The sequence below is a fragment of the Nostocoides veronense genome (genome assembly GCF_039531185.1).
GTDB lineage: Bacteria > Actinomycetota > Actinomycetes > Actinomycetales > Dermatophilaceae > Nostocoides_A > Nostocoides_A veronense.
Window position 1 is genome coordinate 1 of the sequence record NZ_BAAAPO010000042.1, and the last position, 112,343, is coordinate 112,343.

Sequence of the window (112,343 nt, forward strand, 5' to 3'; positions counted from 1 at the left end):
CTGCTCGCCTCCTCAGCCCGAGACGACGATCAACCCCACGCCATCAGCCCATCGGTGGATCGAGGCTAAGCCGAGTCCACCCGGGCCGCGTTTGCGCTCAGGGGCCGGGCTATAACGTGGCCCACCGGCGCAACTGCGGCCCGCCGACGGGTGCCGCCCCCGGGTTAGGGTCGACACCATGACGAGCCTGCGCGAAACTCTGCTGTCCGCTGACCGCCGCCCCCAGACGGTGGATGCCCTCGTCGGCGTGGTCGACGCGGAGGTGGCCAGCAAGTCGGGGCTGTCCGGCGCGGCGATCAAGACGGCATACAAGGCGGCCACCAAGATCGACGAGCGGATCGTGCGCCGCGCGATCGCGGGCATGCTGCCCGACTTCCTCGACCAGCTGCAGCCCTATTGGGAGGCTCGCGCGGGCGCGCCCTTCGGCGGCCAACTCGCGCAGCAAGGCGAGCGCGTCTCCGAGACCCTGCTGTCGGTGACCGACGCCCGCGCGGCCAACCCCAAGCACGCGGCGGTCGCCAAGGTCTACGGCATGCTGCGTGGCAAAGCCAAGGAGCATGTCACCGCCGCCCTCCCCCGCCTCGGTGCCGCCCTGCAATCCCAGATGGACTGAGCTACCGGCAGGTAGGTCTGAGCTTTGGCCCCATATCCGGTGCCGAAGCTCAGACCTAAGAGCTCAGACCACCGTCAGCGGCAGGAGCTGCTTGCCCGTCGGACCGATCTGAATGTGCGTGCCGAGCTGGGGGCAGACGCCGCAGTCGAAGCACGGAGTCCAGCGGCAGTCGTCCTGCTCGGTCTCATCGAGCGCATCCTGCCAATCGGCCCAGAGCCACTCCTTGTCCAGCCCCGAGTCGATGTGGTCCCACGGAAGCACCTCGGTCTCGCCGCGCTCGCGCGTGGTGTACCACCCGAGGTCGATGCCGTATGCCGGGAGCTCGGCCTCGCAGGCCGCCACCCAATTCTCGTAGGAGAAATACTCCCGCCAGCCGTCGAAGCGGCCGCCGCCACGCCAAACGTGCTCGATGACCCGACCCACCCGGCGATCGCCTCGCGAGAGCAGGCCCTCGATGATGCCGGGCTGGCCGTCGTGATAGCGGAAGCCAATCGCACTCGCATACTTCCGGTCGGCGCGGATCGCCTCGCGCAGCTTCGCGAGCCGCGCATCGGTCTCCTCCGCCCCGAGCTGGCCCGCCCACTGGAAAGGCGTGTGCGCCTTGGGCACAAAGCCGCCGATCGAGACCGTGCAGCGAATGTCGCGGCGCCCGCTGACACTGCGGCCGGTGTCGATGACCCGCTTGGCCAGGTCGGCGATCTGCAGCACGTCCTCATCGGTCTCGGTCGGCAGACCGCACATGAAATAGAGCTTCACCTGACGCCACCCGGCGCCATATGCCGCCGCCACGGTGTCGATCAGGTCCTGCTCGGAGACCATCTTGTTGATGACCTTGCGCAGCCGCTCGCTGCCGCCCTCGGGGGCGAAGGTGAGCCCGGAGCGCCGCCCATTGCGGGTCAGCTCGTTGGCAAGGTCGATATTGAAGGCATCCACCCGGGTCGAGGGCAAGGACAGGCCGACCTGCTCGCCCTCATACCGATCGGCGAGGCCCTTGGTGATTCCGGCGATCTCGGAGTGGTCCGCCGAGGACAGCGAGAGCAAGCCGACTTCCTCGAAACCTGTTGCGGCCAAACCACGTTCGACCATCTCGCCGACACCGGTGATCGTGCGCTCGCGCACCGGGCGCGTGATCATCCCGGCCTGACAGAAGCGGCAGCCGCGGGTGCAGCCGCGGAAGATCTCGACGCTCATCCGCTCGTGCACGGCCTCGGCGAGCGGCACCAAGGGCTGCTTGGGGTAGGGCCACTCGTCGAGATCCATCACGGTGTTTTTGGCGATCCGCCACGGCACCCCGGACTCGATCGGGGCGACCCGGCGGATACGGCCATCGGGCAGATAGGAGACGTCATAGAAGCTCGGGACATAGACATTGCCTGTCTGTGCGAGCCGCCGCAGCAGCTCCTCCCGACCCCCGGGCCGGCCGGACGCCTTCCACTGCGCGATGACATCGGTGACCTGCAGCACCGCCTGCTCGCCATCGCCGACGATCGCCGCATCGATGAAGTCCGCGATCGGCTCGGGATTGAAGGCCGCGTGGCCGCCGACGATGATGATGGGCTCGTCGGCGCCGCGGTCAGCCGCGTGCAGGGCGATGCCGGACAGATCGAGGGCGTTGAGGAAGTTGGTGTAGCCGAGTTCGGTGGAGAAGGAAATCCCGAACACATCGAACTCGCGCACCGCGCGGTGTCCATCGACCGTGACCTGCGCGAAGCCCTCGGCCCGCATGAGGGCCTCCATATCGGGCCACACGGCATATGTCCGCTCCGCGAGAGCATCGGCGCGCTCGTTGAGGACTTCGTACAGGATCATGACGCCCTGATTGGGCAGCCCGATCTCATAGGCGTCGGGATACATCAGCGCCCACCGGACGGTCAGGTCCTCACCGTCGGGTCCGAACCCGCCGCAGTCCCAGTCCTTGATGGTGGAGTTGAGTTCGCCGCCGACATACTGGATCGGCTTGCTCACCCGCTCCAGGAGCGGTTCGAGTTCGGCGAAGCGGGACTGACCAGGCATCCGTCAAGGGTACGTTCCCCAGGCGCCGCGGACCCAATAACGCCCGGTGCCCCCGCCGCATCGCGGCGAGGGCACCAGCAGATCGGAGCCGCGTCAGGCGTAGTGCGCGTCCAGTTCCTTCTTGTACTTCTCCGTCACGACCTTGCGCTTGACCTTCAGCGAGGGGGTCAGTTCGCCGCTCTCGATGGACAGATCGGAGCCGAGGATCGTGAACTTCTTGATCTGCTCCCAGCGGTTCAGACCGGCGTTGAGCTCATCGATATAGCCCTGGACCATGGCCCGCGCCTGGTCGGAGGACGCGATCTCCTCATACGACTTGCCCGCCAGGCCGTTCGCGGCCGCCCACGGGACGATCGCTTCGGGGTCGAGGGTGACCAGCGCAGAGACGAAGTTGCGGTCGTTGCCGTAGACGACGATCTGCGAGGCGTAGGGGTTTAGGCCCTTGAAGGCGGTCTCGATCAGCGACGGAGCGACATACTTGCCGTTCGAGGTCTTGAAGAGGTCCTTCTTGCGGTCGGTGATCTTCAAGAAGCCATTGCTGTCGATCTCGCCGATGTCCCCGGTGTGGAACCAGCCCTCGTCGTCCTTGACTTCAGCGGTGGCCTCGGGGTTGTTGTGGTAGCCGTCCATGATGCCCTCGCCGCGCAAGAGCACCTCGCCATCCTCGGCGATCTGGCACTCCAGGCCCGGGATCGGCCAGCCGACAGTGCCCATCTTGTAGGCCTTGAGCCGGTTGACGAAGGCAGCCGAGCTGGACTCGGTCAGGCCATAGCCCTCGGCGATGAGCAGGCCGGTGGAGGCGAACCACCGCGCGACATCGGCGTTGAGGGCGGCCGAGCCGGAAATGAAGAAGCGGATGTTGCCACCGAAGCGGTCGCGGACCTTGGACAGCACGAGCTTGTCGGCGAGATTGTGCTGGATCTTCAGGGCGCCCGACGGCTCCTTGCCGTCGGCTCGCCCGGTGGCGACCTTGTCGCCGACGCCGAGCGCCCAGTTGGCGATCTTGGCCTTGGCGCCGCTCTCGGCGTCCATCATCAGCTTGATCCGGCCATAGGCCTTCTCGAAGATGCGCGGGGCAGCGCCCATGAAGGTCGGCTTCACGACGGCGAGGTTGTCGACGATCTTGTCGATGCGGCCGTCGACGACGGTCGGGAAGCCGATCTGCAGCGGGATGGTCAGCAACTGCTTGCCGAAGACGTGCGCCAGCGGCAGCCAGAGGTACTGCAAGTCGTCCGGGCCGAGGATGTCGGTCGCCTGGATGGCGGCGCCCTGGTAGGTCCAGGTCTTGTGCAGCAACCACACGCCCTTGGGCCGGCCGGTGGTGCCGGAGGTGTAGATGATCGTCGCCAGCCGCTCCGGCGCGATGTTGTCGATGCGCGCGTCCACCACACCCGGCTCGGACTCCATACGAGCGCGGCCCCGGACCTCCAGGTCCTCCATCGTGATGACCCAGTCGCCATCACCCTCGCCGTCGAAGACGACGACCTTGGCGACGTTGGGGATGACATCGCGGATCGAGCGCAGCTTCTCGACCTGGGCGTTGTCCTCGGCGAAGACGACCTTGGTGTCGCTGTCGCTGAGGATGAAGGCGACATCATCGGCGATCGTCGTCGGGTAGATCGTCGTGGTGACCGCACCGGAAACCATGTCCGCGAGGTCGGCGATGACCCATTCGTAGCGCGTGCCGGAGGCGATCGCGACCCGCTCCTCCTCGCCGACGCCGAGGTCGATCAGGCCCGCACCCAGCGCATAGACGGTGTCCTTGACCTGCTTCCACGAGACCTTCGCGTAGCCGTCACCCTCGGGATACCAGTAGGCGATCGCGTCCGGCGTCTTCGCGACGCGGTCGCGGAACAGGGCACCGACATTCGCGGCCCGGTTCTCCAGGAGGGAGTAGTCGATCTGCTCCTCGGTGGGGTTCTTCAGCATGGTGGGCATCGTCGTCCACATCTTTCGTTATGACTGGCCGGGTCGGGGGTCCGCATATCCTGCCACGCGCGTGCGCGCAAAAGGACCCCTCTGGGTGTAGATCCCATCACGTCCGGCCCCCGAAGTCCAAGCCTAGGATCTGCAGGTATGCCGTTGCCTCGCCGGATCGTGCCGCGTCGCGGCGCGCTCCCGCGGCAGCTGACGCGCGGCCGCGTGGTCGGGCCCCTCATTCTCGCGCTCCTCGTCCTCGCGACCGCGCCCTTCGGTGGCTGCGCGCCGCACCCACTCCGCCGCCCGACACGCTGCAGTTGGGACACGAGGTCGACCTCGGCTCCTTCACCGTGCGAGTGGTCAAGGTGCTCGCTGCGCCCTCGCTGGAAACGGCCGGCAGCTACACCCTCAAACCACCCGACCCCGGGGGCCGTCTGCTGATCATCGAGATGCACGCGACCAACACCACGGACGCCCCGCTGAGCACCTCCGCGATCGCGAAATCCTTCGGTGGACCGCGGGCAGCGGTCGTCCCTTGGCCCGGCGAACGAGCGATCCGGGGCGATGTGGTCGCGGTCGCGGACGCCCGCCGGGTCTCCTATGTCAATCCCGGCTTGACCCTGCACGCCGTCGTGGTCTTTCCGCAGCCGGCCACCTGGAAGGGCACGAGCATCGACCTCGGCCTGACGGCATACCGCTTCCGGGACAAGGACCCGTACTCGCTCGAACCGCAGTCCTGGGTCCTCGACAGCGAGGTCGCTCGCGGGTCCGTGCCGATTCAGTCCGCTCATGAGGCGCCGGTATGCCGCCGCGGCCATCCTGCTCACCCTGCTCGCGGGGCACGCGCTCGGTCAGGTCTTGCCCGCCGACAAGGTCGCCTCCGCCCCCTTCGTGCACTCGGCGACGGTGGGCGAACTCGTGCGCGGCAGCTCGGTCAGCGGCCGCTTCGGGGGCGAGAGCGACGGCCGGACGACTCGCAGCATGGCGACGATCGCCAGCAGATATCCCACGGGTGCCAGCGCCAGCAAGAGTTGGGCGAGTGGGCCGCTGCGATTGCTGACGATCACCGCGAGCCAGAGGGTGCCGGAGCGCCAGGCGGCACCCAGCAGCCCGAGCGTGAGAAGGGCCGGCCAGTGGCGCAGCAGAAGTCGGGCGGCATCGCGCACGATCCGCCCGACTTCTCTTGCCGCTTCCCTCACAGCGGGCGAGTCTGCCCGGCGCGCGATCGGCCGGTGCCGGAGGGTATGCCGTGGAGCCCGGCATACACCTCCGGCGCCGGTCGGCCCCCCGAGGGCTGGTCCAGCCGGCGGAGCCCTCAGCGCTCGATGGACACCTTGATCTCGCAGCCGACGCCGGAGTCGAGGCCGGCTGCGCCATCGCAGCGGTCCGTGCCGATGCCGCCGTCGAGCGCGTCATTGCCCGCGCCGCCCGTCAGTCGATCGTTGCCCGCCTCACCCTTGAGCAGGTCGTTGCCGTCGAAGGTGGAGATGATGTCATCGCCGAGACCGCCATAGACCTTGTCGGCGCCGGTGCCGCTGATCAGCACATCGTCCCCGCCGTCGCCGTAGACGATGTCGTCACCGGAGTCGGCCTGGATGGTGTCGGCGTCGTCACCGCCGCGCAATGTGTCGTGGTCGAATCCACCATTGATGACGTCCACTCCGGCTCCGCCGTCGATGATGTCATTGCCACGGTCACCATTGATGGTGTCATTACCCGCGCCACCCTTCATGGTGTCCGGGCCGATGGAACCCTTGAGCGTGTCATTGCCGTCACCACCATCGGCGGTGCAGCCGGCCGACGGTGAGCAGTAGTTGATGCGCAACTCCAGCACATCGTCTCCTGCGCCGCCGACCTGAGCCTCTGTCGCATCGATGCGGTCTGCTCCGGCACCACCGTCGCCCCAGGTGGAATAGGCGATGACGTCATTGCCGTCCTCGCCATAGGCCTTCTCCACCCACCGGATCAGGTCATCACCCTTTCCGCCCCTGACCACCGCGCCCAGGGAGAGTTCGTCATTCCCATCGTCCCCGTAAATGGTGTCCGGGCCGGACTCCCAACGATAGAAACCCTGGGCGTAGTCGTTGCCGGCGCCGCCACGGATCACATCGGTGCCGGGTTCGCCGAAGAGTTGGTCGTCGCCGGCGCCGCCGTCGATTCGGTCATTGCCGAAGCCGCCGCGGATCTCATCGAGCCCCGCACCGCCGATCAGGGTGTCGCCCTCGGTGCCGCCGTCGACGCGGTCATTGCCAAGTCCCCCGTCGACCCGGTCGATGCCCGCGCCGCCGCCGAGACGGTCGTCCCCGACCCCACCGGAAATCCGGTCATCGCCGGCATCGCCGAAGAGCCGGTCGTTGCCGCTGCCGCCGATCAGCACATCATTGCCGTCCCCGCCGCACAGGATGTCATCGCCGCCGAGCCCGTCGATGGTGTCATCGCCGGCTAGGCCACGGATGATGTCGCGACCGGCGGTCCCGCGCAGCCGGTCGTTGCCCTCGGTCCCGGTGATGGTGGCGGTCAGCCCATCGCACGAGCCCAGGTCCAAGGGCGCCAACGGGCGGGCCGAGTACTGGTCCAGGAAGATCGTGGGATCCCCTAGAGCGACGGACTCCCCGGCCTGGAAGTCGTAGGCAGAGAGCCCATCCCCGCCCGGTCCGTTGCCGAAGAGCAGCCGCCCGGTGGCGTCATATCCGAGGTCCCATTGGAGTGGTGCCCTTATCAGCGTCCGAGCTGTCCCACCGGCAATCGGGTGCTGCACGATGTCGTGGTCGACCTCGGTATAGATCACGCTCGTGCTGTCCGGGCCCCATCTCGCCTGGCGTGCGCCGCTCGGGACGGAGATGGTCTTCTTGCCGGTGCCGTTGAGGTTGTAGACACTCGGCGCCCGGTCCCAGGCATCGGCCAGAATCTTGGTACCGTCCGGCGAGAATGTGTAGGTGGTATAGCCAGATCCGGGCAGTGTGACGGTCTTGATGGAGGCCACGGCGCCGCCCTTGAGGGTGAAGATCGCGGCCGTATCGGCTCCCTTGCTGGCGATCAGCTGATCAGGCACTGCCGGATTCCAGGTGAACTCCCCATACCCACTGGTTCTCGGGACAGCCCGCAGGTTCTCCCCCGACGGTCCAGCCAGCCACAGACCCCCGGCGGTGATGGCGATCCGCTGCCCGGTCGGGTCGAAATCTGCCAGATAGGCGGAATCCACCTCGGCGCGCGAGGCGATCAACTGGGCTCGGCCCCCCTTGGGATTGGTCAGATAGACCTCATAGTTGAAGACGCCCACCATCGCCCCCGGCAGCGGCGTGGGCGCGCGGCCGGTGTCCGTCTCGGCAGCCGACACGGGCGCCACGGCTGCGGCCAGAGCGGCCAAGACCAGGCCGCCAGCGCTGACGGCCGCCGCTGCGGCTCGTGCGCGAATCTTCGGCTGGGTCGTGTGCCAGTTGATCATCGTCCTTCTCCCTCAGCCTCCCGATCGGAGCCCACCAGGCTCGTGACGGATCGGGGCGCAGCGGGAGCGAACCTACGGCAGCCAGCCACCCTTGTCAGGCGTTTGCGTCCGTCCGGTGTCCGCTCAGCGTGCGCCGGACAGGATGTCGCGCGCCTGGTCCACATCGCGAGCCATGGCGACCAGCAGTTCGTCGATCGAGTCGAACTTCAGGGTCGGCCGCAGATGGACGACAAAGTCGACCGCGACCTCCTCGCCATAGAGGTCGAGGTCGGTGCGATCGAGGCAGTAGGCCTCCACCGTCCGCTGCGTGCCATCGAAGGTCGGATTGGTGCCGACCGAGATGGCGGCCGGCAGGACGCGGTCGGGATGCTCGGCGGGCAGGTCGAGGCGGGTAAACCATCCGGCATACACCCCGTCGGCGGGGACCACTCCGCGGGAGCGGCGCTCGAGATTGGCCGTGGGGTAGCCGAGTTCGCGGCCCCGGTGGAAGCCGTGGACGATCGTGCCGACCACGCGGTGCGGCCGGCCCAGGATCTCCGCGGCGCCCTCGACATCGCCATCGCGCAGGCGTTCGCGGACGGCGGTGGAGGACCAGCGCATGCCCTCCCCCTGATCGGCGACGACGACGACGTCGAAGCCGTGGGCCGCCCCGAGATCGCGGATCAACTCGACATCGCCGGTGTAACCGCGGCCGAACCCCTTGGTATCGGCGCCGACGACAAGCGCCGCGACGCCGAGACCTTCGACGAAGGTCGAGACGATGTAGTCCTCGGGGAGCTGCTGGGCGTAGGCGGTGGTGAAGGGCACGACGCAGAGGCCGTCGATGCCGGTGGCCTCGAGAAGCTCTTCGTGCAGCGTGCCGGGGCTGATCAGTTCTGGCGCCCGCTCGGGGTGCAGCACCTGGACCGGGTGGGGGTCGAAGGTGACGATGACGGCCGGCAATGCGCGGCGCGCGGCTTCGGCGAGCAGAGTGTCGATGACGACCCGATGGCCGCGGTGGACGCCGTCGAAGTTGCCGAAGGTGGCCACGCACGGTCGCAGGGTCGCCGGCGTTTCGGCGGGATCGGTCCAGCGCAGCACGAGGGAAACTCTAAATCCCAGCAACCGCGCGGCCCATTCGGTCCGCGGAGCGATGCGTCACGTCGCCGCGGGGGCGAAGACGACATACGCCCTGGCCCGGGGCCCGGACTCATCGAGCATCGCCACGAAGCGGCCGTCCGGCGAGGTGGCGGCGACCGGTTCAGCGCGGCCGGGCTGGGCCGAGGTGATGCGCTGGCCGAAGGAGATCGCGCGTGCTTCCTCGGCTGTCAGCTCGCGTATGGCGAAGGCGGCGGCGGTCGCGTCGAGGGCGATGACGGGCAGCGCGGTCGGGTCCGTGCCCTCGAGTTCGGCGAGGGTGTGCGCCTGATCGAGGCCGAAGGCCCCAACGCGAGTGCGGCGTAGCGCCGTCAGGTGCCCGCCGACGCCGAGCGTCGCGCCGAGGTCGCGGGCCAAGGCCCGCACGTAGGTGCCCGAGGAGACCTGGACGCTCGCATCCAGATCGAGCATGGGTATGCCGTCCACCACCACCTCGCGCCGCTCGCCGAGGTCGAATCGGGCCACGGTGACGGGCCGAGCGGCGAGGGCGACCGCCTCACCGCCGCGGACTCGGGCATACGACCGAACCCCGTCGATCTTGATGGCGGAGACGGCGCTGGGCACTTGCTCGATGCGGCCGGTGAGGGTGGCGACGGCATTGTCGAGCGCGGCTTGGGTGGGGCGCGCTGGCGTGCGCTCGGTGACCTCGCCCTCCGCATCGTCGGTGACGGTGCTGGCGCCGAGGCGGATCGTCGCGTCGTAGTCCTTGTCGCAGCCGACGAGGAAGGTCAGCAATTTGGTAGCGCGGCCGATGCCGAAGACGAGCACGCCGGTCGCCATCGGGTCGAGCGTGCCCGCGTGGCCGACCTTGCGAGTGGCTGCGAGATAGCGGACCTTCGCGACGACATCGTGGCTGGTCCATCCGGCCGGTTTGTCGAGGATGAGCAGGCCGTCAGGCGCCGGCTCGCGTCGCTGGCGGTCGGTGCTCACCGACTCGTCACGAGCGCACGCTCGGCGCGTCGGCGTCCTCGTCGGCCTCGTCCTCGTCGTGCCCGTCCTCGTCATGCTTGTAGGGGTCGGCGTCCCCGGCATAGACCGCGCCGGCAGCGCTGGCGGCAACCTCGGCGTCATGTTCGCGGGCCGCCTTGAGCAGGTCGTCGAGGTGCGCGGCGGTGTCCGGGAGCGCATCGGGGATGAACTCCAGGCTCGGGGTGAGACGAATGCCGAGGTGCTTGCCGACCAAGCTGCGCAGCCTGCCGGTGTTGGCGGTGAGCAGCCGAGCGGTGCGGGCCGCCTGATCTTCATCGCCGAAGACGGTGTAAAAGACCGAGGCGTGTTGGAGATCGCCGGTCACCCGCACATCGGTGACGGTCAGGAAGCCGAGATCGGGATCCTTGATGACCGACTGCAGATTCTCGGCGATGACGTCCTTGATGCGTTCGGCGACCTTGCGGGCGCGACCGGTGTCGGACATGACGCTCCTCCTTTGCTCAATTCTCTCCGGATGCCGAAAGTGTGCGCTTCACGCTGCTTTAGAGCAGTGGTGAAGCGCAGACTTCCGGCATCCGGAGAGAAATGTGTGACGTCAGGCGCGCGGCTTCTCGCGCATTTCGTAGGTGGCGATGAGGTCGCCGAGTTGCAGGTCGTTGAAGCTGCCGAGATTGATGCCGCACTCGTAGCCCTCGCGGACCTCGACGACATCGTCCTTGAAGCGGCGCAGACCGGCGACTTCGACATTCTCGGCGACGACGACACCCTGGCGGGTGATGCGCGCCTTGGCGCCACGGCGGATCTCGCCGCTGCGCACGATCGACCCAGCGATATTGCCGAACTTGCTCGAGCGGAAGATCTCGCGGATCTCGGCGGTGCCGAGCTCGACCTCTTCGAACTCCGGCTTGAGCATGCCCTTGAGCGCGGCCTCGACCTCTTCGATGGCCTGGTAGATCACCGAGTAGTAGCGGATCTCGACGCCCTCGCGCTCGGCGTAGTCAGCGTTCTGACCCTCCGCGCGCACATTGAAGCCGATGATGATCGCGTTCGAGGCCATCGCGAGGTTGATGTTGTTCATCGTGATGGCACCGACACCGCGGTCGATGATCCGCAGGTCGACGTCATCGCCCACATCGATCTGCAGCAAGGCGTCTTCGAGGGCTTCGACCGAACCCGACACATCGCCCTTGAGGATGAGGTTGAGGGTGTCGACCTTGCCGGCGGCGAGAGCCTGGTTGAGGTCCTCGAGCGAGATGCGCTTGCGGGCCTTGGCCAGCGACGCCTGCCGGTCGGCAGCCTCGCGCTTCTCGGCGATCTGACGAGCCGTCCGGTCGTCCGGGGCCACCACGAAGGTGTCGCCCGCGCGCGGCACAGAGGACAGACCGAGCACCTGCACCGGACGAGACGGGCCGGCCTCCTGCACCTGCTGGCCGTGCTCATCGAGCATGGCCCGCACGCGGCCGTGGGAGCTGCCGGTGACGATCGCATCGCCGACCCGCAACGTGCCGCTCTGGATCAGAACGGTCGCCGTGGCGCCGCGACCCTTGTCGAGGTTGGCCTCGATCGCGACACCGCGAGCGTCGCGGTCGGGGTTGGCCCGCAGATCCAGCGCCGCATCCGCGGTGAGCAGCACAGCTTCGAGCAGCTCGTCGATGTTCTGGCCCTGCTTGGCCGAGACATCAACGAACATGGTGTCGCCGCCATACTCCTCCGCGACGAGGTTGTATTCGGTCAGCTGCTGACGGATCTTGCTCGGGTTGGCACCCTCGACATCGATCTTGTTGACCGCGACCACGATCGGGACATCGGCCGCCTGGGCGTGGTTGAGCGCCTCGATCGTCTGCGGCATGACGCCGTCATCGGCCGCCACCACGAGGATCGCGATATCCGTGACCTTCGCACCACGAGCACGCATGGCCGTGAAGGCTTCGTGACCCGGGGTGTCGATGAAGGTGATCGGCCGCTCGACGCCCTCGTGCTCCTTGACGATCTGGTAGGCACCGATGTGCTGGGTGATGCCACCATGCTCGGACGCGCCGACATTCTCGTTGCGGATCGCATCGAGAAGGCGCGTCTTGCCGTGGTCGACGTGACCCATGACGGTGACGACCGGCGGGCGCGCCTCCAGGTCCTCTTCCTCTTCGGTGTCGACACCGATCTCGAGGTTGATGTCGAAGGACTCGAAGAGCTCGCGCTCCTCCTCCTCCGGGCTGACCATGCGGATTTCGTAGCCGAGCTCGGCCCCGAGCAGCGCGAAGGTGTCCTCATCCAGCGACTGCGTCGCGGTCGCCATCTCACCGAGGTGGAACAGCACGGTCACCAGCGATGCGGGATTGGCATCAATGCGCTCGGCGAAGTCGGTCAGGGACGCGCCCTGTCGGATCCGCACGATCGAGCCGTCACCGCGCGGAACGCTGACGCCACCGATCGTCGGTGCGGACATCTGCTCGAACTCTTGACGCTTCGCCCGCTTGGACTTGCGCTGCTTGGCGCGGCCACCGCCGCGGCCGAAGGCACCCTGGGTGCCGCCACGACCTCCGGGACCCCCACCGGGACGACCGCCGAATCCGCCGCCACCAGCGCCGCCACCGGGACGACCGGCGAAGCCGCCGCCACCACCGGGACGACCGGGGCCACCGGCGCCGGGGCGACCAGCGCCACCGCGGGTCGGACGCTCACCGGGACGCGCGACCGCACTGCGGTCAGGCATCATCGACGGGCGCGGCCCACCCGGACGAGGACCACCCGGACCGGCCGGGGCACCCGGGCGCGGCGGACGGGTGCCGGGACGCGGCATACCCTGGCTCGCCGCGAAGGGGTTGTTGCCCGGACGCGGCATCGCGCCGGACCCACCGCTGTCGCGGCGGTCTTCGCGCGGCTTGCCCATGCCCTGGCTGGGGGCGAAGGGGTTGTTGCCCGGACGCGGCGCGCCGGGGCGCGGCCCGCCGGAGCCGCCCTCGCGGGCAGCCGGAGCGGCCGGGCGAGCGCCCGGGGTCGGGCGAGAGGCCGGCGCCGCCGGTGCCGCGGGAGCCGGCTTGGGCGCTGCGGGCGCTGGCGCGCTCGGGGCCGGCGAAGCCGCCGGTGCCGGAGCAGCCGGAGCCGCAGCGGGTGGGGTCGACGGGGCCGCCGCGGGGGCGGGGGCCGGGGCCGCCGGGGTCGCTGCCGGCGCGGCGGGTCCCGGACGCGGTCCGGGGGTCGCCGGCTTGGGCGATGGGGTCGCCGACGGGCTCGCCGGACGGGCAGCGGCTGGCGCCGGGGCAGCCGGAGCGGCCGCTGCGGCGGGGAACTTCTCGTGGTAACGGCGCACCACGGGCGCTTCGACGGTGGAGCTCGCCGACTTGACGTACTCACCCATCTCGTTCAGGCGCTCTAGGAGGACCTTGGACGGCACTCCGACCTCTTTAGCGAGGGCGCTGACGCGGATCTTCGACACTTTTCTCCTCTACTCGGCCCGCTCTCGAGTGAGGCGGACCATTCACAGCCGGGGGGAACTCATTTCTGAGTGCTCATCGGTTGCTCATCGCGGTGAACCCGCTTTCGGTCTTGTTCGGTCAGGTTGCCTTCTGCGTCCCGCTCCCGGAGGTATGCCGTGACGCGCTGCTCTCCCAGCGGCTCGCTGATGCGGAGCGCGCGCGGGAAGGCTCGCCTTTTCATGGCCAACGCCAGACAGTCGAATCCCGGGTGAAGCCAGGCGCCGCGCCCGGGGAGGCGACCGGCGGGATCGGGGATCAGGGCCGGGTGACCCTGCTCGTCCACTCCCGCAACGATGCGCAGAAGGACCGATCGGCTATCCGTCTGACGGCAGCCGACGCACGTTCGGGTCGGGCCCGTGCGTGGTGCGACGGCCGGCGGACGCAGTCCAGTCCGATCGGTTCCACCCATTCTAGCGGGTGCCGGGGCGGCGAGACTCCCGGGGCGGAGCGCTCGAGTGGCTCGGGCGGGTGGCTCCACCGGCGCTCGGGCTCTCGATGTCCGGCACGATGTCGATGCGCCAGCCGGTCAGTCGCGCGGCGAGCCGGGCGTTTTGGCCTTCGCGGCCGATGGCCAGGCTCAGTTGATAGTCGGGCACGACGACGCGGGCCGATTTTGAGGCCCGATCGACGATCGTGACGCTCTGCACGCGCGACGGGGACAAAGCCGCGGCGACGAACTCGGCCGGATCGTCGGAATAGTCGACGATGTCGATCTTCTCGCCACCAAGCTCGGCCATGACGGCGCGCACCCGGGCCCCCATCGGCCCGATGCACGCGCCCTTGGCGTTCAGGCCGGGCACGGTCGCGCGGACCGCCATCTTGCTGCGGTGACCGGCCTCGCGCGCCAGTTCAACGATCTCGACCGAGCCATTGGCGACCTCGGGCACCTCCAGCGCGAAGAGCTTGCGCACCAGGCCGGGATGGGTGCGAGAGAGATCGATCTGCGGGCCGCGCAGGCCACGCTTGGCGGAGACGACATAACAGCGGATCCGCTCGCCGTGCTTGTAACTCTCCCCCGGCACCTGCTCGGCCGCCGGCAGGATGCCTTCAACGCTGCCGAAGCTGACCGTGACATGCCGCGGGTTGGGGCTTTGCTGGATGACGCCGGCGACGATATCGCCCTCGCGGCCCTTGAACTCGCCGAGGATCTGCTCGTCCTCGACCTCCCGCAGGCGCGAGAGGATGACATGCCGCGCGGTGGCGGCGGCGACTCGGCCGAAATCCGCTGGTGTGTGGTCGAATTCGGGGCCGAGCTCATAGCGCGGGCGGCGCGGGCGCGGCTCCTCCCCCTCCTCAGGCTCCGGCTCCGGCGGCAGCTCGGATTCGGGAATCTCGAACTCTTCCTGCGCCCAGATCGTCACATGGCCGGTCTTGCGGTTGAGTTCGGCCCGCGCGTGGCGGTGGTGGCCGTCGGTGCGCTCGTATGCAGAGAGCATCGCCTTTTCGAGGGCGGGCACGAGCACATCCATCGAGATGCCCCGCTCCTGCTCCAAGGCCCTCAGGGTTGCCGGATCGATGTCCATCAGTCGTCCTTTTCCTCGATGCTTGTGAACTCCACGACGATGCTGGCCCGCTCGATCCCGGCATACGCGATCGTCTCCTCGACCGCGGGCTCCCCCACGGCGATGATGACGGCGTCAGGGCCGGCACGCCGGATGCGGCCCGTGGTTTCGGCGCCACCCCGGGTGATTTTGACCAGGCGTCCGACATTGCGTTGGAACTGTTCCGGTGAGCGCAGCGGCCGCCCGACGCCGGGCGAGCCCACTTCCAGGACGTATGCCGCCCCGCCGAAGGGTTCGTCGCGATCCAGCGCGTCGCTGATGGCACGGGAGAGATCGGCAATGTCGTCCAAAGTAACGGCGGGTGTCGGCTGGTCGACCCAGCCGTCCGGATCGGCGCTCGGGCGCCGGTCGAGGGTGATGCGCACAAGGTCGCGCTTTCCCGCGGCGCTGAAATCGACGTCATCGAGGGAGATCTGCGGGTCGGTCAGCGCCGCGGCGACAACCTCGCGAACGCGGTCATTGGCGGGCATATGGCCGACTCCTCTCCTTCAGTTGTGGATTGCCAACTCTACGCGAGAACGCGTGACGGGCCGCGAGGGTGCCCGAGCGTGCGGTGGCCCTCGTGACATCATCGGCCCATGCCATCCCCGTCCCGACGCATCGCGCTGCGCTGGAGCGTCGTGGCGACCGGCAGCGCAATCCTGTTGAGCGGGTGCGGGATTCGCTTGGAGGAGGACGCGCCACACGTTCCGCTGATCCCGGAGCGCACTCCGATCCCTCAGGAGGCGAACCTGGTCGCCCTGCTGCACCACATGCAGTCGCTGCGCGCCGCCGTGCCCGCCGAGTATGCCGCCGGGCTGGCCCGCCAGGTCGAGGTGCTGGACAGCGCCCTGCGTCAAGGCGGGGTCCCGGCGGATATCTTGGCGGCACCGACCCCCTCGGAAATCGACCGCACGGCCCCCTCGTCCACCACGTCGGCGTCGGCTGGCTCGTCGTCGACTTCCACCACGCCCGGCGCCTCGGGCTCGGGTTCTCCCTCGACCAGAGCCACGACGACCGATCCGACGAAGCCCGATCCGGTGGGCTTGGCACTGGTGGCCTCAAGCGCCGCCCAGGAGGTGCTTCCCGGCGCCGCGCCCGCCCTGCGTCCGACCCTGGCAGCCATGACGGTCTCCTGGGACCTGCTGCGCCAGACCTTGGACAGCAACGCGACGCAGATGGCGCTGCACCCCGGAAGGCTCCCGCTAGCCGCTGCGCTCACGCTGCTTGCGGCGGCTCGCGAGGCGGTCTATGGCATCGAAGTGGCCGCGGCGCGCAGCGGAGGCGCGACCCGAAAGCGGGCGATCGCGAGCTTGCAGACCGTCCGGGGTTGGGTCAGCGTCCTCGAAGGACAACTGGCGGATTCCGCCCCGGCGACGCCCTCCGCATACACCCTGCCCTTGAGCGTGAGCGACGACAGCACCGCCCGCCGGCTGATCCGCCACCTGACCGCTGGTCTCGTAACCGCTTGCGGCGCAACGCTTCCCGAGGGCACAGCCGACCCCAAGACCGCGCTCGCCAGCGCCGGCTGGCTCTGGGAATCGGCTGCCCTCGACGCCGAGTGGGGCGCGCCGTGGTCGGCCTTCCCGGGTCTCGCCTAATCGTCGAACGGAATGTGACGGCCCGGACTGGGCTTGAATGAAGCATGATCTTCGGCCGCCACCCCAAGCCCATGCCGACCGCGCAGGACGCGCTGCCGGGACGTTCGACCCCGGCCTTCACGGTGCCCGAGACACACGCCGTGTTGGGCGCCCCGCTTGCGGGCCCGTGGCCGGAAGGCACCGAGGTGATCTATGTCGCGATGGGCTGCTTCTGGGGCGCCGAGCGGATCATGTATCGCCTGCCCGGCGTCGTGACCACCGCTGCCGGCTATATGGGCGGCTACACCCCGAACCCCAGCTATGAGGAGACGTGCACCGGGCAGACCGGCCACACCGAAGCGGTCCTCGTGGCCTATGATCCCGCGCGCATTTCCGCTGGTCAGATCCTGAAAGCCTTCTGGGAGAACCACGACCCGACGACGGCCAACCGCCAGGGCAATGACATCGGCACGCAGTACCGCTCGGCGATCTACTGGACCACCCCCGGCCAGGAGGCCGCGGTGCGACGCACGCACGCCGCTTTCCAGGGCGAGCTGATCAAGGCCGGCGCCGGCGACATTACGACCGAGGAGCGGCCCGCCGCCGAGGCCGGGACCTTTTGGTATGCCGAGGACTACCACCAGCAGTACCTCCACAAGAACCCTGCGGGCTACTGCAATCACGGCCCGAATGGTCTCAGCTGCCCGGTGGGCGTCGCGGACTTGCCGCCGCAAGTCGACATCGAGCCGCCGAGCGAATCCGCCTGACGGGCAGTGGATTACACAATCCAGGCAGGCTTCTGTGCCGAGTGCGCCCACGCGCTGGTCCGGCCAACGAACAAGGGCACGATCTACCTGCGCTGCGGACTGGCCGCGAGGGACGAACGCTTCCCCCGCTATCCGCGCCTGCCGGTGCTGAGTTGCCCAGGCTTCCAGCCCATGGTGGCTAGCGACCGTCCCCGCTGACGCCTCGGTCCAGCCGCCCGCGGGCACGAAGACGTTAGCTGGATTCGACTTCGCGTCGGCCGCGGGGCAGCACCATCAACACCAGCCAGGCACCGCCGACCACGAAGGCGCCGACCATAAGCCACGCCTTCCAGAAGGTCTCGTTGTCGATCAGGTTCTGCCCGAAGGCGACGCCCAGGCCATAGATGATGGCCAGGGTCGCGACGATCACTCGACTCTGTTCCTTGCTCATGCCCGATCTCCCATCCACGGAATGAGGACGAGGAGGAGCCCAGCAGCGGCAACGAGCGCCGCACCGCCCATCGTGTAGACGCGGCTGGAACGCGGCCAGTCCACGAACTTCGGCAGCACCGCGAAGCCCACGCCATACAAGGCGGCGATCAATGCGGTTACAGCCAAACCCGTTTCGGCAGTCATGGTCTTGCCCTCCTCGTCAGCAGTCGTCCTGTTCGACTGCGGTGCTAGGCAGTCTGTCAATCCAATCCGGCTACCCGGAGGGCAGATTGGGCAACGGCCAGGTCACGCCTGCGTAAATCCCGACGGCGGCATACGTAGTCCACGCGGAAGAAGACGCAGTGCTACCTACCCCGGCTGCAGACGGCCACCGGGTGGGAGAGAATCCGCGATCGCGAGATCAGGGGTGACGCGGTGACTTTGCCTCCCGGGCCCGCTGCACGATGGGAACCGTGATGAGCCAGACGAGGGCGAGCGCCAGGGTCACGATGCGCACGCGCAAGCCGAACCGATCCTGCGCGGTCTGCGGCGCCGCCGTGTGAACCAGCATCGTCAGTTCGGCGATCGGGAGCAGCGGCACCGCGAGCGCGGCCAGCAAAGCCGTGCGCCCGTTCCGCCGCGTGAGCGCACCCAGCACACCCAAGGCTGGGCCCGTGAGCAGCGCCCCCATCAGCCAGAACCGCGCGTCGGCCCACGCCGTGGCGAGGGGGTCTGGAATCGGCATACCCGGCGGGAGCTGCTGCGAGGAGACGGACGAGGAACTTCTGTCGTAGGCGTAGTCGCTCGCGTAGTAGCCGAGCACGGCAAGGACCAGGACCCCCGCGCCGCCCAGCGCCGCCCAGCGCAGACGACCGCCGGCGCGCGGGGTGACCAGCCAGCCCGCGAGCACCGCCGCCACCGCCCACGCCCAGCCCGTGCCGAGGGCGGCACTGACCGCCTGAGCCCACCGAGTGTCCTGGTGGTTGAGCCAACTCGTCCCCGGCCCGAGGGCCAGGGCGAGCAGCATCAGCGCCGCGATCCCTCTCCCCCGCATCGCGCAAAACTACACCGCGGCAACGGAACTCACAGGACGGTCAGGGAGTATGCGGAGGCCTCCCCCGCTATCAGTTCCCGCGCCCACGTGGGATCGACAAAGGCCGCCGTGGCCCAGACATCGGCCCACACCAGGCTTGGGCCGACGACCGTGGCGCTGCCGTCGCGGCATACGACTGCCCCGGTGCGGGGATCGGTGATGTGCGCGCCGCGGGCGCGACTGCCGGAGGTCGCGACGGCGCCCTCGACGACCTCGACGGTGGCGGCGATGGCATCAGGCTGGCGCGGGTCTTCGATCCCGATCGTCCAGGCCGGCGCGACGCCTCGCATACCGGGGCCATGGCCGATCACCATGTCCCCACCGGCGTTGAGGCAGAACGAGATTCCGGGCACGACACGCAGCATGGCGGCCGCCTGCTCAACCGCCCAGCCTTTGACGAGGCCGGTGGGGTCGTATGCCGGCCGCGCACCCTCGTGGTTGCGCCAGGCGGTGAACAGGCCACCGGTGCGCTCTTCGGCCTCCAGGCATAGGTCGACAATCTCGGCCTGCCACTCGTGGGCCTCGCCCGCGATCACCGCGCCCGCTTGCAGCAAGCTCAGTTCGCTATCGCTGCGCCACAGACTGAAGAGGTCGTCGACCTTGCGCAAGGTCGCAAAGACATTCGCCGCGGCCTGTTCGATGTCGGCTCGCTGAACATCAATTGCCTTGATGTGCAAGGAGATCGGCATACCCATGATGATCTCGACGAAGGCCCGGCGCTCGATGATCGGTCGAAGGGCCAGCGGGGCGGTGATCGCGGTCATGCCAGGTGCGCCTGGTCGATCGCCGACTGCAGCGACTGGGTGTACCCGACCGAGGTCACCGTGGCGCCCGAGATCATGTCGATGCTCGCACTTTGGGCGGTGACGGCCTCCTGGTTGAGGATCGGCACGGCATACGAGTTGATCTGCTGATCGCGGGGGTTGTCCCATGGGATCTGCAGCACATCGGATTTCGTGATCTTGCCATCGGCAACGGTGATTTGGACCTGCACCAGACCCCAGCGGGTCATGACCGCGTCACCCGCGTAGGTCGTGGCCCCCGACCCACTCGTCTTGGAGGTGCTGGACGAGGTCGAGCTCGACGCGCTACTGCTTGTGGGCGGCTCACTGGAGGACTGGGTTGTCGCGTCCTGCGCGCTCGACGCCGCAGCGGTTGTGTCTTGGGTTGCTGCGGACGACGCGGCGTCGGTCGTCGCGTTCGCGTCGGTCGTCGCGTTCGCGTCGGTCGTCGCGTTCGCGTCGGTCGGCGCGACGGCGGCGGTTGCCGTGTCGGCGTTACGCGACGTGGGATAACTGAAGAGCAGGACGATAGCGCTCAGTGTGCTGAGCAGCCAGAGCGTGATTCGGCGCATGGTGGGTCTTCTCCTGGGAGCGTATTAGTAGGCGAAGTGTTCGATGTGAATGGCGTCCTGCGGCACGCCCGCCTCCCGAACGGCCTTCTCGGCGGCGGCCATCCACGGCCCGGAGCCGCAGATGAAAACGTCGTGCTCAGTGACATCCGGGACCAGGCGACGCAGGGCCTCGACATCGCCGAGGGCGGCGACACTGGCGGGGAGCCAGGAGTCACGTCCGGGGATCCGGTGCCCGTCCAGGACGAGGTAGCGGCCGCCCCGCTCCTGCGTCAGCTGCTCGATCTCCGATCCGAGCACCGTCTCGCGACGGTCGCTGACCCGATGAACAACCGTCACCTGGCCGACGTTCGCGGGGAGCGATTCAAGGATGGCGCGCAGCGGCGTGATACCGATGCCAGCCCCGAGCAGCAAGACCTTGGAGCGCGTGCGGACGCCGGGGTGCAGGCGGCCATATGGCCCCTCGATGTGCGCTTTGGTGCCGATCGGCAGCTGGGCGAGGCGGGCGCTGCCATCGCCGAGGTGCTTGACCGTGATCCGCATCGTGTCGTCGAGGGGCGCCGCCGATAGCGAGTAGGGGTTGGCGCGCGTCCAGCCGGCCCCGTCCTGGAAGCGCCAGTTGAAGAACTGGCCGCCTTGGGCCTTGAGCCGGTGCGAGCCCCGGCCCTGCAGGGTCACGGTGGTGACATCCGCCGCCTCAGCGCGGACGTCGACGACGTGCAGGGCAGCGCGGCGGGAGCGCACCAGGGGCACAGCGACGCGCCAGATGAGCACGGCGGCGAGGGTGACGGCATACAAGCTCCACCAAAAGATCGTCGCGGCCTTCGAGGACAGGAACTCCTGCCCGGTCCACAACTGGTGCGGGAGCGCGAGGCCAGCCCCGAGATAGCCGTAGAGGTGGATCAGGTGCCAGGACTCGTAGCGCAGCCGGGCGCGCGCGGCGCGGATCGAGGTGACGACGATCATCACGAGGCAGAGCGTTCCGGCGATCGCGAGCAGCATGCCCGGGTAGTTGACGGTGAAGTCGACGATCGTGGCCCACAGCCCGGCCTTCGAGGCGGCGGCATAGCCGAGGGTGATCAAGAAGATGTGAGCCAGCATCAGGTTGAAGGATGTGAACCCGATGAGGCGATGACTGCGCACGAGTTCGTCTTGGCCCCAAGCCCTTTCGAACCACGGGATGCGCGCCATGAGGAAGACCTGGACCAGCAGCAGGGCCGAGGCGACCAGGCCGGTCAGCCGGCCGAAGCTGGTGAGGAATCCGGCGATCGTGCCAACATCCTGCAACCCGCTGCCGTGCACCCACAGCGCGGTGACGCCGAGGAGCAGCGCCCAGAGCGCGGCTCCCGAGGTGTCGCGCCACCACGCCGGCGTATGCCGCACCGAGGCTGGTGCTGGCGCGGCCGGTCGCGGGCTGCCGGCACTCGCGCCGACCCACTGGACGGGCTCGTCGACCACGGTGGCGAGGTGCGCGGGGGCGGCGGTCGCTGTCATACCGAGAAAACTCGGGCCGCTCCCTGTGGGGAGCCTGTGACGGCCCCATGCCGCACCTACGTGAATTTCCCAGGGGTGCGCCCGGACTTGGCTAGACTTAGTCCATGACCGTCCAAGTCAATGTGCACGAGGCCAAAACACAGCTGTCACGGCTCATCGAGGCCGTGCTTGCCGGGGAGCAGGTGACGATCGCTCGCGCAGGGAAGCCGGTGGTGGACCTGGTGATTCACCACGCCGACATCGTGTGCTTCGGTGTTGACGGGTGGAGTCAGCGCTCGGTCGACCCAGCGATCTTTGACGGCACAGACGATGACATTCAGCAGCTCTTCCTAGGCGTGTGATCGTGAGCGCGCCCCGTCGACTCCTCCTGGACACCAATGCCGCCCTATGGGTATTGATGGACAGCCCTCGTCTTGGTCAAGGCAGCCGCCTGCTGATCCAAGCTGCTGAGATCGCTTGCTATTCAGCGGTTTCCGTGGTCGAGATCTCGATCAAAACGATGTTGGGCAAACTGGCCCCTCTCCCCGATTTCGCGGAGGCGTGTGAACGGGCGGGACTGAGGGAGCTTCCTCTGGACGCGGAGGCCGCGGCGCGGCTGACGGACTTTCCACAGCTTGCCCGGCATGATCCCTTCGATCGAATGCTGCTCGCGCAATCCGCCAGCATCGGCCTCACGCTCCTGACCTCCGATGCAACCTTGCTCGGCCTGGGGCTGGTCGGCGTTCGAGACGCGCGGACATAACGCGATCAGGTGAGGATGTCGTAGCCCAGGCGGAGCACGAACGCGACGACGACGGCGATGAAGACGGCGCGCACGAAGCCGGATCCTCGGGCGACGGCGGTGCGGGCGCCGACATACCCCCCGATGAGATTGCAGCCGGCCATGATGAGGCCGACCCGCCACATCACGTGGCCACCCGGGATGAAGACCGCGAGGGCGCCGATATTGGTCGCGAGGTTGACGATCTTGGCCTTCGCGGTGGCTTCGAGGAAGGCATAGCCGAGCAGGCCGACGATGGCGAAGACGAGGAATGAGCCGGTGCCCGGGCCGAGGGCCCCGTCATAGACGCCGATGAGCAGGCCCGTCATCATGGCAAGGGCAGTATGCCGAATGCCGCTGTGCCGCAAGGCAGTCACCGATCCGAGATCGGGCTTGAGGAGGGTGTATGCACCGACGAGAAGGAGCATCACGAGCACGATGGGGGTGAAGGCGGCTTTGGGGATATGCACGCCGATGAAGGCGCCGCCGATAGCGCCCGCGCAGGCAACGATGGCCATGGGAAGGGCAGTGCGCAGGTCGGGTCGCACCCGGCGGAAGTAGGTGATCGAACTGCTCAGGGTGCCGGTGATCGAGGAGAGTTTGTTGGTCGCCAACACCTGTGCCGGGCTCGCTCCAGGCACACCGATCAGCAGTGCCGGGATCTGGATCAGCCCGCCGCCGCCGACGACGGCATCCACCCAGCCTGCGCCGAGCGCCGCGAGTCCGAGCCATACCTCGATTGGCGCGTCATTCAGCGCCACGCATCCACCACCTGGAGGATGTCCAGGAGTTGCTGCACGGTCGCGTCGGGAGTCGCGTCGACGGCCACGCGCTGGACCTGCGGCAGGTCCGAGTGCGGGATCCAGATCGCGCGCATCCCGATCTGTTGCGGTCCCCAGACGTCCTCGAAGAGCCGGTCGCCGACATAGACCGATCGCTCCGGTCGCGCGCCGACGGCGGCAAGCGCCCCCTCAAACGCCTCGGCATGTGGTTTGACGACGTGGATCTCCGAGGAATAGACGTCCCCGTCGAGCAGTTCGAGCACGCCGTCCCGGGCGAAGATCTCGCGATGGTAGTCCCGCGTCCAGATCGTGTTGGACAGGACTCCGACACGAATACCTCTGTCCCGCAAGCCTTCCCACAACGGGCGCACCTGCGGGTCAGTGACCGTGTGCGGCTCCCAGAAGCGCCGGTATGCCGCGAGCGCCAGCAGGTGCCGGTCGTGCTCCGGATCGGCGCCGGCGTCGCGCAGGATCGCCTCGAGATGGGCGCTCGAATGCTCTGAGCGCCCACGGGCCCACGCTGTGGCTTCGGCCGCGAGGACCCGCTCGGCCAACTCGTGTGCCGCGGCGAGGTCCGCCTCGGGCACGTCCGCCGAGTCCAGGGGGATGCCGTGCACCTCCCGCGCGTACACCCGCCACTGCTCGCCGAGGTCGACCTCGTGCCACGGCGTCAGCGTGCCGCCCCAGTCGAAGATGACGGCCTCGATCGCGCCTCGGTCTTGCGTCACGCCGCAACTGTAGAGCCGCGGGGGCGGCCGGCCGCGGTCAGCGCCAGATGACAGCGCGACTTTGGGGATATCCGGTCGCGTAGCTCGTCTCCGAGCCGACAACGACACCCGCATCGTTGATATCGGCCGCCGCCACGGGCCATTCGCTGAGTCGGGGCAGAGTTGATGGGAGCTCGCCGGGCGAGGACCACAAGAGGGCATGGGCGTCGTACCTGCCGTATTGGAACTCGCTGTTCCCGACGATGACGTCGTCCGCGTTGACCGCCACCGCCTGCGGATTGAGTTCGTTCGGCGCGCGCAAGGTCCGGGCCAAGGAGCCATTCCAGAAGAATCCGGCGAGATAACCGCCCGCGACCTTCCGGCTGCCGACTACGTGCCCGATCCCGTTGATATCCGTCGCTGTCGACCCGACGCCGACGGGAAGGTAGGTCACGGTGCCGGATCGGAAGATGACTGCTCGATCTGGATCCTTGCCCAGCCCCGCTTGGCCGGCGACGACGCCGGCGTCGTTGATGGCGTTCGCTGACGAGCCATCACCGCCAGGCAGAGTCTTTAGGAGGCCGCCGCTCCAGGTGAAGGCTCTGGTCGACCCGCCGTCGACCCAGGTCGTGGCCTTACGGATTGCTTACGCGCTGGCCGGCCGTAGCTAGCCGCTCGCGTCAGCGCGCGATCTCGGCCCGGATCTGGGCGAGAGCGTCGGTGGTGCTGACCGAGCGACGCTCCCCGGAGCGTCGGTCCTTGATCTCGATGGTGCCCTCGGCCAGGCCCTTGCCGACCACGACGATCGTCGGGATGCCGATCAGTTCGGCGTCCTTGAACTTCACACCGGGGCTGGCCTGCTTGCGATCGTCGAAAAGCACCTCGATGCCTTCGGCCTGCAGTGCGCGGGTGAGTTCCTCGCCATAGGTCAGGATCGTGTCATCCTTGCCGGCCGCGACGATGTGGACATCTGCCGGGCTGATATTGCGCGGCCAGACCAAACCGAAGTCGTCGTGATTGCCCTCGGCGATGCAAGCGACGGCGCGCGAGACACCGACGCCATAGGAGCCCATGATCACCGTCTGGAGCTTGCCGTTCTCGTCCAGGACCTTCAGGTCGAGCGCCTCGGCATATTTGCGGCCGAGCTGGAAGATGTGGCCCATCTCGATGCCGCGCGCGGACTCCAAGCCCTCGCTGCACGACGGGCAAGCGTCGCCGGGTCGGACGTCAGCGGCCTCGATCGTCCCATCGGCGGTGAAGTCGCGGCCGGCGACGAGCCCGATGACGTGGCGGCCCTGTTCGTTGGCGCCGGTCACCCACGAGGTGCCCTCCGCAACCCGCGGGTCGAGGAGGTAGCGGACCTTGGCGCTGCCCTCGGCGCCCAGCGCGCCCGGGCCGATATAGCCCTTGACCAGCGCCGGATTCGCCGCGAAGGCCGCCTCATCGAAGGCCTCGACGACGGCCGGCTCGACCTGGGCGGCAAGCCGCTTTTCATCGACCTCGCGGTCGCCGGGAACACCGATCGCCAACGGCTCGCGGGTGCCGTCCGGGTGGACGAGCATGACGATGACATTCTTGAGCGTGTCGCCAGCCGTCCACTCTCGGTCCTCGCGCGGGAAGGCCGAATTGAGATGCGCGACAAGGGTTTCGATGGTCGGAGTATCGGGAGTGTCCTCGGCGTGGGCGGCCGGCAGGTCCGCATACGACACCGGCTCGGGGGCGGGGACGCGCACGGCCTCGACATTCGCGGCATACCCACAATTGGCGCAGCGGACATAGGTGTCCTCGCCGTTTTCGGCGGTCGCGAGGAACTCCTCGCTCTTGGAACCGCCCATGGCGCCGGCCATAGCCTGGACGATGACGTAATGGAAGCCGAGGCGGTCGAAAATGCGGACATAGGCGTCGCGATGCAGCTGGTAGCTCTTGTCGAGCCCCGCCTCGTCGATATCGAAGGAGTAGGAGTCCTTCATGATGAACTCGCGGCCCCGCAGGATGCCAGCGCGCGGGCGGGCCTCGTCGCGGTACTTGATCTGGATTTGGTAGAGCGAGACCGGCAGATCCTTGTACGAAGAGAACATGTCCTTGACCGCGAGCGTGAACATCTCCTCGTGCGTCGGGCCGAGGAGGTAGTCGCCATCCTTGCGGTCCTTGAGGCGAAAAACGTTGGGGCCGTATTCAGTCCAGCGGCCGGTCGCTTCGTAGGGCTCACGCGGCAGCAGCGCCGGGAAGAGCAATTCCTGCGCGCCGATCGCGTCCATCTCTTCGCGCACGATCGTCTCTACGCGCTTGAGGACCTTCAGCCCAAGCGGCAGCCACGTGTAGATGCCGGGGCTGACGCGCCGGATGTAGCCCGCGCGCACGAGCAGTTGGTGGCTCGGCACCTCCGCGTCCGCCGGGTTCTCGCGAAGGGTTCGCAGGAACAGGGACGACATACGCATGGCCACAGGGGTTCTCCTGGCTGGGGGTGGGCAACCGCTCAAGGATAACGAGCGGAGCCAAGCCCACTCGACTCCATTACCCCGAGCCGCCTCCGGAGCTGGCTCGCGCGTCGGGGCCCTCACCGCGCAGACGTCGACGTCGGCGCGTAGCGTGGCGGCATGGCTCCCGCACCGTTGACCAAGGACATCGCCGCGCTCGCGGCGCTCTTCGCCACCTCGGGCGTGACGCACTTTGTGCGACCGCAGCATTTCGAGGGCATCGTGCCAAAGATGTTGCCGCGCAAGCGCGAACTCGTCTACGTCTCAGGCGTCGCCGAGCTGGCGTGCGCCGCTGGGTTGCTGCACCCGCGTACCCGCAAGGCCGCCGGTCTGGCTAGCGCGGCGCTGCTCGTCGCGGTCTTCCCCGCCAATGTGCAGATGAGTGTCGACCACGGCAAGCGGGCCCAGCGCGTGGCGGGCAATGCTTCGAATGCCGCCTTTGCCGGCACGCTCGCGCGGTTGCCGATGCAACTGCCGATGATCAAGACCGCGCTGCGGGCGGCCGGCCGGGTCTAGTGGCCAAAGTCAGCACACGTTAGTCAACTGTGCGCACTGTGCAAGGTGCTCACAGTTGACCAACTATTGCTAGCAAGGGTTCGGAAGGGGGGCCTCAGGCGGGCGCCTCGGCGACCCAGCGCATCGGATCGCCCCAGCCCAGGTCGCCCTCGCCGGCCGATTTCAGCGCCAGGGCGACCAGCGTGCGCCGGTGCGCCGCAAAGGTCAGAACGTGGGCGATCATGCCGCCATAAGTGAACACTTCGGCGGGCTCGCACAGGGCGTCGACGAAGGTGTCGTCGAGCCGCTGATCATCAATGGCCGCCCGCACCGCGGTCAGGAAGGCCGGGCCTTCCTCGGCGAGTCGTCGGCGCAGCGAGGTGACCGATTCGTGCTCCTCGACCGACCAGTCATACTCGCGATTGGCCAGTGCGGCATTCCACATCCCCATCTGACCGACCAGGCGCGAGAGCAGGCTGCGAATCGTTTGCTCGTCGTCATCGACGGACAGTTCGATCTGCAGATCGAGCGCCGAATCCTCCAAGCGGGCGGCGACCTCGATCATTTCGGAGACGAGCCAAATGTGGTGTTCGACCATGCGCGTCAACAGATCCATGGCAGTGACCTTTCGGGTTGTCGGCAACCGGAGGCCGCCGGGTGGGTGGAAGTGGACATCGCCAGGTGCGGCGATCCGAATGGAGTCGGGGTGACGGCGCCAGCGGGCCGGCGGGTCGCCGAAGGCCCGGCGGAACGCCCGCGTGAATGCTTCATGCGAGCCATAGCCCGCCTCGGTCGCCACATCGAGGATGCTGCGGTCGGTCGAGATGAGCCGGTATGCCGCACGCTCCAGCAGGATGCGGCGACGCAGGGTCTGCGGCGGCTCACCGGCCACGGAGCTGACGATCCGGTCCAGGTGGTAGCGCGAGAGATGCAAACGGTGAGCGAACTCGCCGCCATCCCAGTCGCGGTCCAGGCCGTCGGCCAGCACCTCGACAAAGGCGCCGAAGGTGTCCTCGTGGTGCGTCATACGACCCAGCATGGGCGCGTCCGACCCGGGAAACTTGATCGAGCTTGCGCAGCTCGTGGCCGTGCCGCCGCCCGCTAACGACTGGCCTACCGCCTGGTATTGGTCGTGATCACCGCCAATACCAGGCGGTAGCTCGGTGTTTAGGTCCGCTCGGTGTTTAGAGCGGGTCAGCAGCGAGGGCGGCGCGCAGGGCGGCGGCGGTTTCGGCGAGCACCCGCTGGCCCAGCGGCGCGGCGAGCATCGTCAGCATCGGGTGCACCGCATCCTCGTGGACGCGCAGGGTGACGGGCACGCCCGCGGCGCGCAACTTCCCGGCATACGCGATGCCCTCGTCGCGCAGCACATCGAAGCCTGCCACGGCGACATAGGCCGGCGGTAGGCCACGGAAGTCCTCGGCGAGCAGCGGCGAAGCGCGCACATCGCTGGGGTCACCATCTGGGCCGAGATAGTGCGCCTCATACCAATCCATATTGTCCTTGGTCAGGAAGTAGCCCTCGGCGAACAGCTCGCGGGAGCGCGTCTGGGCGCCGATGTGGGTGACGGGCACCCCGAGCAGTTGGTATGCCGGCCGGGCACCCCCCTCGCGCGTGGTCACCTGGGAGACGACCGCCGCCAGATTGCCTCCGGCGCTGTCGCCGCCAACGGCGATCCGGCCGGCGTCGATGTCGAGATCAGCGGCGTGTTCGTGCGCCCAGCGGAAGGACGCCACGGCGTCGTCGACGGCCGCTGGGAAGCGGTGCTCGGGCGCGAGGCGATAGCCGACATTGAGCACAGCGACCTCGGCATGCGTGGCGAGGAAGCGGCAGCCCGGGTCGTGCGTGTCGATATCGCCGAGCACCCAGCCGCCGCCGTGGAAGTAGATGAGCAGCGGCAGCGGGCCGGTCTGCCCCGCGGGACGGAAGGGCTTATAGAGGCGCGCGGGGATCGGACCGCCCGGGCCGGGGATCTGCAGCTCCGTCGTGCTCGCGACCCGGCGTTCTGAGCCCGAGAACATCCACGACTCCAGGGCGAGTGCCCGGCGTGCCTCAGGGACAGGCAGTTCGTCGAACTCTGGCTGCGGGAGTTTGGACATGATCGCGAGGCCGATATGCGTATCCGGGTCGAGTCGATGGCCGTCGACGATCCGCGGCTTGAGGTCGGCCCGCCGACGCAGCCGGTCGGGCAAGGCGAGCAGAGCCTCAAAAGCCTTGCGCTGCAATCGTTCTGCCCGTGTCGGGGTGAAACCGGTCATCGGCGTGCTGCCTCTCTTTCGTGCCGCGCCACCCCGAGGTGACGCGGCCCCATCCTCTCGAATGCACCGCCGCTATCGATCGCGCTACCGCCTGGTATTGGCCGTGATCACAGCCAATACCAGGCGGTAGGTCGGTTGATAGATCCGTGAATCAGTAGCGCGGGCGGCGAGGGCCGTCGTGGCGGGGGCGGCGGGCACCATCGGGCCGGGGCCGGCCGGGACCACGACGACCGCGGTTCGGGCGCGGGGCGATGATCGACTGCCATACCTCCTCCGGCACGGGACCGCGGGTGGGCTCGACACCCTCGGCGGCCGCCGAGCGGGCGTCCAGCTTTTCGGGGCTGATCGAGAGGGCGACCTCGTCGATGATCTTCTCCATCGCCCGCCGCTGGTGCGGGAGCGCGAGGGTGACGACCGAGCCCGCCGAGCCGGCGCGGGCGGTGCGGCCAGCGCGGTGCACATAGGTCTTGTGGTCGGCCGGCGGGTCGACCTGCACCACGAGCGAGACATCGTCGACGTGGATGCCGCGGGCCGCGACATCGGTCGCGACGAGCACCTCCAGACGACCGTCCTTGAAGGCTTCAAGCACCTTGTTGCGCACCGACTGGTTCAGGCCACCGTGGATTGGGCCGGCCAGAATCCCGCTCTCTCGCAACTGACTTGCCACTCGGTCGGCCCCGAGCTGGGTGCGCACGAAGATCAGCGTCTTGCCAGGCTTGCCACTGATCTGAGCCGTCAACGTCTTCTTCATATTCGGCTCGATCAGCAGCACCCGGTGCTCCATTGTGCTCACCGCGGCGGTCGGATCGTCCGTGGAGTGGGTGACCGGGTCGACGAGATATTTGGCCGCGAGGTCGTCGATGCCCTTATCGAGCGTCGCCGAGAAGAGCAGCCGCTGGCCGCCCTCGGGGACCAGATCCATGATCTCGGTGACTTCCGGCAGGAAGCCGAGGTCGGCCATGTGGTCGGCCTCGTCGAGGACGACGATCTCGACATTGTCCAGGATCGCGGCGCCGCGTTCGATGAGGTCCTGCAACCGGCCGGGCGTGGCGACGACGAGGTCGACCCCGCGATCGAGCGCGGTCAATTGCGGTGGATACGGCATACCGCCGGCCACGACCTTCTGGCTGACTCCGACCGCGCGGGAGATCGGCTCGAGCGCATCGGACACTTGCAGCGCCAACTCGCGCGTCGGCACCAGAACGATCGCGCGCGGCCGGTTCGGCGTGGTCTGGCCCTGGCTCAGCCGGGCCAGCGTCGGCAGCCCGAAGGCCATCGTCTTGCCGGACCCGGTCTGGCCGCGGCCGAGCAGATCCTTGGCCGCGAGGGCGTCGGGGATCGTCGCCGCCTGGATCGGGAAGGCCGTGCGGATGCCCCGGGCGGCGAGCGCGTTGACGATCGCGTCCGGCAGACCGAGCTCGCTGAAACTGGGCCCGTCGTGCTCCGCGGCAGCCGGGGCCGGCGCGGGGGCGGCGATCGTCTCGGGCGTCCACTGCCCACGCGTGCGGTCCTCGCGGACCGGTCGCGGCTCGTGGTGCGGCCCGTCGGAATAGCGGCCGATCGGCCGGCGCGGGGGCCGCGCGTCATACCCACCTCGCTCGTCGCGGTCGCGGTATGCGGGCCGGTCGTCGCGCGACCCGCCATCGCGGTCGCGATAGCTCGGGCGACGCTCGTCGCGGTCCCGGTATGCCGGCCGGTCGTCGCGCGACCCGCCATCGCGGTCGCGATAGCTCGGGCGACGCTCGTCGCGGTCCCGGTATGCCGGCCGATCATCCCGGCTGCCCCTGTCCCGGTTGCCGCCGTCGCGTTCGCGATAGCGCGGGCGGTCGTCCCGATCTCGATAGCTCGGGCGCCGGTCGTCGCGGCGCTGGTATGCCGCGCGGTCGCCTGTTCCGCGGTCGTCGCGATAGCTGGGCCGTTCGTCCCGGTCGCGATAGCTCGGCCGGCGATCATCGCGGTCTCGAGCAGGCGCTCGATCGTCCCGGTCCCGGTAGGCCGGGCGCCGGTCGTCACGGTAGGCGGGACGGTCACCACTACCGCGGTTGTCCCGGCTGCCATAGCTCGGGCGGTCTTGCCGATCGCGGTAGGCGGGTCGCTCGTCGCGGTCACGGTATGCGGGCCGCTCACCCCGGCCTCGGTCCTCACGATCCCGATAGCTCGGCCGGTCGTCGCGGTCCCGGTAGGCCGGACGCCGATCATCCCGGCCGCCATATGACGGGCGATCGCCGCGGGGCCGATCGTCACGATCCCGATAGCTCGGGCGCTCGTCGCGATCCCGGTAGGCCGGACGCCGATCATCCCGGCCCCCATATGACGGGCGATCGCCGCGGGACCGATCGTCGCGGCTGCGGGCGGGCCGGTCGTCATACCGGCTGCTGCGGGTCGGCGCGGACTCCTCGCGAGTGAAGCGCGAAGGGCGACCCTTGTCCGCCGAGGTGGGGCGGGCGGGCGAGCCGTCCACCCAGCGTGGTTTCTTCAGCCTCGGTGCCTCGACCCCGCTGCGGCGGGCCTTCGCGGAATCGGTGCTCGTTTTCTTCGCCTGGGCCTTTTTGGCCGTGCTCCAGCGAGGCTTCTTGTCCCCGCTCACAGGAGCACCGTGGCGAAGGTGCCGATTTGCTGCATACCGATCCGTTCGTAGGTGGCTCGCGCCGCCAAGTTGTAGTGATTGACATAGAGCGTCGCCATTGGGGCCACGTCGTGTAGAACATTCTCGACTACTCCGGCCATTGCGGCGGTCCCCAGCCCCTCGCCCCGGCGCTCGGGGTGCACCCACACGCCCTGAATCTGGGCGCAACCGAGCGCGACGGACCCCAAATCTGCCTTGAAGATCACCTGGCCCCGTTCGACGATCACATAGGTATGTCGGCGATCGATGAGCTTCTCCAACAAGGTGCGGTAGCTGCGCGGGTTGCCGCGATAGGGCGGGTAGCCGATCTCTTGGGTGAACATGTGCTCAGCGGCGGGCAGCACCAAATCGGCCTCATCGAGCCGCGCGAGGCGCACCCGCGGATCGGCGGTGACCCCGACCTGCGATGGCGGCCGGGTCGTCGCGAGATGCGGCTGCGGCGAGCGCACGTCCCGCACGGCCCCCCAGCCGACCTCGCACAATTCCCACAGGGGCAGCACCTGCTCGGCCGGGCCGAGGAAGGAGGCCGCTCGCCGGTGCCATTTGCGCACGCGGTCGGCGATCGCGCTGCGCGTGCGCGGGGTGGTCTCGACGGGCACGACATTGGCGCCGGCGAAGCACATGGAGACCAGTTCCGCCCCGTCATACACCCCCACCACATGCGATCCGGGACCGGTCAGCCCGCCCTCGATCAGCCGGGCGGCGACGAAGCAGTTGTCGGCCGGATTGCGCGCGCACAGGTCCATGGCCGCCCCCATATCGGAGGCGCCCAGAACCCGAATGGGCGTCCGAGTGCGCAGCACGGACCCTAGCCTGCCGTGTCCGGGCGCCCCCGTCACGGATTGGGGTGCCCAAATCGCCTGCGGCGCCGGGAGTATGCCGTTCCCTCCCCAGCGATCCCTCGCGCGGCTCAGCCCACCGAGACCGTCGGCGCGCCCGCCTCGCTGTCGTCTAGCGGCTCGCCCATCTCCTCGGCCAGGCGCATGGCCTCTTCGATGAGCGTCTCGACGATCTGGGATTCGGGGACGGTCTTGATGACCTCGCCCTTGACGAAGATCTGGCCCTTGCCATTGCCGGACGCGACACCGAGATCGGCCTCGCGGGCCTCGCCGGGGCCGTTGACGACGCAGCCCATGACGGCGACGCGCAGCGGGACAGTCATGCCCTCGAGTCCCGCGGTGACCTCTTCGGCCAGTTTGTAGACATCGACCTGGGCCCGGCCGCAGCTGGGGCAAGAGACGATTTCGAGCTTGCGGGGGCGCAGGTTGAGCGACTGCAGGATCTGGATGCCGACCTTGACCTCCTCGACCGGAGGAGCGCTGAGCGAGACGCGGATGGTGTCGCCGATGCCTTGGGACAGCAGGGCGCCGAAGGCCGTCGCGGATTTGATCGTGCCCTGGAAGGCCGGGCCGGCCTCGGTGACGCCAAGGTGCAACGGCCAATCACCGCGTTCGGAGAGCATTTGGTAGGCGCGGACCATGACGACCGGGTCGTTGTGCTTGACCGAAATCTTGAAGTCGTGGAAGTCGTGCTCCTCAAAGAGGCTGGCTTCCCAGACGGCCGACTCGACGAGCGCTTCCGGAGTCGCCTTGCCGTACTTCTCCAGCAAGCGCTTGTCGAGAGACCCGGCGTTGACGCCGATCCGGATGCTGGTTCCGGCGGCCTTGGCTCGCTTGGCGATCTCGGCGACCTGGTCGTCGAACTGGCGGATATTGCCGGGGTTGACGCGCACCGCGGCGCAGCCGGCGTCGATCGCGGCATAGACATACTTCGGCTGGAAGTGGATGTCGGCGATGACCGGGATCTGGCTCTTGCGGGCGATGGCCGGCAGCGCGTCGGCGTCATCCTGGCTCGGGCAGGCGACGCGCACGATGTCGCAGCCGGCGGCCGTCAACTCGGCGATCTGCTGCAGGGTGGCGTTGACATCCGAGGTCAGCGTCGTCGTCATCGACTGCACGCTGATCGGCGCATCACCCCCGACTTCGACCTTCCCGACCCGGATCTTGCGCGTCTTCTTCCGGGGCGACAGCACGGGCGGGGGCAAGGCGGGCAGACCGAGGGAAACACTCACAAGAAGCGATTATCCCCCACCATCGCCCGGGGACCGGGTCGGCGGCGAGGGGTACGACGGGGTGCCACGGCGGGGTGCGGATCAGCGGGCCGTCCTGGCAACCACCCAGGCACTTTCGGCGTCGGAGGGGTATGACGTTCGCCGACCAGCCTGCCACCATGCCCACCCAGCTCGCCGACGGCGCCCCGCTGGCCAGCCGAGCCGCTCTGGAAGCGGCCATGCAGGGCAAGCACGAAGCCTTCCGCCTCGATGGTCTCGTCGCGACCCTGGGCGCCGAGGTCGCCAGGGCGGGTGCGGCGGTCGAGGCGAGGGCCCGGCAGCTTGCCAGTGAGAGCGCGGATGTCGAGCGCCTCGAAGGCGTCAGCCTCTCGCGCCTCTTCGGCTCCATCCGCGGCTCGCGCCTCGGCGATCTGGAGCGCGAGCGCGCCGAGCGCGACGCCGCATCCATCGCGTATGACGCCGCCGTGCGCGATCGCGATCGCCTCACCGAGCAACTCAGCGACGTCCGGCGCCGCCGGATCGCCCTCGGGGACGTGAGCCAGACGTATGACGCGGCGGTCGCGGCATACAGCATGGAGGCCAGCGAACTGGGCCGCGATGGCGGCCGGGACCTCTTCGCGATCACCCAGCGGCTCGCCGCGGCGCGGTCGCGGCTGCGTGAACTCGACGAGGCGCTGGCGGCCGGCGATGGCGCGGCCCGCGATCTCGACGCCGCGCTGAAGGTTCTCGGCTCGGCCGACGGGTGGAGCACCTATGACACTTTCCTCGGCGGCGGGATGCTGTCCAGCGCCATCAAGCGCGACAAGATCGACGACGCCTCCGCGCTGCTCTCGCGCGCCGCCGCATCGATTGAGCGCTTCCGCCGCGAGAGTGCCGATGTCGGGGATGTGCCGGTGCCCGATCTGTCGCTATCCAATGGCCTGCGAACGCTCGATGTGTGGTTCGACAACATTTTCACCGACCTGTCAGTGCGCGGAAAGATCAAGGAAGCGCTCGACGGTGCGCGCCGATCCGCTGCGCTGGTGTCGCGCTCGATGTCGCTGCTGTCCGACACTCGCGGCCAGAGCCTGGTCGAGATCGAGCGGCTGGTGGAAGCTCGCGACCGGCTGCTGCAGCAGGTATGACGCCCGGCCGGCTCGGTCCGCGAGGTCGCGCACTTTTGGATTCTGGTACTCAGGCCTCGGCGCGACAGGGCTCGTTAGAGTCCCGGGCATGAGCAACGAGGGGATGGGAATCGCCGCGCGCGGCCGCAGCCTGGCGGCAACCGCATGGCACTCACAGGGGGCGGGCGTCATACGCCGTGGGGTGCTGCGAGGCAGTTCGCGGGCGCTGACGGAGGTATACGGCCTCTACAAAGTGCACCCGGCCGTCTGGCGCTGGACCGCGCGGAACTACCACCCGGCGATGGAGAGCTTCGCGCGGCTGCACGCGTGGATGACCTGCCAGTTCGCCTACCTGGACGTCCCGGCATACAAAGAACACTTGCAGCACAACGACTTTCAGTTCCGCTGGTTCGACCTGACGAGCTATCCGCCGACCGACAAGGACGGCTATGTCAAGAAGTTCTCGGAGGAGGCGCGCTGCTGGGACGGTCACCTGGACCGGGTGGGCACGGTCGTGGACGAGTCCTCGGGATCCTCCGGCACGCCCTTCAACTGGGTGCGCGGCAAGCGCGAGCTCGACACGATTCATCGCAATGTCGCCGGCTTCACGACGCAGGTCTATCCGCGGCGCCGGCTGTTCGTCATCAATGCCTATTCGATGGGCGCCTGGGCGACGGGGACCAATACCGGCATCGCGATGGCCAAGATTGCGATGGTCAAGAACACCGGGCCCGATCTGGAGAAGATCGTCGACACCATCACGCACTTCGGGCCGCACTACAACTACCTCGTCACGGCCTATCCGCCCTTCTTGAAAGACCTGCGCGACCGCCTCGACTCGATCGGATTCGATTGGGGCAGCTACAAGCTCTACGGCATGGTCGGCGGCGAAGGCATGACCGAGGCGCTGCGGGACTATTGCGAGGAGCGCTTCGAGCGGGTGCTGTCCGGATATGGCGCCTCCGACCTGACGATCGGTATCGGCGGCGAGTCGCGGGTGACCGTGTGGTTGCGGGACCAGATCGTCAAGGACGAAGCCTTCAAGGAGGCGATCCTGGGACCTGCGGAGTCGCGGATCCCGATGATCTTCCAGTACAACCCACTGGAGACCTACCTCGAAGTCAACGACAACGACGAGCTGTTGTGCACCCTCAACTCGACGACCGTGCTGTCCCCGAAATTGCGCTACAACATCGGCGACGAAGCCAAGCTGCTGCCCTTTCCCGACTTGGAACGGCTGATCGCGGCGCGCCCCGATCTGCGCGCCGACTTCGACGCCGCGCAAGCCATCGACCGGATGCGACTGCCCTTGCTGCTGCTCTATGGCCGTGCCGACTCCACCGTGTCGTTCATGGGTGCGAACATCTATCCGCAGGACGTGGAATACGGCTTGTACGAAGGCAATTCGCGTGCCTCCGAGATCGAGGCTTTCATGCTGACGCTTGAGGAAACGGCCGATCTCGATGCCCGGCCGGTGGTCAATATCGCGACGCGCGAGGGCGTTCATCTCGACGAAGCGGCCCGGACGGAATTGGCCGCCGCCTGCGAGAAGGGCATCGTCGAGCACCTGATGAAGGTCTCGCGCGACTTCCGGCAATCGGTCGAGGAAGACCCGAGCTCCACCCAGATCAGCGTCCGGGTCCACGACTTCGAGACCGGGCCTTTCGAGGGCGGCCAGAGCAAGATCAAGAAGGTCTATTTCCGCAAGGACGCCGGATGAGAACCCGCGACTTCTCGGCAGCGCCGCGCCTCGCGCAATCGGGGGCGATGTTCACCGGGGCGACTCGATACAACGGTCTGGGCGCGTGGATCACGCTGTCCTGGACCTGGCGCAAGCTCGTGAAGCGTATGAAGGGTATGCCCGGCTACTGCTGGCACACCGTCTATTGGGAGCGGCCGTTCACGCTCGGCACCATCGCCTATTTCGAGACCCGCGAGGACCTGCTGACGATCGCGCGCAGCCCCGAGCATCGGAAGTTGATGCAGTGGATCACCGAGGGCACCAAGAATGCCACCGGTGGCTATATCCGCCTGTTCACGGCCGAGCCCGATGGCTATACCAATGGCATTTGGCGGGCCGAGGCGAATGTCATGCAACACATCGAGAACTACACCCCGTTGCCCGACGACACCGGCCCGAAGCCGGTGACCGACGCGGCGAGCGAGATCGTGTGAGTGGATCCGTATGTCGCGCATCGAGATTCGCCGCGTCCTGACCGAGGAGCAGTTCGACGCCTTCGTTGAGGTTCCGCTTCGATTGCACGGCTCGCAGCACTATGTCCCGATCCTGAAGCCCCAACTGCGAGCGTGGTGGACCGGGCGGCACCCCCAGGCCCGCTTCGGGCCAGTGGCCTACTACCTCGCGCTGCGCGACGGCATACCCGTGGGACGCACGTGTGTGCACCACAATCCCGCGATGGACGACCGCCTCGAGGCGGACACGCAACTGTTCGGGCTGACCGAGTTCGCCGATGCCGAGGTGTTGGGGGCGCTGCTGGGTCAAGCGGAACGCGACGGCCGCGCGGCGGCCCGTACGAGCCTGCTCGGGCCGGTTGCCTTGCTGCCGAATCAAACCGGGGGCGTGATCACCTCCGGGTTTGATGAGCGGGGCTTCATGGACTCGCCGTGGAATCCTCCGAACTATCCGCAGGCCTATGAATCCCTCGGCTACACAAGGTGTTTCGAGGGTGCGACGTGGATCTGCGAGGGCTATGACGGTCTGGATCCCGGGGATGTCTTCCGGTTCGACGATGCGCGATTGGCGGCGGAGGGCTTGCGGGTGGAGCCGGCGAATCGCTGGCGGCTGGGGCGTGACCTGGAGGCCATGCGGACCGTTCTCAATGGCGCATTCGCTGCCCTGCCGTACTACACGCAGATTTCCGCTGATGATCTGGCGGCTCAGACCGATGGGCTGGCGTTCCTCCTCGACGAATCGCTTTTCCTGCGCCTGACCCAACACGGCCGGACGGTCGCCTTCGTGCTCTGCGTGCCGGATGTGTCCCGCTTCATGATGGCTCGGGGCGGGCGGCTCGGGCCGCGGGATCAGGTGGCACTGCTCGCGACAAAGCGCCGATACCGCGAGGACGCGATCCTCATCATCAAGGGCACCGATCCGAGCGCGCAGGGCCGCGGCTATCTCACGCTGCTCTCACAGGAGTTGCTCCGCAACCTGCAGGCTGGTGGCTACCAGCGCTTGCGCAGCACCTTCGTCGAGGATGCGAATGCCGCTTCGGCGGCGCAGTATGAACGGATGGGCGGGCGCCCTCTTCATCGAACGACCTTCTACCGCAAGGACATCCGATGAGCTGGGTCAACGACGTACTGGCCGCGCGCGAGGTCTGGGAGCGCGCGCCGAGCGCCCACAACACGCAACCGGCTCGGCTGACCGCGGAGGGTGACCGGTTGATCCTCGGGTGGGACCCCGAGTGCGAGCTGACGGTCGCCGATCCGAGCCGCCGCGATCTGTGGCTGTCGCTGGGAGCCTTCGCGGAGTCGGTGTTCATCGCCGCCTCGGAGACGAGGCACGCGCTAGAGATGTCGTGGTCGATCGATGCCCGCCGGCATGTCGCGGGCGTCCTGACCCGAGTCGGGACCTCGGGCGGCGACGGGGAATTCGGGGCTGCGGACCTGCTGGCCCGGCGCACGGCGCGGGGTCCGTATGCCGCCCCGCCGCCCAACGCCAATGAGCTTGCCGCCCTGCTGGATTCGCCTCTGAGCGAGGACGTCCACCTATCGCTCCTGCCTCCCGCGCTGCTCGAGGTCCTCTTGCCCGAGGCCGACCGGTGGAGTTTCTCGACGCCGGCGCAGGTCGAGGAGTTGCGGCGCTGGCTGCGCCTGGACCGGAAGCATCCGGCATACACCGAGGACGGGTTGACCTTCGAGGCCCTCGCCATGAGCGACATCCAGGCGCGGGCGCTGCGGATTGCCTTGTCCCCCAACGGATGGCGAGCGTTGTCCCGTCTAGGCGGCCCATCGCTGCTCGCGGCGGCGGGCCGACTGGATGGGATCGGGAGCGTCGTGGCACTGCATACCTCCGCAGCGGCAGCGACCGAACCGGCAGCGGTCGCCGAGGCGGGGCGCGCGGTGTTGCGCACCTGGCTCGCGGCCGGTCGCGTGGGCCTGTCGGTGCACCCGCTCAGCCAACTCATCGACTGCCCGACGACCGCCGAGAAGGTGTATGCCGCCCTCCCCGGATCGGACCGGCGAGCCCTCTCGGTCTTCCGGATCGGTCGGCCGATCCACCCGCCGGTGCGCTCCGCCAGGAGGGCAGCGCGTGAGCGCTGATCTCGCGGACCAGGACAGCGGCGACGCGTGGACCCAGGTTGTGATCGCCGCACATCGCCGACAGCGAGTGCAGGAGTTGCGCATCGCGTGGGCGCACGCTGAGGTTGCCGTGAACACGGCTCATGAGAATGCGCTTGCGGCCCGCGATGAGGTTGTGACCTTCGCCGGTAGGTGGCGGCCTGCGGCAGCCGATTCCTGGCGGGCTCACTCGACCCCGATGACGAGGGTGCTCGCGGCGGCTTCGACGACGTCGTTGGTGATGGTCTGCAGCTCGTTGATTCTCAGTACGCGTTCGATCTGGGGGAAGAGTCGTTCCAGGAGGCGGAAGTTGCCGCGGGTGATGCGGCTGATCGCGGCGATGGCCTGGGCGTCGGTGAAGTCGTCGGGGTTGAGAGTCTTGCTGAGGGTGCGCCAGTGGCGTTGCAGGACGAAGAGGAGCTCGTCGTTGCTCAGGGGGCGGTACTGGTGGGCGAACCCGACGCGGCTGTAGAACTGGGGGTAGTGGCTGAACTGCTTCTCCAGGCCCGGCATGCCGATGAGGATCAGGGCGATCTGGTCGCGGTCGTAGCGGTCCCGTAGGAGCTCGAGCGCGGTGGGGCTGAGACGTTCGGACTCGTCGACGATGACGAGCTGGACGTAGTTGGTGGTGCGCCGGGCGCCGCCCCGGTCCACAGGGGCGCGGCCCGGGGCTTCAAGGTGCTGCTGGATGCAGATGCTGGTGCGCGTGATGATCCGGTCCAGGTCCTCGCGTAGCAGCCGCGGGGTGGTCAGGACCCCGGGGGTGTAGAGGGCGGTGCGGTTCTTGGCCAGGGCGGCGTAGACCTTGGCGTCGTCGTCGCTGCGTGGGCCCCAGGCGGTGACCAACTCGTGGGCTTGGTCCCAGTGGGCGTAGCGGCGGGCGGAGACCGTCTTGCCGACCCCGGCCGGTCCGAAGCACAGCCCGATGGTGCGCCCTCGCCGGACGGAGTCGGCGAACTCGGTGAAGCGGCGGTGCTCCTTGGTCACGATGAAGCGTTCGCTCACCGTAGGTCCTCCTTGTAGACCTTGAGCTTCACCGGGCCCGAGGCTGGGGTCCGTGGCGGCAGTGGCCTGGCACGGGGGTCGGTTGTGTGGGCGCCGACCATGGCGATCCGCTCGTTGATGCCTCGGCGCAGCGCGCGGCGGCGGGCGTTGCGGGCGGCCTGGACTTCCTTGAGGCTGATCTGGCGCCCGTGGTGGTCCTGGTCGACGGCGGCGCACAGGAACTGGTCGTGGTCGAAGACGCGGATCTCGGTGATGTCTCTGGGGTCGTAGCGGATGACCACGGGGCGCCCGACGAAGCCGGCGAGGGTCGGGGAGACGTAGCGCAGGCCCTGGAAGTGGACGCCGTCGCGGCGCACCGTTCTGGATCGGGCCACGCTGAGCAGCAGCCCGTCCAGAGCCTGGAGGCTGTCGGGGGTGCGTGGCAGCCACCCGTCGGCGATCCACGCCGCCCGCGGCGAGATGCCGAGCTCGCTGTGGGTGCGGTCGTTGTAGTCCAGGACGAACGCCCCGACCACGCCGTCCAGGTCGGCCAAGGACAGGGCCGGCGCCGGCCAGCGCCCGGCACCGTGGTGGAGGTGTCCGGGCAGGGTGGTGAGCAACTCGGTGTTGACGGTTCCAAAGAACCGCTCGACCTTGCCCCGCCCCTGTGGTCGGGCGACGGCGGAGTGGATTAGGCGGATGTGCAGGTCGACGGTGGTGCGGGCCAGGTGGTCGCTGGTGAAGTCCGACCCATGGTCGACGTAGAGCACCTCGGGGATCCCGCACATCGGCCACCGTGGGTCGCTCTTGTGCCAGATCGCCTGCCGTAACGCCAAGGCGGTGTTCATCGTGGCCGGCGCGCCGAAGAAGACCATGTACCCGCAGATCGCGCGCGAGCAGTCGTCCATGACGACTTTCAGCCACGGCCGGGCCGGCTTGCCATCCGTGCCGACGAGCACGATGTCCAGCAGGGTGTGGTCGGCCTGCCACATCGCGTTGGGCCGGTCCGCCGCCCGGCGCACCGCGAGCTCGTACTTGTCCCGGTAGGAGCCTGGTCCCTCAAGGGCGAGGGTGACCATGCCGGGGTCCAGGGCGGTGATGATCGAGCGGACGACGCCGTAGGACGGGACCGGCCAGTCGGCGCCGGCGCAGACCTTCACCACCGTCCGGTGGATCGCGGCGATTGGTGGGCGGGGCCGGGTCAGGCCCAGCCCTTCGATCAGCGTGACGAGTTCCGCCGGCAGACGGTGCCCGCCGACGTCCGCCCGCGGTGTCCGGTCCAGGGCGGCCAGGCCGCCTGCGCGGTAGCGGGCGTGCCAGCGTTCCAGCGTGCGCACACCCAGGCCGTGATGCCGGGCCAGCGCGGCGAGCGGGACCTGGTCCTCGACATGCAGCCGCAGGATCTGCCACCGCCCGCCCGCATCCACGTTGCTACACGGCGCTCGTGGCTCGTCGCGGCGAGGCCGGCGCAGCGGGTGGGCGGTTCAGGGCCCGGTAGATCGTGGTGCGGGAAACCCCGAGCACCTCACCGATCTGGGCGACCGTCATGTCCTTCTGCTCATACATCCGCCGGGCCGCCCGGACCTGGTCGCCGGACAGCGCCGAGGGGCGCCCACCGGTGCGGCCCCGTGCGCGGGCGGCCTCCAGGCCGGCGTTGGTCCGCTCCCGGATCAGGTCGCGCTCGAACTCGGCCAGGGCGGCGAAGACGTGGAAGACCAACCGTCCTCCTGGGGAGGTCGTGTCGATCGTCTCCTGCAGGGACCGGAACCCCACGCCGCGGTCGGATAGGACCTGCAGCTGGTCGATCAGGTGCCGGATCGACCGGCCCAGCCGATCCAGGCGCCACACCACCAGGGTGTCCCCTGGACGCAGCTGGTCGAGCAGCTTGTCCAGCTCGGGGCGCTGCTGCAGCGATCCGGAGATCGTGTCGACGAACACCCGGTAGCACCCCGCCCGATTCAGGGCGTCGATCTGCAACGCCGCGTCCTGATCAGCGGTGGACACGCGCGCGTACCCCAGCAGATGCCCCACCGGTCGAGCGTAGCGAAACTCATCCCCACCGGGAAGTTCCGAACCGTAGATTTCGGCACTGAGTTCCGCTACACGATCCGGGTCGATGTCAGACCTCACCGGAATCTCGACTCCGGTGTAGCGGAAACGTTCGTTTCCGGCGATGGCGTGAGACGGTCGGCGGCAGCGCCTGGTTCGGCTCAGCGCGGAACGGCGGGCGGCCCAGAGCGCCCAGCCGCCGCCAGGTGTAGAACCGGGCGTGTGGCTGAGCTCGGCGGCATGGGGCCGAAGCTGGCCACAGCATCCGGGTCGCGAGCGACAGTGCCGGGTTTGGTGCGGTCAGCACATAGCGCGGCCGGAATGATAGCGGGGGCGTCGAGGGCGCTGGACCGGTCAGGCGCAGCAGGACGTCGGCAAATGGTTGCGGAACAGCCCTGCGGCGATCCGCAGGCTCTCGGCCATGGTCAGGTAGGGCGCCCAGGTGTCTGCGAGGTCGTCGACCGTCATGCCGGTTCTGATGGCGTAGGTCGCGGCGAGCATGATCTCGCCGGCACCGTCGGCGAGGGCGTGCACCCCCAGGACCTTGCCTGTTGTGGCGTCGGCGACGATCTTCACGGCCCCTCGGGTGTCGCGGTTGACCAGGGCGCGCGGGACCTCTGAGAGGTTCAGTACTCGGGACCTGCAGTCGTGGCCGCGCTCGAGGGTCTCCTTCTCGCTCAGCCCGGCCGAGGCGAGCTGGGGGTTGGTGAAGACCACGGTGGGCAGGCCGGTGTAGTCGACCCGCGCCCCAGGACCGTCCGGGCCGGTCAGTGCGTTGGTGGCGGCGGCGCGGCCTGCGGCGGCGGCGACGTAGACGTACTGCGGGGCACCGGACACGTCGCCTGCGGCGTAGACGCGCGGGTTGGTCGTGCGCTGGAACTCATCCGTGACGACGAAACCCCGCTCGTCGACGTCGACGCCGGCTGCGGCGAGCCCCAGCCCGTCGGTGCGGGCCGTGCGACCGGTGGCGATCAGCAGCCGTTCTGCGCGGACGGCAGCACCCGAGGCGGCCCGTACGACGACCTCGCCTCCGTCGACCGAGACGGCGACGGCGTGCTCCTCGAGGACACCGATGCCGTCCTCGGCAAAGACCGCACGCAGGCGTTCGGCCAGCTCCGGCTCGGCCCGGGGGGCCACGCGCCCGACCAGGGACACCCTCGCACCGAGACGGGCCAAGAGCTGCGCCTGCTCGAGCCCGACGTAGCCGCCACCGATCACCACCAGGGACCTCGGCACCTGCTCGAGTTCCATGGCCGTCGTCGACGTCAACCAGTCCACGCTGTCCAGACCCGCCAGCTCGGGCACCGCCGGCGCGGCCCCGGTGGCCACCACGTACGCCTGGGCGCGCAGCGGCTCGCCGTCGACCGCGAGCGTGTCGCGATCGAGGAACCTGGCGTGCCCAGGCACGACCTCGAACGCATAGGCGGCGGCGACGTGGGCGTACTTCGTACTGCGCATGCGCTCGACGAGCTCGTCCTTCTGGTGAACCAGCGCTCGTAGGTCTACGCCACCTGCGGACGTGGGAGCGCCGTCGAAGGGATTGGTCAGGGCGGAGTGTCGGGCGCCGGCGGCCGCCAGGAGCGTCTTGGACGGCACGCAGCCGATGTTCACGCAGGTCCCACCGAGAACGCCGCGCTCGATCAGGACCACGGTGTGCCCAGTCTGCCGAGCGGTGATCGCAGCCGCCATCGCCGCACCACCGGAGCCGACCACCGCCAGGTCCACGTCATAGCCCGCGCTCATGCCAGATCCCTTCGTCGTCGGTCCTGCTCCAGGCGCCAGCCTGGACCTTCTAGCGCACTGGAAGGTCAAGGCCGGTAGGCTCGGCAGCTGGAGGCGATGTGCGTATCGGAGAGCTGGCCCAGGCGAGCGGCACCACGACCAAGACGCTGCGCTACTACGAACAGGCAGGGCTCCTCCCGGCGCCCGAGCGCACCACCACCGGCTACCGCGACTACGAGCCCGCGACCCTCCAGCGACTGAACTTCATCCGCCGTGGTCAGGCCGCCGGCCTGACCCTGGCGCAGATCCGAGAGGTGCTGCACGTACGAGACGCCGGTGCGGCGCCCTGCCACCACGTCCGCCAGCTGCTCGACAGCCGCGTCCACCAGCTCGACCGCCAGATCGCGGACCTTCAGGCGCTGCGCGAGAACGTCACCGAGCTGCGAGACGCCGCCGCCGCACCTGACCCCGGGGCCTGCGACCCGACCGACGTCTGTCGGTACCTCTGAGCCGCGACCGCCGTCCGCGCATCGGCAGCAGGCCAGGGGGCGGCCGAGAACCGTGACCGGCAATCGCCCGCCGACGATGACCTTCTCCGCCGCCACCGGGAACGGCCAACGGCTCTACAGCCCGAAGGCGCCGCCCTCGAGGAGGATGACGATGCCCAGTCCGATCAGGACGAGGGGGAACAGGACGTGTTCCCAGCGTTCGAGGACTTCGGCGATGGGTCGTCGGGTGGCGACGTACCTGGCGGCCAGGACGAGCACGGCGACCAGGGCGAGGAACACGACGGCGTTCGCGGCGGTCGCGGCGGGGCCGACGGTGAGGAAGACCGGGACGTAGACGCCGATGTTGTCGCCGCCGTTGGCGAAGGTGACCGCTGCGACGGTCCAGACGGCGACGGCCTTGCCCGGGTCGTCACCGTCGTCGTCGCGGCCACGCCAGGCCCGCCAGGCGGCGTAGAGGCCAGGAGCAGGGGTATGAGTCCGAAGTAGGCGATGGCGTCTTCAGGCAGGAAGGCGTTGGCGCCGAGTGCGACCAGGACGGAGGCGATGAGGATGGCGCCGAAGCCGAGGTACTGCCCGGCGATGATCTCGGCGGTGGTGCCTGGGGCGCCGGTGCCGCGGGCGAATAACAGTGAGAGCACGATGATGTCGTCGATGTTGGTCACGAGGAACAGACCGACGGCCTGCAGGACGGCTACGGCCAAGTCCATCGAGGGGCCTTTCGGTTGGTTGCGGTGCGAGGCCCGCGCGCTACTCGCGGCTGTGGCCGGGGCGGCCGATAGATCGGACACAGCAGCCTCCAGAGCCCGACCGGGTCGAACCCACACCCGATAGGCGCTAGCATCGACCCATGCCGATGATCACCGCAAGTCCTGATGTAAGTGGCCGGGCCGAGCTCGCGCCCGCAGGGGCGTTGCTCCGAGGCCTGGGCGACCCGACGCGCCTGGCGCTGGTGCGCCGCCTGGCGAGGGGCGAGGCGCGGGTCGTGGACCTGTGCACCGAGCTGGGCCTGAGCCAGTCCACCGTGTCCTCACACCTGGCCTGCCTGCGGGACTGCGGGTTGGTCGACTACCGCGCGCAGGGACGCGCGTCGGTCTCCCACCTGACCCGCCCGGAGCTGATGGACCTTCTCGCTGTGGCCGAGGGCCTGCTGGCCGCGACCGGCAACGCTGTGGCCTTGTGCCCCACCTACGCAAGTCCCACCACCTCTGACCCGATCGCCAAGGAGAGTGCACGATGAGCGACGCCTGCGGCTGCAGCGACGACGAGACCACCCCCGGCGGCGAGGAAGCCGAGGAGCACGAGGCCGAGCGGCTGCGGTCGGTGTGGTCGCCTGGCGGACCGGCGCCGCTCTTTCGCGCGGGCGGTTGCCTGCCCTCGCCCTGGTCCTGGGTGGGGCGATCGCGAACGTCGTGGACCGGGCTGGGGACGGGGTGGTCACCGACTACCTGCACAGCGGGTGGTTCCCGACCTTCAACATCGCCGACACCGCGATCGTCACCGGCGTCGCTTTGCTGGTGCTGGTCACCCTGCGCCACCCGACACCCGCAACACCGAGCGGGGACGGCACGAGCGGGATCGGGTGAGTGGCACTCGCGCGGGCCTCGCGTCGGTAGTGGCCACCAGCACGATCGGCGGCCGGTGCTCACATCAACGCTCGCTACCATGACCGCATGACGGCCGAGGCGTGCGACCTGCTGTGCCTGGACGTGGCGCGCGCCGAGTCGGTCCGCGCAGCCCTGCCGAAGGCGCACCGCTCCCAGGCGATGGCGGTTACTGCCAAGGCACTGGCGGACCCGGTGCGCCTTCGCACGGCAACGGCCCTGGCCCTCGGGGCCGAGCTGTGCGTCTGCGATCTGGCGTGGGTCGTCGGCGCCGCGCCGAATCTGGTTTCGCACCACCTGCGCGTTCTGCGCCGCGCCGGCCTGGTGACCTCCCGCCGGCACGGCAAGCTGGTCATGTGCCGGCTGACCTCCCAGGGCGCGGCGCTACTGGACGCCCTGGGCGTCGCCGCATCGGGTGAGAGTCTGTGGGCGGAGCCGTCCGAGCTGATCACCGCTCGTGGATGAGCCGACCGCGGCCGGCGGACCTCCGGTCCAGGGATCGCCCGCACGGGCACGGCCGCGCCGGCCACTGACCGGCCCGCGGGTGATCCTCCTGGTCCTGGTCCTGGTCCTCGTCACTGGAGGCGTGGTGGCGGTCCAGCTCACCGGCTTCCTGTCGGCGGGCCAAGGCGCGGCGCTCGGGGGGTCCTCAGTGACTGCGGGCAGCAGGACGGTGACGGAGTACGCACCTGAGGACCGGGCTGGACCGGTGGCACTGTCGGGAACCGGGCTGACTGGTGAGGCGATCGACATCGCCGCATGGCGCGGCGACGTCGTGGTGATCAACGTGTGGGGTTCGTGGTGTGCGCCGTGCCGGGAGGAGGCGCCGATCCTTGCCGCCACTTCGGCTGCGTACGCGGACCAGGGGGTGCGGTTCGTCGGGGTCAACGTGCGCGACAATCCGGCCGCGGCGATCGCGTTCGAGGAGAGCTACGGGATCATCTACCCGAGCATCGACGACAGGAATGGCAAGGCCCTGCTGAGCCTGGCCGATCACCTCCCCGGAGCCGGGGTCCCGGTGACCCTGCTCCTGGACCGGGACGGGAGGCCGGCGGCGCGCGTCCTCGGCGCGGTGCAGGAGTCGACCCTGACCGCGCTGCTGGACACGGTCCTGGCCGAGCCCGCCACGTCGTCGTGAGCGTGCTCCAAGACCTGGTCGCGACCGGCCCGATGCTGGCGGCCATGGCCGTCGCGGCCCTGGCGGGGCTGGTCTCCTTCGTGTCCCCGTGCGTGCTGCCCGTGGTGCCCGGGTACGTGTCCTACGTCGCTGGCGGCCCCTTGCTCGATGAGGGCGTCGCGACGCGGCGACGTCCGGTGGTGAAGGGTACTGCCTTGTTCATCCTGGGGTTCGCCTCGGTCTTCGTCGCCTACGGCGCCCTCTTCGGCGGTCTTGGTGCGACGCTGCAGTCCTCGCAAGCGGTGCTCACCCGTGTCCTGGGCGTCGTGGTCGTGGTGATGGGTCTGGTCTTCGCCGGCTGGCTGCCCCGGTCCCAGCGCCAGATGCTGCCGCGGCTGCGTCCTAAGTCGGGCCTGGTCGGCGCCCCGCTGATGGGGGTCACCTTCGGGCTGGGTTGGACACCGTGTCTGGGTCCGACTCTCGCCACGGTGCAGACCTTGGCGTTCACCGAGGCCAGCGCCGGGCGCGGGGCGACGCTGGCCGCGGTCTACGCCGCCGGGCTCGGTCTTCCGTTCATCGCGGTCGGTCTGGGCATGCGGCGGGCACTGACGGCGACCCAGTGGGCACGTGGGCACACCGTGGGGATCAAACGCGCTGGTGCGGTCATGCTCATCACCACCGGTCTGCTGCTGGCCACCGGGGTGTGGGACCACCTGATGCGGGGCCTGCAGTCCACGATCTCGGGCTACACCACCGTCCTGTGAACGACGTCGACGAGCGAAAGGCCTCCACTGATGGCAACCCGTAAGCACGAAGCGGCCGAGCGCGCTGCCCGGCTGGCCGAGATCCGCGAGCAGCAGCGGCGCGCCGAGCGCCGCCGCACGGCGGTCATCACCGGCACGAGCGTGCTCGTGGCCGGGGTCCTCATCGGAGCGACGGCCGTCGTGCTCGTCGGCGGGCAGCAGCGCGCCGCCGAAGTCACTGAGGCAGCGTCGGGGGACATCGAAGGCGTTGCGACCTTCAGCGACCTGTCGGCCAGCCATGTCCAGGAGCCGGTGCGGTACGACCAGACGCCGCCCGTCGGTGGCGACCAAGCGGGTGTGTGGGCCAACTGCGGGACGTACACCGAGCCGATCGCCAACGAGCTCGGGGTCCACTCCCTGGAGCACGGTGCCGTGTGGATCACCTACAGCTCGGACCTGCCGGCCGAGCAGGTGCAGCGGCTCGCCGAGCTGGCCGACGGCAACGCGTACGTGCTGCTCAGCCCCTTCGATGGCCTGCCCGAGCAGCCGGTGGTGGCCAGCGCCTGGGGGACCCAGCTGGCGCTGGGAACGGCGGATGACCCGCGCCTGGAGCAGTTCCTGGTCAAGTACCAGCAGGGTGAGCAGACACCGGAGCCGGGTGCGCCGTGCACGGGTGGGGTGGACGCGTGATGAGCGAGAGCGCTGGCGCGCCGCGCAGGGTCCCGACCGTTGCGGTGGTGATCTTGGTGGCCGCCGTTGTGGGGGTCGCCGGCCTGGTCGCCGGTTCGGCCCTCACCAGCGGAGGCGACCGGGTCTCGCGGCCGGCCGAGGGGTCAGCCGAGGCTGGGTTCGCCCGCGACATGCAGGCGCACCACGCCCAGGCGGTGGAGATGTCCACGACGGTGCGTGACGCCACGGAGGATCCCGAGGTCCGGTCGCTGGCGCTGGACATCATGCTGACCCAGCAGCAGCAGGCTGGGCAGATGTATGGCTGGCTGGAGCAGTGGGACCTTCCGCAGGCCAGCCTGGCCGCTCCGATGCAGTGGATGAGCGAGACCGGCTCCGGCATGGGGTCCATGGACAACCGTGCTGACGCGACCGCGGCGCCGGGACCCGACGCGGTGATGCCCGGGATGGCGAGCGATGAGGACCTGGGCAGGCTCGCCCAGGCAGGAGGGCTCGACGCTGAGGTTCTGTACCTGCGGCTCATGGTGGCGCACCATGAAGGCGGCGTGGCCATGGCTCAGGAGGCCCTCGACCTGGTCCAGTACCAGGACGTGCGTCGTCTGGCCCAGGCGATCGTTGGCTCCCAGACCGCCGAGCTCGCGGTACTCAACGACATGCTCGACGCGCGGGAAGCCGGGTCTGCGGGCCGGTGACCGAACCAATCGGCGCCTTGCCCGGTAACGCCGTCGCCGGGGCAGCGGCATCCCGGCCAGCCGGGGACACGCTCGAGGACACTGCGCTCAGCCACCGTCTCGAGGAGGCGGCTCGCCCTGGGGTGATGGCGGTGCCACCGCGCCCGACGGAGCAGGGGCTGGTGGCATGGGCCAGGTGGGCGTGGCGGACGCTGACGTCCATGCGGACCGCGGTGCTGCTCTTGCTGGCGCTGGCCCTGGCCGCCGTGCCCGGGTCGTTGCTTCCCCAGCGCGGGGTCGCGTTCGACCCCGGCGCCGTGACCCGCTTCCTGGCTGACAACCCGGTGGTAGGCCCGTGGTTGGACCGCCTCGGGTTCTTTGAGGTGTACTCCTCGCCCTGGTTCGCCGCGATCTACCTGCTGCTCATGGTCTCCATGACTGGATGCGTCCTGCCACGCGCGGCGCGCCTGTGGCAGTCGGCGCGCGCCGAACCCCCACGGGCACCGACCAACCTCGCGCGCCTGGACGACCACCGTCGTGCGACCGTGGCCGCGGAGCGGGCGCAGATCCTGCAGGCAGCCGCCTCCCATCTGCGGGCCCGGAGGTTCCGCGTCGTCGTCGAGGACGATTCCGTGCGGGCGGAGAAGGGGTACCTGCGCGAGGCCGGCAACCTGGTGTTCCACCTGTCACTCCTGGTCCTGCTCTTCGGCGTCGCGATCGGGTCGCTCTTCGGCTTCGAGGGGCGGGTGATCGTCGTGGAGGGTGCTTCCTTCACGAACACGCGGCTGCAGTACGACGAGTTCACCCCGGGGCCTTTGACTGACGCCGAGGGCCTGAGCCCGTTCTCGGTCACGCTGGACGACTTCACTGCCAGGTTCGAGACGGCCGGCCCCCAACGCGGCAGCGCCCGGGACTTCCAGGCCGACCTGACTGTGCTGCGCACCCCCGGCGGCGCCGCGGAGAAGGTCACCGTCGAGGTGAACCACCCGCTGCAGGTGGAGGGCACCAAGATGTTCCTCACCGGCCACGGCTACGCCCCGGTGGTCAGCGTCACCGATGGCCGCGGTCAGACGGTGTTCTCCGGGCCGGTGGTGTTCGTGCCCTTCGACGGCAACCTGTCCTCCGAGGGCGTGATCAAGGTCCCGGACGGGCAGCCGACGCAGCTGGGGTTCGAAGGGTTCTTCCTGCCCACCGCCTCCGTCGACCCCGCGGCCGGCCCTCGATCGCTCTACCCGGACCTGGTCGATCCCCAGCTGCTGCTGACCGCATACACCGGTGACCTCGGCCTGGGCGACGGCGCACCGCAGTCGGTCTTCCGCCTGGACAAGACCAATCTGAGCCAGGTCATGGACGGGGACGAGCCGTTCGCGCGCGCTCTGCGACCCGGTGAGTCGATGACGTTGCCCGACGGGCAGGGCACCTTGACGTTCGAGTCGGTCTCGCGGTTCGCAAACTTCCAGATCGCCCACGACCCCGGCAAGGAGCTCTCCTTGGTCGCCGCGGTCGCCCTCCTGCTGGGCCTGACGGTCTCACTGGCCGTCCGCCGACGCCGGGTCTGGGTCCGTGTCACCGCAGCGGCTGGCGGCGGCGGCGCGACTGTCGAGGCAGCCAGCTACGCACTGACCCGACGTGAGCCGGTCCCCGGCGAGCTCTCGTCGCTGCTCGCCGCCCTGCCGGGCGCCGAACCGGGCGGCAGCGGCACTTCCCCGCACGACCGAGAGGACTGAACATGCCCACCCCCAACCTCCTGGCCGAGCTGAGCGACCGGCTCATCTACAGCGCCATCGCGGTCTATGCGTTGGCGATGCTCGCCTACGCCTACCAGGCGGCCCGCCGGTCGCACCCGGTGCCTGAGGACGCGCCTCGCCTCGAGGCGGTCGCCGCCGGCGCCCATGCCGCCGTTCGCGACCCGCAGCCGCCGACCGCTGGGGCCCGGCCCGCGATCCGCGATGCAGCCGCGCGTCGCACGGAGCGGATCGCGGCCGCCTTGACCACGCTCGCGTTCGCGCTGCACCTGGCCGGAGTCGTCTCCCGGGGCCTCGCGGCGGGCCGGGTGCCGTGGGGCAACATGTATGAGTTCACGACCGCCGCCACACTGGCCGCCACGTCCGCCTACCTGGTGTTCCTGCGCCGCCGCCAGCCGGTGCGTGACCTGGGTGTGTGGGTCCTCGCTCTGGTCACCTTGTGCCTGGGCCTGGCCGTGACGGTGCTCTACACCCCCGCCGGGGACCTGGTCCCGGCGCTGAACTCGTACTGGTTGGTCATCCACGTCGCGGCGGCGATCATCGCCGGTGGCGTCTTCACCGTCGGCGCCGCCGCAACCGGCCTGTACCTACTGCGCCGACGCGCCGACGCGCGCGACGCCGGCGGGCAGGCGACCCGCGGCTACGCCGGCCGGCTGCCGGCTGCCGCCACCCTGGAGCGCCTCGCCCACACCGCCCACCTGTTCGCCTTCCCGGTGTGGACGTTCGCCGTGCTGGCCGGCGCGATCTGGGCCGAGGACTCCTGGGGCCGGTACTGGGGCTGGGACCCCAAGGAGACCTGGGCCTTCATCACCTGGGTGCTGTACGCCGCCTACCTGCACGCACAGTCCACCGCCGGGTGGCGCGGCAGGAAGGCCGGGTGGCTGGCCCTGGCCGGGTACGCCGCCTTCTGGTTCAACTTCGTCGGCGTCAACCTGTTCATCACGGGCCTGCATTCCTATGCCGGCGTCTGAGGACCGGCCGACGCCGATGTGCGCCCGGCAGGTGCGTGACGACCCATCGGGAGGCGCCGGGTGAGCACGGGGCCCGAACGGCCTTCCTTGTCGGACACGCGGCCCGGTCCAGCTCGTACGGCCGGCGGGGAGCTTCGTGTCCGCGCCGGGTCGCCCCGGCAGGAGGTCGAGCGCGTGAATGCGCGACGCCGCAACGGTGGCGCCTCATTGCCTGGCCTCATGCCGCCGGGGCTGGTGCTGGTCGGAGCAGGCGTGGGTGGCTGGGCGACGAGTCTCGCGTTTCCTGACCGGGGATGGTGGCCGCTGGCCTACGCCGGCATGGCGTGCCTGCTGCTCGCGATGCGCGGCGCGTCACTGGTCCGCGCCGCAGGCATCGGCCTGGTCTGGGGGCTGGCCTTCTTCTTGCCGCTGGTCCACTGGGCAGTGCAGGCCACCGGATCGGCGCTCCCGTGGGTCGCGCTCAGCGTGTTCCAGGCGCTGTACGTCGCCGGCTTCGGCGCGCTGTGGACCTACGCGCGCAGGGCCGTCTGGCTCACCGGTCGCCCGCTGGCCCAGGCGGTCACCGCAGCCGTGCTGTGGGTCGCCATCGAGCAGGTCCGCGGCTCCTGGCCTTTCGGGGGCTTCCCGTGGGGCTTCCTGGCGTTCTCCCAGACCGAGGCGCCCCTGCTACGTCTCGCGCCCTACGGAGGGGAGGTCCTGGTCTCCGCGTTCGTCGCCGTGACGGGGGCGCTGATCGCGCTGGCGCTGCAGTACCTGCGCCGCACCGCGGTTATCGCCGCGACTCGGGCGCTGCTCGCCGCGGTGCTCCTGGCCGGCGCCCCGGGCCGGCTTCCCCTGACAGCCGGCCCGGAGAACGGCTCACTGCTGGTCGGCGCCGTCCAGGGCAACGTCCCGCAGCAGGGCGCCGACTGGGCCGAGCAGGCCCGCGACGTCACGGCCAACCACGCCCAAGGCACCGAGCGGCTCGCGGCGACCGCCGGAAGGCGCAAGCTGGACCTGGTGGTGTGGCCGGAGAGTGCCGCCGACATCGACCCCCGCACCGACCTGGCGCAGGCTTCGACCGTGGACCGCGCCGCCGCAGCGGTCGGCGCCCCACTGCTGCTGGGAACCCAGCGGTTCCCCGACGGGCAGGACATCCGCTACAACGAGATCATTTCCTGGACCGCCGGTGCGGGGAGTGGCGACGCCTACGCCAAGCAGCACCCGGTCCCCTTCGGGGAGTACGTCCCCTTCCGCGCATTCTTCCGCCAGCTCACTCCGCTCGTCGACCGGGTCGCCACGGACATGGCAGCCGGCGGCGACCCCGCCGTCATGGACGTGTGGATCGACGCGCTCGGACGTGACGTGCGCCTGGCCACCGGGATCTGCTTCGAGGTCGCCTACGCAGACCTCATCCGCGAAGGGGTCCTCGACGGGGCAGAGCTGATCGTCATCCCGACCAACAACGCCTCGTTCGGGCGCACCCCGGAGTCGACCCAGCAGCTGGCGATGTCCCGCTTCCGGGCGGTGGAGCACGGCAGGTCGACCGTCCAGGTCTCCACCGTGGGCGTCAGCGCGATGATCATGCCGGACGGGACGGTCGTGGCGCGGACCGGTCTGTTCACCGATGAGGAGCTCATCGCCTCGCTCCCGCTGCGCACCACGCTCACCCCGGCGGCGCGACTGGGCACCACGCCGCAGACGGCCGTCTACGTCCTGGCGGCGGCCGCTGTCGTCAGCGGTGCGCTGGCAGGCAGTCGACGACCCGGCCGCGACCGCAGCCGCCGCCCCTTCCCGCGGCGGCTCCGCGCGGCCGACGACCACGCCCCGACGCTGCGGGTGCGGGCCCAGCGGGTGCGAGCCCTGCGGGTGCCGGGCCGGGTGTGAGTCACCCGCGTGTGGCCCTCGTGGCTGGAGTGGCGCCTGATCGTCGGGTTCCTCGTGCTGATGGCCGTCGCGGCCTACACCGGGATACGGCTCGGCCAGGACATCGTCGAGAAGACCACCACCGCGGTGTCGACAACGTCCGATGCTGCGGTCCCGTGAGGCTCGACCATCACGGTTGTGCAGGTGGCGCCCCCGAGGGCCGCGAGCCGTTCAAGCGCGCGAGGTAGGCGTTGTACTGCTCGAGCTCGGCGTCGGCGCCGCCGTCGCGGTCGATCTGCCGGTCTCGGGCGGTGGAGCGCTCGGTGTCGTTGCGCTGCCACCTGCTGGCGATCAGCAGGAGCATCAGCAGTCCCGGCGCCTCCCCGTAGGACCAGGCCAGCCCACCGGCCAGCTGCTGGTCGCGCAGGGGATCGATCCCCCAGCCGGCCGGCGGCGCGGCGAACAGCGGGACCATCGGCGCGGTGGCCATCATCACGATCACCCCGAAGAACGCGTGCAGGGGCATCTCCAGCAGCAGGTCCAGTGCCCGGCCGTGATGGGTCTGCCGGATAGGCAACGGGTCGGTGGACAGCACCGGCACGGTGAACAGCAGACCGGCCACCAGGAACCCCACCTCCAGGGCGAGGTGCCCGGTCCAGGTGCGCAGCAGCGGGTCGGCGAGCTCGGCCAGGTACAGCCCGTAGAACGCCAGCAGGAACAACGGCACCATCACCGCCGGGTGCAGCACCACCCGACTGACCCGGCTGCGCAGGGCCCGCCGCGCCGTGACCAGCACCACCGTGCCCACCCCCCGGTGCGGGGTCGCGCGCAGCAGCAACGTGCCGGGCCGCCCCAGCACCAGCAGCGGTGGGACGAGCATCATCAACGTCAGCTGCTGGAACATGAACGCCGAGAACAGCCGCAACCCGTACCCCTCGATGCCCGCACCGGTCACCAGCGCCAGCACCACACAGCCCACCGTGAACGAGATGGTCGCACCGATCGACCAGCGCCGACCCCGCAGCCACAGCCGGCACGCGCCCGCCAGGTACAGCACCAGCAGCACCACCGCCAGCACCGGAAGGACCGGCACGGGCTGCAGCGTCGGTGCCAGCATCGTCTCCAGGGACGCCGGTGCGGTCGGCAGCCACACCGGCCCCGTAACGCCCGGGTCGTCCTGCATACGTTCCTCCCCGCCTGCGTCCCTGACAGCGACATGGGTCTGAAGACCGATCGACCGGTTGCGACCCCACGGCGATCGCAGCGCTAGGGTGACGTTATCTGAAGATCCGCGTAGATGAGGAGATGCCCATGGGTCGGGTCCTGCCGTTGGACGGCTGCGTCGGTGATGATCCCCTGTCGCAGCGCGTGGCGCTGGTCCGCGCCAGCGTCCCGGACGACGCCGAGGCAGGGACGCTGGCCGAGCTGTTCCGGTTGCTCGGTGACGTACGGCGCACCAAGATCCTCTACGCGCTGCTGGAGGCCGGTGAGCTGTGCGTGTGCGACATCTCCGCAGCGGTGCAGGTCCCAGAGGCGTCGGTGTCCCAGACGATGCGTCTACTGCGGGCCTCGGGGGTGGTGGGCAACCGGCGAGAGGGCCGCCGGGTGTACTACCGGTTGGCCGATACCCACGTGCGGATGCTGCTGGACGTGTGCCGCGAGCACACCGGACACGAAGGGATCCGCTGATGGGCGCCGGGCACGCTCACGCCCCCGTCGCTGAGCACGCCGGCGGGCGCTACCGCCGCCGCCTCGCCGCAGCGTTCTTCCTGACCGCGACGTTCTTCGCCGTCGAGCTGGCAGCGGGGCTGATCTCCGGCTCGCTCGCGCTGATCTCCGACGCCGGGCACATGGCCGCCGACGTCGTGGCCCTGGGGGCGTCCCTGCTCGCCACCCGGATCGCCACCCGCCCCGACCCCACCGGAAGAAGAACCTACGGCTCGTACCGCGCGGAAGTCTTCGCTTCCGGCCTGACCGTGCTGATCATGCTCGGCGTCGGGGTGTACGTGGTGGTCGAGGCGATCAGCCGGATCGGCGAGGACCCGTCCCTACCCTCGGGCGTGATGCTCGCGGTCGGTTTCGTGGGCCTGGTGATCAACCTTGTCTCCATGCTGCTGCTGCGCAGCGGGTCCAAGGACAGCCTCAACGTCCGGGGCGCCTACTTCGAAGTGGTGGCCGACGCTGCCGGCTCCGTCGGTGTCATGGTCGCCGGTGTTCTGATCATCGCCACCGGGCGACCGGTCTGGGACCTCGTCGTCGCCCTGGCGATCGCCATCTTCGTCATCGTGCGTGCCGTCACCCTGGGGCGGCAGGTCGTCGCGGTACTCGGCCAGCACGCACCCGCCGGCATCGACCCGGAGGCCGTCAGCCGAGAGCTGAGCGCCGTGCCCGGCGTGAGCGCCATCCACGACCTGCACCTGTGGGTGCTGACCTCCGGGATGAACGTCGCCACCGCTCACCTCGTCGCGAGCAGCGGATCGGATCACGCCGCGGTCCTGGCCGCCGCGCGGGACATCCTGCGGGATCGCTTCGGCATCGCCCACGCCACGCTCCAGGTGGAGACGGCCCAGCAGCAGCACGAGTGCTCAGACCTGACCTGGTAGCCGCTCAGTCCCTCGACACCTCCGCCGAGCGCTTGGGGGGCCCCTGGTTGCTGGGTGCGCCCAGGGGCGGTGGCATCGGCGCGCCGGGCCAGGCGTGCGAGCATCGCGTTGTAGGCGGCCAGGTCGGTGTCGCCCCTTCGTCGGCACGCTCGGGCGACGGCTCAGATGTGCTCGCGCTTTCAGGCGCCGCCTCAACGGTGAAGCGGAAGGTCCCGTCGACAGGGTGGCCGTCACCGGACACGGAGCGCAAGCGACCTGGAAGTCCCCGGCCGGGAGGCCATCGCCAAGGCGCTGGGTAACAGTGGCGCCGGACACCGTCGTGGCTCCGTCGCCCCACTCCTGCCCGTCAGGTCCGTTCACCGCGACGACGGCACCCACGGCCAGCTGGTCAGCGGATCGAACGCCCGGCCAGCCCACCGCCACTTAGTCCCGGCAGGAGCCCGCCAACTTCCGCCGGGAGTCACAATGAGGTCGAGCGGGAAGAGGCCGACGTCCGAGCTCTTAATCGGCCCAGCGGCACTGCGCTGCGGGCCCTGCTCAGCGAAGGGCGATCTCACGCCATGGCACGGGAGGCGTCTGAGCGCGATGCGGCGCAATTGCGGTTCACGACCGCAGCATCGGCCCTGCGCGATCTGGAGGACACCAGCGATCGCCTCGTCCAGCGAGTGGAGGGCTATGGCGATGTCGATCGGGAACTGGACGCTGCGCTTGATGTCTACGCGCGCACCGCTGCCGGTCGACGCGATCACGGCCTGGTGCACGCCCACCAGCAGGCCCGAGCGGCCCAGGACGCCCAGCGCTGCGCTCAGGAGATCTCGGTCCTTGCCCGGCAGGCCGCGACATCGTTGGACACCGCGCTTGGCACGGCGCGGAACACGCGACCCAACCGGCCAGGAATCTTTGGCGCTTGGCAGGCGATCGGTTCCTTGCAGGAGGATGCCGAGACAGCTTCAATCGAAGTGGCCGCGCTCGTGGCCATGCTGGAGGCCAGCCCGCGTCTGGGGTTGAGGGTGACGACCTCGGTTCACTCGCTGCCCAGGATCGCGTTCGTGACAACACTGCAGGTCCCGGACAGTGAAATCTTCGGCGTCGAGCCCGCACGCCGCATCGCCGATTTCGTGGCGGCGGCCACGCGGGCGCGCGACGAGATATCAACGTTGCTGGCGGAGCTTGCCGAAGGGGAGGCCGACCGCGCCTCGACGGACCGGGAGAGCAGCGCCCGGTTCGACGCTTTGCTGGCCGCGCGCATCGACAACCTGGTCAACGATGCGCCATCGAAGGAGCCGCAGGATGCTCCCCCTATGGACCGGCCGGGCGGATAGCGGCGGATCAGCCGCGCAGGCGGATGGGGTTGACGATGTCGGCATACATCAGCAGGGCCGACATGACGATCAGGAGTGAGGCGACGGTATAGGCCAGCGGGAGCGCCTTGGTGACATCGACCGGGCCGGGATCGGCCTTGCCAAAGAGCTTGAAGGTGCGCCGCTTGAGGCCTTCCCATAGGGCGCCCGCGACGTGGCCGCCGTCGAGTGGGAGCAGCGGCACCATATTGAAGACGAAGAGCGCCATGTTCAGGGAGCCAAGCAGCGCGACGAGGATCAGCGCCTTATCGCCCGCGTCGCCGAATGCCTTGTCGGACGCCACCTCGCCGGCGACCCGGCCCACACCGACGACCGACACGGGGCCGTTGAGGTCGCGTTCCTGATCGCCGAAGGCCGCCTTGGCGACGCCGACCATCTTCTGCGGGATATTGAGGATGACACCCGCGGTCTGGCGTAGTTGGTCACCGAACAGGCCGGGCACTGCGGTCAGGGGCTGCCGCTGGACCTCGGGGGTGCCGGCCGCGCCGAGGAAGCCGGCGAGCTCGGTGCGGATGGTGCCGTCGTCATTCTTTAGCGGCAGGCCGTAGCGGTCATAGACCGGGAGCTGAACCGCCATCGGCGTGGCGGTGACTGTGCGCTCGACACCATTAGTGCGCACGACCAGGCTGATCGGCTTGCCCGCATTCGCGCGGATGACACCGCGCGCGTCATCCCAGGTCGCGAGCGTCGTGCCATTGATCGAGACGATCTGATCGCCGGGCTTCAAGCCCGCGGCATTGGCCGGGGCGATCGGCATATCCGCCGTGCAGGTGGTCTTGGTGGACTGCGCCGCCTGGGAGATGTCGACGCACTGGCTGACGGAGTCGAGTTTGGCGGTGTTGATCGTGATGCCGTGCAGGGTGAAGAGGCCGGTGAAGACGACCGCGGCGATGAGCAGATTCATCAGCGGGCCGCCCATCATGATGGCGACCTTTTTGGGCACCGAGAGCTTGTAGAACACCCGCTCCTCATCCCCCGGGAGGATCTCGCTCATCGACTGGTTGCGGGCCTCGTCACGCAGTTGGGTGAAGCGGCCGGTGCTGGAGACGCGGATGCCCTCGCCATTGCGCGGCGGGAACATGCCGATCATCCGGATATAGCCACCGAGGGGGATCGCCTTGATGCCATATTCGGTTTCGCCGCGCTTGGTCGACCAGATCGTCGGGCCGAAGCCGACCATATATTGCGGCACGCGCACGCCGAATTTCTTGGCCGGCACGAGGTGGCCGATCTCGTGGAGCGCGATGGAGGCGCCGACGCCGAGCACGACGATCAGCACCCCGATGAGGTAGAGCACGTAGTCCATCCCTGATGTCGGGCCGGTGAAGCACGTCATACAACGCCCCACCGGCCGGCTTTGATCCCGCAGTCCACCGCGCCACCGAGCGCGATGTCCTCGAACATGAGCGTAACCCGCCCGTCCGACAGCCCCCTGTGAATGGGCCGGGTGCGGGCCTGCGCCCCGGCGCAAACCCTAGCCCTGGCAAACTCGGGGCCCGTGGACACCGACGCTTTGGACCCCGCTGCCCTGCTCGCGCGACTTGCCACCGCCGAGCCCGTCGTCGTCGCGCGCGCCGACGAGCCGGGCCCGGGAAACTGGGTCGGCGGTCCGTATGCCGCCCGCGATGGCGACCGGATTGCGCTGGCTTATCGAGTGCGCAAGCCCGAGAGTCGAGGCCGCGGCCTGGCGAATATCGTCGCCGTCTCCGATGACGGTTTGGCTTTCACCCCGGTCGCCACGATCACCAGCGACTCCTTCGGCGCCGCCTCCCTCGAACGTCCGGCACTCGTGCGCCGCCCCGACGGCGGCTGGCGGCTGTATGTCAGTTGCTCGACGAAGAACTCCAAGCACTGGTGGGTCGAGGCGATCGACGCCGACACCCTCGCGGGGCTCGAGGCGGGCCAGCGGACCGTCGTGCTCCCGGGTGACGAATCGCAGGCGTTCAAGGACGTCATTGTCGATATCGCGCCCGACGGCACCTGGCGAATCTGGGCGTGCCGGCATCCGCTGGACGGCGGCGATGACGAAGCCGACCGGATGTCGACGGTCTATGGCACCAGCGCGGACGGGCTCGCGTGGGACCTGCACGGGCCATGCCTCCTGCCGTCACCGGATTCGTGGGACCAGCGCGGAGCGCGCGTCACGGCCGTGCTCCCCCACGGTGACGAGGTGGTCGCCGTCTATGACGGTCGGGCGAGCGCGGACGAGAACTTCTTCGAGCGGACCGGCGTCGCGGTCGGCACCCCCGCAGACTTGCACGCGGTCGGCGGGCCGGTGCCCGCGGCATACGGCCGGGCCCTGCGGTATGCCAGCCTGATCGACACGCCCGCCGGGCTGCGGGCCTATTACGAGGTCACCACCGACGACGGCTCGCACGCCCTGGTCACGGCTCTGCTGCGCGACTGAACCTTGTGGATAACCTTTCACGTCAAACGTCGGAGGGTGACACGCTGGCTTCATGGCATCTCGGGTGAGAGTGAGGGACGATGAGTGCTGTGACGACCCTGCCCTGGGGACGCGAGTTGACCCGCGCGGACCTCGACGCGATGCCCGACGACGGCCATCGCTATGAGCTCTTGGATGGGGTTCTGGTCGTGACTCCGGCTCCGAGTCTTCGGCACCAACGCGCCGTCGTTCGGCTGATTCAGATCCTCGCGCCAGCGCTCCCGGCAGGTCAGGAAGTCTTGACGGCACCCTTCGATGTGGCTCTGGCGACGGATACCGTCCTACAGCCTGATCTGTTGATCGCCCGCATCGCCGATCTGACCGAAGCCGACCTCCCGGCCGCGCCCCTGCTCGCCATCGAAGTGCTTTCGCCGAGCACCCGTCGCTTCGATCTGTTCACCAAACGCGCCCGTTATGAGGCGGCGGGCTGCGAGCACTATTGGGTGGTCGATCCCCAGGAGCCGTCAATCACCGCGTGGCGGCTGGTGGACGACGCGTATGCGGAGGTGGGCCGGACCGTGGGCGAGGAAGCGCTGGTCGTGAGTGCGCCGGTCGCGGTCACGATCACGCCGAACAACCTGGTGGACTGAACCGCCCGCGGGGGCCTCACGTGTCAGCCCAACTGAAGCACGGCGGCCGCGCGAGCTCGGGCCCAGGCATCGGCCGCGAGCACCTGATCGACGCTGTCGACGGCGCCGCCCTCGTGCTCGGCCACCACCCGATCGACGGTGTCGACGATCTCGGTGAACGCGATCGCGCCGTCGTGGAAGGCATCGACGCACACCTCATTCGCCGCGTTGTAGACCGCGGGATAGGTTCCGCCCGCCGCGCCGACCTGGCGGGCCAGCCGGACGGCCGGGAAGGCCTCGTCGTCCAGGGGGAAGAACTCCCAGGTCGAGGCCTGGGACCAGTCGCAGGACGGGCCGGCGTCGGGCACCCGGTCGGGCCACGACATACCCAGGGCGATCGGGATGAGCATCGAGGGTGGAGAGGCCTGCGCCAGCGTTGAGCCGTCGGTGAACTCCACCATCGAGTGCACGATCGATTGTGGGTGCACGACGACATCAATGCGCTCGAAGGGGATGTCGAAGAGCAGGTGCGCCTCGATGACCTCCAGGCCCTTGTTGACCAGGGTCGCGGAATTCGTCGTCACCACGCGGCCCATGTCCCAGGTCGGGTGGGCCAGCGCCTCTTGGGGGGTGACGCCCCGCAGCGACTCGCGGCTGCGCCCGCGGAACGGCCCCCCGCTGGCGGTGAGGACCAGCCGGCGTACTTCCTCGGCTCGCCCGCCGCGCAGGCATTGCGCGAGCGCCGAGTGCTCGGAATCGACGGGCACGATCTGCCCAGGTGCCGCAGCGGCCTTGACCAGCGGGCCGCCGACGATGAGCGATTCCTTGTTGGCCAGCGCCAGCGTCGACCCGGCAGCGAGCGCGGCCAGCGTCGGTCGCAGCCCGATGGAGCCGGTGATCCCATTGAGGACGACATCCGCGCCGCACTCTGCGACGCGCGTCGCCGCGTCCTCCCCCACCACGATGTCCGGTGCGTATGCGGACACCCCGGCCCGGTCCGCATACCCCCGGATCGCCTCGGCGAGCTCTTCCCGCGTGCCGCGCGCCGCCGCGACCAGGCCGGGGCGGAAGCGGACGGCCTGCTCTGCGAGCAGGTCGAGATTCCCGCCGGCGGCGAGCGCCGCGACCGTGAACCGCTGCGGATTGCGAGCGATGACATCGAGACCTTGGGTGCCGATGGATCCGGTCGAGCCGAGCAGGGCGACGGAGCGAGGGGTCACGGGAGCATTGTCCCGCACCCGTGCTAGGACGCCCCACGAAGTTCTCCGCTCGTTCCTCACTTCGATATTTCGCGGGGACCCCGTCCAGAAGTTTCGTAACGGGGCCTAGATCAGCGGCTGACGACGGTGGCATGCATGGTGGGGGCTTCGGCCGCAAGGTCGCGCAGGACAGTCACGATGCCGTCATAGGCCGCGGGGTCGTTGGCGCGCAGCTCGACGGTGGCGTCCCAGATCAGCTCCCACTCGTGCGGCGAGCGCTGAACGCGATCGCGCAAGGCATCGAAAAGCGCATCCAGGTTGTGCCCGACATACGCCGGGAAGTCGAGGATCTCGGCGAAGAAGGCGAGCGACTCGACCTTGTCCCGACCGGCCGGCACGACGCTGACGGTGCGGCCCGCGGCATACGCATCCCGCACCAGTGCAACGATATTCGCCTGCGAACCCACGAATCGGATCGGGTCGTCCACCCTGCTCACTCTCCTTCCAGGATCTGCCGGAAGCTGTCGTAATGATCGTCGGTGTAGTAGCGATCGCCGCCTTTGCCCCCGATGATCCGGCGAGCGCCACGGTCGTCGGAGCCCGGCGTCTCGACGGTGTATTCGCGGTAGTAGCCCTGCTTTTGCTGGGGCAGGATGCGCTCGCGATTGCGGAAGACGCCATCGTCCGCGTCATAGGGGTATGGCCCGCCAGCGCGGATCAGATCCAGGGTATGCCGTGCCTCGCGCGGCAGCCGTGATTCGGCGATCGTGCCCAGTCCGGACACGGGCGTTGTGGCGGGCGCATTATCGCTGGTCGTCGGAGCGGACGACGACGAGGACGTTCCAGAGGTGGCGGACGTGCTGCTGGGGGCCGCCACGGACCCGCCGTTGCCGCTCTCGGCGCCGCGGCTGATCGCCCACCAGACGAGCAGCGCACACACCAGCACCCCCAGCAGCATGAGGGCCTGCCGGTCGGCCTTCTTTGTCGGCATACGACTCCTCGATCTGGTCTGTCAGTGGGCAGCGCAGGCATCGTAGTCCCGCGAACGTCATACGCCCCGTAGCGTGCTCGGGTGAGCAGAGCACTGACTCGCCTCAGCGATGGCACCGTCAAGCAGGTCAATCTGTTCACCGGGACCGAGGTATGGACAGTCCCCGGGCGGGGCGACCGGCCGCTGGTCGCGACTCCCGAGACCGAGCCGAAGATCCTCGAGCCGGGGGCCGCAGCGCGACTGTGCGCCTTCTGCGAGGAGCGGTATGTCGAGACCCCGCCCGAAGTGACCCGACTGGTCCGCGAGGGCGAGTGCTGGCACGAATTGCCGCACCTGCCCGCTGGCGAATTGTTCAACACCACAGCGGAATTTCGGGTCGTGCCGAACCTCTTCGAGATCGTCTCGCTGGATTATTGGCGGGAGAACCACGGCTACGACCTGCCGCCGGAGGAACTCGCCCGGCGGCGCGCCTATCTCGATGATCCGGTAGGGCGCGCCCACGTGATGGGTCTCGTGGAGCGCTATCGGCCAAGCCTGGTCGGCGCCGAGGACGACACCATCGCCGCGAGCAGCATCCTCGGCGGCTTCCACGATGTCGTCATCGGGCGCCGTCATGTGGTCGACGGGGCGAGCACCGAGGACCACTTGGCTTCCTCCGGCACGCTGACACCCGATGAGCACGAGAGATATGTCGACCTGACTCTGGCGAGCGCGCGTCGGCTGTATGCCGCGAATCCAGACGCCCGCAATGTGGTGATCTTCCAGAATTGGCTGCGTCCCGCTGGCGCCTCCTTCGATCATCTGCACAAGCAACTCGTCGCCATCGATGAGCTCGGCACCAATCGGCTGAACGACATCCGCCACGTCGCGAGCAATCCAGAACTCGTCGCGTCCTATCGAAATCTGTTGCACGACAACGGCCTCATCATCGCCGAGACGGACTCGGCCATCCTGGCTGCCGGCGTCGGCCATCGGTTTCCGAGCCTGGAAGTCTGGACCGACCGACACTCGGCGGATCTATGGAATCTGCATGCGGAGGAGTTGCGTGACCTCTCGGCACTCTTGCAAGCGGCGCATGTCGCGATGGGTCCGAGACTGCCCGCGAATGAGGAGTGGCACTACCGCCCACCAGTCATGCGCGAGCGGCTGCCGATCCGCGTGGTGCTGAAGTGGCGAATCTCCAATCCCGCCGGCTTTGAGGGCGGCTCGGGTGTCTACATCAACACCATCGACCCCTGGGGCGTTGCTGATCGCACACGAGAGTGGTTGGCGCAGAACGCCACTCGGCTCTCCCCACACGTGCGCCTGGTGGCCTAGACCGCATCAGCCTGTGGGAGCCGTCGAGGAAATAGTCTGGCGCGAGTAGGTTCGCTGGGAGCCGACGACCAAGGAGACGACCATGTCCAATGCCCTCCCGCCGATCGTTCCCGCCGACGAATGGCAGGCCCAGCTCGATGCCTTGCGGTCCGCGAGAAGGCCGCCACGCGGGAGCTGGATGCCATCGCCGCCCAGCGGCGTCGGCTGCCGATGGTGGAACTGCCCGACTACACGCTCGACGGGCCCGACGGGCCGGTGCGCTTGGCCGACATCTTCGAGGGCAAGAGCCAGTTGATCGTCTACAGCCACATGTGGTTCCCCGGCAAGGAGTGGCAGTGCCCCGGCTGCACCGGCTTCACGAGTCACTTCCGCGGCAGCGACTTTCTCGCAGATGACGATGCGCGATTCGTCATCGTCACCCAAGGCCCGATCGACGAGGCCTTGGCCTACAAACACAAGGTCGGCAACCAGATGGCGTGGTACTCCACCGCCAATAGCCCGTTCGGCGCCGACATGGGCGCGCCGCCCGACGTTGGCTTCGCCGTGAATGTCTTTCTGCGCGAAGGCGATACGGTCTATCGCACCTGGCACACCGATGGCCGCGGCACCGAACAACTCAGCCACTACTTCGCCCTCGTCGACCTGCTCCCCTATGGCCGCCAAGAAGAGTGGCAGGACGTCCCCGACGGCTGGCCGCAGTACCCCACCTACTCGCGCGGCACGGACTCGCAGGGGATTGCCGCGGCATACGGGCCCAGGTCGGAGACCTCTGTATGACGGACGTCGAGACGCGCACCGTGGACCGGCCCGGCGCCAGGATCACCTACGACGTGCGCGGCGCGTTGGGGCGGGATAACCCGCTCCTGCTCTGTGGATCGCCTATGGACGCCGGCGGATTCACCGCTCTCGCAGCAGGATTCACCGATCGACTGGTCGTGACCTACGACCCTCGCGGCACCGGACGCAGCCTCCGCACCGATGGCGCGGACCAGAGCACACCCCAGGAACATGCCGGCGATATCGCAGCCATCATCGATGCGCTCGGCGCTGGTTTCGTCGATGTCTTTGCCACGAGTGGGGGCGCGGTCAACGCGCTCGCCCTGATACAGCACTACCCCGGTCGGGTCGCGACCCTGGTCGCGCACGAGCCGCCGCTCGCGGCCTACCTGCCGGACAAGGAGCGGATCCTCGCGACGACGCACGAGCTGCACCGGATCTATCTGACCGACGGCCAGGCGCCGGCCATGGCGAAGTTCATCGAGTTCACCATGTTGCAAGGCGAGATCCCCGGTCGAGCTGGCGATTACGGAGTATGCCGGGCAGCACTTCGTCCGGGTCTCGGCGCACCTGTACAACACACCCGAGGGCTACGACATCCTCGGGCGAGCTATTGCGGCATACGCCTCAGTGGGTTAGGAATCCGCCTCTCTCACAACGCGATTCCGATGTACTTGGTTTCGAGGTATTCCTCGATCCCCTCGAAGCCGCCCTCGCGGCCATAACCGGAGTGCTTGACGCCGCCGAAGGGCGCGGCCGGGTTGGAGACGATGCCTTGATTGATGCCGACCATGCCGAACTCCAACGCCTCGGCGACGCGGATGGCGCGCGCGAGGTCCTTGGTGAAGAGGTAACCAACAAGGCCGTACTCGGTGGCATTGGCACGGGAGATGGCATCGGACTCGTCGCGGAAGGTCGTGATGGGGGCGACGGGCCCGAAGATCTCCTCGCCGAGCACGCGCGCCGTCGCGGGGACATCGGCCAGGACGGTCGGGGCGTAGAAGAAGCCCTTGCCCGGCACCGGCGCGCCGCCGGTGAGGGCACGGGCGCCCTTCGCGACGGCGTCCTGGACAAGCTCGTCGACGCCGGCGCGGGCCTTCTCGGTGATGAGCGGTCCGACGTCGACGCCCTTGACCGTGCCCTTGCCGACGGTCAGCGCGCCCATCCGAGCAGCGAACTTCTCGGAGAATTCCGCGGCGACCGACTCGTGCACGAAGAAGCGGTTCGCCGAGGTGCAGGCCTCGCCGATATTGCGCATCTTGGCGAGCATCGCCCCAGCGACGGCGGCATCGATGTCGGCGTCCTCGAAGACGAGGAAGGGTGCATTACCGCCGAGCTCCATCGACAGGCGCAGCAGTTGCTCAGAGGACTGCTCTACCAGCTTCTTTCCGACGCCGGTGGAGCCGGTGAAGGTGAGCTTGCGGGCGCGGTTGTCGCGAATGAGCGGCTCCATGACGGCGCCGGAGTGGCTCGTGGTCACGACATTGAGGACGCCCTTGGGCAGCCCGACCTCTTCCAGCAACTGCGCCAGGGCAAGCATCGACAGCGGCGTCTCGTGCGCCGGCTTGACGACCATCGTGCAGCCCGCAGCGATGGCCGGCCCGATTTTGCGGGTGCCCATGGCCAGCGGAAAGTTCCAGGGGGTGATCATCAGTGTCGGGCCGACCGGCTGCTTGGTCGTGATGAGGCGGGTCGCACCATTGGGGGCCACGGCATACCGCCCGTGAATGCGGACGGCTTCCTCGGCGAACCAGCGGAAGAACTCCGCGCCATAGGCGACCTCGCCGCGGGCCTCGGCGAGCGGCTTGCCCATTTCGAGGGTCATCAAGAGCGCGAACTCCTCGGTGCGCTCGACGAGTTTTTCGAAGGCGGCACGCAGCAACTCGCTGCGGTCACGCGGGGCGACCTTGGCCCAGTCTGCTTGTGCGGCAACGGCTGCGTCGAGGGCCGCCATACCGTCTGCGGGTGACCCGTCGGCGACGGACGTCAGAACGCGCCCGGTCGCGGGGTCAAAGACATCGAGCGTCGCGCCTGCCTCGGCGGCCCGCCATTCACCGCCGATGAACAACTGCGTCGGGACAGATTCCAGGAGCGCCTTTTGCGACAGTGCGGGCATACCCCCGATGGTAGCCGGGCAGCACGCACGTCCAGCAGTAGTTACATCACCCCGGGGGGGCCCACGTGCGGGTCAGTGGTCGTGGGAATGGCCGAGGTGGCCCTGCGGGATGGCGGCGGCGCGACCGGAGAGCAGGGGCAGCGCGGGGTCCCATCGGGTGCCGTCGCGGGCGTCCTGGCGGCGCCGGGCGATCGCCGAAAGCGCTTCGAGGACAACCCGGTTCGCGAGGGCTGCGGTGATATCGGCATGGTCATAGGGCGGGCTGACTTCGACGACGTCCACACCGCATACGGGCAACTCCAGGCAAATCCGCCGCACCGCGTCGAGCAGCTGGCGCGCAGACAGCCCGCCGGGCTCCGGCGTGCCGGTGCCCGGCGCGTGGCCGGGATCGCAGACGTCGATGTCGACCGAGAGGAAGACGCCTTCGCATTCGTCGGTGGCGATGGCGAAGGCCTCGGTCAAGCACTCCGTCAGCCCGCGGTGGACGATCTCGGTCATCTCGTATGACCGCATGCTCTGCTCCGCCATCCAGTCCAGCGTCTCCGGTGGCGGCCAGTAGCCGCGCAGGCCGATCTGGAGGAAGCGGTCGCCGCGTAGGGCCCCGGACTCGATGAGGCGGCGCATCGGCTGGCCGTGTCCCCACAGTGAGCCGAACTCGATATTGCCGGTGTCGGCGTGCGCGTCGAAGTGGATCATCGACACCCGGCCTTGGCCGAGGACATTGGCGCAGCCCTTGGCGTCTGGGAAGGCGATCGAGTGGTCGCCGCCGAGCACGATCGGAATCGCCCCTGCCGCAACGACTTTCGTCACGGCCGCTTCCAATGCCGGCAGCGAGCGTTCGATGTCGCCGGAATACATTTCGACATCGCCCGCGTCGACGACCCGCAGATCCTGCAGGCCGTCGACGCGCAGCGCGAGCGAGGGGCGTGACCCGTCGTGCGGCAGGTAGTCCGTCATCCGGATCGCCTGCGGCCCAAAGCGCGTGCCGGGCCGGTGCGAGGTGCCCCCGTCAAAGGGGGCACCGAGGATGACGACATCGGCATCGGCATACGACTGCGGCTCGTCGAGATCGCACCGGTCGACGCCGAGGAAGGTGATGTCCGGACCGAACTGCGCGCCATAGCGAGTCATGCGGTCACCTTAGAGCGTCACCCGACGGGCGCGGGTGCCGCCTCGACCTCCTGAATACCCCACGCGGAGCCGTAGCCGCCCGGCTTCGGTGCGGCGAGCAGGTCGAGGAAGGGCTCGGCCGGGAAGGCCTCCGGGCCCAAGACCCCCACCCCCGACCAGGCACCTGTGGCGAGCAACTCCAACGCCACGATGGGGTTGATCGCCGTCTGCCAGACGATGCACTGAGCGCCATAGTCGCGCATCGTGACCTCGTTGTCGGCCACGTGGTACAGGTAGGTCGAACGGGGCTTGCCGTCTTTGCCGGTGCCGGTGACGTGCACGCCGGCGCAGGTCTTGCCGGTCAGCTGCGGCCCGATCGTCGCGGGGTCGGGCAAGACCGCGGCAACGATATCGCGCGGTGCCACCTGGACGCCCTTGATCGTGATCGGCTCGGTCGAGTCGAGCCCCAGGGACTTCAGCGCCTTGAGGATGGAGATCATCTCGGCGCCGAGGCCGTACTTGAAGGTGACCCGCTTGGCGTCCAGCCAGCGCGGCATGAGCAGGACTTCCTCGTGCTCGACCTGGACGCACTCGACCGGGCCGATGCCCTCGGGGAAGTCGAAGATTTCCGGCTCGCTGAAGGGCGGCAGCGTGAAGAAGCCCGCTTCCAGCGAACCGCCCTTCTCCGACCGCTCCTTCTCCCACACCACGGGCGGGTTCAGGCACTCTTCGATGATCGTCCACATAGAAAAGCCGGGGGCAAAAGCCTCGGATCCGTCCGGGCCGTAGTAGGCGAGATTGGCGCCATCGCGGGTGCCGAGTTCGTCGATCTCACCGAAGAGCTTGTCTTGGGCATAGCGGGCGAAGACGTCGGAGAGTCCAGGCTCCACCCCGATGCCGACGAGGGCGAGCCGTTCGCTGCGCTCCCAATCGCCAGCCTGCGCGAACTGCTCGTCACCGAGCTTGATGTGTGGCAGTTCGAAAGGCTTGGAGGGGTGGCGCTGCGAGAGCGACATCGCCATGTCGAGATAGTTCGCACCGGCCGCCAGACAGCCCGCGAAGATCGTCATGACGAAGCGGGGGTCGACCGCATTGAGCACATGCGTCGCGCCGGTCAGCCGGATCATCGCGGCCACATTGTCGGCGTCTGAGGCATCAATTGCGACGGCGTGGAAGCGGTTCTCCCCCGGCCGGCGCTCCTTGACCACGTCCACGGTGCGCCGCGCGCGCTCGATGTCGTAGTCCGCGACAACGAAGACGTCGAAGAAGTCTCGTTCCACCGCGATCTTGGCTGCTGCGTCGCCGACGCCGCCGGCGCCGATCATGAGAATCCGCATGGGATTCACTTCCTTTATGCCGGGCTCCGGTTCGCCCTTTCTCGTGAGTCGGTATGGCGTGCGGGGGCCGGCCCCCGCCGCTCTACTTGGGTTTTCGGGCGTTCCCGATGACCTGGGCGAGGATAACCAGAGTCACGGCGATGACGAACATCGAGAAGCCGACCACATTGGCCTGTGCCGGGATGCCGCGCAGGTAGGAGACGTAGACGAACTTCGGGAAGGTCGTCTCGGACCCGGAGACGAAGTTGGTGATGATGAAGTCGTCGAAGGAGAGCGAGAACGAGAGCATCGCCGCGCCGATGATGCCGGGCAGCACCAGCGGGAAGGTGACCTTCCAGAAGGTCGCCACCGGGCTGGCATACAGATCCTGCGCGGCCTCCTCGAGCCGCGGATCCATCGACTGAACCCGCGCCTTGACCGTGACGACGACAAAGCTGAGGCAGAAGACGATGTGCGCAATGACGATGGTCCAAAACCCAAGGTCCAAGCCGACGTTGGTGAAGCCTTGCACGAAGATCGTCAGCAGGCTGGCGCCCAGGACGATCTCGGGGGTGGCCATCGGGACGAAGGTGAGGACATTAGCCGCGCCTCGACCGATGAATTTGTAGCGGACCAAGGCGAAGGCCACCAGGGTGCCGAGGACGGTCGCAACAAAGGTCGCGAGCGCTCCGATCTCGAGGGACTTGACCAGGGACTCACAGACACCGGGCGCACCACAGGGGTTCTTCCAGTGCTTCAGCGTCGGGCTGCCCTCGGGGTTCCACGTGATATTCGACTTCTTGTAGTTGTTGAACGAGAAGGCGAAGGTGTAGGCCACCGGCACGAAGAGATAGAGCAGGACAAGGATCGCCGCGATCATGGCGAACCGGTCCGCCAGCCAGGCCTGGATGCGTTTGCCGGTGGAGGGCTTGTATGCCGCCCCCTCGGGCTGGGTCACGGCGCTCATACCAGCTCATCCGTTCCGAAGCGGCGGACATAGACAAAGACCAGGGCGAGGATCAGCGCCATCAAGGTGAAGGACAAGGCGGCTGCCGTCGGATAACCGCCGGGCACTTTGAAGAACTGGCTCTCGATGACATTGCCGACCATCTTGGTGCTGCGGTCCGAGCCGAGGAGTTCGGCATTGACATAGTCACCGGCCGCGGGGATGAAGGTGAGCAGCGTGCCGGCGAGGACGCCCGGCATACTCATCGGCAAGGTGACGGTCCGGAATGTTGTGAACCCATTGGCATATAGATCACCTCCGGCTTCCACGACGCGCGGATCCACCCGCTCGAGCGAGGCATATATCGGCAAGACCATGAACGGCAAGAAGTTGTAGGTCAGGCCGGCGACGACCGCCATCCAGGTCTCGGTGATATGCCCGCCTGGGAGCAGGTGCAGCGTGTTGAGAACCTTCGCCACGGGACCTTCGTCGGCGAGGATTTGCCGCCAGGCGATCGTGCGCAGGATGAAGCTGGTGAAGAAGGGCGCAATGATGCAGATCATCATGAGGCTGCGCCACCGTCCAGCCTTGAACGCCATGGCATAGGCCAAGGGATAGGACAGCGCGAAGGCGAAGAAGGTCGCCAAGCCGGCGAAGAGCAACGAGCGGCCGAAGTGCGGGGCGAACTCGGTGAGAGCATCGAGATAGTTGCGGAAGTTGACGTCGCGGTAGTAATACCCCGGATAGCCAGGGAATTGCGACTGCAACGAGACGGTGAACAACTGTCCCAGGGGGATGACGAAAAAGATCAGCAGCCACAGTGCGCCGGGCAGCAGCAGGAGGTACGGGAGGAACTTCCCCCGCGTCGCCGTGTCCGGGCCAGCGGACGCGGCGGGTGCCCCAGCCCCGTGGGCGACTGCGCTCACGGCGCGTCCTGAACTGGTACCTCACCGATGCTCACATCAGCGAGCACCGGACCATCGAGAACTTCGGCACCATCGGCCGGAACGCCGAAAGCGTGGCCGGGATCCCACGACATCCACACCTGGTCCCCCGGGTGCAGGTCGATCGGCTCGACGTCGAGGTTCTGCTCATAGACGCTCCACGTGGCGCCGCTCGCGACCGTGACGAGATATTGCGTTGCCACGCCGGTGAAAGAAACATCCCGGACGGTCGCCTGCATATCGCTGCCGCCCCCCGTCGGGCGATCCCGGTGTATGCGGACCTTCTCGGGCCGCACACCGAACATCACGTGCCCCTGGTGCACCTGGCTGCGGGCCTTGGGAATCTTCACCTTTGAGCCGCCCACTTCGGCGACGAGGAAGTCGCCATCGGTGCCGGAGATGGTGCCAACCCCGAGGTTGGACTGGCCGACGAAGTTCGCCACGAAGGCGGTGGCCGGCAGGTCATAGAGCCGGGCTGGTGCCCCCATTTGCTCGATCCGGCCGTGGTTCATCACGGCCACGGTGTCGGCCATCGTCATGGCCTCCTCCTGGTCGTGCGTCACATGGATGAAGGTCAGGCCGACCTCGGTCTGGATGCGCTTGAGTTCGACCTGCATCTGGCGACGCAGCTTCAGGTCGAGGGCGCCCAGCGGTTCGTCGAGCAGCAGCACCTCGGGGCGGTTGACCAGGGCGCGGGCCACGGCGACCCGCTGCTGCTGACCGCCGGAGAGTTGGGTCGGCTTGCGGCCCGCCAGGTGCGGCAATTGCACCAATTCCAGCGCCTCGTCGGCCAGCCGCGCCGCGTCCTTGGCGCCCCGCCGCTTGGGACCAAAGGCGACATTGTCGCGGATCGTCAGGTGCGGGAAGAGGGCGTAGGACTGGAAGACGGTGTTGACGGGACGCTCATACGGCCGGGACCCGGTCAGATCGGTATTGCCGATGAAAATCCTTCCGCTGGTGGGCTGTTCGAGCCCCGCGACCATCCGCAGCGTCGTCGTCTTGCCGCAGCCGGACGGGCCGAGCAAGGCGAAGAAGGAGCCGCGTGGCACCGTCAGCGTGAGATCGTCGACCGCTTTGAAATCGGCAAATGCCTTGGTGACCGATTCGATCCGCAAGTCACCCTGGGCCTCACGAAAGCCGGCCATCAGTTGCCCACCACCTTTGCCCACTCGGCGCTGTATTCCTGGTCTTCGGCTGCTGTCAGCGCGCGGAAGCCCTTGATATTGCTCTTGGTGAGGTAGTCCTCGGTGGGGAAGATCAGCGGACTCTCTGCTAGGTCGGGGTCGAGCTTCTCCATCTCCTGCTGGGCGCCAACAACGGGACAGACATAGTTCACATAGGCCGCGACTTCGGCGGCGACCGCCGGGTCGTAGTAGTAGTTCATCAACGCCTCCGCATTGCGCCGGTGCGTCGAGGTGATCGGTACCATCATGTTGTCCGACCACAGGGTCCCGCCAGACTCCGGGATCGTGAACTCCCAGTTGTCGTTTTCGGTCTCCGCCCGCAGGATGAACAAGTCGCCGCTCCAGACGATGCCGGCGATGGCGTTGCCGCTCTTGAGGTCGTTCATGTAGGCATTGCCCTTGACGCGGCGAATGAACCCGTTCGTCAGGAGTTCATCGACCTTCGCGATAGCCTTGTCGAACTCCGGCTTGCCCCAGTTGCCCGAAATGTCGACCCCCTGCCACGCCATGATCAACCCGAGGGTGTCGCGCATTTCGGACAGGACGGTGATCTTGCCCTTGAGGTCGGGCGAGAATAGGTCATCCAGCGACTTCAGTTCCCGGCCCACCTTGGCCTTGTCATAGCCAATCCCGGCAAAGCCTGACTGCCACGTGAGGCTGTAGTTACGTCCCGGATCGAAGGAAACTTCCCGCAAGGCTGGCAGCAGGTTGCCCGCATTGGGCATTTGAATCAGTTCCAAGGGCTGGATGAGCCGATCGCGGATGAGCCGGTTGGCCATCCAGTCGGTCAGCGTGATGATGTCTTTCTCGATGTCTTGGCCCGCCTCGAGCTGAGGCCGGACCTTACTGACATACGAGTCGTTGTCATCAATGTCTTCGGAGTAGGTCGCCTGGATGCCGGTCTTCTTGATGAAGGCCTCCAGGCTTGGGTACTTCTGGGTGGTGTCGTCGTAGTCGAGATAGGCCGTCCAGTTGGCCCAGCGCACGATCTTCTCTTCGGCCGAGACATCTGTGGGGAGCTTCAACGCCGCGACGCCGCCGGCCGGCGGCTTCGGCGGGGCGCAGGCCGACAAGGCCGCGGCCGAAGCGCCCCCGGCGCCGATCGACAAGAGATTGCGCCGGCTGAGCTGCGATGCGCGGGCGCTGCGGATCAGGGCCCGGACGCCGGGATCCGCCGGGGGAATGCGACCTTTCACGGTGTTTCTTTGTCCTAGCTCTCGAGATTGGCCATGACGTGCTTGATGCGGGTGTAGTCCTCCAAGCCGTACATGGACAGGTCCTTGCCGTAGCCGGATCGCTTGAATCCACCGTGCGGCATCTCGGCCACCAGGGGGATGTGGGTGTTGATCCACACACACCCGAAGTCCAAGGCCTTGCTCATCCGCATCGCGCGGCCGAAGTCCTTGGTCCAGACCGAGGAGGCGAGGCCATAGTCCACGCCATTGGCGAAGGCGATGGCCTCGGCTTCGTCGGTGAACTTCTGCACGGTGATGACGGGGCCGAAGATCTCATTCTGGATGGCCTCGTCGTCCTGGCGTAGCCCCGACAAGACGGTCGGCTCGAGGAAGTACCCGTCGCCCAGACCGGAGACCCGGTTGCCGCCGGCGGACACGGTGGCATGTCCCGGGAGCCGGTCAATGAAGCCACTGACATGCGCCAGCTGGCGGGCGTTGTTGACGGGGCCGAAGAGCGCCTCCTCGTCATCCGGCATACCGACCTTGGCACTGCTCTTGGCGTAATCCGATAGTGCCGCAACGAAATCATCGTGGATGCCGGGTGCGACGAGCACGCGAGTGGCGGCAGTGCAGTCCTGCCCAGCATTGAAATAGCCGGCGACGGCGATGCCCTCGACAGCCGCTTCGATGTCCGCATCGTCGAAGACGACGACGGGGGCTTTGCCCCCGAGCTCGAGGTGCACGCGCTTGACCTGCGCGCTGGCGCTCTCGGCAACTTGTATGCCGGCCCGCACCGATCCGGTGATCGCCACCAGCGCGGGGGTTTGGTGCTCGACGAGGGCGCGGCCGGTCTCGCGGTCGCCCATGACGACATTGAAGGTGCCGGACGGCAGGAACTCCGAGGCGATCTGCGCCAACAGCAGCGTGGTTTCTGGCGTGGTGTCACTCGGCTTGAGGACCACGGTATTGCCCGCGGCGAGCGCCGGCGCGATCTTCCAGACCGCCATCATCATGGGGTAGTTCCACGGGGTCACCTGGCCGACGACGCCGATCGGCTCGCGCCGCACGAAGCTCGTCATCCCCTTCATGTACTCACCGGCCGCCTTGCCTTCGAGTATGCGGGCCGCGCCCGCGAAGAAGCGCAACTGGTCGAGCATCGGGGGGATCTCTTCGCTGGCGGTCAGCGCATGTGGCTTGCCCGTGTTCTCCGACTCCAGCTTCACGAATTCATCGCTGCGCTTCTCAATCGCGTCGGCGATCTTTAGCAGCGCCTGCTGACGCTCGCTCGGGGTCGTCTGTCCCCACTCCTCGAAGGCCTTGGCCGCGGCGGCGTATGCCGCGTCGACGTCCTCGACCCCGGAGATCGGGGCACTGGCGACCACCGCTCCCGTGCTCGGGTTGATGACATCCGCGCGGGCATCGGATCGGGCATCCACGGCGGCGTTGTCGATGAAGTTCTTCAACAGGCGGGTGTTAGTCACGTCAGGTCACTCCACGGGGTGGGATCGGGCGTCGGCGTCGACGTTGAGCGGCACTCTAGTTCGGGGGACCTGCACGCAACAGGGGCCCCCCGCAGGAAAAGACGAAAATGATGCGCACTCGAAAGAATCTGTCCGTCAGTCCCACGGAATCCTTAGCTGTCAGCCCGAAATTCGAGGGATTCCGTCGTACGGTGGCGGTATGCAGCAGCGACGCAGCACCGGGGCACCTGGGCGTCTTGACGAGTTGTCGAAGCAGATCGTGGAAATCCTGCAACGTGACGGGCGCGCGTCATATGCCGCGATCGCCAAGCAGGTCGGCCTCTCCGAGGCCGCCGTGCGGGCTCGGGTGCAGCGCCTGCTCGACGCGGGGGTGATGCAGATCGTCGCGGTGACCGATCCCCTGCAGGTCGGCTTCACCCGCCAGGCCATGATCGGCGTCCGCGTCGCAGGCGAGCTCGGCCCAGCTGCCGAGGCCGCGTCGGCGCTGGATCAGGTGGCGTATGTCGTGACCACCGCCGGCAGTTTCGACCTGTTGTGCGAGGTGGTCTGCGAAGACGACGAGGAGCTTCTGCACCTGGTCGGTTCGGCGATTCGCGCCCTGCCGGGAGTCATCTCGACCGAAACCTTCGTCTATCTCAAACTCAATAAACAGCACTACAACTGGGGTACGCGATGAGCACGACACCCGCCGGAACCGCATACACCGACGCAGCACGAGACCACCTGTGGATGCACTTCACCCGACACTCAACCTTCGAGGACGGCCCGGATGGGCTTGCGGGACAGGGCGTTCCGATCATCGTCCGCGGCGACGGTCACCGGATCTGGGACGACCAGGGACGCGAATATATCGATGCCTTGGCCGGGCTCTTCGTCACCAATGTCGGGCACGGACGCGCGGAGATCGCCGAGGCGATGGCTGCTCAGGCGCGCGAATTGGCCTTCTTCCCGCTCTGGTCTTATGCCCATCCCCGCGCCATCGAGTTGGCGGAGCGGCTCGCGGCATACGCCCCCGGCGACCTGAGCCGGGTCTTCTTCACGACCGGCGGCGGGGAGGCGGTCGAGAGCGCGTGGAAACTCGCGAAGCAATACTTCAAGCTCACCGGTCGCCCGACTAAGCACAAGGTGATTTCGCGGACGATCGCCTATCACGGCACCCCGCACGGTGCCCTGTCCTTGACCGGCATCACGCCGGCGCGGATTCCGTTCGAGCCGTTGGTGCCCGGAGCTTTCAAGGTGCCGAACACCAATATTTATCGCGGCCCGGAGCATCTGCGCGATGACGAGAAGGCCTTCGGGCGATGGGCTGCGGATCGCATTGAGGAGGCGATCCTCATGGAGGGCCCGGACACCGTGGCCGCGGTTTTCCTCGAGCCGGTCCAGAACTCCGGCGGCTGCTTCCCGCCCCCCGCGGGCTATTTCGAGCGGGTCCGGGAGATCTGCGATGCGTATGACGTCCTGCTGGTCTCCGATGAGGTCATTTGCGCGTTCGGGCGCATCGGCTCGATCTTCGCGTGCAAGGACTTCGGCTACCAACCCGACATCATCACCTTCGCCAAGGGCGTGACGTCCGGGTACGCCCCGCTCGGCGGAATGGTCGTGTCCGACCGGCTTTTCGAGCCCTACCGATCTGGCATGACCTTCTTCCCCCACGGCTACACCTGGGGCGGCCATCCCGTCTCGTGCGCCGCGGCGATGGCCAATCTGGATATCTTCGATCGTGAGGGGCTGACCGATCACGTGCACGCCCAGGCCGGGGTCTTCCGCTCCACGCTGGAGTCGCTGCTCGATCTGCCGATCGTCGGCGATGTCCGCGGCGCGGGCTACTTCTATGGGATCGAACTGGTCAAGGACAAGCAGACGCGGGAGACTTTCGATGCTGCGGAGTCCGAGCGGCTACTGCGGGGCTATCTGTCGAAGGCACTCTTCGATGCCGGGCTTTATTGCCGCGCTGACGACCGCGGGGATCCGGTGATTCAGTTGGCGCCACCGCTGACGATCGGACCGGCCGAGTTCGAGGAGATCACCAGCAGATTGCGCTCAGTCCTGACCGATGCAGCGCAGTTCATATGACCGCACATGATGTCGGCTAGCCATCCGCTCTGGTGGGAGGAGCGTGGATCATACTGTCCGCCAACGGATTTCAACTTTCCTGATGAAGCTCAGGTCGTGATTGTGGGAGCGGGCTTCACCGGCCTCTGGACCGCCTACTATCTGCTGCGGGACCGGCCGGGCACAGATGTGCTCGTGCTGGAAGCCGAGCACGTGGGTTTCGGTGCCAGCGGTCGCAATGGCGGATGGGTGTCCGCGCTCTTCCCCGTCGGCGCTGCGCGACTAGCGGGGCTCCACGGGGTCGAAGCAACGCGCGATCTGCTGGCGGCGCTGCGGCATACGGTCGACGAGGTGGGAGCGGCCGTCTCAGCCGAGGGGTTCCTGGGGGTGAGTTTTGTGAAGGGGGGCGCGCTGTTCTTGGCGCGCAATCCGGCGCAGGTGGTGCGCGCCAAAGGAGAAGTGGCGGCCGGCGAGCAGTGGGGCGACGGGACGATGTGGCTGCCATCGGACGCCGCACGAGAGCGCTTGGCAGCCACGAATACCCTTGGCGCGACGTGGAATCCGCATTGTGCGCGGCTGCAGCCGACGGCACTGGTCGACGGGCTGGCGGCGGCCGTGCGACGGTTGGGTGGTCGCATTGTCGAAGGCGTGAGCGTCGCGGGCGCCTCGCCGGGGCAGGTGCGTTTGCTTGACGGGCGGACGGTGCGCGCCGGGCACATCGTGCGCGCAACCGAGGCCTACACCGCGCGATTGTCCGGGCTGCGGCGGCGATTGGCGCCGGTCTATTCGCTGATCGTCGCAACCGAGTCACTGCCCGCCTCGACGTGGGAGGCCATCGGGCTGGCCCGGCGGGAGGTCTTCAGCGACTACCGAAATGTCATCGTCTACGGCCAGCGCACGGAGGATGACCGGCTGGTTTTCGGCGGTCGGGGGGCGCCCTACCACTTCGGATCGGGCGTGCGCCCGGAGTTCGATGGTGACGAGCGAGTATTTGCGTCGCTGCGAAAAGCCTTGCGGGAGATGCTTCCTCAGCTCGGTGATACTCAGTTCACGCACGCATGGGGCGGGCCACTCGGCATACCGCGGGATTGGCATCCGTCGGTGGGCTATGACCCGGCCACGCGCGTCGGGTGGGCCGGTGGGTATGTCGGTGACGGCGTCGCGGCGACCAATCTGGCCGGGCGCACGCTGGCCGATCTGGTGAGCGGACGGCATACAGCCCTGACGCGGTTGCCGTGGGTGGATCATCGCTCACCCGAGTGGGAGCCGGAGCCTTTCCGCTGGCTCGGGGTGAATGCGGGACTTCGCCTGGCCGCCCTCGCGGATCGCGAGGAAGCCCTGACCGGCCGCCCGGCGCGGCTGGCTGCGGCGCTGGAGGCGCTGACCGGGCACTGAGTCGTCGAGGATCCCGCCCCCCAGATGGCAGCTGCCTGTCATCGTCGGTCGGCTCCCACAGAACCGGCGGTGTGACGAGCCGCTGCGCAAGAGCCTCGGGCGTGAGCGTTTCGTGCACGCTTGTGCCGGCTTCCCCAGGGCGCATGGGGGCGAGAGTTATCCACAGGTGTCGGCGGAGCGAGAGCCAGCTATTGCCGGACGCGGCAGCATGGTTGTGTGGGGATTCCGAGTGAAGTGAGGGACACTGATGAGCGTGACGACGCTGCCCTGGGGGCGGTCGCTGACCGCCGAAGATCTCGCGGCGATGCCCGATGACGGGCACCGCTACGAACTCATCGACGGGGCGCTGATCGTGACCCCGTCACCGAGTCGTGAGCACCAACTGTGCGCAGGCAAGTTCTACATCGATCTCACTGCCGCGTGTCCAGGCCACCTGTGCGTTGCCTTCGCTCCCTTGGATGTGGCCTATACGCGGGACACGGTGCTGCAGCCGGACATTCTCGTCGTCGAGCGCGCGGGGTTCTTCGACAAGGACCGTCCTCTCCGACCATTGCTGGCGGTTGAGGTGTTGTCTCCCAGCACCCGGCTGATCGATCTCAACACCAAGAAGGCACGCTTCGAGGAGGCCGGCTGCGCGAGCTACTGGGTCATCGACCCGATTGCGCTGCGGCTCATCGCGTGGGACCTCGTAGCTGGCGCCTATCAGTTGGTGGCCGATGTGGCGGCCGGGGACGAATGGACCGCCACCCTGCCGTTCCCCGTGACCTTGACGCCCGGCTCGCTTCTCGACTGATCTGACCTGCTCTACTGATCCGCCCCGTGCGTCGGTCGCGTCCTGTCGGCGGCGGCTACCTGGCCAGGTCGGCGCGCACGGCGTCGGCGAAATCGGGATCGGCCGCGACGACACCTTCGAAGGCCAGGTTGGCCGGGAGTTCGTCGGCACGCTGGCGGGAGGTGAGGAAGATGATGGTGGCCCGGACCAACGCCAAGTCGTCGTCGCCCTCCAAACCGGCGTCCGCGACCGCCTCGGGCGTCAGCTCGACGACGACCTCAATCGGGTCACCGTCTTGGCGCATGCTCACGAGATAGCGGTGGAAATCCATCGCCTCGATGGTCATCGATTCGTTGTCCACATCAGGGGCAACGACGATTCGAGCGATGACTATTCCGGAAGGTCGAGTGGCGCCCAGCAGGTCTGAGGTTTGGCACCGCATGTGGCGCCAAAGCTCGGACCTACCTGCGAGTAATGGCGAGCTGGCCGACGCGATCGGCGAAGGCGCTCCTCACTACGATGCCTGGCATGCCGGATGTTGCTGCGCTGCGGGCGTACTGGAGCCATCGTCAGGGCTTGGACGGCTCCCTCGCCGGCGCCACCAGCGCGGACGTCTTGGACCGGGTCGGGTGGGCGCGCTCGGTCGGCGGGACCACGCCATACCTCACCCTCTTCAGCCGGGCGGGCATCCGCCGTGAACAGGCGGATGCGGATGTCGCGGCGCTGCGCATTCACGAACTTCCGTCGGCGCGCGATTGCACCTATGTGCTGCCCGCCACCGACTTCGCGCTGGCCCCGGTCGTCGGCGGCGGGGCGAGCAGCACCAGCGAACTCCGGGTCGCGGAGAAGCTGGGCGTCACCCGAGCCGAGATCGACGCCCTCGCCGACGAGGTCGTCGGCGTACTAAGCGATGGTGATGCGGACCCGGCCGGACTGCGAAAGTCGTTGGGAGACAAAGTTCGCAGCCTTGGCGACGAGGGCAAGAAGAAGGGCGTGACGACGACCCTGCCGCTCGCTCTCGGCGTCCTGCAGGCGCAGTCGCGCATCCGGCGGGTTCCCATCGACGGGCGGCTCGATCAGCAGCGCTTCCGATACACCGTATGGCGTTCTGCTCCAACCTTTTCCGGCACACCGCAGGAGGCACGCGCCGAGTTGGCGCGGAAGTACTGGGGATGGATCGGGCTCGCCTCCCTGGCCCATTTCCAGTGGTTCTCTGGATTCACCAAGACCAATGCCACCAAGGCGGTCGCGGACCTCGGCCTCGAACCCCTCACGGACACAACGCTTCTCGCCACTCCGGCCACCCTGGCCGAGTTCGCCGACTTCACGGCCCCAGCAGAGCCGCAGCTCTCCCTGATCGGCTGGCTGGACTCGCTCGTGCTCCTGCGCCGGGACCTGGACTCGCTCACAGTCGAGCGCGATCGCGCGCACCCACTCCTCGACCCGGCCCGCGGCAGCTCCGCCGGCGGCTCCCTCACCGACCTGCCGAACCAGGGCATCGTCGACCGTGGACGCCTCATCGGACTCTGGGACTACGACCCTGCGACCGAGGAGGTCGTCTGGGCACCCATCACGAAACTCACTGCGGCACAACGCAAGGCGACGCTGGTCGCGGTCGGCGAGACCGCGGCATACATCCGTGACGACCTCGGGGACAACCGAGGGATGTCGCTCGACTCCCCCGCCGGTCGCGCCCCGCGCCTGGCCACCATGCGCCAGCCCGCGATGCCATGACCCGCGGTCATTACCCGCCGCCCGGCGTGGAAATCGAGTCAATCGAGGAACTCGACGCTGCACTCGCCGACGGCCTTGCCCCCGCACGTTTGCGCCTGCAGGACCTCGACCTCACCGACTACCACGGCTTAGACCGCCGCACCGATCTCGACGAACTTGTCGTGCTCGGCGGCACCCTCTCCCCCGCGCTTGACGCGCACCTGCGCGCCCACGGCGCCATCATCTTCCCCAACGACCCCGACGCGGCGCCTATCCGTCCCTATCGAGCGCGGCTCTACACCGCGGATGAGTTGTATGCCGACCTCGCCGCCGGTTATCCCGCCACCCCCGACGCCCTCGCCTACGGCTGGTACCGCAACGGCCTGCGTCACCCCGACGTCTTTTCCGCTCTGCTGCAAGCGATTCACGACGACTCCATCTCCGACGCCCTTGCCGAGTTCGTGCGCAACCGGCAGGTCATCGGCGTCATGGGCGGCCACGCCGTCGCCCGCGGCACCGAGGCGTATGCCGATGCCGCCCGCCTCGGTTTCAACCTCGGCGAGCGTGGCTTCCTCGTGACCACCGGCGGCGGGCCCGGCGCGATGGAGGCCGCCAACCTCGGTGCCCTCGCCCGAAGCGCGGACGACCTCACCAGGGCGCTTGCCGTCGTCGCTGACGTCCCGTCCTTCGCCGACGATATCGGCGCCTGGGCCGCGTGCGGCCTGCGCGCTCGCGACCTCCTCGCCACTCCCGATGCCACGCCGACCGACCCGCGCAGCCTCGGCATCCCGACCTGGTTCTACGGCCACGAACCGCCGAATGTCTTCGCCCAAGGCATCGCGAAGTATTTCTCCAATGCCATCCGCGAAGACTGGCTCCTCGCCCATTCCCAGGCCGGCATTGTGGTCCTCCCCGGCGCGGCGGGCACCGTCCAAGAGGTCTTCCAGTTCGCCACCCGCGCCTATTACGCCGACACCACCCCGCCGCCTCTGGTCCTCGTCGACGAGCAGCACTGGCGCGAGAAACTCCCGGTCTGGCAACTCATTTCAGCCCTCGCCAGCGACCGTCTCATGGCCTCCCGCATCGCCCTCGTCGACACCGTCGACGACGCCGCCGCCCTGCTTCTTGCTCGCTAGCCGCCGAGCGCTGAGGAGACGAGCCCAGAAGACTCACGGCTTGTCGACGATATAGCGAGACGGGACGGCGCAGCGAAGCAAGCCGGGCCGCCGAGCGCTGAGGAGACGAGCCCAGAAGACTCACGGCTTGTCGACGATATAGCGAGACGGGACGGCGCAGCGAAGCAAGCCGGGCCGCCGAGCGCTGAGGAGACGAGCCCAGAGAACTCAGAACCGGGCGTCGACGAATGTTTGCTCGCCCATGGGCGGACGCACATACGGCATCTGCTTCATCTCGGGCAGCGTGACGACCTCGGGCGCGACATCCTCATACGCGAACTGGCTCAGCAGGTGGCTGATGCAGTTCAGGCGGGCGGCCTTCTTGTCGTCGGAGGGCACGACATACCAAGGCGCCTGCTTGATGTCGGTGTACTGGAAGGTGTTGTCCTTGGCCATGGAGTACTTCACATAGAACTCGTGCTCGGCGAGGTCCATGTCGGAGAGCTTCCAGCGCTTAAGCGGCTCGGCGTTGCGGGCCTCGAAACGGCGGCGCTGCTCGTCATACGACACCGAGAACCAGTACTTGATAACGATGATCCCGGAGCGGACGAGCATCCTCTCGAACTCGGGGCAGCTGCGCAGGAACTCGGCGTGCTCGTCCTCGGTGCAGAAGCCCATGACCCACTCGACATTTGAGCGGTTGTACCAACTGCGGTCGAAGAGCACCATCTCGCCGGCGGCCGGGAGGTGTTCGACATAGCGCTGGAAATACCACTGGGACTTCTGCCGCTCGGTCGGTGTGGGCAGGGCGGCCACGCGCACGGTGCGCGGCGAGGTGCGCTCGGTGATGCGCTTGATAACGCCGCCCTTGCCGGCGGAGCCGCGGCCTTCGAAGATGACGACGACCTTCAGACCCTGCTTCTGAATCCAGTACTGCAAGAGCACCAATTGCTCCTGCAGTCGCTCCATCTCGACGTCATAGACGGTGCTCTTGAGCCGCCCGTCCTTCTTGTAATCGTCGGGGTTCCCAGTGCCGCCGACCTTGCCGGTCGCGACGACGAACTCACCGGCGTCGTCGGCGCCTTCGGGGGGTGCGATGTGCTTGTCGGGACGAGACATGTCAGCCTGCATTTCCCCCGACCGGGAACCGGGTCAGGACTCGGTGAACATCACGATGCCGAGACACATCTCATCCGAGGTGCCCTCGCCCCATACAACATAGCGCTCGGGGATGTCGGCGAGCGCCGGCAACACGTCGCGCAGCGACTGGTCGTGCGTGCACTGGACCGTGAGTGTGTCCGTCGGCTTCAGCGTAACGGCCTTGGGCAGCAAGGTCGCGGACTGGTTGTCGAAGTCCCAGTTGGTGATATCGAGCAAGGTCTGGGCCTTCGGGGTGCCGGCATTGGCGACGACGGAGATCTTGCGGCCGAGCAGGTGCATGTGACCCGATAGCGCGCGCACGACGATCTTGTCGTTGACCGGCCGGGTGCACTTCTGGGTTGGCCCAACCGGCTCGGCGCCACACAAAATATGAAGCAGGTCAGCGGTTTTCGCCTCGTCGCCAAAGCGCTCGCGCAAGTCGGTCATCGCCGCACCCCGGTCGCAGAGCGTGTTCGCGATGCCCGCTCGACACGGGAGTTCGACCGGCGCGGGGAGCAGCATGGTGCGCAGGTAGTTGTAGTTGCCGTTGTCCGGCGCGATCCGCAGGCGCGCGGCGCTTTGGTCGGAGCCTTCACCGCCGAGCAAGTTGTAGTGGATCTGCATGATGATCTGGCTGCCCTTGGGCAGTTCGGTGCCGATGCCCTTCTCCGTGACGCGCTCGCTGCCACCAGGAGCCCAGGCCCCAAGCCACGGTGCCTCGTCGAGATTCTGGCCGGCGGTGCTGCTCAGCCCGGTGCCGCCGAAGCAGGTCCACCCCTCGCCGGCTTCCGCGGCGTCCTTGGCTTGGGCCCGCGCGACATCTTGCGGGTCGACCTTGTAGAGGATGACGTGGTGGACCAGCTTGGCGTTGGCCGGCAGGAAGTTCGTGCCCGTGATCACCGCGTTCTGGGCAAGCTTGGGATCGAGCAGGAAGCAGCGGTACTCATCGGTGCCCTTCCCGCTCGGCGCTGTGGGGGTGTATGCCGTGGGCATCCGCAGCTCGAGGAAACGCTCGCCGGAGCGCAGGGCGACGGGCTTGGCCGGCGCAGCCGTCGTCGTGCCGCTCCCCGTGCTCGTGCTGCTGCTTGCCGATGCCGCTGCGGGGGCCGAATGGTGGCTCCCTTCGCGCTGGGGCAGGGCACCGGGATCGCCGCCGCAGGCGGTCAGCAGCAAGGCGCCCGCGAGAGCCGCGAGAGGAGCACGAAAACGCATCCACCCAGGGTAAGCGCTCGCTCACGGTCTTCGAAACCTCTCGTGGCGTCGACGCCAGCGCCTACGAACGCATCGCCACACCGCGGCGCCAATAGCCCATGAAGGCCACCTGGCTTCTGTCCCAGCCGAGTTCGCCGACGAGCGCTCGCCGAACGGCCTTGACGATCGCCGACTCGCCGGCCACCCAGGCATACCGTTGGCTTGCCGGCACTGCATCCGCGGGGTCGGGCAGTGCCTCGCCATATGCCGAATAGGTTGGGGTTTCCCAGATCTCCACGTCCAACGCACTAGCGCTTGGGTCCGGTTCGCGGGCCGGCGGGCCGCTCGGGTGCGCCGGGAGTCCAAGGTGATGTCTCACGGCGTCGATGAGTCGCTCGCCGTATGCCGCGTCCTCGCGCGCCAGCCAGGTCACCCGGATGTGCTCGGGCCCCGCGAGCGGCTGGATGTCCTCCCGCGACGGGATTTCGACATATGCCGACCCCCGCGTCCGCGGGGGTAGGTCGGCGAGGATCCGGGCGATCGCCGGGAGGGCGGTCTCGTCCCCGACGAGCAGGATGTCGGTGGCCGCGCCCCGTTGAAACTCGGTGCCGCGGTATGGATTTCCGGCCGCGATCCCAGGGGCGAAGGGCGCGATGACCTGCAGCTGGTCGCCTGGTCGGGCGGCGAGCGCCCACCGACATGCCGGGCCGGAGTGGTCGTCCTCGTGAACCACGAAGTCGACGACGACGCGCGTCCCTTCACCGGCTCCGACGATCTCGCGGATCGTGTAGGTGCGCATCGGGCTTCGCGCGTCCTCGGGCATGGCCAGCCACCCGGCATACCACTGCTCAGGGTCCTCAGGGATGTCCGGCAACGCGCCATCGGGGCCCGGGAAGATCAGCTTGATCCGGGTATCGAAGCCTTCGTCGCGCGCGACATTCGCGAAGCGCGGTGAGGCGAGCTCGACGCGGACGAAAGCGGGCGAAAGCCGCTGCGCGGCATACACCTGCGCGTCGGCAATGAGGATGGTCGGCAGAATCGTGTCAGCGTCGAGAGTCGAGGCGCTCATGGGCTTCCTTACGTCGGGTGGAGAGGGGCAGGACCATCGGTGTGGCGCTGACGGGGTCGAGCACGACGCGCGAGGCAAGGCCGAAGACGTCGCGAATGATGTCTTCGGTGATCACCTCATCGGGCGTGCCTTCGGCGCGAATCCGCCCGTGCTGCATGGCAATCAGATGATCGGCATAACGGGCCGCGAGGTTGAGCTCGTGCAGGACCATGACGATCGTGGTGCCGCGCGAGTTATTGAGCTCGGCGAGCAGGTCGAGGACGTCGATCTGGTGGGCGAGGTCGAGATAGGTCGTCGGTTCGTCGAGGAGGAGCAGGTCCGTATGCTGCGCCAGCGCCATCGCGATCCACACCCGCTGGCGCTGGCCCCCGGAGAGTTCGTCGACGAGGCGATCGGCGAGGTCGATCGTCCCGGTGAGGTCTAGGGCCTCGGCGACGATGGCGTCGTCCTCCGAAGACCACCGCCGAAAGCCGGACTGGTGCGGGTAGCGGCCGCGGCCGACGAGGTCGGTGACGGTCACGCCGGAGGGAACGACGGGTTGTTGCGGCAGCAGTCCGAGGGTGCGTGCCACCTCGCCCGTCGGCCGGCGGTGTATGTCGGTGCCGTCGAGGATGACGGTGCCGGCGGTTGGCTTGAGCAGGCGGGCCAGGCCGCGCAGCAGCGTGGACTTGCCACAGGCGTTGGCGCCGACGATGCCGGTGATGCGCCCGTCCGGGATGACGACATCGAGGTCGTGGACGACGCTGTGCGAGCCGTAGCCCAGGCGGAGGTCACGGGCATACAGGCGAGACGGCGTCGTGCCTGATCGGGGAATATCGTTGGGAGTCAACGGGATCCTCTCGCGGTGCGACCGGTGGCGATCAGCCAGATCAGGGCGGGCGCACCGATCGCACCGGTGATGATGCCGACCGGCAGATTGATGTCGCCGAGCAGATAGGCGCCGATGTGATCGCCGAGCACGACGATGACGGCACCGACGAGAGCCGCGGCGACCAGGCGAGTGCGGCCGCCGGTCAGCGCCCGGGAGATGGGGCCGGTGAGGAAGGCCACGAAGGCGACCGGACCGGCGACGGCGGTGGCGAGTCCGGCGAGGATGACCGCGAGGGCTATCAGGGCATCGACAGACCCCGGCCCCGCGCCGAGACCGGCACGCAGATCGTCGCCGAGTTCGGCCACGCGCAGGACCTTCGAGCGCCAGGCGATGGCGCCCACGACAGGGACGGCGAGCGCGAAGAAGAGGCCGATGGCGCGCCAGTCGACATTGCTCAGGCTGCCGCCCAGCCACTGCAGCACCTTGGTGGCGTTGAACTCGTCGACGCGCGTGAAGAGATATTGGATGACGGCCGACATGACCGCGCTGATGCCGATGCCGAGCAGGACGAGTCGGTAGCCGTTGTGCCCGTCGGCGAGAGCCCGCACGGTCAGCGCGACGCCGAGGGCGCCCGCGACGGCCAGCGCCGAGATCACGGGGCCACTCTGGCCGAGGACGACGATGCCGAAAACCGCTGCGGCACTAGCCCCCAGCGTGACGCCGACGATGTCCGGGCTGGCAAGTTCGTTGTGCAGCGTCGTTTGGAAGATCGCTCCGGCCAGACCGAGAGCCACGCCAACCCCCGTGCCGAGGACGGCACGCGGCAGCTTGGACTCCATCAGGATGTAGCTCGCGCCCGGGATCTCGGCGCCGAGGATAATGCGCACCGCATCCGGCAGGGAGATGAGGAAGTCCCCCTGGGTGATCCGCACGAGGAAGACCGCGACCCAGACGACGGTGAGCCCGCTGAGCGCGTATGTCGTGCGCCGCGCCACCCGTCGCCGCGCCGACCGCACCGCGACGATCGGCGGGTCGAGGGTGGGCGTCACGGTGCTCATAGCGCCACCGTCCGGCCGCGGCGGACCAGCATCACGAAGGCCGGTCCGCCGATCAGGGCGACCATGACGCCGACCTGAATCTCGGCCGGCGGCAACAGGACTCGGCCGACCGTGTCCGCTAGCAGCGTGAGGACCGCGCCACCGAGCAGGCAGAGCGGGAGCACGGTGCGATGCCCTGGACCAGCCAGCGCGCGGACCGCGTGGGGCACCAACAGACCGACGAAGGCGATCGGGCCAGCCAGCGCCGTGGCGGTGCCAGCGAGCAGCACGACGGCAATGGCGACGACCGCCCGGTCGCGACCGAGGCGCCGACCGAGGGCTCGGGCCAAGTCGTCCCCGAGAGCCGCGGCGTCGAGCAGGCGAATGCACAAGAGGCCGAGAACGACGCCCACGGCGAGGAAGGGCGCACCGATGGTCAGCACCGACAGATCCCGGCCGCTGACCGTTCCGACCTGCCAGAACCGGAAAGACTCCATCGTCTGGCGATCCAGCAAGAGCACCGCGGAGGTAGCGCTGGCTAGGACGGCCGTGACGGCCGCCCCACAGATCGCCAATGTGGTCGGCGTCGCGCCATCTTGTCCGGCCGCCGCGACCGCGTGGACCAAGATCAGGGCGAGGCCGGCACCGAGGAAGGCCACCGCGACATACGCCCCAAGATCGGAGATCCCGAAGCCGGCCATGGCTACCACCATGGCGAAGGACGCGCCGGCATTGATTCCGAGAATCCCGGGGTCCGCCAACGGATTTCGCGTCACTCCCTGCAGCAGGGCACCGGCGAGGGCCAGGGCCGCCCCAACCGCTGCGGCGAGCAGCGTGCGGTCGAGGCGGGCGTGCGCGATACCGGTCAACGGGTCGCTCCCGTCGGTGAGGGCGGCCCACAGGGACGCTGGCGCGAGCCACCGGGAGCCGATGAGGAGCGAGCAGACGGAGGCGACGACCGCCAGCATAAGCAAGGCGATCGCGAGGCGACTGGCCCGCGCGGTCACGACCCGATCGCCGCAGAGACCTTGGGGATGAACTTGTCGATGACCACCGGGATCGAGAGCGGGGTCGGGTTGGTCACCGCGAGCGCGGTCGGCTTGTCGGCCTCGGCATACGCGTGCCCGTCCTTGATGGCCGGGATCTGCCCGATGAGCTTGTTGTCCTCGAAGGTCTTCATATCGCTCGGGTTCTCCGACCACGTCAAGAAGACGTCGGAGGTGAGATCCGCGGCGCGCTCCGCCGAAACGGACCCATAGAACTCGCCCGCCTTGACGACCTCGGCGACAGCCGGGGCATCGACCAAGCCAAAGTCGCGCATGAGGGAGACGCGGGGGTCCTGCTCGGCATACACGCCGACGGTGCCGAGGTCGGCAGTCGTGAGGTAGCCGAAGATCAACGAGGTGCCCGTGAGATTGGCGTACTCGGTCGAAGCGGCGGTGATCTGCTGTTCGGCGGCGGCGGTGAGTTCGGCGGCCTTGTCGCTGCGACCGACGGCCTTGCCGACGGTTGCCAGCGAGGTGCGCCACGGGGTGATCCACGGCGCCTCGGGGTAGGCCACGACGGGGGCAATCTTGACGAGCTTGTCGTAATCCTCCTGCGTCAGACCGGAGTTCGTGGCGAGGATCAGGTCTGGGCTCAGGGCCGCAATCTGTTCGATGGGGGCGCCATCAGCGTCGTCGTAGCGCACCGGCGCGTCGCCGCCGAGGCTCGCAAGCGCGGAGTCGAACCAATCGGAGGACCCCGCCGCGTTGCCGCCCCAGGTCAGCTTCGTGGCGCCCACCGGCACGATGCCGAGCGCAACCAAGTGGTCCTGGTCGCTCCAGCCGATGGTGGCGATGCGGGTCGGTTCCTTCTCGATCGTTGTCGAGCCGAACGCGTGCTCGATCGTGACCGGGAAGGCGGCGGCGGTCGTGGTGCCCGAGGTGCTAGCCGTTCCGGTGCTGCTGGTTCCCGATCCGGTCGTGCTCGTCGAACCAGCGGGGCCTGTCGAGCAGGCCGCGAGCAACAGGGTGGGCAGGACGGCTGCGAGAGCGCCGCGGCGCGAGAAGGACGTCATGCGCCCAAGGTTAGGTAAGGCTTACCTAACCTTGCAAGTCGGCTCCTGCATTCAGCAGCCGATCAGGCGCGCCGCGAGGTAGCCCTCGACCTGGTCGAGGGCTACGCGCTCCTGAGCCATGCTGTCGCGCTCGCGGATCGTGACCGCCTGGTCCTCGAGGGTGTCGAAGTCGACCGTGATGCAGAAGGGGGTTCCGATCTCGTCCTGGCGACGGTAGCGGCGGCCGATCGCCTGGGCGTCGTCGAACTCGATATTCCAGTTCTTGCGCAACTGCGCCGCGAGGTCGCGGGCCTTCGGCGACAGGTCAGCGTGCCGGGACAGCGGCAGCACGGCCGCCTTAACCGGCGCGAGGCGCTTGTCCAAGCGCAGCACAACCCGCTTGTCGACGCCGCCCTTGGTGTTGGGCGCCTCGTCCTCGTGATAGGCCTCGACGAGGAAGGTCATCAGCGAGCGCGAGAGTCCGGCTGCCGGCTCGATGACATAAGGGGTGTACTTCTCCCCGGTCGCCTGGTCGAAGAAGACCAGATCGGTCCCTGAGTGCTTCGAGTGCGTGCCGAGGTCGAAGTCGGTCCGGTTCGCGATGCCCTCCAACTCACCCCACTCCGAGCCGGCGAAGCGGAAGCGGTATTCGATGTCCACCGTTCCCTTGGAGTAGTGCGAAAGCTTCTCCTTGGGGTGTTCATAAAGGCGCAGGTTGTCGCGGGCGATGCCGAGATCGACATACCAGTTCAGGCGCTCGTTGATCCAGTACTGGTGCCATTGCTCATCGGTGCCCGGCTTGACGAAAAACTCCATCTCCATCTGCTCGAATTCGCGGGTGCGGAAGATGAAGTTGCCTGGTGTGATCTCGTTGCGGAAGGACTTGCCGGTCTGGGCAATGCCGAAGGGCGGCTTCATCCGCGCCGCATTTTGGACATTGAGGTAGTTGATGAAGATGCCCTGAGCCGTCTCCGGGCGCAGATAGTGCAGACCGGATTCGTCATCCACGACGCCGAGATAGGTCTTAAGCATCATGTTGAAGGCGCGCGGCTCGGTCCAGCGGCCCTTGGTGCCACAGTCCGGGCAGCCGAGTTCGGTCGTCGGGACCTCGTCGGGGTTGACCTGCTGGCCCTTCTTCGCGGCGCGCTCGGCATACGCCTCCTGCAGGTGATCCATCCGGTGCCGCTTGTGGCACTGCAGGCACTCGATCAGCGGGTCCGAAAAGGCGCCGACGTGGCCGGAGGCGACCCAGGTCTGCAACGGCAGGATGATCGATGAGTCGAGGCCGACAACATCCTCGCGGCCGTGCACCATCGACTTCCACCACTGGCGCTTGATGTTCTCCTTCAGCTCCACACCGAGGGGGCCGTAGTCCCACGCCGAGCGCGTGCCGCCATAGATCTCGCCGCACGGAAAGACGAAACCCCGGCGCTTGCAGAGGTTGACGACGGTGTCGACGGTGGAGATCGTTTTGGCCATGCGGGCAAGGTTAAGACATCCAACACCACCAAATCCTTCGGCAGCGTGGTGTCGGCTACTCGCGCGGCAGGCTGCCCGCCGGGCAGCAACCCCCACACCCGCGCCCGGGTCGTGGCCCGCGCCGCCGCGACCCGCTTCGCGGGGGTCTCGGCCAGTTCGTCCAAGGCCCGCCACACCGTCGCCGGCGAGGCGACCGGCCCAAGCACCTGCTCCTGGTGGCGCAGGGTGTCGATATCCGCGATCGCTTCCCCCCAGCGACCAGCATCGTGGCCACATCTACCACCACCCGGCCACGATCAGGCCCCGGGACGAACCCGCGCCGCACCAGCGCCCTCGAGAGCGTCTTGGTCAACCCGACCCGCCCTGTCGACCACGATGTACCCTTCACCTACCAAGTGCCTTCCCGCTCGAGGAAATCCAGTCTCGCAAACACGATTATCTCGTTGCAGGACAGGCACTTTGGTGCAAATCAGGCGTGTGTCACACACTCACCCATGAAAGACGGAAGTTGACCGTGCAGCCAGAGCCCTCCCAATCCGTCCCGCACGGCCTGCTTTCCCGACCAGCGACGCCGTGCTTTGCTTGGGCAGTATTTTGAGAACGTCAGGGAGGGAAACCATGCACCGCCGCACATTCCTAATCGCCATCGGCGCCGGGGGCCTGCTGGCCGCCGTCTCGGCAATGGCCGCGCCCGCGGTTGCCGATTCCCCCGCCGGGACCCCCGGCAACGGGGCCTCCTCACAGGCCGCGGTCAGCACGACCGGGCGCTATGTCGTCTTTCGCTCCGTAGCGACGAACTTGGTCTCGGGGGACACCAACGGCAAGGCCGACATCTTCATCCGCGACCGCGTCGCCAACACCACGAAGCGGGTCTCGGTCACGTCTGGAGGGGCTCAGGCGAATGCGGACAGTTCCCGCCCGTCAGTCAGCTGGGACGGCCGCTATGTCGTCTTCCTTTCCGCCGCAAGCAATCTCGTGCCCGGTGACACCAACGGCAAGGTCGACGCCTACCGCAAGGACCTGGCCACCGGCCGGCTGGTCCGGATCAACACCTCGGCCGCGGGGGCCCAGGCCAATGCCGCCGCAGCCACTGTCCGCGTGAGCGCCGACGGCAACCGGATCGTCTTCGCCACCACCGCGTCCAACCTTGTGGCCGGCGACAATCGGCCTGGCGACGTCTTCCTTCGTGACATGGCCGCCGGCGCCCTAAAAAGGATCACTGAAGCAGTCCCGTCGACTCAGGATCTCGACAACGACTACGGCGTCTTTGCCGACATCTCGCCCAACGGCCAGATCTCTACCTTCTCCACGTTCTACGCCGACCCGGCTTTCCCTGGTCATTACTGCGGCCAGGCCTGGGTCTGGAGTGCTGGCACCGGCAGGTCCGTGGTCAAGGCGACGAAGTGCGACGACCCCGAGGCGTCCCGCGGCTACCCACAGGTCTACGCCCTCAACGACGGCTTTGCTCCGGTGCTGCACGACGGGATGCTCTCGGAGCAGGTCCTGGTGACCCGGCCTGCCGGCTATCCGTCATTCACCGTCCGGATCGACGCGGACTGTGGGCGTGACGTCTCCGGATGGGGCAAGGCCGTGGTGCGCGATTGCGCGGGCCAGGTGCACCGGATCGGCAACGATGGGCAACCCACGATCGTCGCTCCCGGCAAAGAACCCGCGGTCTCCGACGACGGCTTGTCCGTGGCCTATATCGACACGAGCGGGGCGCCGAGCAAATGGAACCAGATCAGAGTCTGGGACCGGCGCACGGGCACGAGCACGCTGATCAGCCAGCGATAGCGCGTCAGGCGGTGGCGGCGGCAAGCTGGCCGCACGCGCCGTCGATATCCGAGCCGCGAGTGTCACGAACGGTGGTGGGTATGCCGTGCGCCCGTAGCCGCTCGACGAACTGTTGCTCGACCCCGGGCCGCGAGGCCGTCCACTTGGAGCCAGGGGTCGGGTTGAGCGGGATCGGGTTGACGTGCACCCACCCCCGGCCCCGGGCATTGAGCTTCTCCCCCAACAGATCCGCCCGCCAGGCCTGGTCGTTGATATCGCGGATCAGGGCATATTCGATGCTCACCCGGCGCTTGGTGGCCTGGAAGTACCGGTATGCCGCGTCGATCGCCTCATCGACCTTCCAGCGGGTGTTGATCGGCACGAGTTCGTCGCGCAGTTCGTCATCCGGCGCATGCAGCGACAGCGCGAGAGTGACCGGAATGCCTTCTGCCGCAAGCTTGTCGATGCCCGGCACCAGACCGACGGTCGACATCGTCACGCCCCGCGCGCTGATCCCGAAGCCGTCTGGCGCCTTGTCGGTTAGCCGCCGGATCGCTCCGATCGCCGCCTTGTAGTTGGCCAGGGCCTCCCCCATGCCCATGAAGACGACATTGCTGATCCGATTCGGGCCGTATGCCGCCCCATCCCCCTCGTTCTCGGCCTCGCTCCCAAGATCCGCCCCGTCGGTGCGGACCGCGACCGCGGGCAGGTCGCCGGAGCGCAGCCGCGCCGCACTCGCGCGGACCTGATCGACGATCTCGCCGGTCGACATATTGCGGGTCAATCCGGCCTGTCCGGTGGCACAGAACGGGCAGTTCATCCCGCACCCGGCCTGGCTGGAGATGCAGATCGTCACGCGCTTGGGGTAGCGCATCAGCACCGACTCGACGAGCGCGCCATCGTGGAGGCGCCATACGGACTTGATCGTCGCGCCCCGGTCAGCCTGCAACTCGCGCACCGGCGTGAGCAGGGGCGGCAGCAGGTCGCCGACCAACTGATCGCGCGCCGCCGCCGGCAGGTCGGTCATCGTCGCCGGATCGATACTCAGGTGTTCGAAGTAATGGCGGGAGAGTTGGTTCGCGCGGAAGGGTGGCACGCCCAGCTCGCCCGCAACCGCCCGCCGCTCGGCGGGGTCAAGATCGGCCAGGTGGCGTGGCGGCTTACCGCGCCGAGGCGCGGTGAAGGTCAGCTGGCCGGGCGCGGGGCGAGTGGCCGGCTCACGCTCGGTGGCGGGGTCAGGAGCCGACGACATAGTGCAACACCGCCCAGCACAGCGGCGCCGTCATGATGAGCGAGTCGAGGCGATCCATCAGGCCACCATGCCCCGGAAGCAGATTGGACATGTCCTTGATGCCGAGGTTGCGTTTGATGACCGATTCCATGAGGTCGCCGATCGTCGCGCAGGCGGCGACGACCGCCCCGAGGACGACCCCGGCCCACCACGGCTGGTCGAAAAACAGCACGAGGCACGCGGCACCGGCGACGGCGCAGGTCAGGACCGATCCGGCGAAGCCCTCCCAGGACTTCTTCGGCGAGATGCGGGGCGCCATCGGGTGCTTGCCGAAGAGCACGCCCGCGGCATACCCCCCAATATCGGAACAGACGGTCACGAGGATGAAGGTGATGATCCGATCGCGGCCGTCGGCGGGGGCCAGCATCAGGGCGGCGAAGCCACCGAGGAAACAGGGATAGAGCGCGGTGAAGATGCCGGCAGCGACGTCGCGGGCCGATCCGGGGCGTGGATCGATGACCCGCCAAAGCAGCACCGCGGTCGCGGTCAGCCCGAAGGCGATGGCTAGCGCCTCCGGACCGCGTTCGTGCGCCGCGAGAATCATGCCCACTGCCCCCGCGGCGACGGGAACCAGCGGCACCGCGAAGCCCCGGGTGGTCATGGCCCGCGCGAGTTCCCACGCACCCACCACCATGGCGGCGGCGATGATCCAGGCGAAGGCGTCCTTGGCCACAAACAAGCAGACCAGGATCACCGCTCCCAGGCCGACCCCCACGCCGATCGCTGCGGCGAGGTCGCGGCCGGCGCGACCGTGCGGATTGGGCGCCGGCTGCGGGGCGGGCTCGGGAAGCTCGTAGGCCGGGGGTGTGATGGGCGTCGACATCGGGAGCAGGCGCGAGGTCAGACCTCGAGCAGTTCGGCTTCCTTCTTCTTGGCCAGTTCGTCGATCTGATCGACGAACTTCTTGGTTAGGGAGTCGAGTTCCTTCTCGCCGCGCTTGCCGTCGTCCTCGCCGACCTCGCCATCCTTGATGAGCTTGTCGAGGTCGTGCATCGCGTGCCTGCGGATATTGCGCACCGCGATCTTGCCGTCCTCGCCCTTGCCCTTGGCGATCTTGATGTATTCCTTGCGACGTTCCTGCGTCAGCTCGGGCAGCGTGATGCGGATGACATTGCCGTCATTGCTCGGGTTCGCGCCGAAGTCGCTGTCGCGCAAGGCCTTTTCGATATTGCGCATCGCGCCCTTGTCGAAGGGGCTGATGAGCAGCGTGCGCGCCTCGGGGGTCTGGAAGGAGGCGAGTTGCTGCAGCGGCGTGGGCGCGCCGTAGTAGTCCACGAGAACCTTGTGGAACATCGCGGGATTGGCGCGACCCGTGCGGATCCCGGCGAAGTCCTCCTTGACGACCTCGACGGCCTTCTCCATCTTCTCCTCGGCCTCGAAGAGGGTCTCGTCGATCATCTAGGGCTCCTTTGTCGGCGCGGGCGCGCCCGGGCGTGCGTATGCGGTGTGCTCACCGAGGTGAGTCGGGTCCGGTGCCTAGTTTGTCACCCCGTCAGCCCAGGGCGGGTTAGCCGGTGGTGACCAGCGTGCCGATGCGCTCCCCCCGGACGGCGCGGGTGATATTGCCGGGGCCTTCCATGCCGAAGACGATCATGTCGAGGCCGTTGTCCATGCACAGGCTGAAGGCCGCGGCATCGACGACCTTCAGGCCCTGCTGCAATGCCTGGCTGTAGGTGACCTTGTCGAGCTTCTTGGCGTCGGGATTGGTGCGCGGGTCGGCGTCATAGACCCCGTCGACGCCATTCTTGCTCATGAGCACAGCATCGCATTTGATCTCCAAGGCACGCTGCGCGCTGACGGTGTCGGTGGAGAAGAACGGCATACCGGCGCCGGCACCGAAGATGACGACTCGGCCCTTTTCGAGGTGCCGGATGGCTCGGCGCGGGATGTAGGGCTCGGCGACCTGCCCCATCGTGATCGCCGTCTGGACGCGCGTGTCGATGCCTTCCTTTTCCAGGAAGTCTTGCAGGGCAAGGCAATTCATCACGGTGCCAAGCATGCCCATGTAGTCAGCGCGGGTGCGGTCCATGCCCTGCTGCTGCAATTCGGCACCGCGGAAGAAGTTGCCGCCACCGATGACAACCGCCACCTGAACGCCCGCGCGCACCGCCTCGGCAATCTGCTGCGCGATCCCCCGGACGACCTCCGGAGCCAGACCGACGCGGCCGCCGCCAAAAACCTCACCGGAAAGCTTCAGCAAGACGCGCCGGTAGGTGCCGTGGAGTGGCTCGCCCCCACGCGTCTCAACGGTCTGGGACGTGGGGGCATCACTCACGGTCAACGACTCCTCGGGGGTTGGTCCCGGCCGGATTCCGGCGCGCGACGGATCGTCTGGAATCCTCGCACACCAGGTGCCAGATCGCGTGGTCGGCTCAGGCAGCCGCCAACTCCGGAGTATGCCGCCCAGCCCGCCCGGATCCGTCGGCGCGGTCAGGCATCCGGTGGCTGAGCGCACCGGCGAGTGCCGTGACGGAGCGATTGACGACCGGGATCAGGACCAGGCCGGCGACGAGGGCGACCCACACTCCCGCGCGCGGGTTGAGGACGACGACCACGAGCAAGAAGACGGCCGTGCCGGCGACGGAGGCCAGCGTTCCTCCGGCCAAGTCGAGCGCCCCGAGCGGGCCGCGGGCCCGATGCTCGGTCACTCCCATGACGACCAGGATCAATGGCAGCGAGGCGAAGGTGCCGGCCAGGCCAGTCCCCACATACGGCTCCAGGGCGGCGATTCCGCACACCATGATCGTGACCAGGCCCATCCGTGTCGGGATCGCCCACCACCGATCGTGGGCCGCGCGCCGGGAGTGTCGTCATGTGGCCAGGTGACCAGGCCGGCGACGCAGGCAAGCAGGACGAGGAGGGCGACGGCATACGCATTGTTGAGCAGTAGGGCGGCGAGCCCGACGCCGATCGCGACAGCCAGTGCCACGAGGGCGGCGAGCACGGGACGCAGCCGCGCGCCGGTCCGGGCGATGACGATGCAGTAGGTGGCGCAGATGAGTTGGCCGGCGATGCCGCCGGCCGCCGTGGTCGTCGCGGCGTGCGGTCCGTGCGTGAGGTACATCGTGAGGAGGAAGGGCAGCGCCGTCCCGGGGAGACCGACGAAGAGGCCCGCGGCGCGGGGGCCGAGCCGGCGCCCGAGGAGGGTGGCGATCAGAACGATAAGTGGAGCCAGGATGAGCTTGACGAAGAGCAGCGACATGCCGATGACGCTAGGCAAAAGTGCGGCGAAGGTGGCTCGGAATTTGCGGCGCTTAGACACATTTCACCGCGGAATCCGCGGCTAACCTCACAAATCACCAAAATTACCTAAACTGACCACCATGGACCGCATCGACGTGCAGCTCGCGACAGCCCTCTCCCATAACGGCCGCGCGACCTTTCAGGAACTCGGCGCCCTCGTGCGGCTCTCGGCAAATACCGTCGCGGACCGGGTGCGGCGACTGCAGCGCGAGGGCGTCATCGCCGGCTTCAGCGCGGTGATCGACGAGCGCGCGCTCGGCAAGACGCTCGGCGTTCTCTCCGATATCAAGCTGCGCGAAGGCGTCGAACGAGTCGCTTTCGCCGAGTCCTTGACTCACATTCCGCAGGTCATCGGCGCCCTGCGCCTGACGGGCGAGTACGACTACCAATTGCACATCGTGTGTCAGGACCCCGCCGAATTCGAGGGCCTGGTCGACCGGCTTAAACACGACTATGGCGTGGCCAGTCTCAACTCCCGGCTGATCCTGCGCGAGGTGCCGGTGGACAAGGCGAAACTCCTGCAGGTCGTGGGCTGAGCGCCCTTGCCTTCCCGAGCGCCTGGGCGCACACTTTGAGCGAGTGCTTCAACTTATCGCTCATGGAGGCGTTCGTATGGCAGTCAGTGGCGGTGGACGGAGCCGAGCGGGAAGGTCGGACGGCGCCGCAACACGGGAACGACTGATCGCGGCGGCACACGATGCCTTGCGGGAGAATGGCTTTGCCGGCGCGAGCGCCCGAGAGATCGCGCGCCGCGCGGGCTGTCAGCAGTCCCAGGTCTTCTACTACTTCGGAACCGTTCCAGACCTCCTGCTCGCGGCGCTGGATGCCGTGTCGGCGCGGCGGCTCGCGGCCTACGAACCACTCCTCGCCGGCGATCCGGGACTGCCGGAGCTGATCGACGCCGCAGGCGAAGTCATCGCGACCGATCTCGAGACCGGTGATGTGGCCGTCCTGGCCGAGTTGATCAGCGGAGCGCGCTCGGCGCCGGGGATGTCGGCGCAGATCGCCGAACGTCTCGCACCATGGCAACAGTTCGCCGAGCGCGCCGCGCGGCAGGCCCTGGCGGCGCACCCGCTCGGGGGCTTCGCCCCCGCCGGCGATCTGGCCCGGCTGCTTGCTGCGGGGATCCTCGGCCTAGAACTCCTGGCGACCCTGGACTCAGATGGGGAGGCGGTCGCTGGCCTGGTGGATCGGGCGTCCGCAGCCGCGGCCTTACTCGCCCAGCAGACCGCCGTCGAGGTGCCGCGATGACGCCGCCCCCAGTCATGGCTCCCGTGCGGGCTCGGGAACCAATCCTGGGTTGGCTGCTCGTTGGCGCCGGCCTCGGGTTCTGCTTCCTCGGGATGTTGACGATCGGCGCCTTTACCCGAGCGAGCTGGCTGACCCGGGCGGGCGGCATATGACAGCCCGGAAAAGACTGACGGCCGCGCACCCGCAGGGGGTGCGCGGCCGTCAAGCCAAGCGAGCGGTCAGGACCCGACGCGGAAGCGGACGAAGGAGGTGACGGCGGCGCCGGCCTCCTCGGCAACCTTGGCGACGGTCTTCTTCGGGTCCTTCGCGAAGGCCTGCTCGAGCAGGACGTTCTCCTTGAAGAAGCCGTTGACGCGACCTTCGACGATCTTGGGCAGGGCCGCTTCCGGCTTGCCCTCCTCGCGGGCGGTGGCCTCGGCGACGCGACGCTCGTTCTCGACCGTCTCGGCGGAGACCTCGTCGCGGTTCAGCACGGTCGGGCTGAAAGCCGCGACGTGCATCGCGATGTCACGGGCCACCGCATCATCGCCGCCGGAGATGCCGACGAGCACGCCGATCTGCGCCGGCAGGTCGGGGCTGGTCTTGTGCAGGTAGGCCGCGACGGTCGGGGCTTCGACGCGGGCAACGCGCTTGACCTCGATCTTCTCGCCGATGGTGGCATTGGCCGAGTCGAGCAGCGCCTGGACGCTCTGGCCGTCGATGTCGCTGTCGAGCAGGGCCTGCGCGTCGGCGGCACCGATCGCGACGGCCTGCGCGAGGACCTTGTCGGCCAGCTCGATGAACTTCGCGCCCTTGGCGACGAAGTCGGTCTCGCAGAGGACCTCCACGAGGGTGCCAACGCCGTCGGCAGCCTGCGCGGCAACCAGGCCATTGGAGGTGGTGCGTCCCTCGCGCTTGGTGACGCCTTTGAGGCCCTTGACCCGCAGGATCTCGGTGGCCTTGACGGAGTCGCCGTCGGCCTCGTCGAGGGCCTTCTTGACGTCCATCATGCCCGCGCCAGTCGCCTCGCGCAGGGCCTTGATGTCAGCGGCGGTGTAATTCGCCATGAAGTGTTCAGCCTTCCTTCAGTATGCGGTGGACGTGCCGGCGGCTCAGGCCGTCGGGGCGTCGGTGGTCTCGGCGGCAGCCTCGTCCGCGGCCGGAGCCTCGACGGCGTCCTCAGCAACCTCGACGGCCTCGGTGGCGACCTCCTCAGCGGCCTCGGTGGTGGCGTCGGCGCCGAGGAGCTCGCGCTCCCACTCAGCCAGGGGCTCCTCGGCGGCGCCGCCCTCGGCCTCGAGGCCGGCATTGGCGCGCGCATTGGAGCGCTGGATGAGGCCGTCGGCGACGGCATCTGCGATCACGCGCGTGAGCAGGGTGACGGAGCGAATGGCGTCGTCATTGCCCGGGATCTTGTAGTCAACCTCGTCCGGGTCACAGTTGGTGTCGAGGATCGCGATGACCGGCAGCCCGAGCTTGCGCGCCTCATCGACGGCCAGGTGCTCCTTCTTGGTGTCGACGACCCAGATCGCCGAGGGCACCTTGTTCATCTCGCGCATGCCGCCGAGGGTCTTCTCCAGCTTGTCCTTCTCGCGGGAGAGGATGAGCAGTTCCTTCTTGGTGTAGCCGGAGCCAGCCACCTCGCCGAAGTTGATCTGCTCAAGCTCCTTCAGGCGCGCGAGACGCTTGGAGATGGTGTTGAAGTTGGTGAGCATGCCACCAAGCCAACGGTGGTTGACATAGGGCATGCCGACGCGGGTCGCCTGCTCAGCGATGGCCTCCTGCGCCTGCTTCTTGGTGCCGACGAACAGGATCGAGCCACCGTGCGCAACGGTCTCGCGCACGAATTCGTACGCGGTGTTGATGTAGGTGACCGACTGCTGCAGGTCGATGATGTAGATGCCATTGCGCTCGGTCATGATGAAGCGCTTCATCTTGGGGTTCCAGCGACGGGTCTGGTGCCCGAAGTGGACGCCGCTCTCGAGGAGCTGGCGCATGGTGACGACGGCCATGCCGTGTTCTCCCTTGTATGTCGTTGTGTCAGTTCCGTCGGCCCGTGCCGGTCGGGGTGACCGGTTCGGGCCTGCCTGGTGCCTGCATACGCACCCCGCATCACGCTCGCGCGTGAGGACTGAGGTGGTGCGCCCCGGGGTTTGGACGGATCCGAACCGGCGAGAAGGCACGCGAATTCGACCAGCCGAAACCGGTCGTGGCTCTAGTCTACGGCGCGACCCGCTCCCCCACGAAATCGCGGGTTCAGCGCGCGGAGAGACGCTCGAGCATCCAGGCGAAGTCGGCCACATGCTCGGCGGCGCCGCCGGGCGTTTCGCAGATCACGGGCGCGCCGGCGGCCCGGACGATATCGACGAAGCCGGCCTGGTCGATATGTCCGGCCCCGAAATTGGTATGCCGGTCGGCACCAGAGTTGTAGCCGTCGCGGCTGTCATTGGCGTGGACGAGATCGATGCGTCCGGTGATTGCGAGGATCTTGTCAACTGCGGTGTCCAACTCGATGCCGCCGGCCCAGGCGTGGCAGGTGTCGAGGCAGAAGCCGACCTGCTCCGCGCCCTGCGCCGCCGAGATGGCGTCCCAGACGCCGGCGATCCGGTCCAGGTGACGGGCCATGGCGTTGTCCCCGCCCGCGGTGTTCTCCAGCAGCAGCGGAATCTTTAGGTCGGTCGCCTCGATAGCTTTGCGCCAGTTGTCGAAGCCGACCGCTGGGTCGACGCCCTTGTCGACATGGCCGCCGTGCACGATCAGGCCGCGGGCGCCGATCTCCGCGGCCGCATCCATATGTTGCTGAAGCAGCTTGCGCGAGGGAATACGGATGCGGTTGTTGGTCGTCGCGACATTGACGATGTACGGCGCGTGGACATAGAGCGCCACTCCGGCCGCCTCGGCGGCCGCGCGCAGGGCCGCGGCTCCCCCGGCATACGCCACGACCGGGCCCTTGTAACTCTGCGGCTGCCCGAGGAAGAACTGGACGACCGAGGTCTGCCGCGCGACAGCTTCGGCGATCGGGTCTTCCTGCGGGACGTGGGCGCCGATGGCGAGGGCGGTGTCGGACATGCCCTCCAGTATTGCCGCCGACTCCGACACCCGACTCGCCTCATCACGACGGGGAGGGCAGCAGCACCACCTCCACGTCCGCGAGATAGAAGAGCGGTTGCACGTAGTCCCATTGACTTGAGCTGCCTTGTCGCAAGGCCCCGAGGTGCAGACAAGCCAGGGGCGCGCAGTGACTGCCGGAGGTGTCGAGGCTGCCAAGTTGCTGTCCGGTGCGGACGGCTGAACCCACCCGCAGCAGCGGGTCGAGCACCAGCGGTTCGTAGGTCGATCGCAGCCCACCCGGATGCTCGATCGTGATCGTGCCCCGCCCGGCCACCTGACCGGCGTGGTGCACGGTGCCGGCATCGACGGCCAGCACTGGTTGACCCACGGAGCCGGCGAGGTCGAGGCCACGGTGCCCCGCGGCATACGGGCCGGGGGGTTTGTCGAACGGGCGCACGACCCGAGGCACCGGCGAGAGCGGCCAGGCCCACACGGGCATGGCCGTCGACGACGCCCCGGGTCGTGCCCCGGCCACGGCCGGGAGGGGAGAGACCGCGGCGGCGGACACCGGGACCCACCCCAGCATCAAGATCGCGAGCGCAATTCCCGCGATGGCGCGGATCTGACGGGAGCGAGATGCGGTGTCCATGCCGGCCATCCTGCGCCGGATGGGTCGGCCCTTCCAGGGGGTGCCGAAAAGCTGTGGAAAGCGCCTTCTGGGCTCCGTGACCTGTGGAAAATCAGGCCGTTAAGGGCGCAGTCGAGCCAATCGCGAGGCCGCCTCGGTCAACACCTCGTCGCGTTTGCAGAAGGCGAATCGAACTAGGGAGGCGCTGGCCTCCTTGTTATCGCAGAAGACCGACACGGGCACCCCGACCACGCCGCCGCGCTGCGCGAGGTCGCTTCGGCAAAAGGCGAGCGCATCGCGAACGCCGAGCGGGGCGAGATCCGCGATGACGAAATAGGTCCCCTCAGGGATCGAAACACGCAATCCGGCATCTACGAGTCCGGCGACCAGCAGATCGCGCTTGGCCTGGAGGGAAGCTGCGAGCCCGGCATACACCGAGTCCCTAAGTCCCAGACCGGTGGCCGTCGCGAGCTGGAAAGGCCCAGATCCGACGAAGGTGAGGAATTGCTTGACCCCTCGAATACCCGCAATCGCCTGCTCCGGCCCGCTAACCCACCCGACTTTCCAGCCCGTCGTCGAAAAGGTCTTGCCGGCGGAGGAGATTGTCAGGGTCCGCTGCGCCATGCCCGGCAGCGTTGCGACCGGGATGTGGGTTCGGCCGTCGAAGACCAGGTGTTCGTAGACCTCGTCGGTGACCACCCATGCGTCGTAGTCCTGCGCCAACTGCGCGATGAGGGCCAGCTCCGCGCGCGTGAAAACCTTGCCCGTCGGGTTGTGCGGCGTGTTGAGGAGCACCAAGCGGGTATGCCGGGTGAAGGCAGCGCGCAGGGCGGCCTCGTCGACGGCGAAGTCCGGGAAACGCAAGGGCACGGCCCGCATGGTGGCTCCGGCGAGAGCGATGGTTGCGGCATATGAGTCGTAATAGGGCTCGAAGGTGACGACCTCGTCGCCCGGCGCGCAAAGGGCCAAGATGGTTGCCGCAATGGCCTCGGTCGCGCCCACCGTGACGAGCACGTCCCGGCGCGGGTCGATGTCGATGGCATAGAACCGCTTTTGGTGCGCCGCGATCGCGTCGAGAAGTTCGGGGAAGCCGGGGCCGGGAGGGTACTGGTTGCGCCCGCCATCGATGGCAGCCTTCGCCGCCGCCAGGACCTCCGGTGGGCCGTCGGTGTCCGGGAACCCCTGGCCGAGGTTGATGGCGCCGGTGCTGACGGCCAGTGCCGACATCTCGGCAAAGATCGTGGTCCCGAACGGCTCGAGGCGTGCGTTGACCGGCGGACGCGAGGGCACGGACGGGGCGGCAACCATAGGGCCAGATTAGGCCGGTTGAGCGCCGGTCAGGAGGTGACGGGATAGGGCCAGGCGGTGCACCCCTGGAGACCGAGGGTCTGCTGCTGCATGATCGGCGCCTTCTGGCCCGCGCCCGGGCAGAAGGCGTGTTGATGCCACAGGCCGTGCCCGACCTCGTGATTGATCACATAGGTGCGGTAGAGGGTGAGGTCGTCGTAGTACTTGACGCCGATGGCCCACCGCTTGGCGTTGATGACGGCCCGACCGTGGCGGTTGCAGGAGACCTCACCGCCGGTATTCAGCGGGGCACACAGTTCGTCGGTGAGGTCGGGGCTGGCCAAGGTGATGCGCACGTCGGGCACGCTGCCCTGGTCGAGATCGGCCGTGGTGAGGGCCTTGAAGTGGATCCCGTCGGCGACTTCCCACCCTTTGTCCGAGGACAGGATGCTGCGAACTTCACCGGCGTAGGCGGTGAGGTCGATCCCGAGCCCGCCTTCGGCCTCAATGGTGAAGGTCTTCGTGGCACCCTTGCGAGTCGTGTCCTGACCCGGGGTCGTGAGGACCCTGATCTTGCCGTCGCCTGACGCGGGCACTTTGGCCGGCGCGGTCTTGGTCGAGGTGGCCGACGTCGATGACGATGCACCGGGCCTCGTCGACGGTGCGGGAGCCGCACCTCGGGTGGCGGACGTGACCACGGCGGTTGAATTCTTGGCGGTCGCCGCCGGTGTCTCATCGCCGAAGAGTTGGGTCGCCGCGAGCCCCCCAAGAAGGAGCACCGCCGCGCCAACGATCGTGCGTCGCAGCCGGTACCTGCGCTGCATGCTCATGCCCGGTGTGGCGTCGCGCGTTGGCATCGAGGCTGGACGCACCCGCTCAGGCGCGTGGGTGGGCCCGGGCATAGGACTCCTTGAGCCGCTCGATGGACACATGCGTGTAGAGCTGGGTCGTCGCCAAGGATCGGTGACCTAGCAACTCTTGCACGGTGCGCAGGTCAGCACCGCCGTCCAGGAGGTGTGTCGCGGCAGTATGTCGCAGCCCGTGCGGTGCCAGATCGGTTCCGCCGGGCGTCCGTGAGGTGGCGGCGTGAACGGCCGTGCGCACTTGGCGCTGGTCGACCCGTCGCCCGCGTCGGCCGAGGAAAAGCGCCGGGCCGCTATCGGCGGTGACAAGTCGCGCGCGACCGGTGGTCAGCCAGCGATCGAGCGCCGCCCCCGCTGGCACGCCGAATGGCACCACGCGCTCCCGGCTGCCCTTGCCGAAGACGGTGGCGGTGCGCGCGGCGAGATCCACATCATCGATATCGAGGCCCGCGAGTTCCCCCACGCGCAGGCCACTGGCATACAACAGCTCGAGCATGGCGAGATCCCGCACGGCGACCGGGTCATCGTCGTCCGAGGCGAGCGCCGCCGCGGTGAGAACCTCCTGCGCCGCAGGCGCGGTCAGGATCGCCGGCAAATGCCGATTGCGTTTGGCAGCGGTGAGTTTCACGGCGGGGTCTGCCTCGATCCGGCCGGAGCGCAGCGCCCAGTCGTAGAACGTGCGGATGCTGGCGACGCGACGGCCCATCGTCGATCGGGCGGCGCCCGAACGCGACATCGACCCCAGCCAGGCGCGCAAGTCGGGCAGGCGCGCGCCGAGCAGCACATCTGGTGAACCCCCGGGTCTGCTGCTGGGGTCAGCGTCGTCGAAGGGGCCCGAGGTGTCGTCAGGATCGCCACGCAGAAAGGCGGACAAGGACGCGAGATCCCCGAGGTAGGCGCGCGTGGTGTTGGCGGATCGGCCGCGTTCGACGTCGAGATAGCGCGCGAAGTCCGCGACCAGTTGCGCGTCCGTGCCCATCGGGCCACGGTGGCAAAAAGGCGGGAGCCGATCAAGACGCCACGCTTGCCGGCCGTGACCACAACTCGCCGCGGCGGCGGGCAAGGCCCGCGAGTTCCAAGGGCCCCAAGGCGATCTGCACGCTCATGGCGTCCATCCCCGCGCGCTCGGCAAGTTCGTCGATCTGTGCTGGCCGACCGATCGGCAGCACCTGCCAGACCTGGCGTTGGGCGGTGGTCAATGCGTCCTCCGGCCGCGTGGGATCGCGTCGTTCGGGAGCGGCGTCGACTCCGAAGGAGCCCATGAGGTCCGCGACATCGGCGCCATCGGTGATCAGCGTGGCAAGGCCGTCGCGGATCGCCTGGTGCGTGCCTGCCGAGGACATCGAGGTCACCGGCCCGGGCAGCGCGCCAACGGGTCGGCCAAGCGCCAGGGCGGCCGCCGCCGTGGCGAGCGAGCCCGAGCGCAGGGCCGCCTCGATGACGACGGTTCCGGACGTCATCGCGGCGATGAGCCGGTTGCGCAAGAGAAAGCGCTGCCGATAGGGCGCCGACCCGGGAGGCAGTTCGGTCACGACCGCGCCCGTGGCGGCGATCTCGCGCACGAGCCCCTCGTGCGATCGTGGATAGACGCGATCGATGCCGCAGGCCAGCACCGCGACGGTGGCCGCGCCCGCCGCGAGCGCGCCGCGATGGGCCGCACCATCAATGCCGAGGGCGGCCCCGGACACCACGGTGAAACGCCGGGCCGAAACCTCGGCGGCCAGGTCCATCGCCCGATCCAGGCCGTATGCCGTGGCCGCTCTTGCGCCGACGATAGCCACGCTGCGGCGGCACAGGGCCGCGAGGTCCTCGCGTGCGTCGCCGCGCACCCACAGGCAGTGGGGCGGCGCCTCCAGCTGATCCAGACCCTCCGGCCAGGCCGGGTCGCCCGGGATGATGACGCTGGCATCCAGGCTGGCGCAGATGGCGGTATCGTCGATGCCCGCGAGAGTCTCGAGGCGGGCCGCGACTCGGCTCATCACGCGCTTGTCGCCGCCACGGTGCACATCGGCGAGGGCCTCCTCGTGGCCGAGCCGCTGCAGGTAGGCGGCGATGACCGGGTCGGCCGGCTCGGCGAGGCGAGCCCATGTCACCCGAGCCTGGCGTTCTGCAGACCACGTCATGCCGCCACCTGCGATCCGGCGCGCAGCAGCAGTGCCAGTCCGATGTCGTCAGCCGTTGGCACCGAGCGACCCGCCAGATCGGCCCTCGTCCACGCGACCCGAAGGGTGCGGTCATAGCCGCGCAGGCTGAGCAGCCCCCGCTCCAGGGCTCGATCCACATCGGCCGTCACCGCCCCGGGCAACCGGAACCTACCCACCCGCAAGATATGGCCTGGCACCAGCCCGTTAACCGGCCACCCGGACGCGCCGCGCGAACCCACCCAGCGGTCCAGCGCGGCGGCCCGGGCCCCCGCGACCCGCTCGGCCACCGCCGCCGAAGACTCCCCGGCACACGCGGTCCCCGCGGCGTGCGTGACGGCCGGCACGTGGACCTGCACGTCGATCCGGTCCAGGATCGGGCCACCGAGCCGTGCGGCATACGCCCGGCGGGCCATCGGGGAGCAGGTGCAACGCAGCGCCTTGCCGTGCCCGTGCCCGCACGGGCACGGGTTGGCGGCGAGCACGAGTTGGAAGCGCGCCGGATACGTCACCGAGGCCCGGGCCCGCGCGATCGTCACAGCGCCGGATTCCAGCGGTTGACGTAGCGCTTGCAGAACATCCTGCTTGAACTGTGGGGCCTCATCGAGAAAAAGCACCCCCAGGTGTGCCGTCGACACCGCACCGGGACGCACCACTCCGGACCCGCCGCCGACCATCGCCGCCAGGGAGGCCCCGTGATGCGGGGCGACATATGGCGGGGTCAGGTCGAGGCCGCAATTGGCGGCGGACTCGCCGAGCAGCGAGCGGATCGCGAGCACCTCCATGGCTTGATCGAGATGCAAAGGCGGCAGGATGCCGGCAATCCGCTCGGCGAGCATTGTCTTGCCGCTGCCCGGCGGGCCCGTGAGGAGGAGGTGGTGACCGCCGGCGGCAGCCACCTCCACCGCGATCCGGGCCTGCGCCTGGCCAGCAACCTCCGAAAGGTCCGGCACGGCGCGCCCGGTCAGTGCCCGGCTCGGCGGTAACTCAGCCACCGGCCAGGAGGACGGCGACCCGCCGTCCTTGTAGTTCAGCGCGAGCTCTCGCAGATTCGTGACCGGGTGCACCCGGATCCCGTCCACCAGGCGCGCTTCAGCGAGATTTGCGCGGGGGACGACGACATCCTTGACCCCGGCGGCCGCCGCGGCGACGACGGAGGGGAGCACGCCGGCGACCGGGCGCACCGACCCATCGAGGCCCAACTCCCCGATGTGCACCACGCCCCGGACGCGCTCCTGCGGCACCTCCTCGATTGCCGCCAGGATCGCGATGGCGATAGCCAGGTCGAAGCCGGTGCCATTCTTCGGGACCGCGGCCGGCGAGAGGTTGACGACGATCTTGCGGCTAGGCAGCGGCAGGTCGCAGGACTCCGCCGCCGCCCGCACGCGATCGGGGGCTTGCCGACAGGCCGCATCCGGCAGCCCGCTGAGCAGCAGCCCGGGGAGCGCATTGCTCAGGTGGGCTTCGACCTCAACCAGGCGGCCGTCGAGCCCGGACAAGGCGATGGCCTGGGTGGTCCCGAGCGTCATCTCAGACCACTCCCCGCAGGTGCTCGACCTGAGTTCGGGTGCTGCCCTGACCGATCAGCACGCCAATGACATCGAAGCGCACCCCCGGGGGCCGGATCTGGGGATTGGCCTGCAGCCAGGCATGCGCGAGCCGGCGCAGCTTGACCAGCTTTTGGGCGGTCACGCCGCCGACTGGATCGCCCGCGACCAGGTTGCGCCGGGTCTTGACCTCGACGATGACCAGATCGCCGCCCCCCTGCCGCGCCACGATGTCGAGTTCACCGCGCGGCTGCCCGGTCCGCCAGTTGCGATCCAGAATCTCAAAGCCGCGGTCATGCAGATAGCGCGCCGCCACCTCCTCGCCGAATCGCCCGACCTCGAGTCGTTCGTCGCTCATCTCTTCGCCCCCGTGCCATCACGATCAGCCGTCTGATCCGTCACGGATGACGATTCCGCACGGCGGCGGCGACGTCAGGAGGGGTCGGAAAATCTGTGGAAAGCGGGTTTTGGGGCTGCCCGGATGTGGATAACTAACGGCCGAGTGCGGCGCTCAGAAGGTGCCCTTTGGCACTTCTAGATCGCTCTTGGCCAACTCCTCCACGTTGACATCCTTGAAGGTGATGACCCGGACGTTCTTGGCGAAGCGCGCCGGGCGATAGATATCCCAGACCCAGGCATCGCTCATCGTGACCTCGAAGAAGACCTCGCTGCCCTCGCCGCGCACCTTCACATCGACGCCATTGGCGAGATAGAAGCGCCGCTCGGTCTCGACAACATAACTGAACAGCCCGACGACATCGCGATACTCGCGATAGAGCGCAAGCTCCATCTCGGTTTCGTACTTCTCCAGGTCTTCGGTGCTCATGCCGTGTCGCTTTCTGGCACGCCGCTGGCGGCGGTGAGGAGGTCGGTTTCGTGGTCATCATCACCCATGAACGCCTCGGCGACCCCGGGCAGGTGCCACGAGCGCCGATGCAATGGGCACGGCCCGTGTTCGGTCAGCGCGGCCAGGTGCTCCGGCGCCGCATAACCCTTATTGCCGGCCCAGCCGTATGCCGGGTGCTCCCCGGCATACTCCACCATCATCGCGTCCCGGCTGACCTTCGCCAGCACGCTCGCGGCGGCCACCGAGGAGCACTTCAGGTCGGCCTTGATCATCGTCGTCACCGGCGGGACGGGCTCGCTCGCCAAGGCCGCGAAGAGTCCGACCTCCGCGGGATCGGTGAGCCAATCATGATTGCCGTCCAGGATCACCAGATCGGGCACGAGCGGCAATTGTGCAAGCGCGCGCCGACCGGCCAGCCGCAGGGCGGCGATGATGCCCATGGCGTCGATCTCGGCAGGCCAGGAGTGACCGACGGCATACGCACGGCCCCACCGCTGGATGCGCGGGACGAGCGCGGATCGCGCGGCGGGGGTCAGGAGTTTGGAGTCCTTGACACCCATGGGCGCGGTCCGCGAGCCGGCATCGATCACGACCACACCAACGGATACCGGACCGGCCAGCGCACCTCGGCCGACTTCGTCCATGCCGGCCAGCACGGCATAACCATCGCGTTGCAGTGCCCGCTCGACCCGCAGCGAGGGTTTGGTGGATCGCCGAGCGAGCGGGCTCATGGGGCCGGCACGTGGGTATAGGTCGCGGAGTAGTTGCTCAGCCAATCCCACCGCTGGACCGGCCATACCAACGCGACCGCGCGCCCGACGACGAGGTTGACGGGCACCGAGCCGGTGGAGCCGTCGCCGGTGTCGTCGTGCAGCCGGGAGTCGCTGGAATGGCCGCGGTTGTCGCCCATGACCCAGATGCGGTCGGCGGGGACGGTGATATCAAAGGTGATTTGGCTGGGCTTTTCGCCCGCCTTGACATAGGGCTCGGCAATCACCGAATCGTTGATGGACAGGCGGCCGGCCGCATCGCAACAGACGACATGGTCTCCGGGCAGGCCGATCACGCGCTTGATGAGGTGGCCCTCGGCCTTGTCGGGAAGCAGGCCGACGAAGGTCAGTCCTTTGGTGACGGCATTGAGGATCGGGCCGCGGTTGACGGACGGTTCGGGCGCCAGCCAGTGGTCGGGATCGGCGAAGACGACGACATCACCCCGCTTCAGGCCGATCACATCAGGGGTCAGCTTGCTGACGATGACCCGGTCGTTCTTGACGAGCGTGGACTCCATCGATTCCGACGGGATGTAAAAGGCCTGCACAAGGAAGGTCTTGACGAGAAAGCTCAGCAGCAAGGCGATGGCGCCGACGATCACCAACTCGCGGACGGCTGCGCCGACATGGCCCAGGAAGCTGCGGCCAGCGGGGGCGACCGTTTCATCGTCCGGCTCGCCGGTCGGCGCGTCCGGAGGCCGGACGCCGGTGTGCTGGGGGTAGCGCGCGTCCGCTGGGACCTCGGAATCAGGTGGCGTAGTCACGATCCGTTCCCGGCGGGGATCGAGGCGAGCTCGCTCGAGTGAGCAATGTCGCCCATGCCGCCTAGCCGACCCATCGGCCAGTAACGGAACATTGGCGAGCCGATGACATCGGCGACCGGGACCATGCCGCCGCCGGGGTCCCCGAGGTGGGCGCGCGAGTCGGCCGAATTGGAGCGGTTGTCGCCCATCATCCACAGCCGCCCGGCTGGGACGATGACGTCGAAGGGGACGTCCGACGGACTCATGCCGGAGACGAGATATGGCTCGTTGACGGACGTGCCATTGATGGTCAATTTGCCGTCGGCATCGCAACAGACGATGTGATCGCCGCCGACTCCGATGACCCGCTTGACGTAGTCCTTCTCGCCTGGATCGATCCCGAAGATGCCGCCGATCCCGGAGGCCACCTTGCCGAAGGTGCCCGACCATCGAGCGGAGGACCCGCCCCCGAAGGTGTCGGTGCCGTCGAAGACGACGATATCCCCGCGCTTGACCTCTCCTCCGAACTTCGAGACGACCACGCGATCACCGATCTGGAGCGTGGGAATCATCGAGCCGGACGGCACATAGAACGACTGGACGACGAAATTGCGCAGGACGGCGACGAGCACCAGGGCCAGCAGGATGTGCACCCACACCGGGAGGGGTTTGCGCCGGTTTCGGGTATGCCGCTCGCCCCGCGTCCGCGGGGTGCTTTCGGGGGTGCTGGGCTCCGGCGTCATAGGTGAGGCAGCCTAACGCGAGACCCTGACAACCTCGGGAGGCTGTCAGGGTCTCGGCGGGTGATGATCGCGCTCGGCTCAGGCCGTGGCGTCGCGGCGCTCGCGGATACGGGCGGCCTTCCCACGCAGCTCGCGCAGGTAGTACAGCTTGGCGCGACGCACGTCACCGCGCGTGACGACCTCGATCTTGTCGATATTCGGCGTGTGCAGCGGGAAGGTCCGCTCCACCCCGACGCCGAAGGAAATCTTGCGGACGGTGAAGGTCTCGCCGACCCCGCCGCCGTGGCGACGAATGACGACGCCCTGGAAGACCTGGATTCGGGACCGGGTGCCTTCGACGACCTTCACGTGCACCTTGACGGTGTCACCGGCGCGGAAGGCGGGGATGTCGCTCTTGAGCGACGCGTTGTCGATCGCATCGAAACGCTGCATGGCGCTCTGCTCTTTCTTCCTGGTGCCACAGGTCACCGAGGGGATTCGGATGTTGACGTATCAGGCGCTGTCGTCGCGCGCGGCCACGTGCCGAAGCACTCCCCCTGTGGCAGGGGCTTTCAGGGCGCGGATGACAACCCACCTATGGTGCCAGAGCACCCCGCGTCCCGAGAAATCCCCGCCGCGTACCGTGGGCCTTGTGACGATCGCGCCCGGCCGCCCCGTGGCGCTCGCGATCCTGTTGTTGGTTCTGCTCACGCTCGGGGCGTATGCCGTGGGCCGGCTTCCCGACGCGCGCGGCACGGTCATTGCGGCGGTGCGAGCGGTGCTTCAGTTGTCCCTCGCCGCGCTGATCATCACCTCGGTCATCTCGAGCCTGCCGTTGTCGTTGCTGGTGTTGGGGGTGATGTTCGT

115 protein-coding genes and 2 pseudogenes (1 of these 117 running past the window's edge) are annotated in these 112,343 nt (G+C 68.3%); 43 read left to right on the forward strand and 74 right to left on the reverse strand.

All coding sequences use genetic code 11. The annotated features are described in order from the left end of the window. Positions 1–178 precede the first annotated feature (178 nt). Positions 179–613, forward strand: a complete 435-nt coding sequence (locus ABD225_RS12925) for a DUF6918 family protein (protein ID WP_344086011.1) — start codon at positions 179–181, stop codon at positions 611–613. Positions 614–676: 63 nt separating this feature from the next. On the opposite strand, the gene ABD225_RS12930 is transcribed toward ABD225_RS12925, so the two are convergent. The 11 genes from ABD225_RS12930 to ABD225_RS12980 form a co-directional block, all read right to left on the reverse strand. Further along, positions 677–2,626, reverse strand: a complete 1,950-nt coding sequence (locus ABD225_RS12930; RefSeq protein ID WP_344086014.1) for a TIGR03960 family B12-binding radical SAM protein — start codon at positions 2,624–2,626, stop codon at positions 677–679. Positions 2,627–2,719: 93 nt separating this feature from the next. After that, positions 2,720–4,564, reverse strand: coding sequence for an AMP-dependent synthetase/ligase (locus ABD225_RS12935; protein ID WP_344086017.1), 1,845 nt, complete (start codon positions 4,562–4,564; stop codon positions 2,720–2,722). 833 nt (positions 4,565–5,397) lie between these two features. Continuing rightward, on the reverse strand, positions 5,398–5,745 hold the full coding sequence (locus ABD225_RS12940) for a hypothetical protein (RefSeq protein ID WP_344086020.1): 348 nt from the start codon (positions 5,743–5,745) through the stop codon (positions 5,398–5,400). A 116-nt stretch (positions 5,746–5,861) separates the two neighbouring features. After that, complete coding sequence (locus tag ABD225_RS12945; RefSeq protein ID WP_344086022.1) at positions 5,862–7,991, reverse strand: calcium-binding protein; 2,130 nt, start codon at positions 7,989–7,991, stop codon at positions 5,862–5,864. 123 nt (positions 7,992–8,114) lie between these two features. Further along, entirely contained in the window at positions 8,115–9,071 is a 957-nt protein-coding gene (locus ABD225_RS12950) for a bifunctional riboflavin kinase/FAD synthetase (RefSeq protein ID WP_344086025.1), read from the reverse strand. A gap of 57 nt (positions 9,072–9,128) precedes the next feature. Continuing rightward, positions 9,129–10,058, reverse strand: coding sequence for a tRNA pseudouridine(55) synthase TruB (gene truB, locus ABD225_RS12955; protein ID WP_344086028.1), 930 nt, complete (start codon positions 10,056–10,058; stop codon positions 9,129–9,131). 7 nt (positions 10,059–10,065) lie between these two features. After that, positions 10,066–10,542 carry a 30S ribosome-binding factor RbfA gene (gene rbfA / locus ABD225_RS12960; protein ID WP_344086031.1) on the reverse strand — a complete coding sequence of 159 codons (477 nt, stop codon included), beginning with the start codon at positions 10,540–10,542 and terminating at the stop codon, positions 10,066–10,068. 111 nt (positions 10,543–10,653) lie between these two features. Continuing rightward, the gene (infB, locus tag ABD225_RS12965) at positions 10,654–13,491 is read right to left on the reverse strand and encodes a translation initiation factor IF-2 (protein ID WP_344086034.1); all 2,838 of its coding nucleotides are present in this window, start codon (positions 13,489–13,491) and stop codon (positions 10,654–10,656) included. Positions 13,492–13,550: 59 nt separating this feature from the next. Continuing rightward, positions 13,551–13,940 (reverse strand): YlxR family protein, encoded by a 390-nt coding sequence (locus ABD225_RS12970; protein WP_344086037.1) that lies wholly within the window; start codon positions 13,938–13,940, stop codon positions 13,551–13,553. Position 13,941: 1 nt separating this feature from the next. After that, positions 13,942–15,054 (reverse strand): transcription termination factor NusA, encoded by a 1,113-nt coding sequence (gene nusA / locus ABD225_RS12975; protein ID WP_344086040.1) that lies wholly within the window; start codon positions 15,052–15,054, stop codon positions 13,942–13,944. Next, the gene (locus ABD225_RS12980) at positions 15,054–15,563 is read right to left on the reverse strand and encodes a ribosome maturation factor RimP (RefSeq protein WP_344086043.1); all 510 of its coding nucleotides are present in this window, start codon (positions 15,561–15,563) and stop codon (positions 15,054–15,056) included. The genes nusA and ABD225_RS12980 overlap by 1 nt, the downstream gene beginning before the upstream one ends. A 108-nt stretch (positions 15,564–15,671) precedes the next feature. On the opposite strand from ABD225_RS12980, the gene ABD225_RS12985 reads away from it, so the two are divergent. From ABD225_RS12985 to ABD225_RS12995, 3 genes are read left to right on the forward strand one after another with little or no spacing between them, the layout of a single operon-like run. Continuing rightward, positions 15,672–16,673, forward strand: coding sequence for a DUF4439 domain-containing protein (locus ABD225_RS12985; protein WP_344086046.1), 1,002 nt, complete (start codon positions 15,672–15,674; stop codon positions 16,671–16,673). 44 nt (positions 16,674–16,717) lie between these two features. Continuing rightward, positions 16,718–17,419, forward strand: coding sequence for a peptide-methionine (S)-S-oxide reductase MsrA (gene msrA, locus ABD225_RS12990; RefSeq protein WP_344086049.1), 702 nt, complete (start codon positions 16,718–16,720; stop codon positions 17,417–17,419). A 6-nt stretch (positions 17,420–17,425) separates the two neighbouring features. Further along, positions 17,426–17,617 (forward strand): hypothetical protein, encoded by a 192-nt coding sequence (locus tag ABD225_RS12995; protein WP_344086052.1) that lies wholly within the window; start codon positions 17,426–17,428, stop codon positions 17,615–17,617. A gap of 34 nt (positions 17,618–17,651) precedes the next feature. On the opposite strand, the gene ABD225_RS13000 is transcribed toward ABD225_RS12995, so the two are convergent. From ABD225_RS13000 to ABD225_RS13025, 6 genes are all read right to left on the reverse strand, one after another. Further along, the gene (locus ABD225_RS13000) at positions 17,652–17,849 is read right to left on the reverse strand and encodes a hypothetical protein (protein WP_344086055.1); all 198 of its coding nucleotides are present in this window, start codon (positions 17,847–17,849) and stop codon (positions 17,652–17,654) included. Next, on the reverse strand, positions 17,846–18,034 hold the full coding sequence (locus ABD225_RS13005) for a hypothetical protein (protein WP_344086058.1): 189 nt from the start codon (positions 18,032–18,034) through the stop codon (positions 17,846–17,848). The genes ABD225_RS13000 and ABD225_RS13005 overlap by 4 nt, the downstream gene beginning before the upstream one ends. A gap of 217 nt (positions 18,035–18,251) precedes the next feature. Continuing rightward, positions 18,252–18,884: a hypothetical protein gene (locus ABD225_RS13010; RefSeq protein WP_344086061.1), complete on the reverse strand. Its 633-nt coding sequence runs from the start codon at positions 18,882–18,884 to the stop codon at positions 18,252–18,254. A gap of 29 nt (positions 18,885–18,913) precedes the next feature. After that, positions 18,914–19,687 carry an FAD:protein FMN transferase gene (locus ABD225_RS13015; protein ID WP_344086064.1) on the reverse strand — a complete coding sequence of 258 codons (774 nt, stop codon included), beginning with the start codon at positions 19,685–19,687 and terminating at the stop codon, positions 18,914–18,916. Continuing rightward, positions 19,684–20,277: an FMN-binding protein gene (locus tag ABD225_RS13020; protein ID WP_344086067.1), complete on the reverse strand. Its 594-nt coding sequence runs from the start codon at positions 20,275–20,277 to the stop codon at positions 19,684–19,686. The genes ABD225_RS13015 and ABD225_RS13020 overlap by 4 nt, the downstream gene beginning before the upstream one ends. Before the next feature lie 24 nt (positions 20,278–20,301). Continuing rightward, the gene (locus tag ABD225_RS13025; RefSeq protein ID WP_344086071.1) at positions 20,302–21,768 is read right to left on the reverse strand and encodes a ferredoxin reductase family protein; all 1,467 of its coding nucleotides are present in this window, start codon (positions 21,766–21,768) and stop codon (positions 20,302–20,304) included. Positions 21,769–21,872: 104 nt separating this feature from the next. On the opposite strand from ABD225_RS13025, the gene ABD225_RS13030 reads away from it, so the two are divergent. Together ABD225_RS13030 and ABD225_RS13035 are read left to right on the forward strand one after the other, a co-directional pair. Then, on the forward strand, positions 21,873–22,109 hold the full coding sequence (locus ABD225_RS13030; protein WP_344086074.1) for a type II toxin-antitoxin system Phd/YefM family antitoxin: 237 nt from the start codon (positions 21,873–21,875) through the stop codon (positions 22,107–22,109). Positions 22,110–22,111: 2 nt separating this feature from the next. Continuing rightward, the gene (locus tag ABD225_RS13035) at positions 22,112–22,510 is read left to right on the forward strand and encodes a type II toxin-antitoxin system VapC family toxin (protein ID WP_344086077.1); all 399 of its coding nucleotides are present in this window, start codon (positions 22,112–22,114) and stop codon (positions 22,508–22,510) included. Between the two features lie 5 nt (positions 22,511–22,515). Here ABD225_RS13035 and ABD225_RS13040 read toward each other — a convergent pair whose 3' ends face one another. The 4 genes from ABD225_RS13040 to ABD225_RS13055 form a co-directional block, all read right to left on the reverse strand. Next, positions 22,516–23,289, reverse strand: coding sequence for a TSUP family transporter (locus tag ABD225_RS13040; protein ID WP_344086080.1), 774 nt, complete (start codon positions 23,287–23,289; stop codon positions 22,516–22,518). Continuing rightward, on the reverse strand, positions 23,280–24,038 hold the full coding sequence (locus ABD225_RS13045) for an HAD family hydrolase (protein WP_344086083.1): 759 nt from the start codon (positions 24,036–24,038) through the stop codon (positions 23,280–23,282). Before ABD225_RS13045 ends, ABD225_RS13040 begins: the two co-directional genes overlap by 10 nt. Before the next feature lie 37 nt (positions 24,039–24,075). After that, positions 24,076–24,471, reverse strand: coding sequence for a hypothetical protein (locus ABD225_RS13050; protein WP_344086086.1), 396 nt, complete (start codon positions 24,469–24,471; stop codon positions 24,076–24,078). Positions 24,472–24,697: 226 nt separating this feature from the next. Continuing rightward, positions 24,698–26,461: a proline--tRNA ligase gene (locus tag ABD225_RS13055; protein WP_344086089.1), complete on the reverse strand. Its 1,764-nt coding sequence runs from the start codon at positions 26,459–26,461 to the stop codon at positions 24,698–24,700. A gap of 153 nt (positions 26,462–26,614) precedes the next feature. Here ABD225_RS13055 and ABD225_RS13060 point away from each other — a divergent pair, with 153 nt between their 5' ends. Next, the gene (locus tag ABD225_RS13060; protein ID WP_344086092.1) at positions 26,615–27,010 is read left to right on the forward strand and encodes a DoxX family protein; all 396 of its coding nucleotides are present in this window, start codon (positions 26,615–26,617) and stop codon (positions 27,008–27,010) included. A 94-nt stretch (positions 27,011–27,104) separates the two neighbouring features. Here the strand turns inward: ABD225_RS13060 and ABD225_RS13065 are convergent, their stop codons facing one another. From ABD225_RS13065 to ispG, 5 genes are all read right to left on the reverse strand, one after another. Then, positions 27,105–28,016, reverse strand: a complete 912-nt coding sequence (locus ABD225_RS13065; protein WP_344086095.1) for a helix-turn-helix domain-containing protein — start codon at positions 28,014–28,016, stop codon at positions 27,105–27,107. 157 nt (positions 28,017–28,173) lie between these two features. Continuing rightward, the gene (locus ABD225_RS13070) at positions 28,174–29,247 is read right to left on the reverse strand and encodes an alpha/beta hydrolase (protein ID WP_344086098.1); all 1,074 of its coding nucleotides are present in this window, start codon (positions 29,245–29,247) and stop codon (positions 28,174–28,176) included. Between the two features lie 151 nt (positions 29,248–29,398). Next, positions 29,399–31,834 carry a DEAD/DEAH box helicase gene (locus ABD225_RS13075; protein WP_344086101.1) on the reverse strand — a complete coding sequence of 812 codons (2,436 nt, stop codon included), beginning with the start codon at positions 31,832–31,834 and terminating at the stop codon, positions 29,399–29,401. Further along, entirely contained in the window at positions 31,831–32,676 is an 846-nt protein-coding gene (locus ABD225_RS13080) for a GNAT family N-acetyltransferase (RefSeq protein WP_344086104.1), read from the reverse strand. Before ABD225_RS13080 ends, ABD225_RS13075 begins: the two co-directional genes overlap by 4 nt. A 107-nt stretch (positions 32,677–32,783) precedes the next feature. Continuing rightward, the gene (ispG, locus tag ABD225_RS13085) at positions 32,784–33,944 is read right to left on the reverse strand and encodes a flavodoxin-dependent (E)-4-hydroxy-3-methylbut-2-enyl-diphosphate synthase (protein WP_344086107.1); all 1,161 of its coding nucleotides are present in this window, start codon (positions 33,942–33,944) and stop codon (positions 32,784–32,786) included. Positions 33,945–34,102: 158 nt separating this feature from the next. On the opposite strand from ispG, the gene ABD225_RS13090 reads away from it, so the two are divergent. From ABD225_RS13090 to ABD225_RS13110, 5 genes are all read left to right on the forward strand, one after another. After that, entirely contained in the window at positions 34,103–35,068 is a 966-nt protein-coding gene (locus tag ABD225_RS13090; protein WP_344086110.1) for a hypothetical protein, read from the forward strand. Positions 35,069–35,156: 88 nt separating this feature from the next. Continuing rightward, a complete protein-coding gene (locus ABD225_RS13095) occupies positions 35,157–36,767 on the forward strand; it encodes a phenylacetate--CoA ligase family protein (protein WP_344086113.1) in 1,611 nt (536 codons plus the stop codon). Beyond that, positions 36,764–37,222 carry a DUF4188 domain-containing protein gene (locus ABD225_RS13100; protein WP_344086116.1) on the forward strand — a complete coding sequence of 153 codons (459 nt, stop codon included), beginning with the start codon at positions 36,764–36,766 and terminating at the stop codon, positions 37,220–37,222. Before ABD225_RS13095 ends, ABD225_RS13100 begins: the two co-directional genes overlap by 4 nt. A gap of 10 nt (positions 37,223–37,232) precedes the next feature. Next, a complete protein-coding gene (locus tag ABD225_RS13105) occupies positions 37,233–38,351 on the forward strand; it encodes a GNAT family N-acetyltransferase (protein WP_344086118.1) in 1,119 nt (372 codons plus the stop codon). Then, positions 38,348–39,331 (forward strand): nitroreductase family protein, encoded by a 984-nt coding sequence (locus tag ABD225_RS13110; RefSeq protein WP_344086121.1) that lies wholly within the window; start codon positions 38,348–38,350, stop codon positions 39,329–39,331. The genes ABD225_RS13105 and ABD225_RS13110 overlap by 4 nt, the downstream gene beginning before the upstream one ends. A 204-nt stretch (positions 39,332–39,535) precedes the next feature. On the opposite strand, the gene ABD225_RS13115 is transcribed toward ABD225_RS13110, so the two are convergent. From ABD225_RS13115 to merA, 4 genes are all read right to left on the reverse strand, one after another. Beyond that, a complete protein-coding gene (locus tag ABD225_RS13115) occupies positions 39,536–40,354 on the reverse strand; it encodes an AAA family ATPase (protein WP_013882285.1) in 819 nt (272 codons plus the stop codon). Continuing rightward, the gene (locus ABD225_RS13120) at positions 40,351–41,760 is read right to left on the reverse strand and encodes a Mu transposase C-terminal domain-containing protein (RefSeq protein ID WP_344086129.1); all 1,410 of its coding nucleotides are present in this window, start codon (positions 41,758–41,760) and stop codon (positions 40,351–40,353) included. Before ABD225_RS13120 ends, ABD225_RS13115 begins: the two co-directional genes overlap by 4 nt. Positions 41,761–41,764: 4 nt before the next feature. Further along, on the reverse strand, positions 41,765–42,364 hold the full coding sequence (locus ABD225_RS13125; RefSeq protein ID WP_048699889.1) for a recombinase family protein: 600 nt from the start codon (positions 42,362–42,364) through the stop codon (positions 41,765–41,767). 372 nt (positions 42,365–42,736) lie between these two features. Next, positions 42,737–44,125 (reverse strand): mercury(II) reductase, encoded by a 1,389-nt coding sequence (gene merA, locus ABD225_RS13130; RefSeq protein WP_048700091.1) that lies wholly within the window; start codon positions 44,123–44,125, stop codon positions 42,737–42,739. Between the two features lie 98 nt (positions 44,126–44,223). On the opposite strand from merA, the gene ABD225_RS13135 reads away from it, so the two are divergent. Further along, on the forward strand, positions 44,224–44,613 hold the full coding sequence (locus ABD225_RS13135; protein WP_019285885.1) for a heavy metal-responsive transcriptional regulator: 390 nt from the start codon (positions 44,224–44,226) through the stop codon (positions 44,611–44,613). A gap of 114 nt (positions 44,614–44,727) precedes the next feature. On the opposite strand, the pseudogene ABD225_RS13140 reads toward ABD225_RS13135, so the two are convergent. Then, positions 44,728–45,320 (reverse strand): annotated as a pseudogene (locus ABD225_RS13140) (cadmium resistance transporter). 140 nt (positions 45,321–45,460) lie between these two features. Between ABD225_RS13140 and ABD225_RS13145 the strand changes: the two are divergent. The 11 genes from ABD225_RS13145 to ABD225_RS13195 all read left to right on the forward strand — a co-directional run bounded on the left by ABD225_RS13145 (position 45,461) and on the right by ABD225_RS13195 (position 54,173). Next, positions 45,461–45,850 carry an ArsR/SmtB family transcription factor gene (locus ABD225_RS13145; protein WP_344086141.1) on the forward strand — a complete coding sequence of 130 codons (390 nt, stop codon included), beginning with the start codon at positions 45,461–45,463 and terminating at the stop codon, positions 45,848–45,850. A gap of 85 nt (positions 45,851–45,935) precedes the next feature. After that, positions 45,936–46,196 (forward strand): signal peptidase II, encoded by a 261-nt coding sequence (locus tag ABD225_RS13150; RefSeq protein ID WP_425564423.1) that lies wholly within the window; start codon positions 45,936–45,938, stop codon positions 46,194–46,196. A gap of 87 nt (positions 46,197–46,283) precedes the next feature. After that, the gene (locus ABD225_RS13155; RefSeq protein ID WP_344086144.1) at positions 46,284–46,679 is read left to right on the forward strand and encodes an ArsR/SmtB family transcription factor; all 396 of its coding nucleotides are present in this window, start codon (positions 46,284–46,286) and stop codon (positions 46,677–46,679) included. Between the two features lie 124 nt (positions 46,680–46,803). Continuing rightward, positions 46,804–47,352: a TlpA family protein disulfide reductase gene (locus ABD225_RS13160; protein WP_344086147.1), complete on the forward strand. Its 549-nt coding sequence runs from the start codon at positions 46,804–46,806 to the stop codon at positions 47,350–47,352. Further along, positions 47,349–48,095 carry a cytochrome c biogenesis protein CcdA gene (locus ABD225_RS13165; protein WP_149203536.1) on the forward strand — a complete coding sequence of 249 codons (747 nt, stop codon included), beginning with the start codon at positions 47,349–47,351 and terminating at the stop codon, positions 48,093–48,095. Before ABD225_RS13160 ends, ABD225_RS13165 begins: the two co-directional genes overlap by 4 nt. Positions 48,096–48,125: 30 nt before the next feature. Further along, positions 48,126–48,764: a thioredoxin-like domain-containing protein gene (locus ABD225_RS13170; RefSeq protein WP_344086153.1), complete on the forward strand. Its 639-nt coding sequence runs from the start codon at positions 48,126–48,128 to the stop codon at positions 48,762–48,764. Next, complete coding sequence (locus ABD225_RS13175; RefSeq protein ID WP_344086157.1) at positions 48,764–49,453, forward strand: DUF305 domain-containing protein; 690 nt, start codon at positions 48,764–48,766, stop codon at positions 49,451–49,453. Before ABD225_RS13170 ends, ABD225_RS13175 begins: the two co-directional genes overlap by 1 nt. 200 nt (positions 49,454–49,653) lie before the next feature. Beyond that, entirely contained in the window at positions 49,654–51,159 is a 1,506-nt protein-coding gene (gene resB, locus ABD225_RS13180) for a cytochrome c biogenesis protein ResB (protein WP_246169325.1), read from the forward strand. 2 nt (positions 51,160–51,161) lie between these two features. Continuing rightward, positions 51,162–52,148, forward strand: coding sequence for a c-type cytochrome biogenesis protein CcsB (gene ccsB / locus ABD225_RS13185; protein WP_344086162.1), 987 nt, complete (start codon positions 51,162–51,164; stop codon positions 52,146–52,148). Positions 52,149–52,367: 219 nt separating this feature from the next. Then, complete coding sequence (gene lnt / locus ABD225_RS13190; protein WP_344086165.1) at positions 52,368–54,014, forward strand: apolipoprotein N-acyltransferase; 1,647 nt, start codon at positions 52,368–52,370, stop codon at positions 54,012–54,014. Positions 54,015–54,023: 9 nt separating this feature from the next. Then, positions 54,024–54,173: a hypothetical protein gene (locus tag ABD225_RS13195; RefSeq protein ID WP_344086168.1), complete on the forward strand. Its 150-nt coding sequence runs from the start codon at positions 54,024–54,026 to the stop codon at positions 54,171–54,173. Positions 54,174–54,183: 10 nt separating this feature from the next. Here the strand turns inward: ABD225_RS13195 and ABD225_RS13200 are convergent, their stop codons facing one another. Beyond that, positions 54,184–55,176, reverse strand: a complete 993-nt coding sequence (locus tag ABD225_RS13200; RefSeq protein ID WP_019285889.1) for a cytochrome c oxidase assembly protein — start codon at positions 55,174–55,176, stop codon at positions 54,184–54,186. Positions 55,177–55,304: 128 nt separating this feature from the next. On the opposite strand from ABD225_RS13200, the gene ABD225_RS13205 reads away from it, so the two are divergent. The 3 genes from ABD225_RS13205 to ABD225_RS13215 all read left to right on the forward strand — a co-directional run bounded on the left by ABD225_RS13205 (position 55,305) and on the right by ABD225_RS13215 (position 57,918). Then, the gene (locus ABD225_RS13205; RefSeq protein ID WP_013882290.1) at positions 55,305–55,682 is read left to right on the forward strand and encodes an ArsR/SmtB family transcription factor; all 378 of its coding nucleotides are present in this window, start codon (positions 55,305–55,307) and stop codon (positions 55,680–55,682) included. Next, complete coding sequence (locus ABD225_RS13210) at positions 55,682–56,596, forward strand: cation diffusion facilitator family transporter (protein ID WP_013882289.1); 915 nt, start codon at positions 55,682–55,684, stop codon at positions 56,594–56,596. The genes ABD225_RS13205 and ABD225_RS13210 overlap by 1 nt, the downstream gene beginning before the upstream one ends. Positions 56,597–57,156: 560 nt before the next feature. Beyond that, positions 57,157–57,918 (forward strand): hypothetical protein, encoded by a 762-nt coding sequence (locus ABD225_RS13215; protein ID WP_344086175.1) that lies wholly within the window; start codon positions 57,157–57,159, stop codon positions 57,916–57,918. Positions 57,919–57,925: 7 nt separating this feature from the next. Here ABD225_RS13215 and ABD225_RS13220 read toward each other — a convergent pair whose 3' ends face one another. Continuing rightward, on the reverse strand, positions 57,926–59,293 hold the full coding sequence (locus tag ABD225_RS13220) for a M50 family metallopeptidase (protein ID WP_344086177.1): 1,368 nt from the start codon (positions 59,291–59,293) through the stop codon (positions 57,926–57,928). A 162-nt stretch (positions 59,294–59,455) separates the two neighbouring features. Here ABD225_RS13220 and ABD225_RS13225 point away from each other — a divergent pair, with 162 nt between their 5' ends. Then, positions 59,456–60,364 carry a glycoside hydrolase family protein gene (locus ABD225_RS13225; protein WP_344086180.1) on the forward strand — a complete coding sequence of 303 codons (909 nt, stop codon included), beginning with the start codon at positions 59,456–59,458 and terminating at the stop codon, positions 60,362–60,364. 80 nt (positions 60,365–60,444) lie between these two features. Further along, on the forward strand, positions 60,445–60,993 hold the full coding sequence (locus ABD225_RS13230) for a Uma2 family endonuclease (RefSeq protein WP_344086183.1): 549 nt from the start codon (positions 60,445–60,447) through the stop codon (positions 60,991–60,993). Between the two features lie 23 nt (positions 60,994–61,016). Here the strand turns inward: ABD225_RS13230 and dxr are convergent, their stop codons facing one another. From dxr to ABD225_RS13245, 3 genes are all read right to left on the reverse strand, one after another. Continuing rightward, positions 61,017–62,192 carry a 1-deoxy-D-xylulose-5-phosphate reductoisomerase gene (gene dxr / locus ABD225_RS13235; RefSeq protein WP_344086186.1) on the reverse strand — a complete coding sequence of 392 codons (1,176 nt, stop codon included), beginning with the start codon at positions 62,190–62,192 and terminating at the stop codon, positions 61,017–61,019. A 110-nt stretch (positions 62,193–62,302) separates the two neighbouring features. Then, positions 62,303–62,659, reverse strand: coding sequence for a barstar family protein (locus ABD225_RS13240; protein WP_344086189.1), 357 nt, complete (start codon positions 62,657–62,659; stop codon positions 62,303–62,305). A gap of 5 nt (positions 62,660–62,664) precedes the next feature. Next, a complete protein-coding gene (locus ABD225_RS13245; protein ID WP_344086192.1) occupies positions 62,665–63,162 on the reverse strand; it encodes a guanyl-specific ribonuclease in 498 nt (165 codons plus the stop codon). A gap of 81 nt (positions 63,163–63,243) precedes the next feature. Between ABD225_RS13245 and ABD225_RS13250 the strand changes: the two genes are divergently transcribed. The 3 genes and pseudogenes from ABD225_RS13250 (at position 63,244) to ABD225_RS13260 (ending at position 65,981) form a co-directional block, all read left to right on the forward strand. After that, the gene (locus ABD225_RS13250; RefSeq protein ID WP_344086195.1) at positions 63,244–64,479 is read left to right on the forward strand and encodes a DUF4921 family protein; all 1,236 of its coding nucleotides are present in this window, start codon (positions 63,244–63,246) and stop codon (positions 64,477–64,479) included. 82 nt (positions 64,480–64,561) lie between these two features. Further along, positions 64,562–65,256: pseudogene (locus tag ABD225_RS13255) on the forward strand (DUF899 domain-containing protein). Next, positions 65,253–65,981, forward strand: a complete 729-nt coding sequence (locus ABD225_RS13260; protein ID WP_344086197.1) for an alpha/beta fold hydrolase — start codon at positions 65,253–65,255, stop codon at positions 65,979–65,981. Before ABD225_RS13255 ends, ABD225_RS13260 begins: the two are co-directional and overlap by 4 nt. Here the strand turns inward: ABD225_RS13260 and ABD225_RS13265 are convergent. The 8 genes from ABD225_RS13265 to ABD225_RS13300 all read right to left on the reverse strand — a co-directional run bounded on the left by ABD225_RS13265 (position 65,909) and on the right by ABD225_RS13300 (position 75,528). After that, complete coding sequence (locus ABD225_RS13265; RefSeq protein ID WP_344086200.1) at positions 65,909–67,372, reverse strand: NAD-dependent succinate-semialdehyde dehydrogenase; 1,464 nt, start codon at positions 67,370–67,372, stop codon at positions 65,909–65,911. The two genes, ABD225_RS13260 and ABD225_RS13265, sit on opposite strands and share 73 nt — an antisense overlap. A 72-nt stretch (positions 67,373–67,444) precedes the next feature. Continuing rightward, entirely contained in the window at positions 67,445–68,503 is a 1,059-nt protein-coding gene (gene speB, locus ABD225_RS13270; RefSeq protein ID WP_344086203.1) for an agmatinase, read from the reverse strand. Between the two features lie 17 nt (positions 68,504–68,520). Next, positions 68,521–69,819 (reverse strand): saccharopine dehydrogenase family protein, encoded by a 1,299-nt coding sequence (locus ABD225_RS13275; RefSeq protein WP_344086206.1) that lies wholly within the window; start codon positions 69,817–69,819, stop codon positions 68,521–68,523. Between the two features lie 82 nt (positions 69,820–69,901). After that, positions 69,902–70,765: an ABC transporter permease gene (locus ABD225_RS13280; protein ID WP_425564425.1), complete on the reverse strand. Its 864-nt coding sequence runs from the start codon at positions 70,763–70,765 to the stop codon at positions 69,902–69,904. Further along, positions 70,762–71,670 (reverse strand): ABC transporter permease, encoded by a 909-nt coding sequence (locus ABD225_RS13285; protein WP_344086209.1) that lies wholly within the window; start codon positions 71,668–71,670, stop codon positions 70,762–70,764. Before ABD225_RS13285 ends, ABD225_RS13280 begins: the two co-directional genes overlap by 4 nt. Further along, on the reverse strand, positions 71,667–72,833 hold the full coding sequence (locus ABD225_RS13290; RefSeq protein ID WP_344086212.1) for an ABC transporter ATP-binding protein: 1,167 nt from the start codon (positions 72,831–72,833) through the stop codon (positions 71,667–71,669). Before ABD225_RS13290 ends, ABD225_RS13285 begins: the two co-directional genes overlap by 4 nt. Then, positions 72,833–74,068, reverse strand: a complete 1,236-nt coding sequence (locus ABD225_RS13295; RefSeq protein ID WP_344086215.1) for an ABC transporter substrate-binding protein — start codon at positions 74,066–74,068, stop codon at positions 72,833–72,835. Before ABD225_RS13295 ends, ABD225_RS13290 begins: the two co-directional genes overlap by 1 nt. Positions 74,069–74,082: 14 nt before the next feature. After that, the gene (locus ABD225_RS13300) at positions 74,083–75,528 is read right to left on the reverse strand and encodes a gamma-aminobutyraldehyde dehydrogenase (RefSeq protein WP_344086218.1); all 1,446 of its coding nucleotides are present in this window, start codon (positions 75,526–75,528) and stop codon (positions 74,083–74,085) included. A gap of 199 nt (positions 75,529–75,727) precedes the next feature. On the opposite strand from ABD225_RS13300, the gene ABD225_RS13305 reads away from it, so the two are divergent. The 4 genes from ABD225_RS13305 to ABD225_RS13320 all read left to right on the forward strand — a co-directional run bounded on the left by ABD225_RS13305 (position 75,728) and on the right by ABD225_RS13320 (position 79,768). Further along, a complete protein-coding gene (locus tag ABD225_RS13305; protein WP_344086221.1) occupies positions 75,728–76,204 on the forward strand; it encodes an Lrp/AsnC family transcriptional regulator in 477 nt (158 codons plus the stop codon). Then, complete coding sequence (locus ABD225_RS13310) at positions 76,201–77,601, forward strand: aspartate aminotransferase family protein (protein ID WP_344086224.1); 1,401 nt, start codon at positions 76,201–76,203, stop codon at positions 77,599–77,601. Before ABD225_RS13305 ends, ABD225_RS13310 begins: the two co-directional genes overlap by 4 nt. A 96-nt stretch (positions 77,602–77,697) precedes the next feature. Then, positions 77,698–78,975, forward strand: coding sequence for an NAD(P)/FAD-dependent oxidoreductase (locus tag ABD225_RS13315; RefSeq protein ID WP_344086227.1), 1,278 nt, complete (start codon positions 77,698–77,700; stop codon positions 78,973–78,975). Between the two features lie 247 nt (positions 78,976–79,222). Next, complete coding sequence (locus ABD225_RS13320; protein ID WP_425564427.1) at positions 79,223–79,768, forward strand: Uma2 family endonuclease; 546 nt, start codon at positions 79,223–79,225, stop codon at positions 79,766–79,768. A gap of 55 nt (positions 79,769–79,823) precedes the next feature. Here ABD225_RS13320 and ABD225_RS13325 read toward each other — a convergent pair whose 3' ends face one another. Beyond that, positions 79,824–80,093, reverse strand: a complete 270-nt coding sequence (locus ABD225_RS13325; RefSeq protein WP_344086233.1) for a hypothetical protein — start codon at positions 80,091–80,093, stop codon at positions 79,824–79,826. Between the two features lie 182 nt (positions 80,094–80,275). Between ABD225_RS13325 and ABD225_RS13330 the strand changes: the two genes are divergently transcribed. Further along, positions 80,276–81,481 (forward strand): DNA glycosylase AlkZ-like family protein, encoded by a 1,206-nt coding sequence (locus ABD225_RS13330; protein ID WP_344086236.1) that lies wholly within the window; start codon positions 80,276–80,278, stop codon positions 81,479–81,481. Continuing rightward, a complete protein-coding gene (locus ABD225_RS13335) occupies positions 81,478–82,596 on the forward strand; it encodes an LOG family protein (RefSeq protein WP_344086239.1) in 1,119 nt (372 codons plus the stop codon). The genes ABD225_RS13330 and ABD225_RS13335 overlap by 4 nt, the downstream gene beginning before the upstream one ends. Positions 82,597–82,803: 207 nt before the next feature. Here ABD225_RS13335 and ppk2 read toward each other — a convergent pair whose 3' ends face one another. The 8 genes from ppk2 to ABD225_RS13375 form a co-directional block, all read right to left on the reverse strand. Beyond that, a complete protein-coding gene (ppk2, locus tag ABD225_RS13340; RefSeq protein WP_344086242.1) occupies positions 82,804–83,694 on the reverse strand; it encodes a polyphosphate kinase 2 in 891 nt (296 codons plus the stop codon). A gap of 33 nt (positions 83,695–83,727) precedes the next feature. After that, the gene (locus ABD225_RS13345; protein WP_344086244.1) at positions 83,728–84,927 is read right to left on the reverse strand and encodes a monooxygenase; all 1,200 of its coding nucleotides are present in this window, start codon (positions 84,925–84,927) and stop codon (positions 83,728–83,730) included. A gap of 61 nt (positions 84,928–84,988) precedes the next feature. Next, positions 84,989–85,975: a siderophore-interacting protein gene (locus ABD225_RS13350; RefSeq protein ID WP_344086247.1), complete on the reverse strand. Its 987-nt coding sequence runs from the start codon at positions 85,973–85,975 to the stop codon at positions 84,989–84,991. Continuing rightward, positions 85,950–86,804, reverse strand: coding sequence for an ABC transporter ATP-binding protein (locus ABD225_RS13355; RefSeq protein WP_344086250.1), 855 nt, complete (start codon positions 86,802–86,804; stop codon positions 85,950–85,952). Before ABD225_RS13355 ends, ABD225_RS13350 begins: the two co-directional genes overlap by 26 nt. Next, entirely contained in the window at positions 86,801–87,844 is a 1,044-nt protein-coding gene (locus tag ABD225_RS13360) for a FecCD family ABC transporter permease (protein WP_344086253.1), read from the reverse strand. Before ABD225_RS13360 ends, ABD225_RS13355 begins: the two co-directional genes overlap by 4 nt. Beyond that, positions 87,841–88,830 carry a FecCD family ABC transporter permease gene (locus ABD225_RS13365; protein ID WP_344086256.1) on the reverse strand — a complete coding sequence of 330 codons (990 nt, stop codon included), beginning with the start codon at positions 88,828–88,830 and terminating at the stop codon, positions 87,841–87,843. The genes ABD225_RS13360 and ABD225_RS13365 overlap by 4 nt, the downstream gene beginning before the upstream one ends. Continuing rightward, the gene (locus ABD225_RS13370) at positions 88,827–89,882 is read right to left on the reverse strand and encodes an iron-siderophore ABC transporter substrate-binding protein (RefSeq protein WP_344086259.1); all 1,056 of its coding nucleotides are present in this window, start codon (positions 89,880–89,882) and stop codon (positions 88,827–88,829) included. The genes ABD225_RS13365 and ABD225_RS13370 overlap by 4 nt, the downstream gene beginning before the upstream one ends. 51 nt (positions 89,883–89,933) lie before the next feature. Continuing rightward, complete coding sequence (locus ABD225_RS13375; protein WP_344086262.1) at positions 89,934–91,340, reverse strand: glycine--tRNA ligase; 1,407 nt, start codon at positions 91,338–91,340, stop codon at positions 89,934–89,936. 618 nt (positions 91,341–91,958) lie between these two features. Between ABD225_RS13375 and ABD225_RS13380 the strand changes: the two genes are divergently transcribed. Continuing rightward, complete coding sequence (locus tag ABD225_RS13380; RefSeq protein ID WP_344086265.1) at positions 91,959–93,134, forward strand: TolB family protein; 1,176 nt, start codon at positions 91,959–91,961, stop codon at positions 93,132–93,134. Between the two features lie 4 nt (positions 93,135–93,138). Here ABD225_RS13380 and rlmN read toward each other — a convergent pair whose 3' ends face one another. The 6 genes from rlmN to ABD225_RS13410 all read right to left on the reverse strand — a co-directional run bounded on the left by rlmN (position 93,139) and on the right by ABD225_RS13410 (position 97,606). Then, positions 93,139–94,365 (reverse strand): 23S rRNA (adenine(2503)-C(2))-methyltransferase RlmN, encoded by a 1,227-nt coding sequence (gene rlmN / locus ABD225_RS13385; RefSeq protein WP_344086267.1) that lies wholly within the window; start codon positions 94,363–94,365, stop codon positions 93,139–93,141. Then, positions 94,349–95,227 carry a phosphatidate cytidylyltransferase gene (locus tag ABD225_RS13390; protein WP_344086270.1) on the reverse strand — a complete coding sequence of 293 codons (879 nt, stop codon included), beginning with the start codon at positions 95,225–95,227 and terminating at the stop codon, positions 94,349–94,351. The genes rlmN and ABD225_RS13390 overlap by 17 nt, the downstream gene beginning before the upstream one ends. A 17-nt stretch (positions 95,228–95,244) precedes the next feature. Continuing rightward, positions 95,245–95,802: a ribosome recycling factor gene (frr, locus tag ABD225_RS13395; protein ID WP_344086273.1), complete on the reverse strand. Its 558-nt coding sequence runs from the start codon at positions 95,800–95,802 to the stop codon at positions 95,245–95,247. A 109-nt stretch (positions 95,803–95,911) separates the two neighbouring features. Beyond that, on the reverse strand, positions 95,912–96,604 hold the full coding sequence (gene pyrH, locus ABD225_RS13400) for a UMP kinase (protein WP_344086757.1): 693 nt from the start codon (positions 96,602–96,604) through the stop codon (positions 95,912–95,914). 172 nt (positions 96,605–96,776) lie between these two features. Beyond that, complete coding sequence (locus ABD225_RS13405; RefSeq protein WP_344086276.1) at positions 96,777–97,112, reverse strand: hypothetical protein; 336 nt, start codon at positions 97,110–97,112, stop codon at positions 96,777–96,779. Continuing rightward, positions 97,070–97,606: a hypothetical protein gene (locus ABD225_RS13410; protein ID WP_344086278.1), complete on the reverse strand. Its 537-nt coding sequence runs from the start codon at positions 97,604–97,606 to the stop codon at positions 97,070–97,072. Before ABD225_RS13410 ends, ABD225_RS13405 begins: the two co-directional genes overlap by 43 nt. A gap of 121 nt (positions 97,607–97,727) precedes the next feature. Between ABD225_RS13410 and ABD225_RS13415 the strand changes: the two genes are divergently transcribed. The 3 genes from ABD225_RS13415 (at position 97,728) to ABD225_RS13425 (ending at position 99,050) form a co-directional block, all read left to right on the forward strand. Further along, positions 97,728–98,183, forward strand: coding sequence for an Lrp/AsnC family transcriptional regulator (locus tag ABD225_RS13415; protein WP_344086281.1), 456 nt, complete (start codon positions 97,728–97,730; stop codon positions 98,181–98,183). 76 nt (positions 98,184–98,259) lie between these two features. Beyond that, on the forward strand, positions 98,260–98,898 hold the full coding sequence (locus tag ABD225_RS13420) for a TetR/AcrR family transcriptional regulator (RefSeq protein WP_344086284.1): 639 nt from the start codon (positions 98,260–98,262) through the stop codon (positions 98,896–98,898). Next, a complete protein-coding gene (locus ABD225_RS13425) occupies positions 98,895–99,050 on the forward strand; it encodes a hypothetical protein (RefSeq protein WP_344086287.1) in 156 nt (51 codons plus the stop codon). Before ABD225_RS13420 ends, ABD225_RS13425 begins: the two co-directional genes overlap by 4 nt. Before the next feature lie 66 nt (positions 99,051–99,116). Here the strand turns inward: ABD225_RS13425 and tsf are convergent, their stop codons facing one another. The 15 genes from tsf to rplS form a co-directional block, all read right to left on the reverse strand. Next, positions 99,117–99,944, reverse strand: a complete 828-nt coding sequence (gene tsf, locus ABD225_RS13430; protein ID WP_344086290.1) for a translation elongation factor Ts — start codon at positions 99,942–99,944, stop codon at positions 99,117–99,119. A gap of 45 nt (positions 99,945–99,989) precedes the next feature. Next, on the reverse strand, positions 99,990–100,889 hold the full coding sequence (rpsB, locus tag ABD225_RS13435; RefSeq protein ID WP_344086293.1) for a 30S ribosomal protein S2: 900 nt from the start codon (positions 100,887–100,889) through the stop codon (positions 99,990–99,992). A 244-nt stretch (positions 100,890–101,133) separates the two neighbouring features. Further along, complete coding sequence (locus tag ABD225_RS13440) at positions 101,134–101,946, reverse strand: deoxyribonuclease IV (protein ID WP_344086296.1); 813 nt, start codon at positions 101,944–101,946, stop codon at positions 101,134–101,136. A gap of 43 nt (positions 101,947–101,989) precedes the next feature. Beyond that, positions 101,990–102,577, reverse strand: a complete 588-nt coding sequence (locus tag ABD225_RS13445) for a M23 family metallopeptidase (protein ID WP_344086299.1) — start codon at positions 102,575–102,577, stop codon at positions 101,990–101,992. Positions 102,578–102,676: 99 nt separating this feature from the next. Further along, a complete protein-coding gene (locus ABD225_RS13450; protein WP_344086302.1) occupies positions 102,677–103,864 on the reverse strand; it encodes a pyridoxal phosphate-dependent aminotransferase in 1,188 nt (395 codons plus the stop codon). A 29-nt stretch (positions 103,865–103,893) separates the two neighbouring features. Beyond that, complete coding sequence (locus ABD225_RS13455) at positions 103,894–104,745, reverse strand: DUF3152 domain-containing protein (RefSeq protein WP_344086305.1); 852 nt, start codon at positions 104,743–104,745, stop codon at positions 103,894–103,896. Continuing rightward, complete coding sequence (locus ABD225_RS13460; RefSeq protein WP_344086308.1) at positions 104,720–105,685, reverse strand: tyrosine recombinase XerC; 966 nt, start codon at positions 105,683–105,685, stop codon at positions 104,720–104,722. Before ABD225_RS13460 ends, ABD225_RS13455 begins: the two co-directional genes overlap by 26 nt. A 31-nt stretch (positions 105,686–105,716) precedes the next feature. Further along, on the reverse strand, positions 105,717–106,829 hold the full coding sequence (dprA, locus tag ABD225_RS13465) for a DNA-processing protein DprA (RefSeq protein ID WP_344086311.1): 1,113 nt from the start codon (positions 106,827–106,829) through the stop codon (positions 105,717–105,719). Beyond that, a complete protein-coding gene (locus tag ABD225_RS13470) occupies positions 106,826–108,376 on the reverse strand; it encodes a YifB family Mg chelatase-like AAA ATPase (RefSeq protein WP_344086314.1) in 1,551 nt (516 codons plus the stop codon). The genes dprA and ABD225_RS13470 overlap by 4 nt, the downstream gene beginning before the upstream one ends. A gap of 1 nt (position 108,377) precedes the next feature. Continuing rightward, on the reverse strand, positions 108,378–108,752 hold the full coding sequence (locus ABD225_RS13475; protein ID WP_344086317.1) for a YraN family protein: 375 nt from the start codon (positions 108,750–108,752) through the stop codon (positions 108,378–108,380). Between the two features lie 153 nt (positions 108,753–108,905). Beyond that, positions 108,906–109,220, reverse strand: coding sequence for a DUF2469 domain-containing protein (locus tag ABD225_RS13480; protein ID WP_344086320.1), 315 nt, complete (start codon positions 109,218–109,220; stop codon positions 108,906–108,908). After that, positions 109,217–109,972 (reverse strand): ribonuclease HII, encoded by a 756-nt coding sequence (locus ABD225_RS13485; RefSeq protein WP_344086322.1) that lies wholly within the window; start codon positions 109,970–109,972, stop codon positions 109,217–109,219. Before ABD225_RS13485 ends, ABD225_RS13480 begins: the two co-directional genes overlap by 4 nt. Next, positions 109,969–110,775, reverse strand: coding sequence for a signal peptidase I (lepB, locus tag ABD225_RS13490; protein WP_344086325.1), 807 nt, complete (start codon positions 110,773–110,775; stop codon positions 109,969–109,971). The genes ABD225_RS13485 and lepB (ABD225_RS13490) overlap by 4 nt, the downstream gene beginning before the upstream one ends. Beyond that, a complete protein-coding gene (lepB, locus tag ABD225_RS13495) occupies positions 110,772–111,497 on the reverse strand; it encodes a signal peptidase I (protein WP_344086328.1) in 726 nt (241 codons plus the stop codon). Before lepB (ABD225_RS13495) ends, lepB (ABD225_RS13490) begins: the two co-directional genes overlap by 4 nt. Positions 111,498–111,575: 78 nt before the next feature. Further along, entirely contained in the window at positions 111,576–111,929 is a 354-nt protein-coding gene (gene rplS, locus ABD225_RS13500) for a 50S ribosomal protein L19 (protein ID WP_344086331.1), read from the reverse strand. A gap of 199 nt (positions 111,930–112,128) precedes the next feature. Here rplS and ABD225_RS13505 point away from each other — a divergent pair, with 199 nt between their 5' ends. After that, a protein-coding gene (locus ABD225_RS13505; RefSeq protein WP_344086334.1) for an ABC transporter permease crosses the window boundary here: on the forward strand, positions 112,129–112,343 show its 5' portion. It continues 544 nt past the right edge of the window; the window shows 215 of its 759 coding nt (coding positions 1–215); it begins with the start codon at positions 112,129–112,131; its stop codon lies off the right edge, out of view.

Bases quoted from the DNA above. Each gene is read 5' to 3' on its own strand.
- ABD225_RS13420 (WP_344086284.1), top strand. From the start codon at position 98,260: ATGGCAGTCAGTGGCGGTGGACGGAGCCGAGCGGGAAGGTCGGACGGC.
- ABD225_RS12930 (WP_344086014.1), bottom strand. From the start codon at position 2,626: ATGCCTGGTCAGTCCCGCTTCGCCGAACTCGAACCGCTCCTGGAGCGG.
- ABD225_RS13375 (WP_344086262.1), bottom strand. From the start codon at position 91,340: ATGGCCAAAACGATCTCCACCGTCGACACCGTCGTCAACCTCTGCAAG.
- ABD225_RS13010 (WP_344086061.1), bottom strand. From the start codon at position 18,884: ATGCGGGGGAGAGGGATCGCGGCGCTGATGCTGCTCGCCCTGGCCCTC.
- ABD225_RS13070 (WP_344086098.1), bottom strand. From the start codon at position 29,247: ATGACCGGTTTCACCCCGACACGGGCAGAACGATTGCAGCGCAAGGCT.
- ABD225_RS13110 (WP_344086121.1), top strand. From the start codon at position 38,348: ATGAGCTGGGTCAACGACGTACTGGCCGCGCGCGAGGTCTGGGAGCGC.
- ABD225_RS13155 (WP_344086144.1), top strand. From the start codon at position 46,284: ATGACGGCCGAGGCGTGCGACCTGCTGTGCCTGGACGTGGCGCGCGCC.
- lnt (WP_344086165.1), top strand. From the start codon at position 52,368: ATGCCGCCGGGGCTGGTGCTGGTCGGAGCAGGCGTGGGTGGCTGGGCG.
- rplS (WP_344086331.1), bottom strand. From the start codon at position 111,929: ATGCAGCGTTTCGATGCGATCGACAACGCGTCGCTCAAGAGCGACATC.
- ABD225_RS13025 (WP_344086071.1), bottom strand. From the start codon at position 21,768: ATGACAGCGACCGCCGCCCCCGCGCACCTCGCCACCGTGGTCGACGAG.
- ABD225_RS13460 (WP_344086308.1), bottom strand. From the start codon at position 105,685: ATGGGCACGGACGCGCAACTGGTCGCGGACTTCGCGCGCTATCTCGAC.
- ABD225_RS13350 (WP_344086247.1), bottom strand. From the start codon at position 85,975: ATGAGCGCCTCGACTCTCGACGCTGACACGATTCTGCCGACCATCCTC.
- ABD225_RS13200 (WP_019285889.1), bottom strand. From the start codon at position 55,176: ATGCAGGACGACCCGGGCGTTACGGGGCCGGTGTGGCTGCCGACCGCA.
- ABD225_RS13210 (WP_013882289.1), top strand. From the start codon at position 55,682: ATGGGCGCCGGGCACGCTCACGCCCCCGTCGCTGAGCACGCCGGCGGG.
- ABD225_RS12970 (WP_344086037.1), bottom strand. From the start codon at position 13,940: ATGGGTGGAACCGATCGGACTGGACTGCGTCCGCCGGCCGTCGCACCA.
- ABD225_RS13485 (WP_344086322.1), bottom strand. From the start codon at position 109,972: ATGAGCCCGCTCGCTCGGCGATCCACCAAACCCTCGCTGCGGGTCGAG.
- ABD225_RS13470 (WP_344086314.1), bottom strand. From the start codon at position 108,376: ATGACGCTCGGGACCACCCAGGCCATCGCCTTGTCCGGGCTCGACGGC.
- ABD225_RS13410 (WP_344086278.1), bottom strand. From the start codon at position 97,606: ATGTCGCTGCTCTTCGTCAAGCTCATCCTGGCTCCACTTATCGTTCTG.
- ABD225_RS13305 (WP_344086221.1), top strand. From the start codon at position 75,728: ATGCAGCAGCGACGCAGCACCGGGGCACCTGGGCGTCTTGACGAGTTG.
- ABD225_RS13480 (WP_344086320.1), bottom strand. From the start codon at position 109,220: ATGAGCACCGAAGACCTGGAGAAGTACGAAACCGAGATGGAGCTTGCG.
- ABD225_RS13015 (WP_344086064.1), bottom strand. From the start codon at position 19,687: ATGACCGCGATCACCGCCCCGCTGGCCCTTCGACCGATCATCGAGCGC.
- frr (WP_344086273.1), bottom strand. From the start codon at position 95,802: ATGATCGACGAGACCCTCTTCGAGGCCGAGGAGAAGATGGAGAAGGCC.
- ABD225_RS13105 (WP_344086118.1), top strand. From the start codon at position 37,233: ATGTCGCGCATCGAGATTCGCCGCGTCCTGACCGAGGAGCAGTTCGAC.
- ABD225_RS13325 (WP_344086233.1), bottom strand. From the start codon at position 80,093: ATGACCATCGAGGCGATGGATTTCCACCGCTATCTCGTGAGCATGCGC.
- ABD225_RS13445 (WP_344086299.1), bottom strand. From the start codon at position 102,577: ATGGACACCGCATCTCGCTCCCGTCAGATCCGCGCCATCGCGGGAATT.
- ABD225_RS13030 (WP_344086074.1), top strand. From the start codon at position 21,873: ATGACCGTCCAAGTCAATGTGCACGAGGCCAAAACACAGCTGTCACGG.
- ABD225_RS13260 (WP_344086197.1), top strand. From the start codon at position 65,253: ATGACGGACGTCGAGACGCGCACCGTGGACCGGCCCGGCGCCAGGATC.
- ABD225_RS13345 (WP_344086244.1), bottom strand. From the start codon at position 84,927: ATGCGTTTTCGTGCTCCTCTCGCGGCTCTCGCGGGCGCCTTGCTGCTG.
- ABD225_RS13275 (WP_344086206.1), bottom strand. From the start codon at position 69,819: ATGCGGATTCTCATGATCGGCGCCGGCGGCGTCGGCGACGCAGCAGCC.
- ABD225_RS13425 (WP_344086287.1), top strand. From the start codon at position 98,895: ATGACGCCGCCCCCAGTCATGGCTCCCGTGCGGGCTCGGGAACCAATC.
- merA (WP_048700091.1), bottom strand. From the start codon at position 44,125: ATGAGCGCGGGCTATGACGTGGACCTGGCGGTGGTCGGCTCCGGTGGT.
- ABD225_RS13370 (WP_344086259.1), bottom strand. From the start codon at position 89,882: ATGACGTCCTTCTCGCGCCGCGGCGCTCTCGCAGCCGTCCTGCCCACC.
- dprA (WP_344086311.1), bottom strand. From the start codon at position 106,829: ATGACGTGGTCTGCAGAACGCCAGGCTCGGGTGACATGGGCTCGCCTC.
- nusA (WP_344086040.1), bottom strand. From the start codon at position 15,054: ATGGACATCGATCCGGCAACCCTGAGGGCCTTGGAGCAGGAGCGGGGC.
- ABD225_RS13220 (WP_344086177.1), bottom strand. From the start codon at position 59,293: ATGACGTGCTTCACCGGCCCGACATCAGGGATGGACTACGTGCTCTAC.
- tsf (WP_344086290.1), bottom strand. From the start codon at position 99,944: ATGGCGAATTACACCGCCGCTGACATCAAGGCCCTGCGCGAGGCGACT.
- ABD225_RS13290 (WP_344086212.1), bottom strand. From the start codon at position 72,833: ATGGCCGGCTTTCGTGAGGCCCAGGGTGACTTGCGGATCGAATCGGTC.
- ABD225_RS13330 (WP_344086236.1), top strand. From the start codon at position 80,276: ATGCCGGATGTTGCTGCGCTGCGGGCGTACTGGAGCCATCGTCAGGGC.
- ABD225_RS13100 (WP_344086116.1), top strand. From the start codon at position 36,764: ATGAGAACCCGCGACTTCTCGGCAGCGCCGCGCCTCGCGCAATCGGGG.
- ABD225_RS13020 (WP_344086067.1), bottom strand. From the start codon at position 20,277: ATGCGCCGAATCACGCTCTGGCTGCTCAGCACACTGAGCGCTATCGTC.
- ABD225_RS13280 (WP_425564425.1), bottom strand. From the start codon at position 70,765: ATGAGCGCCGTGACCCAGCCCGAGGGGGCGGCATACAAGCCCTCCACC.
- ABD225_RS13360 (WP_344086253.1), bottom strand. From the start codon at position 87,844: ATGAGCACCGTGACGCCCACCCTCGACCCGCCGATCGTCGCGGTGCGG.
- ABD225_RS13245 (WP_344086192.1), bottom strand. From the start codon at position 63,162: ATGCCGACAAAGAAGGCCGACCGGCAGGCCCTCATGCTGCTGGGGGTG.
- ABD225_RS13310 (WP_344086224.1), top strand. From the start codon at position 76,201: ATGAGCACGACACCCGCCGGAACCGCATACACCGACGCAGCACGAGAC.
- ABD225_RS13415 (WP_344086281.1), top strand. From the start codon at position 97,728: ATGGACCGCATCGACGTGCAGCTCGCGACAGCCCTCTCCCATAACGGC.
- ABD225_RS13320 (WP_425564427.1), top strand. From the start codon at position 79,223: ATGAGCGTGACGACGCTGCCCTGGGGGCGGTCGCTGACCGCCGAAGAT.
- ABD225_RS13380 (WP_344086265.1), top strand. From the start codon at position 91,959: ATGCACCGCCGCACATTCCTAATCGCCATCGGCGCCGGGGGCCTGCTG.
- ABD225_RS13335 (WP_344086239.1), top strand. From the start codon at position 81,478: ATGACCCGCGGTCATTACCCGCCGCCCGGCGTGGAAATCGAGTCAATC.
- ABD225_RS13205 (WP_013882290.1), top strand. From the start codon at position 55,305: ATGGGTCGGGTCCTGCCGTTGGACGGCTGCGTCGGTGATGATCCCCTG.
- msrA (WP_344086049.1), top strand. From the start codon at position 16,718: ATGATCTTCGGCCGCCACCCCAAGCCCATGCCGACCGCGCAGGACGCG.
- rpsB (WP_344086293.1), bottom strand. From the start codon at position 100,889: ATGGCCGTCGTCACCATGCGCCAGCTCCTCGAGAGCGGCGTCCACTTC.
- ABD225_RS13230 (WP_344086183.1), top strand. From the start codon at position 60,445: ATGAGTGCTGTGACGACCCTGCCCTGGGGACGCGAGTTGACCCGCGCG.
- ABD225_RS13090 (WP_344086110.1), top strand. From the start codon at position 34,103: ATGCCCACCCAGCTCGCCGACGGCGCCCCGCTGGCCAGCCGAGCCGCT.
- ABD225_RS13095 (WP_344086113.1), top strand. From the start codon at position 35,157: ATGAGCAACGAGGGGATGGGAATCGCCGCGCGCGGCCGCAGCCTGGCG.
- ABD225_RS12980 (WP_344086043.1), bottom strand. From the start codon at position 15,563: ATGCCCGCCAATGACCGCGTTCGCGAGGTTGTCGCCGCGGCGCTGACC.
- speB (WP_344086203.1), bottom strand. From the start codon at position 68,503: ATGACTCGCTATGGCGCGCAGTTCGGTCCGGACATCACCTTCCTCGGC.
- ABD225_RS13175 (WP_344086157.1), top strand. From the start codon at position 48,764: ATGAGCGAGAGCGCTGGCGCGCCGCGCAGGGTCCCGACCGTTGCGGTG.
- ABD225_RS13440 (WP_344086296.1), bottom strand. From the start codon at position 101,946: ATGTCCGACACCGCCCTCGCCATCGGCGCCCACGTCCCGCAGGAAGAC.
- ABD225_RS13215 (WP_344086175.1), top strand. From the start codon at position 57,157: ATGGCACGGGAGGCGTCTGAGCGCGATGCGGCGCAATTGCGGTTCACG.
- ABD225_RS13455 (WP_344086305.1), bottom strand. From the start codon at position 104,745: ATGCCCGGGCCCACCCACGCGCCTGAGCGGGTGCGTCCAGCCTCGATG.
- ABD225_RS13390 (WP_344086270.1), bottom strand. From the start codon at position 95,227: ATGTCGACGCCCATCACACCCCCGGCCTACGAGCTTCCCGAGCCCGCC.
- ABD225_RS12935 (WP_344086017.1), bottom strand. From the start codon at position 4,564: ATGCCCACCATGCTGAAGAACCCCACCGAGGAGCAGATCGACTACTCC.
- rbfA (WP_344086031.1), bottom strand. From the start codon at position 10,542: ATGTCCGACACCGGTCGCGCCCGCAAGGTCGCCGAACGCATCAAGGAC.
- ABD225_RS13060 (WP_344086092.1), top strand. From the start codon at position 26,615: ATGGCTCCCGCACCGTTGACCAAGGACATCGCCGCGCTCGCGGCGCTC.
- ccsB (WP_344086162.1), top strand. From the start codon at position 51,162: ATGCCCACCCCCAACCTCCTGGCCGAGCTGAGCGACCGGCTCATCTAC.
- rlmN (WP_344086267.1), bottom strand. From the start codon at position 94,365: ATGTCGTCGGCTCCTGACCCCGCCACCGAGCGTGAGCCGGCCACTCGC.
- ABD225_RS12925 (WP_344086011.1), top strand. From the start codon at position 179: ATGACGAGCCTGCGCGAAACTCTGCTGTCCGCTGACCGCCGCCCCCAG.
- ABD225_RS13145 (WP_344086141.1), top strand. From the start codon at position 45,461: ATGCCGATGATCACCGCAAGTCCTGATGTAAGTGGCCGGGCCGAGCTC.
- ABD225_RS13265 (WP_344086200.1), bottom strand. From the start codon at position 67,372: ATGCCCGCACTGTCGCAAAAGGCGCTCCTGGAATCTGTCCCGACGCAG.
- resB (WP_246169325.1), top strand. From the start codon at position 49,654: ATGCGGACCGCGGTGCTGCTCTTGCTGGCGCTGGCCCTGGCCGCCGTG.
- ABD225_RS13005 (WP_344086058.1), bottom strand. From the start codon at position 18,034: ATGACTGCCGAAACGGGTTTGGCTGTAACCGCATTGATCGCCGCCTTG.
- ABD225_RS12945 (WP_344086022.1), bottom strand. From the start codon at position 7,991: ATGATCAACTGGCACACGACCCAGCCGAAGATTCGCGCACGAGCCGCA.
- ABD225_RS13450 (WP_344086302.1), bottom strand. From the start codon at position 103,864: ATGGTTGCCGCCCCGTCCGTGCCCTCGCGTCCGCCGGTCAACGCACGC.
- ppk2 (WP_344086242.1), bottom strand. From the start codon at position 83,694: ATGTCTCGTCCCGACAAGCACATCGCACCCCCCGAAGGCGCCGACGAC.
- lepB (WP_344086328.1), bottom strand. From the start codon at position 111,497: ATGACGCCGGAGCCCAGCACCCCCGAAAGCACCCCGCGGACGCGGGGC.
- ABD225_RS13475 (WP_344086317.1), bottom strand. From the start codon at position 108,752: ATGAGCGACGAACGACTCGAGGTCGGGCGATTCGGCGAGGAGGTGGCG.
- ABD225_RS12985 (WP_344086046.1), top strand. From the start codon at position 15,672: ATGCCATCCCCGTCCCGACGCATCGCGCTGCGCTGGAGCGTCGTGGCG.
- ABD225_RS13000 (WP_344086055.1), bottom strand. From the start codon at position 17,849: ATGAGCAAGGAACAGAGTCGAGTGATCGTCGCGACCCTGGCCATCATC.
- ABD225_RS13170 (WP_344086153.1), top strand. From the start codon at position 48,126: ATGGCAACCCGTAAGCACGAAGCGGCCGAGCGCGCTGCCCGGCTGGCC.
- ABD225_RS13065 (WP_344086095.1), bottom strand. From the start codon at position 28,016: ATGACGCACCACGAGGACACCTTCGGCGCCTTTGTCGAGGTGCTGGCC.